The following is a 115,343-nucleotide window of genomic DNA, read 5'->3' as shown; positions in this document are numbered from 1 at the left end:
TTGCAGCGCACAGTTTTGGTCGCGGGAAATAGGACTTTGTAATAAAAGTTGATCGCCGCTCGAGGTCAAAAGGCCGTTAAACATGCATGAATTTACAATCTTCGGCAGATCAACCTTATATTATCAACCGGTGACCGTAGAAAAACGCTTCATTCATGAATCTCACTCGATTGCGGACGTCATGTTTTCGACAGAATTGGGCCGAGCGAAAAAAATATTAAAAATTGTTGCTAAAAGTTAATCTCCTGCGCACTCCAAACCCGCAAATTTTCAGGGCATTCAGTTGAAACCCAAGAACGCCTAAAGTATATTTGATATTACGTTTCTTGGGAGGGAGCGGGATTTTCGACAGAATTATCCTTTTGGCTCGCCTTCATCATGGGGTAAGGGATGTACGCACCTCGCGTTTTTGTAAGCATGATTGGCGCTTTGGCGGTTTTCGCCGTTGCGACATACTGGTTGACCGGTTCGCTTTCAACGACGTTGATCGAGACGCTCATTTGCGCGGTCCTCATTCAGGTCGGATATTTTGGCGGCGTACTCTTTCTCGTATGGCGCGCGAAGGTAGCCAAGACCACGGCATCCTCAGGCTCCAGCAACGGAATTCAGGCAGGTCTCGCTGACAAGTCCGCTCACAAACTGCCTTCTTTCAAGAGATCCGAACCCTTCAATCCTTAAGAGTCGGATGAATTCAGATCAATTTGTCGCCTGCATCTGCGTCCAAGTAAATTTACTTGGCGCGGAAAATGGCTTGGAATTAAAGATTTGGAGCTCCTTTGCGCGTTCCTTTGAATGCGCGGCGTCCTAGAGCGACATCCGGCTTTAACTTTTTGATTTAAAGGCGGATTCGGATTTCAGGTCGCTCCGACCTGAAATCATCCGGCTCTAGTGCCGCTTATGGCTGTTGCCAACGCGGTAACATCATTTGACCGCGCGAGAGTTGCCCTCGACGCTTCATCGACCTAAGTCTGCGCCAAAGACGATGGAGGTCGACGTGATCGAAGCGACAAAGGATGTTTGTGTCATCATCGCCGCCAAGAATGCTGCCGATACGATCGAGGCGGCAATTTTCTCGGCCTTAAGAGAAGAGCAGGTCGGCGAGGTTGTCGTCGTTGACGACGGTTCCAGTGACAACACGGCGGCTGTGGCCGAACGTGCAGATGACGGCAGCGGCCGCATGAAAATCGTGCGATTCGACCGCAACAGAGGCCCGTCGGCGGCGCGTAATCACGCCATTGCGATCTCCTCGTCCCCCCTGATCGGCATTCTCGATGCCGACGATTTCTTCTTTCCCGGCCGCTTCCGGCCGCTCCTTGCCGCTGAAGATTGGGATTTCGTCGCCGACAACATTGCCTTCGTGGATGCCGAGACCGCATCCGAAGCGCATCTGAAGCTCAGCCGGTTCCAGTTGCAGCCGCGTTTCCTCGACCTTGCCGCTTTCGTCGAAGGCAATATTTCGAAGCGGGGTGTGCGGCGCGGTGAGATCGGTTTTCTGAAACCGGTGATGCGGCGCTCGTTTCTGGAGTCGCATGGCTTGCGCTACAACGAGGATCTTCGTCTCGGAGAGGATTACGACCTCTATGTGCGCGCCCTGGCAAAGGGTGCGCGCTACAAGATCATCCATAGCTGCGGCTATGGCGCAGTCGTGCGGGGCAACTCGCTGAGCGGAAGCCACCGCACAGCCGATCTGAAACGCCTTTATGAAGCCGATCGAGCCATACTGACGGAATCCGGGCTGACCAATACGGCCGTCGACGCTCTTCGCCGCCACGAGAGCCATGTCCGCGCGAAGTACGAATTGCGGCATTTCCTCGATATCAAGGCACAATCGGGCTTTGGCGCCGCCTTGCGCTATGCGCTGGCCAATCCCGGCGCCGTTCCGGCGATCGCCGGCGGCATATTCTCCGACAAGATGGAACGCTTCCACCATCCCGGCGGTCCTTCAGTGACCGCCGCGGGTAGCAATGAGCTTCGCTATCTCCTGTCGGCGCCGGTTGAAAGCTGATGCGCCTGGCGCGGTTCTGCCTTTCATGGAGATCACAGAACCGCTTCGCACCTTTCCTCGAATTGCTTTAATGCATGTCGCGCAAAAGTGTGCAGCGCTTTTGCGGCAACGACATGCATGAAACAACAAGCTAAAGCCTGTCGCGTGAGCCTACTTTCACGCGACAGGTTTAGCCGAAATAATCGCGCCGCACGCCGGCGATGACTTCCAGGAACCGCTCCTTGCGTAGGGCCAATGTGGCATCGGCGCTCAGCTGCGGACGCGCCTTGCTCGCCTGCCAGAGTGCAAGTGCCGAGGGGACCGCCAACGCCTGCTTGGCCATCACGCGCAGCGACGTCTGACGCGGCTCGGTGGCAACCAGAGTTTCATCGAACTGCCGTTTGTTTGGGTCGTCGGGTAACGGCTCGTTGCGCTCGAAATCCATGCCCCAGAAACGCTCACCCTTGACGATCGCCTCGGCGCGGGTCGAGATCGGAACATGCTTTGGCGCATAGGTGACGCCGACCGTCTGGGTCCAGTCGTTCCACTTGAAACTATTGATCGAGCGTGAGGTGCTGACGGCAATCCACGGCACGCGGAAGGCATCCGCCAGAATGGCGCCATGCATGGATTCGGCGACGATCAGGCTGGACTGCGCAATCTCGCGGATCACCGACGTCGCTTCGCCGCGCGGGTCGAGATAGCTGAGGCCGACAGTTCGGCAGATTTCCGGCCAAAGGCCGGCCATCGCCGATTCCCAATGCGGCACGAAGGTCTTCTTGCCGCTCTTCGGAAGATTCTTGAATTCCGGCATCTCCGCGACCATGACGGCCGGATCGATGATGCCATATTCCGCTGGCAGACCGATCTTCTGCGCCGTCAGCGGACCGCGCACGCAGCGCACATCCCATTCAGCCTTGTCGCTCATGTCGGGCAGCGTGCCATAGCCGAAACCGCTGCCGATGACGAGCTTGTGGATGCCGGAAGCAAGCAGGGCCGTATTCAACACGGTTCCCACCCCGACGAGGAGCGTTTCCTCATGGACTTCTCGAAAGCCCGGAATGAGGAAATCCCAAAGCCAAAGGTTGAGATCGTCGCCGAAATTTCCGTGGGCGGATTCCCAGTAGAACGGCTTCATGAAAGTCTCCTTACTGTGGGAGGCAGCGCGGGCGCGCCGCTGATGGTTGAATTCAAATGACCGGTGCGCGCCTGGTTCTCAGGACTGACGGGAGAATTTTCCCGCCGCAAGCTCCATCACGCTCGTCAGCAGCTGCGGATCGCGCCACACCCACCGCGCAAGCAGGCTGAGCTGGGGCATCTTGCGCCGACGAAGGAGCCGGGCCTGGCTCCAGAGCGCCTGGCGCCGGGCGGTATCCTTATAGGAGCGGATCGAGGCCACGTCCGCGGGCCGGCGTGAGAACCTCGTCTCCAACGTATCGAGCGCAACCCAGGTATTGAACTGCTGTTTCAGGAACTGCGGCGAGTCGTTGTCGATGCTGTGAAAGATGTTGATCCCCTCGCCGCGCATCGCGCCGGCGTCATCGCAGAGCAGCACGCGCTTTGCCAGAAGCATGGAGTCGCAGAAGAAAAGCACGTCCTCCGCCGCAAGGCGCAGCGCCGCTTCGAACCTGACCTTCCGGAATAGCTCACGGCCGATGACCATGCAGGAAAGATGCAGGAAGCTCCAGTTTTTCAGCATGACGCTGGCGATATCAGGAATTTCCAGAACGAGTGGATGATCCGACAGCCGCGTCGCCTTTTCGGTCTTCTCCAACTCCGTCATGCCGAAATGGTAATAGAACTCCTCGCCACCATGGATCGAGGCGAAATAGCAATCGCCGTCGAAGCGCGTCAGGCTGTCATATGCGTTCTGAAGATGATCAGGCGTCCAGATGTCGTCGGAATCCAGAAGGGCTGCATAAACTGTGCCTTCCGGTATGTTGTCGAGTCCCGTGTTGCGCGCTCCGCCCGGGCCGGCATTGGCCTGCTTGATGACGGTTATGCGCTCACGCTCGGAATCGCTCAGCGGTTTCAGCTCGTTATCGATCGAATGCGGTGATTGATCGTCCACGACGATGATGTCGAAATCCTGATAGGTCTGCCTAAATATCGAGGCAAGAGCTCTCCGCAGGATGCCGTCCTGCCGCTGATAGAAAGGAATAATTACTGTAAACGTCGCCATTTTTCGCCCCTGCAGTTGTCAAGAAAGAGGTTGCTGGCCCCTCGATAAGGACGCGGTTATGGGTTTTTCGGCAAATTCTTTACTCCAATCCTTTACCGCTTTCAGAAATTAGGATCATGCAATGCGCTCCAAAGGTAGCGTGAAATCAATCACGAACAATGTCGGCAGGAGTAATTTATCCAAGACAAGCACATTCGGGCTGAAATTTGTCACAGTCCCGATCCTTGCCTGAATCCTCTCGCCCGAAGAGTTCGGGGCAGTCGCCCTCGCGTTGACGTCTTGCATTTTCTGACGAGGGTTGCGCGCGATAGTCTCCGCCGCCACAAGTTGAGCTTCGTTGCAAAATCGCAGGCAGTTGGGCAGTTTCTGCCCCATTTTGTCCCTTTTTGCCCCCTCTCACCGCGCAAGCAGCGAAAAAATCTTCACCAACACAAAAAAACTTGGCCGGCCATTGACGGCTCCGGGCTGCCTTTAAAGCAGAATATGCGCATTTACTGCAAAACACTGAGGCCAAAAGTCTTTTAAGGTCATGGCCGGTTGATCCACCGACCCGGGTGACTTCGTGCATGGCGCCTTTTCGATGTGCCGAAACGGGACGCGGGATCATTTTTTGCTGCACCGCCATATTTTCTTCCGCCAAACCGCCCTAGTTTCTCGGTGCGGGACGAGGAAGTTGTGTGTGAAACGGCCGCTGGGGAGGAGCTGCCTAATAGCCTAATGGGGGTGACTGACGGTGAACGTGGACGCAAATGTCTCTTCGCGGATCAATCTGATGCGCATCCTTCTCATTTCGGGAATCGTATTTGTGCATATCCCCTATGACCCACAGTCGAGTCCCTTCGGCGGCAACTATGGCGCCTTCGACTGGCTGCGCGTTTTTCTCACTGAGGTCATCTTCCGCGTGGGCGTACCCTGCCTGAGCGCAATTTCCGGTTATCTCCTGTTTCGCCGTGGCGCCGACGATTTTAGCTACCGCAAGACCGTAGCCACGAAGACCCAGACCGTCCTGCTGCCCTTCCTTCTCTGGAACACCGCCGTGTTCCTTGTCGTCCTCACCGCGCAGAGCCAGGATATGGCGGCCGGCTATATGCCGGACCTTTGGAGCGCGACACCACGCGAAATCCTGAGCTACCTCTTCGCCACTGAAGACCTGCCGGTCGACATACCGCTCTATTTCCTGCGCGATCTTTTTGTCTGCATCCTGCTCTCGCCGCTGCTCGCCTTTTTCATCCGGCGTTATCCGCTGCTCACGCTCGCTCTACTGTTTGGCATTGCCGTCTTGCCGGCGATCACCATCGGTGTCGTCCTAAAAAAGTCGATCCTGTTCAGCTTCAGCTTCGGCATCTATGCGGCCCTTTACCAGATCGACCTCAGGGCGCTCGACCGTTATGCTCTGCCTATCGCATCTGGCCTGCTCGTCGCTGCAGCGCTGCTGACGACCGCGCTTTACTACACGGGTCCCGACTATCCGACGCTTGCTGATCTTCTGCGCAACCTTTTGTCGATCGTCGGACCGGTCGGGTTCTGGGTGGCCTCGGCCATACTGGTGCGCACCGGGATCGGCACGCGACTGTCGCAGACCGGCAGCCTGAGTTTCTGGATCTTCTGCGCCCACTATCCCCTGCTCATCCTCTTCTGGATGGTCTGGAACAAGACCGGAATAGACTACTATCCCGCGTTCTTTATCGGCTCCCTGTTTGCAGCCTTCCTGATCCTTGTTCCCACGAACGCCATTGTCAGCCGGGTCCAGCCGGGACTCTACGGAGTGCTGACCGGCGGCCGTAATCGCGCCCGCGGCAAAGCCAGGACGAAGTCCGGCGAAATGCCCGCGAAGGCCGCCCCACAGCAAAGGTGATACATGACGAAAGCCATCGCTCACGCCCATAAACTTTGCCGAAGCCTGCTTCTTGTCGCCACCGCGACCGCCTGCCTTCCACTCGCCGCTCAGGCACAGGAAGGCGCGAATGGAACCTCCTTCGTCGAGAATTTCGACAAGATCGATAACAGCTTCTGGTATGTCTCTGATGGCTGGAACAACGGACCGCACCAGAATTGCACCTGGTCGAAGAAGCAGGTTCGCGTGGAAAACGGCATCCTCCATCTCGGCTTCGAGGCGGGCAAGGCCGGTGACCGAAACTATACTTGCGGCGAAATCCAGACGAAGAAGCGCTACGGCTACGGCACCTACGAGGCGCGCGTAAAGGCTGCTTCCGGTTCGGGGCTGAATTCGGCCTTCTTCAGCTTTATCGGCCCGACCGACAAGAAGCCGCATGACGAGATCGACTTCGAGGTGCTCGGCAAGAATACCGGGCAGGTGCAGGTCAACCAGTATGTTTCGGCCAAGGGCGGCAACGAAAAGCTCGTGCCGGTGGCCGGCGGCGCCGATCAGGGCTTCAACGATTATGCCTTCGTCTGGGAGCCGGGGCGGCTGCGCTACTACCTCAACGGCAAGCTCGTTCAGGAGGTGACGGATCCCGCCAAGATCCCATCCAATGCCCAGAAGATCTTTTTCAGCCTTTGGGGAACCGATACGCTGAGCGATTGGATGGGTAAATTTTCATATACACAGCCGGTAACGCTGGAAGTCGACAGGGTCGCTTTCACCGCCACAGGCGACAAATGCCAATTCCCGGAATCGATTGCTTGCACGTTGAATTAAGTTAGCATCCACTAACATAGCAGTTGCAATATAAACATATTGCGGCGCACAACGCCGTCATCTACAATTCGCCCTGGCTGGGCACGGAAACGGAAGTTTTCATGCTACACGTACTTTATCTTGCACATGACTTGGCTGATCCGGCCGTTCGTCGCCGGGTCCTGACCTTACAGGCTGGTGGAGCACGGATAACGCTTGCAGGTTTTCGTCGCGACGAAAACCGGCTCGCGGCGGTGCATGGCATCAACCCGATCGAACTCGGTCGCACGCGCGATGCGAAGTTTGCGCAGCGCATGGCCGCCGTCGCCAAGGCTTCGTTTGCGCTTTCGAGCCACCTGAGACACGTTGAGAAGCCGGACGTGATCATCGCCCGCAATCTCGAGATGCTTGCGGTCGCCAATCGCGCCGCCCGACTCTTCGGCGGCGATATACCGGTCGTCTATGAATGCCTTGATATTCATCGGCTGTTGCTGCGTGGCGATGCCGCCGGCAAGACGATACGTGGCGCCGAGTATTATCTCGGCCGCAACGCCAAGCTGCTCATCACCAGTTCGCCGGCCTTCGTCGAAAATTACTTCCGTCCGCTCTCCGGGCTCGATCTGCCGGTTCTTCTTCTGGAGAACAAGGTTCTCGCGCTCGATGACGATGATGAGAAGGTATCTCTTCGCCCGCGCGCTCCGCAGGCCGGCGAGCCATGGAAAATCGGCTGGTTCGGCGCGCTGCGCTGCCGCAAATCCCTTGAACTGCTCGCAGCCTTCTCAAGACGGATGGAAGGCAAGTTCGAGATCGTGCTGAGGGGCAGGCCTGCCTATTCCGAATTCGACGACTTCGACGCTTTCGTGCAGAGAGAGCCATTCCTCAGCTTTCACGGGCCCTACAAGAATCCCGAGGATCTTTCGGCCATCTACAACGAGGTCCAGTTCTCCTGGGCGATCGACTTCTTCGAGGAGGGCCAGAATTCCGGCTGGCTTCTGCCGAACCGGCTCTATGAAGGATGCCTCCACGGAGCCGTTCCCATCGCATTCGAAGGTACGGAGACCGCTCGTTTCCTTGCGGGCAAGAAAATCGGTCTCGCCGTGCAGAAAGCTGACGCTGAGCACCTTGCCGCAGTTCTCGGCTCTCTGGACGAGAACCGCTATCTCGATGCTTTCGCCGCGGTCGCCGCCCATGACCGCGAGCACTGGATCACCGATCGCGCCGACTGCCGAACGCTCGTGCAGCGCTTGGCAGCCATCGCGCGGCAGGGACCAAAGACCGCGCCTAGCCATGCCCTTTCCCAACCGCATCGCAACGAAGGTGAACTGTTATGAAGTCTGTTGTTAGTTCTGGAGTACGCAGTCTCATTATCATTCCCTGCTTGAACGAGGCGAAGAATATCGAGCCGCTGCTGAGCAAGCTCGGCAAGGCGCTCGATGAGCTCGATGCCAGGATCGTGGTCGCCGACGGCGGCAGCACCGACGGAACCCGCGACATCGTGAAACGGATCAGCCAGAGCGAGCCGCGGATCATGCTTCTCGACAATCCCAAGCGGCTTCAGAGCGCAGCGATCAACCTCGCCGTCAAGACGCTCGGTGAAGGTTACGACTACCTGATCCGCATTGATGCCCATGGGGACTATCCGGACGATTATTGCCAGCGACTGGTCCAGGAAGCCGTGGAAATGCAGGCAGATTCCGTCGTCGTCGCCATGCAGACCGTCGGCTTCAGCACTTTTCAGAAAGCGACCGCCTTCGCGCAGAATTCCAAGCTGGGCAATGGCGGTTCGAAGCACCGCGAAGGTGCTGCAGGCCACTGGGCCGATCACGGCCACCATGCGCTGATGCGCATCGCGGCCTTCGAAGTGGTCGGCGGCTATGACGAAAGCTTCAGCCACAACGAAGACGCCGAGCTCGACTATCGCCTGAAGAAAGCCGGCTTCAGCATCTGGATGACCGACAAGACACGGATGATCTATTATCCGCGCGCAAGTGTCGGCAAGCTCTTCAAACAATATCTCGGTTACGGACGCGGCAGGGCGAAGAACATCCTGAAGCACGGCTCCATGCCGAGCATCCGTCAGATGCTGCCGCTCGCCGTGGTTCCCGTCTTCATCGGCGCGTTCCTTGCCGTATTGACCTGGGCCGCCGTCATTCCCTTCGGCCTCTGGGCAGTCGCTTGCGTTGGCTATGGTTTCTGGATGGCGGTCGGGCAGAAAAACCCCTATGGGCCGCTTGCGGCCGTGTCCGCGATGGTGATGCATTTCGCCTGGTCGGCGGGCTTCTGGCTCGAGCTTCTGAATTTCCGCGGACGACGGGTGGCTTGACATGACACCGCTGTCTTCCGCCGGCAGTATCGTCCGGATCGACATTGCCGTCTGCACCTACCGCCGGCCGGAACTGGAACAGACGCTTCGCTCTCTCGGCCTTCTCTCCGTGCCCGAGAATGCAGCCCTGCGCATCATTGTCGCGGATAATGATGCGACCCCCAGCGCCAAGGGCCTGGTCGAAAAGATGAGGGCCACTCTGCCTTTCGAGGTCGCCTATGTGCACTGCCCGGCCTCGAACATTTCGATTGCACGCAATGCCTGCCTTGATCATGCAACCGGCGATTTCCTCGCCTTCATCGATGATGACGAGACCGCGTCTGAAGACTGGCTCGCGGAATTGATGAAGACAGCGCGGTTGACGGGAGCCGATGTCGTGCTCGGACCGGTGCACAGCATCTATGCCGCAAATGCTCCGGACTGGATGCGCAACGGCGATTTCCACTCCACGCTGCCGGTCTGGGTCGGCGGCGAGATCCGCACCGGCTATACCTGCAATGTGCTGCTGCGCCGGACATCGCCGGCTCTTGCCGATTGCCGGTTCAATCTCGCCCTCGGCCGCAGCGGCGGCGAAGATACGGAATTCTTTGATCATGCCCATCGCGGCGGCGGCAGGATCGTCTTTGCGCCGCAAGCCTTCGTCTACGAACCCGTTCCGCAGAACCGGGCAAGCCTCGGCTGGCTCGTGAAGCGACGCTTCCGTTTCGGACAGACGCATGGACGGCTTCTTCACGGAAAATCCCGTGGCTTCTCGCGGATACGGAACATCGCGCTTGCATCGGCAAAATCTGCCTATTGCCTTGGCGTGGCTGCACTTCTGTCCCCCCGGCCCGTTCCGCGCAATCGCTATGCGCTGCGCGGCATCATGCATGCGGGCGTCGTCACGGGCCTGTTCGGCATGAACGAAATTCAGCAATATGGGACGGTGGAGAAGGCGGCATGACGGACGAATCCAAGCCGGATGTCAGCTTTGTCATCGCCGCCTACAATGCGCAGGACACGCTTGCGCGTGCGATCGACAGCGCATTGGCGCAGCAGGGCGTGACCGTGGAGGTGATCGTGGTTGACGACTGCTCCTCCGACCGTACGCGTGAGGTCGCCGCCGGCTATGAGGACGTCCGTGTCCGGCTGGTCGCCCAGCCCAGGAACGGCGGGCCGGGTGCCGCACGCAACGCCGGCATTGCCGCCGCAGTTGGGCGATGGCTTGCGGTTCTTGATTCCGACGACGCCCTTTATCCGACCCGCATGAAGCAGATGATAGCGCGTGCAGAAGAGGCAGGCGCCGAGATCGCCGTCGACAACATCGAGGTCGAACCGGCTGATGGCAAACGCGTCAAGATGTTTCCCGAGAGCATGCTGGCATCCCGCCCCGTTTTGACGTTCGCCGATTTCATCACCTCGAATACCCTTTTCGATGAGACGCATAATTTCGGCTATATGAAACCCATCTTCAGCCGGCCTTTCATCGAAAGGCACGGCATCCGCTACGACGAGCTCCTGCGCATCGGCGAGGATTACATCTTTCTCGCTTCTGCTCTGGCCAAGGGGGGAAAATGCGTCGTAGAGCCATCCGTCGGCTATATCTACTATATCCGCGAAGGTTCGATTTCGCGCGTTCTCGAACTGCGCCATGTGGACGCCATGATTGCAGGCGATGAGCGGTTCCTCCGGGCGCATACCCTGGATGCCGAGGCGCAGGCCGCCCAGAAATTGCGGGCGCAGAGCCTCAGGGAAGCCAGGGCCTTCCTGATGCTCGTCGATGCCTTAAAGCAGAAATCCATTCGCCGGGCGCTGAGCGCCGCCTGGCAGGAACCAAGATCAATACGGCATCTCGCAATGCCGATTGCGGCGCGTCTGCGCCGTCTCGCAGCGCCTTTCCGGCGCCCAAATCCGCCTGCCGCCATCAACCCGGCGGCAGACCTACCCAGCCTGGGCGGAGGCCCTCACTCTAGCAAAGGATAGAGCCATGGACCGTAAGAAAACTGTCAGAAAAGCAATCATCCCCGTTGCAGGAAACGGAACCCGCTTTCTACCGGCTACCAAAGCCATGCCCAAGGAAATGCTGACAATCGTCGACCGCCCGGTCGTCCAATATGCCGTCGATGAAGCCTTCGAGGCTGGCATCGAGCACATTGTCTTCGTCACCGGCCGCAACAAGACCGCCATCGAAGACCATTTTGACGACACGCCGGAACTCGTGGCGTCGCTCACGCGCGCCGGAAAGACCGCCCAGGTTACAGAGCTCCAGCAGATCCTGCCCCGCGCCGGAACGATGAGCTTCACCCGCCAGCAGGCGCCGCTTGGCCTCGGCCATGCCGTATGGTGCGCGCGCGACATTATCGGCGACGAGCCCTTTGCCCTGCTGCTGCCAGACATGGTCTGCCACGGTGCCCGCGGCTGCATGTCCGGCCTGATGGATCTCTACTCAGAAGTCGGCGGCAATATTATTGCTGTCGAGGAGTGTGATCCGCAGGAAACCTCGAAATACGGGATTGTCGGCGTCGGTCCGGCCGTCAATCATGGCTTTGCCATCACGGAAATGATCGAGAAGCCGCAGCCCTCTCAGGCGCCCTCGAATTTCTACATCAACGGCCGTTACATACTTCAGCCAGAAATCTTTAATATTCTTGCTCGACAGGAGCGTGGCGCCGGCAACGAGATCCAGTTGACGGACGGTATGCTGCATCTTTCGAAGGCTCAGAGCTTCCATGGTCAGCTCTATAACGGACGGACTTTCGACTGCGGCTCGAAGCAAGGCTTCATCGAGGCCAATGTCGCCTTTGCTCTGGCACGTTCGGACATTGGCGGCTCCGTTCTTGAATCGATCAGGAACATGGTCGCGTCCAGCGAGACCGAAGTAAGAGCGGCCTGAATCTCATCGTAATGGAGGAAGGGGCGGATTGCCTTGTCCGGCAACCGCCCCACCTTTAGTTTTTCACGCCTCTTGCAAGAAAGCGGCTGTCATGAATCAAAGAAACGTCACCTTCCACAGCGTTATCCCCGCCAAGTCGGAAGAGTCCGGCTCCTTTATCGATCTCGACAGGCTGCTGGCGATCCTGGTGCGACGGGCGGGGTCCATCGCGCTGTGCGTCGGCGCTTTCGTCGCGCTGGCTGCGATCTATCTCGTCTTCGCAACGCCGGTCTACACGTCGATGACGCAGATCCTGCTCGACGAAAACATGACGAAATATGCCGAGGATGCATCCCCCGTCGCATCCAGCCAGCAGATGGACATGCAGATCTCGAGCGCGGTCGAGATCCTGAAGTCCAACGAGCTGGCGTTGAGGGTCGTGGACAAACTCAATCTCAGCGAAAACCCGATCATCCTCGACCAGCCGCAGTCGCCGGTCGCACTCCTGAAATCCGGTATCAAGTCGATCGCAGATCTATTGTCGCCGGGTGGTCCGCCGGTCTCCGAGGCGGATGCCCGAAATGGCCGCAGGCAGAAGGCGGCGACGATCCTGCAACAGTCGCTGGCAGCCGAACGGGTGATGCGCAGTTCGGTCATCGCGGTTTCGTTCCGCTCGACTGATCAGCTGCTCGCCGCCACGATCACCAAGGCCTATGCCGACGCCTATCTGAACGATCAGCTCAACGCCAATTTCGACGCGACGGAACGCGCCTCGGTCTGGCTGCAGGAACGGCTTACCGATTTGCGTGAGCGCTCGCAGCAGGCGGCTCTCGACGTCGAAAAGTTCAGGGCCGAAAACGGCCTCACTTCGGCACGCGGTGAGCTCATGTCGGAACAGCAGCTTTCCGACCTCAACAAGCAGCTGATCATCGCCCAAGCGGATACGGCAAGCGCCTCCGCGCGCTACAATCAATATAAGTCGATCGTCGAGCAAGGCCCGGACAACGCGGTCAAAAACGCAACAGTTTCTTCCGCCCAGTCCGACAATTCCGTGCTGCAGGATCTGAAGACCCGTTACCTCAATGTGGGCAAACGCGAGCAGGAAATCACGCAGAATTTCGGCGCCGATCACCCGCAGGCCGTGGCGCTCAGGAACGAAAAGCAAGACATCACCCATCAGATCTACCAGGAACTGCAGCAGCTGACCGCCAGCTATCGCAATGAATTTGAGGTGGCGCGGTCGCGCGAGACATCCCTTCGCGAGAGCATCGAAGGCATGGCTGGCAAGACGTCGGAAGCCAACAAATCCCTGGTACAGCTCAACGAGCTGACGCAGAAGGCGACGGCCCTGAAAACCCTTTATGAATCCTATCTGGGCCGCTACGAAGAGGCAGCCCAGCAGCGCTCCTTCCCGATCGCCAAGGCGCGCGTCATTTCGGAAGCAGGCGTGCCGACCGCACCATCCAGCCCGAAGAAGACCATGACGCTCGGTCTCGCAATCGTGCTCGGCCTCATGGCCGGCGGCGGTCTGGCAGCCTTTCAGGAATTCCGCGAACGGTTCTTCCGCGTCGAATCCGATGTCCGCTCGATTCTTGGCCACAAGTTCCTCGGCTATCTGCCGATGATAGGAAAGTCCGCGAAGAAGAAGCGTACCGTCTGGACCCGAAAGAATGCACCCGAGAACGGAGCCCCGGATAACGAAGCCGGTGTCGCCTTCGAGCGGATCATGCGTATTGCGATCGAGGCGCCGCGTTCGGCCTTCGCCGAAACGCTGCGCAATGCCAAGCTTGCAAGCGACGTCATGCTTCAGGGCCGGGCCGATCGTGTCATCGGTGTCGTCTCCGCCCTGCCGGGTGAGGGCAAATCCACCACGGCCGCGAATTTCGCTGCCCTGCTTGCCTCGAGCGGCAAGCGGACGCTCCTGATCGACGCCGACCTGCGCAATCCCGGCCTGACGCGCATGCTGAAATCACCGCCGCAGCAGGGTCTGGTCGAGGCGGTCCTGGGCGACGTGCCCTGGACGAGCACGATCAAGGTCGACAGTCGCACGAAGCTTGCGATCCTGCCGGTGGTCCTTAACAACAGGCTCATGCACACGAGCGAGCTCATCTCCTCGCAGGGCATGCAGACGCTCATGGAAAACGCGCGCAAGATGTTCGACTATATCGTCGTCGACCTTGCGCCCCTTGGGCCGGTGGTCGACGCCAAGGCATTCGCGCCGCAGGTCGACGGCTTCATCCTGGTGACGGAATGGGGCGTGACGCCGACCAGCATCGTGCAGGACCTGCTGCAGTCCGAGCCGCAGATCAATGCCAAGGTGCTCGGCGTCATCCTCAACAAGACGGATATGACGGAGCTCGGCAAATACAGCAGCTTCGGCGGCACGGAGCGGTACCGCCAGAAGTACATCAGCTATTACGTGGACGAGTGGCCAAAGGAGAAGGTCGACGCTTGAGGCACTGAGGCTCTATTCTCGAGAGCGCCGTGCGTTCCAACGAACGCACGGCGCTCTGGTTTTTATGGTCCTATGAGATCAAGTCGTTTGCCGTGCGCAGGAAGCCCGGAACCGCCGCCGGATCCCGAACTGCACTGATGTCAGCGCCTTTGACGTGAAAGGTGCGGCTTTCCCCCGGGAGCAGCGTCACCAGCATGTCATCCACCTCCGCGTCAACATCGAGATGATCCGCGAAAAGGCAAAGGTCCCGCAGGAATGTCCGGGCCGTTACGGTGACCGCCAAGGCGGTCTCGGTCACTGTGGCGACGCAGTCAAAGCGCGGCTGCGGATAGGCAAGTTTCATATCTTTTTCGAAATACCACCATGCCTCCGCATCTCCGAGACGAGCGCGCAGGAATTCTCGTTTCGGATCACCCGGAATAGCGACTTCCTCGGGAATCGGAATGTCGACATTCTCGAAGCGATCGCAGAGGACCCTCCAAAGCGCATGGCGGGCAAGCAGCTTTCCATCGAAATCGAAGCGCTCGACGACGAAGGGCACCCGCCAGAACAAGGTGGCATCATTGATGCCGATCGCAGAAAGTCCGGAGCCTCTCGGCTGTATCGTCAGCAAATGCGGCGCGTAGCTCTTGCGCAGGGCATACCACAATGGCTTCTTCCGCCCGCCACCGTCGATCGCCGACCAGGACGTGACCGGCCAGCAATCGTTGAGCTGCCAGACGATCGTTCCCATGCAGACCGGGCGATGCGAGCGCATGTGCTCAATGCCGAATGCAATGGCCCGGACCTGGTTGAGCTGTGTTGCGAAATGCCAATCCGCGAAGGTTTGCGGAACGGGGAACCAGCCTTCCAGGCCCCGAAGCAGGCGATCATTGCCGGCCGTCGCCTTCTGATGATGCAGCACGCCTGGAGAGGCCGGCGCGGGATCGGTCTCGCGAACGGCCTCAGTAAGCGTGGCGCGGGTGGGCGGCGCCTGCCAGCCGAATTCCGAGCAGAAGCGTGGAACATGGGCGCGATAGGTTTCATAACCGACATCGTTCCAGACATCCCAGATGTGCTTGCAGCCGTGCCCGTCGGCGTTCGGCGCGATGTCCATCGAACCCGAATAGGGACTGCCGGCCCAATAGGGTCGTGTCGGATCCAGTTCGGCGACGAGCTTCGGCAGGAGATCGAGATAATATCCGGCTCCCCAGGGGCGGTTGCCCAGCACGTCCTTCCAGCCCCAGTCGAAATAGCCCCAGATGTTCTCGTTGTTGCCGTTCCAGAGCACGAGCGAAGGGTAAGGCATCAAGCGCACGATCGCTTCGCGCGCTTCCGCCTCGATCTCGCTCCATACCGGTTCTTCTTCGGGATAGGCCGCGCAGGCAAACAGGAAATCCTGCCACACCATGATGCCGGCTTCATCACAGGCTTCATAGAAGGAATCGCTCTCATAGATACCGCCGCCCCAGACGCGCAGAAGATTCATGTTGGCGTCCCGCGCCTGCCCGATCCGATGGCGATAACGCTCGGGCGTTACCCGCGATGGAAAACAGTCGTCCGGGATCCAGTTGGCTCCGCGCGCGAAGACCGGTACGTCGTTGACGACGATCGTGAAGGCGGAGCCGATCTCGTCCGGACTCGTGTCGAGTCGGACCGAGCGGAACCCCACGCGCCGCTGCCAGCTGTCGAGTTTGGCGCCGCCAGCATCGCGAAGCTCCACGTCGAGATCGTAGAGCGGTTGGGCGCCAAGACCATGCGGCCACCACAGGCGCGGATTTGTGATCCGGCACTCGCCGCTTGCTCCCGTCTCACCATGAGCAATAAAGACCTCGCAGCGCTCGCCGCCGATGGATATCGCAAGGAATGCATCACCTTCACTCGGCTTCGCCCATTCGATGTCGACGCTCACGCGGGCAACACCCTCGCCGCCATCGACCGTCACCTCGGGACGAACGGCGGCAAGCCGCGCCTGCGACCAGCTCTCGATCGCGATCGGCTTCCAGATGCCGGCGGTCACGACCGTCGGACCCCAGTCCCATCCGAAGTTGCAGGCCATCTTGCGGATGAGGTGGCCGGGACCCGGATAGTTCGCCGGAATATCGGCGGCCATGCCGAGTTCCTTGCGAACCGCGGCGCCATGCTCGTAGGCGGAGTCGAATTCCACGACCAGTTCGTTCCTGCCCCGCTTCAGCAAGGCCGCGGCATCGAACCTATAGCTGCGATGCATGTTGCGCGTTTGCCCCAGGGACGTGCCGTTCAGTGACAGGCTTGCGGCCGTGTCGAGCCCGAGACAGGAAAGATCGATCCGCTCCGCCTCGCTTGTCTCCCAGTTGAAGGCCAGTTCATAGCGCCATGCCGAGCGGCCGATCCAGTCCTGGGCAACTTCATTGACGTCGAGATAGGGGTCGCTGATTAGACGGGCGGCCAGAAGGTCAAGATGCACGCATCCGGGAACCATGGCGGGAATTTCGTCCGGAAGATGCGGAGCAGTGGACGGCGATCGGACGCGGGTGAGTGTCCAGCCGGCATCGAGGCTCTGTCTTTTTATCATGAGGTTTGCTTCAGCCCTGTGGTGCTTCTTTCGGGCCATCGATGAATTGAAGCCCCGCATGAAGGTGGCGGTTCATATGATAGGCATAGGCGACGCGATCCCGCGCTTTCATCGCGGAAATGATGTCGCAATGTTCGTAATAGGCACTGTCGACAGCGACGCGCGAGCCTTTGCCTGCTTCCATCAGGCGCTGGAGCAAGGGTTGCAGGATCCCGTAGACCTGCGACAGCGTCCGATTACCCGCCAATCCGACAAGAGTTGCATGGAACTTGAAGTCGTACTCGGCCGCACCTGCCAGTTCGGGCGTCGCCTTCATGGCCTCGTTTATGGCCTCCAGCCGGGCTAGCGCGGCGTCATCGATGGCCGCAAACAGCTGCTCCGAAAGATTGACCTCGATCAACCGGCGAAAGCCCTGGATATCGAGGAAGCTCTCCGCCGACATGTCGATTGCGAAGGAGAACAGCTCCATCAGCGCGTCCTGGCGCCGATCCGTGATGACGGCACCCACCTTCTGGCGCGATTCGACGATGCCATAGGCCTTCAGCATCCGGATCGCTTCGCGCACCGTGTTGCGGCTGCTGCCGAACATTGCCGCAAGCTCGATCTCGGACGGAAGGGCATCGCCAACCCGAAGATCGCGTTCGCGCATGAGGCCCTTGATCGCGCCGACCACCTGGTCGACCGCCGATCCCCTTGCCTCGCCCTGAACGTCAGCCAGTTCCATCCGATCCTCCATCCATCACCATATTGTTGGTCAATATGGAATGTCAACGGCGTGATTTCGATAGACATTCCAATATGTGGCGCTATGTTGACCAACAATTATTTGGAGGACCAATCATGGAAAGTTGCTGGCGCTGGTTCGGGCCGCGAGATCTCGTTCCGCTCAACCATGCCCGTCAGGCAGGCGCGACGGGTATCGTGACCGCCCTTCACGAAATCTCCTACTCACGGTCCTGGACACCGGATGAAATCGCTGCCCGCAAGGCTTTGATCGAAGATGCGGGCATGCGCTGGAGCGTATGCGAGTCTATCCCCATTCCCAATGCCATCAAGCTTGGCGGTGAAGGCGCTGCCAAGGCGATCGGCATATGGAAAGACAGCCTTGTCAATCTCGCGAAGGCTGGCATCAAGACCATCTGCTACAATTTCATGCCGGTCGTGGACTGGACCCGAACCGATCTGCGGTTCCCGGTATCAACCACGGCTTTGGCGCTTCGCTTCGACATGACCGAGTTCGTCGCCTATGACGCCTTCGTCCTCGCGCGAAAGAATGCCGACAAGAGCTATGCGCCGGAGCTGCTGCAAAAGGCGGAAGAAAAGTTGCGGACAATGCCGCAGGAAGCCATCAGCCGGCTGGAAAGCAATATTATCGCCGGACTTCCGGGCGGAGAGGACAGCTATAGCCGTGATGACATCCGTGCGGCGATCGATGCTTTCGATGGAATGAGTGCGGACGACCTCAGCGCCAGTCTGCAGAGTTTCCTTGAGGAGGTCGTGCCGGTCGCAGCTGAGCTGGGCGCGAGGCTGGCGATTCATCCGGACGATCCGCCATTCTCACTTTTCGGACTGCCACGCGTGGTCTCGACAGCTGAGGACCTGCGCCGCATTCTCGCCTCTGTCGATCATCCGGCCAACGGGTTGACGCTCTGTGTCGGTTCGCTGGGTTCGCGCGCCGACAATGACGTGCTGGCGATCGCACGGGAATTCTCGCATCGGATCAATTTCGCCCATTTGCGCGATGTCACCGTCGAACCGGACGGCTCCTTCTTCGAAGCCAGCCATCTGGAAGGCCGCAGCGACATGTACGCGATCCTTGACACGCTGCTCAACGAGGAGAAGCGCCGCCAGTCCGAGGGACGCACCGATGCCGTCATTCCGATGCGTCCAGATCACGGGCATCTCATCGGGGACGACACCGACAAACCGGTCAATCCCGGCTATTCGCTGATTGGGCGGCTGAAGGGTCTTGCGGAACTGCATGGTGTGATCCATGCACTTGAGAGGCCAAGGCTGGCGCAAAACTAGCCTTCTGGGCTCGCTGCACGATCGGGCGAACGGACTACCAGGATTTGAGCGCCCGCAACGTGGGCGTCTTCTTGTGCATGTGTTCGTCCATGCGCGACATCAGGTGATCGAGCAGCGTGACAGCCTCGGCCACCGCCGGTCCCTTGTTCAGCATCACGCATTCGGCGCGCACAGCCATGGCCGCGTCCGTCATCTCGCCGCGCGACGGCAGACCGTCCTTGACCAGATCCTCGAGCACCTGCGTTGCCCAGATCGTCGGTACCGAAGCAGCTTCGCAGATCCAGAGCATCTCTTCCTGCATTTCCGCCACGCGCTCGAATCCGATTTCGGCGGCAAGGTCGCCACGAGCGATCATCACGCCGAAAGGGCGTCGGTGAAACCGCGCTCGGGCGATAAGCGCCGGAAGGTTCTTGACCGCCTCGGGCTGCTCGATCTTGGCGATGAGGCCGAACGTCCGTTCGATCGCCCCGCGCTTTGCGAGAACCTCTTCGAGGAGGTCTATGTCTTCCGGGCGACTGACGAACGAATAACCGAGCATGTCGGCACAGTCGATAACTGTGGCAAGATCGCTCCGATCCTTGTCCGTCAGGGGTGAAAGGCCAAGCGAGGTATCGGGAAGATTGAGGCCTTTTTCCGCCTTGAGTTTCGTGCCGCCGGTTTTGGTATGGCTGACGCAGACGATTGCTTCACCCGGCGCCAGGCTCTCGACCACCCCCTCGAGCTTGCCGTCGTCATAGCGAACCCGGTCGCCGACCGACAATCGGGTGACGATCTCCGGAATTGAAACCACGGCGGAAAAGGGGACGTCCGCGGTAACGCGGGGTGTGCCTTCGGCGATGAGCCGGAGCCGGTCGCCGGCCTCTATCTTGACCTTCTTTTCAGGAAGAACGGCTTCGGTTCTGATCTTCGGCCCCGCAATGTCCATGAGAATCGTCAGCCGCCGCCCGACAGACTTGCCTGCAGCGCGGACATGATTGGCCATCGTCGCCCAGATCTCGGGACTATCATGGGCACAGTTTATTCGGGCGACATCCATGCCGCGGCGTGCCAGATCAAGAATAAAGTCGGGATCGGTGGCGACCTCACCGGGCAGCGTTACCATGATGCGGCCACGACGATGTTTCTGCGGTGGTCCGAACAATGCATTCGTCGCTTCGATGAGGGTTCTCTCGCCGCGAAAGAACTGTGCCTCTGTCGGTGCAGGATGCGGAGCATCCCGTCCATCGATCGCTGCAAGGACTGCCAGAACAGCGTCGATCGTCGGCAGAACGCGGCTTTCCAGCCGCCCCAGGGAGGAGAGCCCCCTCCACATCAGCTTTCTTTGCAGAGCGCGGATATCGTGGTGTCGGAGCGCGAGATAGTGGCACAGGTTTTCAAGGGTCGGTCGATCGGCGTCCGATAGTTCAGCCCGCCTGACAAGCTGATCAAACAATGGTGCGGCCGTTTCAACGATCTCGTCACGGAGCGCGCGCATCTCCGACAGGAGTTCCACTGTGCCGCTCTTGAGGAGCTGGTTATCGAAATCCGCCATGACAGGCCTCCCGTGCTCCTTGGTAGTTTGAGCCTGGAAGATTACGCCGTAATGACTGCGCCTCCGCATTGACCCTCCGCAAACGAACAGGTGTCATTCTCGTTCACGCAGCGGGATGCGCTCGCGGGCTATAGGCGGTTCACGACACATCTATTACATGCCGACTTTCGATGCAGGCTTCCGGCGCCTCGAAACTTGTGGAACAATTCGCGTGGCTGCGGAAACATGACACAGGGCAGCCTTGAGGAAACAACGGCCGCGAATTCACGATCGGAGCTTTCTCCGGTCGGCCCGGATCCGCTGGTTGTTTATGACAGTTTAATGACACATTCTGCAAGAATCAGGGGAAATAAATTGTAAAAGGAGATAAGAATGGGCGAGAAGCGAAAGCACGTTTATGAAGCACTTGTCGATGGCGCAACCGAAGGTCTTTCAGGCAACGCCCTGTACGAATTCGTCCTGAAACGCTGCCCAAAAACGTCCAGCAAGAAGATCGTCCGAGCTTCGCTACTTGCGCTCACCGATCCGCATCTGAAAGATCGCAATATTCTCGATACAATATATGCGCTCGCCATCAAGCATCGCTTGGACGAGGTCGACGTCACTGACGACCACGACGATGATGACACCCGCGAGCTCGTTCCGGTGGCAAAACCCCGAAGAAAACGGGCTGCATCTCCACCCGCCCAGGACGCGGCGAGCGGCGGATCCTAAACAGTAAAGGACAGCGCCAGCGCAGTAGCACCGGATTGCGCGACCCGAGTTTCGCCTGCCACGCTTTCGACATCATTCCGACACCTGCCCGTTACGACGACAAGCTATTGTTGTATCGAACAAGGAGACGCGTGATGAGTCGTGACGACATGACCATGTCCGAGGTTCTGCGGGATCCGCTGATACGGCTGATGCTGAGGGCCGATGGCATTTCGCTTGGCGAATTCGCGGCGATATTGGAAGCAGCCGCCCGGCGGAGAAATGCGCATTTTGCGAATACCGAAAATGAAAGCCGGAGCGGATCGAAAACACCGCTCGCGGCGAAGGCGGAGCTTGTTCCGTCGCTTTGATGCCTGCGCCGAATAGCTTGGGCAGTATTCAGCGCGGCGCTGCCGTAATCGCCCTATTCGCCAAGAACCGCTCCATTGCCGCGAAGGAAAATGCGGCAATCGGAAGCGGCGTGCCGCCCTCCATTGCCAGATCCGCTAGGATCTCGCCAACGACACTGGTGAATTTGAATCCATGCCCCGAGCAGGGCGAGGCGACGACAACGCGCCGTTCGCCGGGCATCAGGTCGATCAGGAAATCCTCGCTCGGCAGCATCGTATAGCGGCAGGTCGTGGCCTTGACGCGTAGTCCTGCGGCGGCCGGCAGCCGCTTGGCGATGAAGCCGTCGAGCAAGGCCGTGTCCCGGTCGTTGACCGGCGGGTTTGGCTGGTTCGGGTCTATCGGTTCCATGAAATGCGCATGGCGCCCAACCTTGACCCCGTCCACGCCGATTGCCGGAAAGCCGAAATACGACCCCTCTGGCCCCTCGTCACGCAGAAAGGCCGGCATGCGCTGCGGCTGGGTGACGAATCCGTCGCGCGGCTGGTACCAGGCGACCACCTGACGGATCGGAACGGCGTGCTCTTTCAGCTGCGGCACCAGCTCGGCGATCCATGAGCCCGTCGAAACGATGACCTTGCCTGCACGATATCGTCCAAGCGGTGAGGAGATCATCATACCCGCATCATCCGGCTCGAGCGCTGTCACCTTTTCGCCGAAATGCAGGACCGCGCCATCTTCGGCCGCAAGCTTCAGATAGCCCATGACCGCCGCTTCCGGTCGGAGATAGCCGCCTTGAGGATCGAGCAGCGCTATCTCCCCTTCGTCCAACGCAAAGGACGGATACCGGGCGGCCATCGCTTTCCGGTCGAGCTCCTCATAGGCCAAGTTGTGCATTTCGCATGAAGCCCGCGTGCCGCTGACGATCTTGCTATCCGGTGCGCCGATCTGCAGGACACCGGTGATCGTCAGGATATCGGCACTGAGCCGTGCTTCAAGCGCTCTCCAGTTCTCATAGGCGCGCTTCAGAAGAGGCACATAGGAAGGATCCTCGAAATAGCCGAGACGGATCAGCCGACTGTCGCCATGGGAGGAGCTCATCGCATGCGCCGGAAAATAGGCATCGATACCGATCGCCTTGACGCCCCGCGCGGAAAGATAGGCAAGAGCCGCGCTGCCCATGGCCCCGAGGCCGATAACGGCGACATCGAATTGAGCAGTCATGGAAAAAACCTCTGTGCTTTCAGCCAAGCGCCGGCGGCGCGTTTTCACGGATCAGGATGCGCAACGCTTCCATATCATTGCTCAAGGGACGGTCGTCCGCATAATGGGCGACACGCTCGCGCACCAGTCGGTGGATCCTGTCGGTGCCGGCGGCACGCGTCGCCGTTGAAGCCAGGAAATCATGCGCCTGCGCCGCCGCCATCAGCTCTATGGCCAGGATATATTCGGCGTTGTCGATGATCGCCAGCAGCTTGTTTGCGGCTGCCGTCGGATGCGCCAGAAAATCTTCCTGCAAGCCGGAGGTCAGTCCGCCATCGGTCGCCGCGGGCGCCGCCAGCCTGCGGTTCTCGTTGCTGAGGGCGGCTGCCGTATATTGGGCGATCATGAACCCGGAATTGCTGCCGGCATCGCTGGCAAGGAAGGCCGGCAGGCCACTCACCAGTGGATTGACCATCCGGTCCATGCGCCGCTCGCTCATTGCTGCAACCTGCGCCAGCGCGATCGCGAGGCTATCGGCCGCCTGGCCCAGCGCCGGCGCGACCGCATGCGCTTCCGAGGAAACAACGGGATTTTCCGGCGTACCGGATACGGCAGGATTGTCCGTGACCGAGGCGAGTTCCTGATCGACGACGCGGGCGGAATTGTCGAAGACATCCCGGGCCGCGCCATGGGCATGCGGGACGGAACGGAGACTGAGAGCATCCTGCGTTCGCTTGCCGATCGCGGCCGCGACGAGGCCGCTGCCCGCAAGGCGTTTGCGCAGCGAAGCCCCGACGGTCGCAATGCCCCTTGAGGGCCGCAGCGCCAAAACGGCTTCGTCGAAAGCGGCCATCTGGCAGCCTACTGCCTCCAGCGTCAACGCCGCCACCGCGTCAGCCCAGTCGAGCAGCCGTTCGGCCCGAGCGAGCGCCACGCTCGAAAGACCCGTGGCGCAGGCCGTGCCATTGACAAGGCTGAGGCCCTCCTTGGCCCCGAGCACCAGCGGATCGAGACCGATCCTGCCCAGTGCCTCGCCTCCGCCCATACGCTCTCCCGCCACCCGAGCACTGCCCTCCCCGATCAGGACCAGCGCTGTATGCGCATTATGCGTCAGGTAACCCGCCGAGCCTTTCGAGGGCACGTCCGGAATACAGTCCTTTTCCAGGAAAGTTGCGAGATGGCGGACGATTTCCGGCCGCACGCCGGAATGCCCGTGGGCGAAATTGGCGATCTGCGCGGCGATGATGGCCCGCACCTCGCGCGACCCCAAGAGCTCGCCGACACCGCAGGCATGACTGAGAATGATGTTGCGCGACAGCCGGCTCTGGGAGGCTCTGTCGACTACCGTATCCGACAGCGCGCCGACGCCGGTATTGATGCCATAGGCACGCACCCCCGTTTCGACGATGCGCTCGACGATGCGGCTCGCGTCCGCGACGCGTTCCCACGCAGCGGCGGAAAGCGAAAGCGACTCTCCTGCCGCGACGCGGGCAACATCCCGCCAGCCGAGCACGGTATCGATCGTGATCGTCATGATGCCTTTCCGAAATGACCGATGAACTGGCGGAAGGCCGGTGTTCCGTGGCCACCGAACATCTCGTCCGGCGTGCCGGTGCTTTCGATCAGGCCCTCGCGCATGAAGACGACACGGTTGGAGACGTTGCGGGCGAAGCTCATCTCGTGCGTGACGACGAGCATGGTCATGCCCTCCTCCGCCAGAGCTCGCATGACGCGCAGCACCTCGCCGACAAGCTCCGGATCAAGTGCCGAAGTCGGCTCGTCGAAGAGCATCACCTTCGGCTTCATGGCAAGCGCCCGGGCGATCGCTGCCCGCTGCTGCTGACCGCCGGAAAGATGCGCCGGATAGGCATGGCGCTTGTCGGCAATGCCGACCTTTTCCAGGAGAGCTTCTGCCTCGGCGATGCATTCGGCGCGCGGCCGCTTCAGGACATGCACCGGCCCCTCGATGACATTCTGCAGGATTGTCATATGGGACCAGAGATTGAAGGACTGGAACACCATGCCGAGCTCGGAGCGGATATGATCCACCTGCTTCTGGCTCTCCGGCCGGCTGCGGCCGCCCTTGTGCACCATGCGGATATGCTCGCCATCCACCCAGATCTCGCCATCGCTCGCGATCTCCAGGAGATTGATGCAGCGCAGGAATGTCGACTTGCCCGACCCCGAGGCGCCAAGCAGGGAGATCACGTCGCCGTCCTCGGCATCGAGGGAAATGCCGCGCAGCACCTCATGCGTGCCGAAGCTCTTGCGGATGTTGCGGACCGAAAGTCGGGTGACACCGGGCATGATTGCTCCAATCAGGTCAAAGACGCCGTCGCCTTCAACGCCGGCGGAACAGCGCGGCGATGGCGCGAGAGCGAGTATTCAAGCAGGGCCATGGCCTGCAGGATGATGAAGTTGAGAACGAGATAGATGAGGGCCGCGCAGAGAAAGACTTCCATCGTGCGATAGGTCTGCGAAATCAGCCGCTGTGCGACACCCGTCACTTCCCAGACGGTCACGAGACTGGCGAGCGCCGTCGACTTCATCATCAATACGATCTCGGTGGAATAGGCCGGCAGCGCATGGCGGAAGGCGATCGGCGCGAGGATTCGGCGCACCAGCAGGAAGCCGGACATGCCGATCGAGCGGGCCGCCTCGATCTCGCGTGGGGAAACCGCGCGGATGCCGCCGCGGAAGATCTCCGCCGAATAGCCGGCCGTGCAGAGCGCCAATGACAGCACGGCGCAGACGAAGGGTTCGCGCAGGAACGGCCAGAGGAACGAATAGCGGATGAAGCCGAACTGGCCGAGGCCATAGAAGACCAGGAACATCTGGATGAGGAGCGGCGACCCACGAAAGACGAAGATGTAGCCTTTCGCAAAAGCCGAGAGGACGGGATTGCCGCCGACACGCATCCAGACGATCACGAGCGCCAGGAGTCCGCCGAAGAAGATCGACAGGAAGAAGAGCGCCAGCGTCGTCGGCAAGGCCTCGAGCAGCGTCACCATGGTCTGTGAAAGAAAGGCGAAATCCATCGGCGCGCTCCCTATGCCCGGCCCATTGCTGCAGCCGGCATGCTGCGGTTGGCGCGGCGCTCCGCCCCGGTGAAGACGCGGTCGGAGAGACTGGTCAGGATCAGATAGAGACAGCCGCCGACGATGAAGAACAGGAAGTATTGCCGCGTCGAGCCGGCCGCGACCTGGCTGGTGCGCATCAGCTCCGCCAGGCCGGTGACGGAGATCAGCGCGGAATCCTTGAGGCTCAACTGCCAGACATTGCCCATGCCGGGGATCGCCAGGCGAAGCACCTGCGGCATGATGATGCGCCGAAAGCGCATGCCGCGATGCATGCCGATGGCAGACGCCGCTTCGAGCTCACCCTTGGGAATGGCGAGAAAGGCGCCGCGGAAGACCTCGGCCTGATAGGCCCCGGAGATGATACCGACGGCGAGCGCACCGGCCGCAAAGGACGGCAGGCCGAGAAAACCCTCGTAACCAAAAGACTTGCCGATCGCGGTCACCGCCGAGGAGCCGCCGAAATAGATGAGATAGATGATGAGAAGCTCCGGCACGCCGCGAAAGACGGTCGTATAGGCGTTGCCGAGTGCAATGAGAAAGAAATTGCTGGAGAGCTTTGCCGCCGCGACGATTGCGCCGAGCACGGCGCCGATCGCCAGTGCGACGGCCGTAACGCAGAGCGTCATCAATGCCGCGACGAGCAACAGCGCGCCCCATCCCGTCGGACCGAATCCAAGCAATTGCAGTGTCGCCATCTCGTTCGTTCCCCGTCCCGAGCGGTCAATGATTTAGGATTTCACCATAGCATGGGACCGCCGGCGATAAAGCCGGCGGCCAGGCTCGCGCTCCCGACCACCTCGGCCTGAAGCGCGAACTGGAGACGATTATTGCGGGGACACGTCCATCTTGAACCACTTCATCGAGAGGTTCTTCACGGTGCCGTCGGCAAGTGCCGCCTTGATCGCTTCGTTGAATTTGTCGCGCAGGTCCGTATCCGCCTTGCGGATGCCGAGGCCCTCGCCCTCGCCCCAGATCGGGCCCGCGATTTCCGGACCGGTGAAGGCGAGCGTGTCGTTGGCGGCAGCAAAAGCATTGGCGAAATAGACAGCGTCATCGAAGCCGAGGTCGATACGGCCGTTCTGCAGATCGAGATCGCGGTCCGCGCCGGTCTTATATTCGCGGATGGTGGCGATATCGCCGAAATTGTCATAGACGAATTTGGCATAGACGGTCGCCGCCTGGATGCCGATCGTCTTGCCCTTGAAGGCTTCCTTCAGTGCATCGACCTCCTTCACGCCGGTCTGGCCCGGTGTCATCTTGATGGTCGAGCCGGTCCCTGCGGCATTTGCCAGCGGGCTGTCCTTGGCGGTCGCGAAGGCAGCCGGCGTCGCCGCATAGGGGATGGTAAAGTCGATGACCTGCTTGCGCTCGTCGGTGATGGAGAGCGCATCCATGATGACATCGAACTTGCCGGCGTTGAGCGCCGGGATCATGCCATCCCAGTCGGAAGCCACCAGCTTGCACTCGACCTTCATCTTGTCGCACAGATATTTGGCAAGCTCCGGCTCGAAGCCGCCGAGCGAGCCGTCGGCGTTGGTCAGGTTCCACGGTGCATAGGCACCTTCAAGCGTAATCGTCACCGTCTTCCAGTCCTTGGCCATGGCCGGACCTGCGAAGGCGGATAGCGCAAGCGCGCCGGAAAGAAGAATTGTGCTGAGCTTCATAAAGAGAATCTCCTCTGAGGTTGCGGATGGCCCTGCGGCTGTTTTTACCGGTCTTCGCCGGCTTGCCCGCATCCTGACGACTGGTCAAGCTGATCGGGAGGTTGTATAGGGTAGCATATGACAGTTTTTATGTTATGCAAGAGGGAAGTCGATTTTTCGGGCGAATTCCGTTCATGCAAAAGGAATAGGCAATGAAACGTCTGAGCGACATGAAGCGTGGATTGACGGAGAACGATAGCGCACCGCTCTATGCCGGCGTCAAGCAGATGATTCTCGACCGCATTCACAGCGGCGAATGGCCCCCGAAGCATCGCATCCCCTCGGAGAACGAACTGGTCGTCGAACTGGGCGTCAGCAAGATGACGGCGAACCGGGCGCTGCGCGAGCTGGCAAGCGAGGGGGAACTGGTGCGCATCCAGGGTGTCGGTTCGTTCGTGGCGGAACGCAAGGGGTATTCCGCGCTGTTCGAAGTCCGCAATATCGCCGAGGAAATCGCCGAAAGAGGCCACTCCCACCAGGCAGCGGTCGTCGTCCTTGGCCAGGAAACCGCTTCTCCGGAGATTGCCGACGCCCTGGAGCTGGAGATCGGCGCACCGGTTTTTCATTCGCTCCTCGTCCATAGCGAGAACGACGTTCCTGTGCAGATCGAGGATCGTTTCGTCAATCCCGCGGCAGCACCCGAATATCTCGAGCAGGATTTCACCACGTTGACGCCCAACGCCTACCTGACGATGGCGGCCCCCTTGAGCGGCTCGGAGCACGTCGTCGAGGCTGCCATGCCGCAGTCCTGGGAATGCAAGCTGCTGACCATTCTGAAGACGGAGCCTTGCCTCACGATCCGCCGCCGCACCTGGTCGGCCAGGCAGGTGGTTTCCCTGGCGCGGCTCGTCTATCCGGGCCATCGTTACCGGCTGCAGACACATAGCGGCAAGATGTTCGAGGAATGAAGATAAGTCAGGTTATATATGGAACCTGACTTCATTGTGTCGCCGGCGTGAAGCGCGCCACCAGCCTGTGGCGGTCGCCGGGATAAGTAAGGCGGACATGGGTTACCGGGCCCACGCTGCTCCAGGTTCGTCGTTCTACGACAAGACAGGCGCTGTTGCGTGGCACGTCGAGTGCCGCCGCCTCTTCCACATCGGCCGATATGGCGTGAATCATGTGCTCGGCCGTGCTCCAGGGCACCTGGTTGAGCAGCCACGCGCCGGGTGCGATATCGGTGAATTCCGCTTCGGCAGCTTCCGGTACGGCCGAAAGGCTGATCAGGCGCTCTTCCAGGCAGAAGGGGCGCGACCCGGCATGATGAAGACAGACGACCTCGAGCACGGGTGAAGAATCAGGCAGGTCCAGCCGCCGGCCGTCCGCGGCCTTCGCCTTGCGCCGGACGCGCCTCATGATCGAATAGGAATAGGGCAGGTTCAGGGACTGAACTTCCGCCTTGATGTCGTGGATTTCGAGGACGGCGGATTGAGCCCGCGGTTGCGTCACGAAGCTGCCGGATTTCTTGCGGCGCTCGATGAGACCCGCCTTGGCGAGCTGTGTGAGCGCCTTGTTCACGGTCATGCGTGAGCAGTCATACTGCGTTGCCAGGTCGACCTCGAAGGGAATGCGGTGTCCCGGCGGCCATTCGCCCGTCACGATCCGGCCTTCGATATCGCTCAATATCCGCTGATGCAGGGTTGCATCCTTGACTTCGCTCATTCCCGCAGGCCGTCCCTTCGATCCTTCGAAGCTCATCTAGTACATAAACCCGAAAATCGGAATCGATTTAAGGATCAAAAGCACCCTCCTCACGCGTCCAGCAGTTCTTTCATGGTCTGGAGAAAGCGCCGGTTGACGGCTTCTCGACGGATATGCCGCCCGCCCTCGACCTGCTTGCGGCCAAACGCCCAGACGCAATCGACGGAAACGCCGCCGGCGAAGATCCAGTGGTCCGACCATTGATCGCCGGAAAGATAAGGCACGGCTCCGACATCGAGCGAGACGATATCGGCAGGATTGCCTTGTTTCAAACCCGCCGCAGCTCTTAGCGCCGCTCCGCCGCCCTCGACTGCGTGATCGAACAACGCGCGCCCCGTCGATCCGCCCGGCGTTGCGACAACGTTGCGGGCCCGCAGCGCCAGACGCTGCGAATATTCGAGCTGCCGCAGTTCCTCCGGCACGGAAATCAGGATGTTGGAATCGGAGCCGACGCCATAACGCCCGCCTTCCTGCAAAAAGAGGGGCGCGGGAAAGGTGCCGTCGCCGAGATTGGCTTCCGTGACCGGGCAGAGGCCGGCGACGGCGCCGCTTCGCGCCATGCGTCGCGTCTCATCATCCGTCATATGCGTGGCATGGATCAGGCACCAGCGATGGTCGACCGGCGCATGGTCGAGCAGCCATTCGACCGGCCGCGCACCGGACCAGGCGACGCAATCCTCCACCTCCTTCACCTGTTCGGCGACATGGATATGGATCGGACCATCGCCGGCGAGTGTTACGACCTTCGCAAGCTCCTCCGGCGTCACTGCCCTGAGGCTGTGTGGCGCAACACCGAGTTCGCTGCCCGGGAGACGATCGATGACCGCTCGGCAGCCGGCCATGAGCGACTGGAATCGATCGAGCGAATTGATGAAGCGCCGCTGACCTTCGATCGGTGCTGCGCCTCCGAAGCCGGAATGCGCATAGAAGACCGGCAGCAGCGTCAGGCCGATACCTGTCTCGGCGCTGGCGCCGCCGATGCGCTCCGCATGCTCGGCAATGTTCGCATAGGGACTGCCGTTCTTGTCATGATGCAGATAGTGAAACTCGCCGACGCGCGAGAAACCGGCTTCCAGCATCTCGATATAGAGCTGGGCCGCAACTGCCTCGATATGCTCGGGCGTCATCGACAGGGCAAATTTATACATGACCGTACGCCAGCTCCAGAAGCTGTCGTTTGCCGGCCCGCGCACTTCCGCAAGACCCGCCATCGCCCGCTGAAAGGCATGACTGTGCAGGTTCGGCATGGCAGGGACCAGAACCGCGTGATGCTCATCCGTCTTGTCCCTGATGACATCGGCCTCGATGCTTGCGATGCGGCCGTCCCCGAGGGTCAGCCGCACGTTCTTGCGCCAACCTTCCGGCAGCAGCGCCGAGCCTGCGTGAAGTTTGATCATGATCTCTCCCTTCCCTTTTTTCAGCGACACACAAATTTTCCCTTGTCACCTCATCCATTATGTATATACATGTTGACGCATAAGGAAAGGCGTAAAGCTGATGAGTGGGAACAATTTTTCCGAACGAGACTCCGCTTCCGGTAGCCCTTCACGCCTCTGGCGCAATGCACGGCTTGCGACACTTGCCGCAGACAAGGCGGTCCTTGGCGTCATCGAGAAAGGCGCAATCGTCTCCGCGGGCGGCCGCATCACCTTCGCCGGCGCCGAGAGCGATCTGCCCGCCTCCGCCATCGAGAAGTCCGAGATCATCGACCTCGAAGGCCGCTGGGTGACCCCCGGCCTCGTCGATTGCCACACCCATATCGTCCATGGCGGCAATCGCGCCCGCGAGTTCGAGATGCGCCTGGAAGGCGCGACCTATGAGGAAATCGCGCGCGCCGGCGGCGGCATCGTCTCCTCCGTAAACGCAACACGGGCTCTTCCGGTCGAAGGCCTGGTTGAAGCCGCCCTCCCGCGGCTCGATACGCTGCTTGCGGAAGGGGTCACCACCATCGAGGTGAAATCCGGTTATGGCCTCGATATCGAGACAGAACTGAAGATGCTGCGTGCCGCCCGCGCGCTGGAAGAGGCTCGGCCCGTCCGCGTCGTCACCAGCTATCTTGCTGCACATGCCACACCGGTGGATTACAAGGGACGCAACGACGATTATATCACTGACGTGGTCCTGCCGGGGCTGGAACGGGCGCATGCCGAAGGCCTTGCCGACGCCGTCGACGGTTTCTGCGAAGGCATCGCCTTTTCGACCTCCGAGATCGCTCGCGTCTTCGACAAGGCAACGGCGCTGGGCATTCCGGTGAAACTGCATGCCGAGCAGCTCTCCAATCTCGGCGGCGCGAAGCTTGCCGCCTCCTACGGCGCGCTATCGGCCGATCATCTTGAATATCTGGACGATGATGGTGCAAGGGCGATGGCCGCGGCCGGCACGGTTGCCGTGCTGCTGCCCGGCGCATTCTACGCCATCAACGAAAAGCAGAAACCGCGGGTCAAGGCGCTGCGCGAGGCTGGCGTGCCCATCGCCATCGCCACCGACTGCAATCCCGGCACCTCGCCGCTGACATCGCTGCTCCTGACCATGAACATGTCGGCGACGCTTTTCGGCCTGACGGTCGAGGAATGCATCGCCGGCGCGACCCGCGAAGGCGCCCGCGCCCTCGGGCTGCTCGGCGAAATCGGGACGCTGGAGGCCTGCAAATCTGCCGATCTTGCTATCTGGGATATCGAGAGCCTGGCCGAGCTCGTCTATCGCATCGGCTTCAATCCGCTTCATGCAAGCATATTCAAGGGCGAAAGGATCGACCGATGACCATCACCCTCCATCCGGGCTCGGTTTCGCTGCGGGAGCTGGAGAGAATCTACTGGACCGGCGAGCCGGCAAGGCTCGATCCCTCCTTCGATGCCGGCATAGCGCGCTCTGCCGCTCGGATCGCCGAAATTGCCGATGGCAATATGCCGGTCTACGGCATCAATACCGGCTTCGGCAAACTTGCCTCCATCAGGATCGACAGCGCCGATGTCGCCACCCTGCAGCGCAATCTCATCCTCTCGCATTGCTGCGGCCTCGGTCAGCCATTGCCGGAAAATGTCGTGCGCCTAGTCATGGCATTGAAGCTGATCTCGCTCGGCCGCGGCGCCTCCGGCGTCCGCCTGGAGCTGGTGCGGCTGCTCGGGGGCATGCTGGAAAAAGGCGTCATCCCGGTCATTCCTGAAAAAGGGTCCGTCGGCGCCTCCGGTGATCTCGCGCCGCTTGCCCATATGACCGCCGTCATGATGGGCCATGGCGAAGCCTTCTTCGGCGATGAACGGCTGGAGGGCTCGGAAGCCCTGCGCAAAGCCGGGCTGGAGCCGGTTGTGCTTGCCGCCAAGGAGGGCCTTGCCCTGATCAACGGCACGCAGGTCTCCACGGCGCTGGCACTTGCCGGTCTCTTCCGCGCCCATCGCGCCGCACAGGCAGCACTCGTTACCGGGGCCATGTCGACCGACGCGGCGATGGGGTCTTCAGCACCCTTCCATCCGGATATACATACCCTGCGCGGCCACCGAGGCCAGATCGATACGGCGGCGGCCCTGCGCGCCCTGCTCGAAGGTTCGGTCATTCGCCAGAGCCATATCGAGGGCGACGAGCGCGTCCAGGATCCCTACTGCATCCGCTGCCAGCCGCAGGTCGACGGAGCCTGCCTCGACCTCCTGCGCTCCGTCGCTCGCACCCTGGAGATCGAAGCAAATGCCGTGACCGACAATCCGCTGGTCCTTTCCGACGATTCCGTCGTTTCCGGCGGAAATTTCCACGCCGAGCCGGTCGCCTTCGCCGCTGACCAGATCGCGCTTGCCGTCTGCGAAATCGGCGCGATTGCCCAGCGCCGCATCGCACTGCTGGTCGATCCCGCCCTTTCCTACGGCCTGCCGGCCTTCCTTGCCAAGCAGCCGGGGCTCAATTCCGGCCTGATGATCGCCGAGGTCACCTCCGCTGCGCTGATGTCGGAGAACAAGCAGATGTCTCACCCCGCCTCCGTCGATTCGACGCCGACTTCGGCCAACCAGGAGGACCATGTCTCCATGGCCTGCCACGGCGCCCGCCGCCTGCTCGCCATGACGGACAATCTCTTCGGCATCATCGGCATCGAGGCGCTGACCGCAGCTCAGGGGGTCGAACTGCGCGCGCCGCTTGCAACCAGCCCCGAACTTCAGAAGGCAATCGCCGCAATCCGCCTCGCCGTCCCGTCGCTCGATCTCGATCGCTACATGGCGAATGACCTGAAAGCCGCGAGCGACCTCGTCTCCGCCGGCGCCCTCACGGCTGCCGTCTCTTCCGGTATCCTGCCAATCCTGGAGTCCTGATAATGCCGGTCTTCGAAGTCCGCCGCGGCTCATCCCCCGTCATCCTCGGCTTTCCCCATACGGGAACGAATGTGCCGCCGGCGATCTGGGAACGATTGAACGACAATGGCCGCCTGCTTGCCGATACCGACTGGCATATCCACGATCTCTATGACGGACTGCTCGATGACGTAACAACCGTGCGGGCGACGTTCCATCGCTACGTGATCGATGCCAACCGCGATCCGGCCGGCGTGAGCCTCTATCCCGGCCAGAACACGACCGGCCTCGTACCGGAGACCGATTTCGACGGCAAGCCGATCTGGAAGAATGGTCAAGCGCCGTCAGCGGACGATATCGCCGTGCGGCTGCGCGATTTCCATGCGCCCTATCATGCAGCGCTTGCCACCGAAATCGAGCGCGTCAAAGCCATCCATGGCGTGGCCGTTCTCTACGACTGCCACTCGATCCGTTCGCACATTCCCTTCCTTTTCGAGGGAAAGCTGCCCGACTTCAATATCGGCACCGACAACGGCGTCACCTGCCATTCGGCGATCGAACAGGCCACCGTGACGGCGACCGCCGCGGCCGAAGGCTATACCAGCATTCTCAACGGCCGTTTCAAGGGCGGCTGGACAACCCGTCATTACGGCAAGCCGGAAAATGGCGTGCATGCCATTCAGATGGAGCTTGCCCAATCGACCCATCTTGCAAGCGAAATGCCGCCCTTTGCCTATGACAAGGACAAGGCGGAGCGGCTTCGCACGCATCTCAAGGACATTCTGACGCGCATCGAACAGATCGCGCTCGGTTTCAAACGCTGACGATAGAAGATCCAACAAGGGGATCCCGCCATGACCAATCCACGCCACAACATTCGTGAAATCCGCGCGCCTCGCGGCGACCAGCTCAACGCCAAGAGCTGGATGACCGAAGCGCCCCTGCGCATGCTGATGAATAATCTCGATCCCGATGTGGCCGAGAACCCCAATGAGCTGGTCGTCTATGGCGGTATCGGCCGCGCCGCCCGCACCTGGGAGGATTTCGACCGCATCGTCGCCGCCCTGAAGACCTTGACCGAGGAGGAAACGCTGCTGGTCCAGTCCGGCAAGCCCGTCGGGGTCTTCCGCACCCACAAGGATGCGCCGCGCGTGCTGATCGCCAACTCCAACCTCGTGCCCCATTGGGCGACCTGGGACCATTTCAACGAGCTCGACAAGAAGGGCCTGGCCATGTACGGCCAGATGACGGCCGGCTCATGGATCTACATCGGCACGCAGGGCATCGTGCAGGGCACCTACGAGACCTTCGTGGAAGCAGGCCGGCAGCATTACGGCGGCAACCTCAAGGGTAAGTGGATCCTGACGGGCGGCCTCGGCGGCATGGGCGGCGCGCAGCCGCTCGCTGCCGTCATGGCCGGCGCCTGCTGCCTTGCGGTCGAGTGCAATCCCGATTCCATCGATTTCCGCCTGCGCACCCGCTATGTCGACGAAAAGGCCGAAACGCTGGAAGAGGCGATGGAGATGATCACCCGCTGGACGAAGGCCGGCGAAGCGAAATCCGTTGGCCTCCTCGGCAATACCGCCGAAATCCTGCCGGAGATGGTCAGGCGCGGCATCCGCCCCGATATCGTCACGGACCAGACCTCGGCCCACGACCCGATCAACGGCTACCTGCCGAAGGGCTGGACGATCGCCGAGTGGAAGGCCAAGCGCGAGAGCGATCCGAAAGCCGTCGAGAAGGCTGCCCGCGCCTCCATGCGCGAACATGTCGAGGCGATGATCGCCTTCTGGGATGCCGGCATTCCCACGCTGGACTACGGCAACAATATTCGTCAGGTCGCCAAGGACGAAGGCCTGGAAAATGCCTTCGCCTTCCCCGGTTTCGTGCCTGCCTATATCCGCCCGCTCTTCTGCCGCGGCATCGGCCCCTTCCGCTGGGCCGCCCTTTCCGGCGATCCGGAGGATATCTACAGAACCGACGCAAAGGTGAAGGAACTGCTTCCGGACAACAAGCATCTGCACAACTGGCTGGACATGGCGCGCGAGCGCATTTCCTTCCAGGGCCTGCCGGCGCGCATCTGCTGGGTCGGCCTCGGCGATCGTCATCGCCTCGGCCTCGCCTTCAACGAAATGGTGAAGAACGGCGAGTTGAAGGCCCCTGTTGTCATCGGTCGCGACCATCTCGATTCCGGCTCCGTCGCCTCGCCCAACCGCGAAACGGAAGCGATGAAGGATGGCTCGGACGCCGTTTCCGACTGGCCCCTGTTGAACGCCCTGCTCAACACCGCCTCCGGCGCCACCTGGGTGTCGCTGCATCACGGCGGCGGCGTCGGCATGGGGTATTCGCAGCACTCCGGCATGGTGATCTGCTGCGACGGCACCGATGATGCGGCTCGCCGCATCGAACGCGTGCTCTGGAACGATCCCGCCACCGGGGTCATGCGCCATGCCGATGCCGGCTACGAGATCGCTGTGGACTGCGCCAGGGAAAAGGGCCTCCGCCTGCCGGGCATCCTTGGGAACTGACCTCATGAAGGTGCTTCGTGCCGGCGACTACAAGCGTATGCCCTGGAAGAACGGCGGCGGCGAGACTGTCGAAATCGCCGTCTTTCCGGAAGGCGCAGGACTGGCGGAATTCGACTGGCGCATCAGCATGGCGACGGTCGCCTCCGATGGCCCCTTCTCCGTCTTTCCCGGCATCGAACGCACACTCTCGATCCTTGATGGCACCGGCATGACGCTCTCTGTCGAGGGTCAGGCGCCGGTTCGGCTCACTCAGGAGAGCCCGCCGCTAATCTTTTCAGCCGATACGCCGACCTCGGCGACCTTGCTCGACGGCGAGATCACCGACCTCAATGTCATGACTCGACGAAGTGTCCTTATGCACACCGTCGAGCGCTTTGAACTCGCAGGCGAGATCACAGTGGAGGCAACTGCGCCGACGACACTCCTCTTCTGCAAGAGCGGCAGGGTCGCCGTCGTGCAGGATGGTGAGCAGATCACGCTGAATGCCCACGATTGCCTGCTTACGGAGAAGCATAAGGCTTTGACGCTGTCGGGCGACGCCCTCTGCTTTCTCGTTGCCATCCGAAGATCTGAGCAAAGCGTCAGCAGGATTATCTGACCCGCAGCCGTTCTTCCGCGTTGTGCGGAACATTGCTCGCCGCGAGCCGGTTTAAGCAGCGATGCATTTCGCACTTACGGAGGACGTCGATGGATCGCGGGGAAGATCGAATCCGGCAAAGGGCCTATCAGATCTGGGAACGGGAGGGGCGGCCGGAAGGCGCCGATCTCCGCCATTGGTATCAAGCGGTCGACGAAATTGCGGAGGACGCGACAGCATCGCGGACTTCGTCCCGATCCGCCGGCGACGATAAGCTTGAAAGCGAATGGGCGACCCAGGCGACCACCGCACCCTCCGCGCCGCCGCTCTTCGGTAGCGACAACAGTCGCGAATAATAGGACGAACAATTGCCTGCTACACCGCTTCCCTTCGAAAGCGGCCCGGGGTCAGGCCTGTGCTCGATTTGAAGGCCTTGCCGAACGCCGCCTCGGACTCGTAGCCGACCTCGGCGGCAATATCGGCAATGCTTCGCTGGGTCTGCAGAAGACGATCGCCGGCAATCGCCATCCGCCAATCCGTAAGAAAGCTTCCGACGGTCATGCCCGTGCATTCCCTGAATTGCCGCGCATAGGTCGCGCGCGACATGGCGCAGAGGCGGGCAAGTTCATCGATCGTCCAGCGATGACCGGGCTCCGCCACCAGTCGCGCGACCGATTTGCCCAATCGCGGGTTGGCAAGGAGCGCCAGCAGGCCAGGCCTCTCAAACGATGTGCTGCCATGTTGCCGCAGAGCCATGACGAATAGGGCGAGACAGATTGCCGTAACGATGGTGAGTGCGCCCGGCTGCTCAAGCGTCGTCTCGTGCCGAAGAAGCCCAGCCAGCGTCTTCAGCGTTTCCTCCGATTGGACTTCGACGAGCGAGGCATGAAATGGATCGGGAAGCGCATCGAGGAGCAGCCGCGAAGAACCGGGGGCGAAGTCGAAATGCCCGCAAAGCAAATCGACATCCGCCTCGCCCTGGCCATTCTGGCGCAGGGGAAGCATGCCCTCGCGGGAAATTCTCAATGGCAAGGCAGATCCTTTTGCATCGCGACCCCTGATCGCATGGGCGTCTCCGCGCGGAAGGAGGAGGAAATCCCCCGATTGCAGCACGAACTGCCCGCCGGACCCGGTTTCGATGATGCAGCTTCCACCGAGGATCAGATGGAACGGCATCGATCCCTTCTCAACGAGGGCGTGATCGATTTCGAACGCGCCTTCGAGCCTGCAACGAATATCCAGCACCGGCTGGAGATGCGCGAGTTCTATGATGCGGCTTAGGATATCCATGAGACGATCGCGCTAGAGAATGAGCCGTTGAAACATTCAAAGTATAAGCTTCTCAGCTCATATTCCCTTCCAACAGCCAAGGCAATGATGCTCCGCTGAGAATGGAAGGGAAGACAATCATGTTGGACTGGAAGGAATACCGCACCGAACTGCTTGGCCGCATCGGCGAACTCGCAAAGATCACCCCCGATACCGTCAAGGGCTATCAGGCTCTGTCCGCAGCAGGGCAGAAGACCAATCATCTCGATGCCAAGCAGCGTGAGCTGATCGCCCTTGCCGTTGCCGTTACCGTCCGGTGCGACGGCTGTATCGTCGTCCACACGACCGAAGCGCAAAAGCATGGTGCCACCAAGGAGGAAATCGCTGAAGCGCTCGGAGTCGCAGTCTCCGTCAATGCCGGTGCTGCGCTGGTCTATTCCGCGCGCGTCATGGACGCCGCCGACGGTATCGCAAAGTGACGGCATGACAGCATCCCCCGGGCAGGGCGAAGACCCACCCTGCCCCGGCGAATGGCGAACCTGCCGAAAATCTCCACAAACCTGCAATTCGAGGGCCTTTGAAATGAGCATTGAATCATCGATTGCCTCGCATGCCGATGCAGCTCCGCAGGCTCGCCATCGCAGATTGCCGCTCATCCCTGCGTCGTTCTTCGGTATCGTTCTTGGTGTCGCCGGCCTCGGAAATGCCTGGCGAGCCTCTTCCACCCTCTGGCCGCTTCCGACGGAAATCGGTGAAACGCTGGAAATGGCCGCCGCGCTGATCTGGTTTGTCCTGATCCTGCTCTACGGCGCCAAATGGATCGTGGCGCCGCGGGAGGCGATTGCTGAAGTGGAAAACCCGATCCAATGCTGCTTCGTCGGGCTCGTCGGAGTCGCGACCATGCTGGTTGCGCTGGGCGCCCATCCCTATGTGCCGGGCGCCGCCGAAATCCTGTTCGGCCTCGGCGCAGCCTTCACTCTCATCTTTGCGCTGTGGCGGACGGGCGTTCTTTGGCGCGGTGGCCGGGATGTGGGAGCAACCACGCCGGTTCTCTATCTGCCAGCCGTTGCCGGCTCTTTCGTCACCGCGATCGCGGCCGGCACATTCGGCTATGCGGATTGGGGACAATTGGCCTTCGGCGCCGGCTTCTTCACCTGGCTTGCAATCGAATCCGTGCTGCTGCACAGGCTCTACACAGCACCCACCCTGCCGGAACCGCTGCGGCCGACGCTGGGCATCCAGCTCGCGCCACCAGCAGTCGGAAACCTTGCATACCTCAGCGTCACAACCGGAACCCCGGACATGTTGTCCCATGCCATGCTGGGCTATGCCCTGTTTCAGACCCTGCTTCTGCTGCGTCTCTTGCCGTGGGTCATGAAACAGCCCTTCGCGGGTTCCTATTGGGCCTTCACCTTCGGTGTCACGGCATTGGCGAGTTCAGCACTGCGCATGGTGGCGCGCGGCAACGACGGGGCGGTCGCGCTCCTCGCACCCTATCTCTTTTCCTTCGCAAACATTGTCGTCGGCCTGGTCGCGATCGGAACGGTGTGGTTGCTTCTGCGTGGCAGACTTTTACCAACGCAATCGCCATCTCGCAGTTAAGGGCGCTCTGTCATATGGAAACCGCACGCAATACTTCCCGAAATCGATTCCGATTTTCAGGGTTATGCGCTAGACCAAGGCTGTCTCGAAATCTCGCCAGAAAGAATGCATGTCTCAGAATGGTCACCCCAAGATCGTCCTTTTTTCCGGCGGGACCGCGTGCCGCTCCATCAATCTCGCACTCTGCAGACGGCCCTTTCATCTGACACGAGTCGTACCGGCCTGGGATAGCGGCGGAAGCTCGAAAGTCATCCGGGAAACCTTCGGCGTCCTTTCGGTGGGGGACATACGCCAGGCGCTTATGACCATGGCCTATGGCGAAGGCTGTGCCGGCGACGTCGTCAAGATCTGCAATGCCCGCCTGTCCGACGGCACCGGTTCCGCCGACGCACGCACCGAATTTGAATATTACGCAGATGGCCGGCATCCTCTCCTGGAGCGGATGGAACCCGGACTGCGCAGCGCGATCCTGAATTATCTGCGCACCTTCAGCTCGCGTATCGGCGATCGCTTCGATTTCCGAAACGGCAGTATCGGGAATTTCATTCTGACCGGCGCGTATCTGGCGCATAATAACGATATAAACACAGCTATATTCGTCTTCCGCAAGCTTTGCGGCATCACCGGCAACGTCTGGCCCTCGTCGAACCAGAACGGCATCGAGCTGACCGCGACCCTGAAGAACGACAGGATCATACCGCAGCAGCACCTCATCACCGCACTCTCCGACGAGGACGCCAGGGCCGGCATCAGGGAGATTGATCTATCGATCGCCGCAAGCACCGACATAGCGGTGAGAGCAAATGAAGCCGTGATCGAAGCGATTGAAAAAGCGGACGCGATCGTCTTCGGGCCGGGAAGCTTCTATTCAAGCATATTGCCGCATCTGCTGATCCATGGCGTCGTCCCGGCGATCGCGCGCAACCGCAACGCGCTGAAAATTCTGATCGGCAATATCCTGCAATGCCGGGAGACGCGGGGAGACAATCTCTCTGTTCTTGTCGGGCTTTTCCGTGAGGTCTGGAGCCGCAACGGCGGCAAAGGCAAGCGACCGCTTTCGCACGTCGTTGCGAACCGGGAGCTCTTCCCTTTCGAAAAGACGATCGGATCCTTCCCCTATCTGGCCAATGGCGCCCTGGACGAGACGAGCCGAAAGATACGCGCAGACGTCCTCATCGGTGAATATGAGGACGCCTGGCAGCGCGGACAGCACGATGGCGAAGCGATCGCCAACACCCTGACGGGTTTGTTATCCCGAGCGTGAAGTGGTGTCAGCCCTTGACCGCCCCGGCCATCATGGAGCCGGAAATCTGCCGGTACATCAGCATCCCGAGCAGTGCCGGCGGCAGCGCGCCGAGTATCATGACGGCGGAGGCCGTTCCCCATTGCACGCCGCCGCCGCTTGCCGCGAAGAAGAAGGAGGCGCCGACCGTCATCGGTACGGCCCTGCTGGTCGTCAGCATCAGACCGAAGAGAAATTCGTTCCAGGCCGTGATGAAGCCGAAGATGAAGGTCGTCACCAGGGCCGGCCGCACGACCGGCTGGACGATGCGCAGTATGATCTGCCAGGTGCCTGCGCCATCGACCTTGGCCGCCTCGTCGAGTTCCAGCGGCACGTCAGAGATCGCGTTCACGAGGATGACGAGCGCGAGCGGCGTATTGACGATGGTCAGTATCAGGCCCAGGCCAAGCCGCGTGTCGAGAAGACCGAGCCACTGGTACATCATGTAGAGCGGAATGGCGAAAATAATCAATGGAACGGCGCGCAGGTTGACGATGATCGGCAACAGCGTCCGCTTGCCTGCCTCGCTTCTGGCCACGGCATAGGCAGCCGGGAAAGCGAGCAGGATCGCCAGTCCCGTCCCGATCAACGAGGCGACGGTGCTGTTCCAGAGATAGGAAAAGATGTTGAATCGGTCGGTCTTCGTCAAAACCCCGAGATAATTTTCAAACGTCGGCTGATTGATCCAGAGGCCGGGATTGACCGAAAGTTCGCGCGCGCTCTTGAAAGAGGTGATCAGCGTGACGATCACGGGGAAGTTCATCGCGAGGGCGGCGATGACGAAGACAAACCAGCGCAGCACCTTCAGCATGCTCACTTCCTCCTGCGGCCTGCAAGCCAGTTGAGGCCGTAGAGCACGGCGAGCGAAGCGAGAAACAGGACGACGGAAGCGGCAACCGCCTTGCCGATCGCGCCTTCCTTGAAGAAGGCCTGATAGATGTAGATCGACAGCGACGTCGTCGAACCGCCCGCACCGCTGCCGGTCAGCGCGTAGACATTGTCGAAGACGCGGAAGCCGTCGATGAAGCGGATGAAGAAGGCGATCACCAGCGTCGGCAGCATCAGCGGCAGTTCGATCCACCACAGAAGCTTGAATGCCGAGGCACCGTCGAGCGCCGCAGCTTCTCGCACGTCGGACGGGATCGCGACATAGGCCATGTAGAACAGCAGGAAGGCGAACGGTGTCCATTGCAGCGTCTCGACGACAACGAGAGTCCAGAAGGCATTGTTGATGTCGAGAAAGGCAGGGCTGTCGCCGAACCATTCGAAAAGATAGTAGGGCACCGGCCCGGCAAACTCGTGCAGCACGAGACGGTACATCAGGCCGACCATCGCCGGCGCCACCATCAAGGGCAGCATCAGCGGCGCCATCAGCACCGAGCGCTTTGAAAGAAGCGGCTCCAGAAAGATCGCAAGAAAAAGCCCGATCAGGCATTCGGCAAGTGCCGTCAAAGCGCCGAAGCGCAGGGAAAACGTGACCGATCGCCAGAACTCTCGGTCGGTCAGAACGTTCAGGTAGTTGTTGAGACCACTGATCGTCGGGCTGCGCAGCGTCTCGAAGGAGACGTTCGAAACCGAATAGATGAGGTTGATGATCGCCGGGAAACCGAGAAACAGCAGCAGGAAACCCACGAGCGGCGTGAGATATGCCCGTCCCTCGGCGCGTTTTACGATAGCCATTTCGATCCGCCGGATGCGCCGGACGCCATGTGCCGATCATGGCGCCCGCCAGAGATTACTTCTTCACGAGATTACTTCTTCAGAAGATCCTGCATGCCAGCCTTGGTATGCGCGAGCGCATCGTCAAGGCTCTGCTGTCCGGACCAATAGCCGGTGAATTCCTTGGCCTGCAGCTCGTAGACGGAGAGCGCATTGGCGGAGGTGGCACCGTTCATCACATAGCCGTACTTTCCGGCGAACTCGCCGAGCTTGACGAGGTCGGGACGCTCCTTGGCGATCTTGGCGACCACGTCGGGCTCAAGCGCCGGCGAACCGCCACCGCGCGCATAGAGGAGTGCCGCATCTTCCGTCGCCAGCCATTGCAGGAACTTGACGGCGCCTTCCTTGTTCTTTGCATTCTTGTTGAGACCAAGCCCGAGGCCATGGATATGGTCGGCTCGGCCCTTCGGGCCTGACGGCGGCGCAACGATGCCGGTCACGTCGGCGACCGCCGGCGACTTCTCCGCATTGGTGAGATCGGCCGCAGCTGCATTCCATTGCAGGGCTGTGGCGGCCTGACCCGAACCGTAGGCGGCATTGGTTTCCGCATATTCGTAGCTCAGCGAGTCCTTCGGCGAAGCGCTGGCATCATAGAGCTTCTTGTAAAGTTCCAGCCCGGTCCTGTAGCCCTCGGAATCGACGGTGACATTGCCGTCCTTGTCCATCCAGTCGGCGCCATAGGATCGTGGCAGAGACTGGAACACCATCATATTGAAGAGCAGGTTCTTCATCTGCAGCACCGTGCCGTAGCGGACTGGACTGTCGGAATTGACCTGCTTGCTGAAATAGAGCGCCGTTGCCGCCCAGTCGTCCCAGGTCCAGCTGTCGGGATCCTTCGGCTGCAGCTCCTTGCCGAGATACTGCTTGGCGAGCTCGGCATATTTCGTCTTCGCCGCATCGTCCTTCATCAGGGCATCGATGAGATCCTTGCGGTAGTACATGAAATGCAGCGAAAGATCGGTCGGCACGCCATATTGCTTGCCGTCGAACTGCATCGTCTTCAGCACGGCATTGCCGAAGACCTTGGCCGCATCGCCGCCGAGATCGACCGGCTCCATGTAAGGCGCGTAGCGGCCGATCGAATAGGTTGCGACGAGGTTGATGTCGAAAGCGTCGGAGCCGGCGGCCATATCCGCCTGAAGCTTGTCGAAGAAGCCGTCGCGGTTGAAAAACAGCAGCTCGACCTTGTCGGCATCGGCGACCTCGGACCGTGCGTTATAGGCCTCGACGGTGGCGCGAAGAGCGGTTTCCTCCGAACCGCCCGGCCAGCCGAGCACGGTAACGGTTGCGTTCGATGTCCCCGGCAAGGAGACGCTTGCAAGCAGAAAAGCAAGGCCCGAGAGAGACGTCCTGTTCAATTTCATCTGAGTTCCCTTCCTTTGTTTGTTGTAACCTTCGCATGCATGTCCCGAGGAATGGCTAGCGGCTCCCTCCGGCGAGATTCGCGACCCCGATGATCCCTGCGCGGCTGCCGAGCTTCGCCGGCACCAGCCTCGGCATCAGACGAGGTGCGACATCCGAAAGGTGAGCGCGCATGAGATCGAGATAGCCGTCCGCAAGCCCGATGCCACCGCCGATGACGATCCGCTGCGGATCGAGCATCATCTTGATATCGCGACAAAGCATGGCGGAGCGGAAGGCGGATTTCGAAACGATGGCCTTCGCCCACTCCTGCCCCTGTCGCGCCGCTTCGAATACCTTGGCAGCGTCCACCGCATGTCCCGCCTTCAGCGCCTCGTCGGCGATCCAGCGGCCCGATACCTGATCCTCGAGCGGCGACCTGCCCTCGGTCGGGCTGCGGATAAGGCCGAAATGTCCTGCAAGGCCTGAAAGCGGCCGGCCATTGATGACGATGCCGCCGCCGATGCCGGTCGAGATTGTCAGAAAGACGAGATCGACACCACCGCCGGCGCCGAACCTGTATTCGCCCCAGGCGGCCGCCTGCGCGTCGTTCACGGCAAAGACCGGCCGACCAAAGACTGCCGTCGCTCTTTCGACCAGCGGATAATCGTTCTCAATGCCAAGCGTTGCCGGATTGAGCGCGGACCACAGACCATCCTGAACGAAACCGGTGACGGCAATACCGATGCGTTGATAGCGATCGTCCCACAGCCGAACGTGATCGGCAATGGTCGCAAGCCAGGCATCCGGTCCCGCTTCCCGCGCCGTAGCTATGACGACGTCCGCAAGGACTTCGTCGCCCTTCACCAGAGCAGCCATGGTCTTGGTACCACCGATATCGATGGCGAGCACGGCCTCCGCTTCGCTGCGCGCATAGGCATCCGCGACGGCATCGTGGAACCAGGACGTGACATGCTCCGTGCGCGTGATGGCCGAACCGACCACGACCGCATAAGCCCCTGCCTCAACCGCGGCGGCCGCCTGTTCGGTCGTGCGGATGCGGCCTTCAGCGATGACATAGGGCGTCAACGACCGCATGGCGGCAATGAGATCAATGTCCGGGTCGACGGGTTCCGGACCGCCAACGTAGCCCGAGAGCGTCGTACCGACGAAATCGACACCCGCCGCAAGCGCCCGACGCGCATCGTCAAGGCACGAACAATCGGCCATGGTGAGTTTGCCCCTGGCCTTCACTGCCCTCACCAGGTCTTCGATCGATGCCGGCCGCACCCGGTCGGTCGCATCGAAAGCAACGACATCGGCTCCGGCTTCCGCCAAGGCTTCGGCATCGGCAACGAAAGGCGTGATCCGCACCGGGCTTTCATTGAGATCGCGCTTGATGATGCCGATGATCGGCGCCGATACTTCGGGCCGCGCCGCCTCCAGATAAGCGATGGATTCGATTCTGAGCGCCCCTGCTCCGGCCGAAAGCGCCGCCTTGGCGAACCCGACCACGAAATCCGCATTGTCCATCGGCCCGCCGGGAACCGGCTGGCAGGAAATAATCAGGCTGTTTTTGATATCTTCGCGCTGCAATCGTGATCCCCTTTCGGCATCACGATAGTTGGAAAAGACCAGATTACAACCAGTTTGTTACTGGTATTATCTCTGCAGTTCGAACACGAAGTCGTAAACGTCGCCCTTGTAGCGGGTCTCACAATATTCGACGATCTGCCCATCACCGAGGAAACACCGTCTTTCGGTCATCAGCAGCGGCGCTCCGGCTTCGCAGTGAAGATATTTGGCATCTTCGGTGGAGGCGGCGCGGGAGCGCATTCTCTGGATCGCGCGCTGCGGTATGAACCCGCGCGCATCGAGCGCCTCATAAAGGGAATCCCTGACCAGCTCCGGCGAAGGCAGGAATCGCACCGGAACTGCCGACGTCTCTACGGCGATCGGTACGCCATCTGCCGTCCGCACGCGTTTCATTCGAACGACGTTGGCGTTCCCGGCAATGCCGAGCGCCATCATCTCCGCCGGCGACGGCCGGCTTATGTGTTTGGAAAGCCAGAGACATCCCGGCACGAGACCACGCGCGCGGATATCCTCCGAAAAACTCGTCAGGGTCGAGAGCGACTTTTCGACCCTCGACCCGACCTCGGTCTTGAAGCCGTGGCGGCGGTTGAGCAATCCTTCCTCTTCGAGCAGCGCCAGGGCCTTGCGTACGGTCACGCGCGAGAGCGCCAGAGTCTCGGCAATGACGCGCTCGCCGGGCAGGATAGCGCCCGCCTTCAGCGCATTGGAGCGGATCGCCTCTTCGATTGCCGTCTTGAGCCGCTTGTAGAGCGGCAGCGAGGAAGCTGAAGCGCTCAACTCCCTTCCGATCCGTTCCATCAACACATCGGCATCCATTCCCGCCACCTCGCAACCGGCTCACTTCAAAATTTTTCCGCGGCGCACGTTCTGGACCTATACTGGTATTAACATGCGGGCGCAACTCATGTCTCTGCCAGGTTCCTGGAGTGGGTAAAGTTACCTGCCCATTTGACAGATATCCTACAAGTGGATATGTAGTCACTCATAAATGAGGACTGGCCAGGCATGACCCTGAAATCGATGAAACCTCTGACGCGCGCACCTCTGCTGCATGTTTCCGTGCAGGAAAGCCTGCGGTCCTACATCAACGACAACGGGCTGAAGCCCGGAACGCCTCTGCCACCGGAGGGAGAGCTCGCAAGCCAGCTGGGCGTCAGCCGCAATTCGCTCCGCGAAGGCATCAAGGCGCTGGAATCTCTGGGCGTTCTCGAGACACGGCGCGGCGTCGGCATCTTCGTGAAGGCATTTTCCTTCGAGCCTCTGCTTGACAATCTCGCCTATGGCCTCGGCGGCGCGCTCCGCCAGATCGAGGAAGTCATCGAGATCCGCCGGGCGCTCGAAGTCGGCATGATCGCCAAGACGTTGGAAGTGATCGGCGATGAGGATATCGCCGAACTTCGCGAAACCGTGAAGCGCATGCGTGTCCATGCCGAGCGCGGCGAGGCCTTTGCCGAGGACGACCAGCTGTTTCACCGCCTGCTTTTTCGCTGCCAGGGCAACGAGACGCTCGCACGGCTGATCGATGTCTTCTGGCTCGCCTTTTACAAGGCGTCCGATTTCGTCAACCTCGACAATGTCGACCCGATGGCCACTTGGCGGGATCACGCCGCCATCGTCGATGCGATCGAGGCAAAGGATCTGGAGGAGGCGCGCAGGCGCCTGGATCGTCACTACGAGGGCATCTCTCGGGTGATCGCGCATAACAAGACGGCTTCGAATATGGGAGGAACAAATGAAGAGACTGTCTAGACTATCGGCAATAGCATTCGCGGCCCTGATGACGACGGCCGCCGTGCCCGCCTTCACCGCGCCGGTACAAGCCGCCACCCTTTCCGGCGGCTTCGATGTCGGCCCCGGCGGTTTCCAGGGCAACTTCAATCCGCTGGCAGCCACCGCAGGCTTCACCTGGCTCAGCGTCTATTACGAGCCACTGATCACCTATGACGAGAAGCTCCAGAAGGTCGTCGGCGTGCTCGCCCAGTCCTATGAGGTCAGTCCCGACCAGCTGACCTATACCTTCAAGCTCGTCGACGCCAAATGGCATGACGGCAAGCCCTTCACCGCCAAGGACGCCAAGTTCACCATGGGTCTTGCAACGAACGCCAAGACGGGCTCCGTGCTCGCTGCCCGGCTGAAGGCGGTCTCATCCGTCGAGGCGCCGGATGACCACACGCTGGTCATCAAGCTGAGCGCCCCGACCGCCAGCATTCTCGATACGCTTACCAAGGTGATGATGCTGCCCGAGCATGCGCTTGGTTCCATCCCCGCCGACCAGCTCCCAAAGAATACATGGTGGTCGACCACCCCGATCGGCACCGGACCGTTCAAGTTCACCAAATACGTGTCCGATCAGTATGTCGAGCTCGCAGCCAATACGGATTATCGCGGCGGCAAGCCGGCGCTCGAACGCGTCATCAACCGGTATTTCGCCGATCCCGCGGCAGCGATCGCAGCCCTCAGGGCGGGTGAAATCCAGTTCACCTATGTCGACGCCAACGATGTTCCGACCTTCAAGGACGACAAAGCCTTCAAGGTCATCGAGGGCAATTCCTTCGTCGTCAATTATCTCGGCTTCAACCACGAATCGCCGATCTGGAAGGACGTTCGCGTCCGCAAGGCGGTGATGTACGCGATCAACCGCGACGCCATCATCAAGAGCCTCTATGGCGGTGCTGCCAAGCCAGCGAACTGCGCCTATATCGCCGATCAGTTGGTGCCGAAGGACATCGACAGCTATGCTTACGATCCGGAAAAGGCCAAGAAACTGCTTGAGGAAGCCGGGTGGGAGCAGATCAACGGCAATAAGCCGATCACTGTCCTGACCTATTACACGACCCCTCTGGCGACCAATGTGCTTGCGGCCGTCCAGGCCATGCTCGCTCAGGTCGGAATAAATATCGTCCCGCGCGCCGTCGACACGCCGACCTATAACAGCATCGTGCTCAATCCGAAGCCTGACGTCGCGCAGTTCCAGATGGTCTATGCCGGACTGCAGAACGGGCCGGACGCCGGCAGCATCAATGTCGGTTTGAACGAGAAGCAGATCCCGCCGGCCGGCCCGAATGTCGTTCGCGCCCGCATGCCCGACCTGAACGCCGCCCTTGATTCCGCCCTTGGCGAAACCGACAGCGCCAAGCGTAACGCCCGTTACCAGGATGTCTGCAAGGTGATGAATTCGAACCTGCCGTGGGCGACCCTCTGGGTGGCAAACCGCTATGGTGTTGTCTCATCCAAGGTTCAGAACTTCGTCTGGACGCCGGCGCCGGGCGGCGGACCCTACAAGGCCGATCCGCAGAAATGGTCGGTCGCCGAGTAATCAGCCTGGTTTGAAGCAGAGCGGGGATGGCGCGAGCCATCCCCCGACGAGACGGAAACGAAATGCTCCGATACAGTCTTCGACGCCTGGCGATCGGCGTGGGAATGCTGCTGGCCTTGAGCCTGCTCATCTTCCTGCTGCTGCGTCTGACCCCCGGCGATCCGATCGATGCTTATATCGACCCGAACATTCCGATGTCGCCGGCGGAACTGGCCGATCTGCGCAGCCGGCTCGGGCTCGATCAGCCCCTGCCTGTGCAATATTTGGCCTGGCTGCAGCAGGCGGTGACAGGCAATCTCGGCTATTCGATCAAGCGGCTCGATCAGCCGGTGCTCGGCCTGGTATTATCTCGGATCGGTCCTACCGTGCTGCTCATGGGCACCGCGATCGTCATCGCCATCGTCGTCGGCATCGTCACCGGCGTCATCAGCGCGGTGCGCCGCAATTCCGCGACCGATCTGTCGTTTTCGGTCTTTGCCCTTGCCGGCATTTCCAGCCCGGCCTTTCTCAGTGCCCTGATCGGGCTCTATCTCTTTTCGGTCCGCCTCAACTGGGCGCCTTCCGGTGGCATGCTCACGCCGGGCGAGCCGTTTTCGATCGGGGATCTGCTCAGCCACCTTATTCTGCCGGCCGCACTTCTTGCGACCGCCCAGGCCGCCCTGATCATGCGCTACATGCGGTCATCGCTGTTGGAGGTCCTCAATCAGGACTATGTGCGCACCGCTCGCGCCAAGGGCGTCAAGGAATTCTGGGTGATCGCCAAGCACGCGCTCCGCAACGCGCTTCTCCCGGTCGTCACCCTCATCGGCTCGACCATCGGTCTTGCCATCGGCGGCGCGATCTTCATCGAGAGCGTCTTCAACTGGCCCGGCATGGGACTGCTGTTGGTCGACTCCGTCGAAACCCGTGACTATCCCGTCATCATGGGTGCAACTCTGGTCATCGGCGCCTGCGTAATCGTCGTCAATCTTTTGACCGATATCACCTACGCGGTGATCGATCCGCGCATCAAGGTAGGTTGAGATGCTCGCCCGCTCCCCCTCCGCAAGCCCCGGCCCGATGGCGCGTGCCCTGCAGCGCTTCACGCTCAACCACGCGGCGATCTTCGGGCTTTGCGTCGTCATTCCGATGCTTCTGCTGATCCTCAGCTATCCGCTGTGGTGGACCTTCAAGCCGAACGACATCGATCTGCTCGCCATGAACAGCGGCCCGACGGCAACGCATTGGTTCGGAACCGACGGCGTCGGCCGCGACGTTTTCGCCCGTGTCCTGGAAGGCGGCCGAATTTCGCTTGTGGTTGCGGTCGCATCCACCGCGATCTCGGCGATCATCGGCTTTCTTGTCGGTGCCCTTTCCGCATTGGCAGGACGCTGGGCCGATGCCGTCACGATGCGCTTCGTCGATCTCGTCATGACCTTGCCGCCGGTGATCTTCCTGCTCGTGCTTGCCTCGATCGCGGGTACCGGCATCTGGCCGACGGTGTTCGTCATCGCCCTGCTCTCCTGGCCCCTGCTGGCGCGAATGATCCGTTCCCGTCTCCTCGAATTGCGCGAGCGCGATTTCGTGCTCGCAGCGCGCGGCATGGGCGCGGGGCTCCCGCATCTTCTCTTTCGCCACGGCCTGCCGAACTCGATCGATATCCTGGTCGTCTATGCCACCGTGCAAATCGCAAACGCCATCATCCTGGAGGCCGGCCTCTCCTTCCTTGGCCTCGGCATCGCGCCGCCTGCCGCAAGCTGGGGCAACATGCTGAATGCCGCGCGCTCCACGGCCGTTCTCGAGCAGTATCCATGGCAATGGCTGTTTCCCGGCGGTGCGCTGATCCTTGCCGTCCTTGCAATCAACTTCATTGGCGATGGTCTGAGGGACGCCTTTGATCCTCGCGCCGAACTCAACTGAGAACCTGAAAGAAAGCGAAAATGACCAAATTCCGTGGTGTAGTTCCCCCTGTCGTGACACCGCTCAATCCGGATTTCACCGTTGATTACCCGTCCTATACGCGTGTGCTCGAACATCTGATCGGCGCCGGCTGCCACGGCGTCTTCGTCCTCGGCTCGACGAGCGAAGTGGTCTTTTATGATGAAAAGACACGCCGCGAGATTCTCGAGCACACCGTCAAGGTGGTCAACGGACGCGTGCCCGTCATCGCCGGCGTCCTCGATCCGACCACGGATCGCGTGATCAGCCATTCGAAGGTGGCAAAGGCCGCCGGTGCTGACGCGGTCGTCGTCACCGCCCCGTTCTATACCGTCACCAGCCAGCCGGAGATCATCGATCACTTCCGCTACATCAGGGATGCAGTCGACATCCCGCTGGTTGCCTACGACATTCCCGTCTGCGTCCATGTCAAGCTGGCCCGCTCGACGGTGACCACGCTCGCAAAGGAAGGCGCGATTGTCGGCCTCAAGGATTCGAGCGGCGACGACGGCAATTTCCGCTATGCCCTGCTCGACCTTGCTGAGCACAAGGACGTCTTCCTGATGACCGGCTCGGAAATCGTCGTCGACAACGCCCTGATGATGGGCGCGCACGGCGTGGTGCCCGGCCTCGCCAACGTCGATCCGCACGGCTACATCAGGCTTTGGGACGCAGCCCAGCGCGGTGACTGGGTCGCCGCCCGCAAGGAGCAGGAGCGCCTCTGCAGTCTCTTCGAGATCGTCTGGGTCGCACAGGCCCGTGTCAGCGGCGGCGCTTCCGGCGTTGGCGGCTTCAAGACGGCCATGCGCCGCCTCGGCATCATCGACACCAACATCATGCCGAGACCCCGGGCCGCCCTCAACGAGGCCGAGGCGGCGAGGATCGACGAGATCCTGCGCTCGACAGGCCTGCTCGGCTGAGATCGATATGGAAAAACGCGCCGAACCCATTCTGGAGATTGAGGGGCTGCGAACGGTCTTCCGCACCAGAGGCGGCGAGATCACAGCGGTCAACGGGATCGACCTCACGGTATCGCCCGGCGAGACCTTGGCGCTCGTCGGCGAATCCGGCTCTGGAAAATCCGTGACCAGCCTGTCTGTCATGCGACTTCTGACCCGAAAAGTCGGCGCAATAGCAGCAGGCAGCATTCGCTTCAGGGGCAAGGACGGCACGACGCGCGATCTGGTCACCCTCGATGAGGACGAGATGCGGAAGATCCGCGGCGATGACATCGGCATGGTCTTCCAGGAACCGATGTCCAGCCTCAATCCCGTCTTCACGATCGGCGACCAGATCGCGGAGCCCATCCGCATCCATCGCAATGCCGATCGGAGAAGTGCGATGAAAGCAGCCGTCGCACTTCTCGAAAGCGTCGGCATTCCCGATGCCAAGCGCCGGGCCGGTCAATATCCGCATGAGCTGTCGGGAGGCATGCGCCAGCGCGCAACCATCGCCATGGCGCTCGCCTGCGACCCGACGCTGCTGATTGCCGACGAGCCGACGACCGCGCTCGACGTGACGATCCAGGCGCAAATCCTGCAGCTGCTGCTGAAACTGCAGCGCGAGCGTGGGATGGGCATGCTCTTCGTCACGCACAATCTCGGCGTCGTTGCCGAGATCGCCCATCGTGTCGCGGTCATGTATGCGGGACGCATCGTCGAGGACGGCCCCGTCGGCGAGGTTTTTCGCAATCCCCGCCATCCCTACACGATTGGGCTTCTCGCCTCCATGCCGCGACTCGGCGAAGCCACGCGCATGAAGCAGGCGGGGCAGAAGCTGGCCGCCATTCCGGGCGTCGTACCGAGCCTCGCCAAGATGCCCGCCGGCTGCGCCTTTTCACCGCGCTGCAAGTTTGCGATCGATGCCTGTCGCGCCGCCGTGCCGCCGCTTGCGGCCGTCACGCCGGCCCACGGTAGCCGTTGCATTCGCTGGCAGGAGATCTAGATGACCGACGCTCCCTTGCTTTCCGTCCGTGACCTGACCAAGCACTATATCTCACGCGGCACTCGGCTGAACATTCTTCAGGGTATCTCCTTCGACATCGGCAAGGGCGAGGTCATCGGTCTCGTCGGAGAATCCGGCAGCGGCAAGACCACGATCGGCCGCTGCGTGCTGCGGCTGGTTGAGCCGTCTTCGGGCAGCGTTCGTTTCGACGGTATGGAACTGACTGAGCTCTCGTCCTCCGCGCTCAGGCGGGCGCGTCCGCGCATGCAATATATTTTCCAGGATCCCTTCGCGAGCCTCTCGCCGCGCATGACCATCGGCGAGATCCTGACCGAGGGTCTGAAGATCCAGGGCATCGGGACCGGCAAAGAGAGACTTGACCGGGCGCGTTCGGCTCTCGAGAAGGTCGATCTGCCAGCCGACGCCGTCAACCGCTATGCGCATGAATTTTCCGGAGGCCAGCGCCAGCGCATTGGCATTGCCCGCGCCTTGACCCTTGCACCTGATTTCATCGTCGCCGACGAGCCGGTCTCCGCGCTCGATGTCTCCATTCAGGCCCAGGTGATCAACCTGCTGCGCGATCTGCAGCAGGACCTGAACCTCACCATGCTGTTCATCTCCCATGATCTTGCCGTCGTCGAATATATCTGCGACCGCGTCATCGTCCTCTACCTCGGGCGCATCATGGAGATGGCGCCAAGCGCCGACCTCTATGCCCGGCCACAACATCCCTATACGCGTGCGCTCCTGTCAGCGATCCCGTCGCCCGACCCCGACGCGACGCGCGATGCCCAGCTACTGAAGGGAGACATACCAGGCCCTGCCAATCCGCCGAGCGGCTGCGTCTTCCGCACTCGCTGTCCGAAGGCGCTCGAAGCCTGCGCCAGGACCATTCCGGAACTCAGGGAAATCGCGCCAGGGCATTTCAAGGCGTGTATCCGCGATGATCTGAACTGAAACCTGAAGAAGGGAGAAGAGAGTGGGCACGCACATACCGGAGCGCTCGCGTCAATCCATAGGCGGCAATTGGGCAAGTCTCCTCCTGCCGATCGCCGCCGACGACGGCATCGAATTCGATAAGCTCGGCGAAGAGATCGACATTCTGATCGAAGCCGGCGTCGACGGCATCTATTCGAATGGCACGGCAGGCGAATTTCACAATCAGACCGAGGCGGAATTCGACAGGATCCAGGCCATGCTCGCCGACAGATGCCGAAAATCCGGCATGCCCTTCGTGATCGGCGCCTGCCAGCCGGACCCGATGATCATGCTCGAGCGCGTCCGCCGCGCCGCCCTGCTCGCTCCGCTGGCGATCCAGGTCATCCTGCCGGATTGGTGGCCCGTCACTGACCAGGAGGCGATCGACTTTCTAAGGCGGGTGGCCGAGACCGCCAATGGTATCCCCCTGATTCTTTATAATCCGCCGCATGCCAAGCGCGTTCTTGCGCCACGAGAACTGGCAGGCATCTGCGCGGCCTGCCCTGAGGTCATCGGCGTCAAGCTGGCGGACGGCGACAAGGACTGGTATGCGCAGGCGCGCGCACAATTGTTGCCGCTTTCGCTTTTCGTGCCCGGCCATCACCTCGCGACGGGCATGAAGCAAGGAGTTGCCGCCGGCGCATTTTCCAATGTCGCCTGCCTCAGCCCGCGCGGGGCACAGCGCTGGACAGACCTCATGAAGCAGGACATTGAAGCCGCACTGGAAACGGAACGCCGGATCTGCCGCTTCATGGACGAACACATCGTGCCGTTCCGGCAGAAGTTCGGCTATTCCAACGCTGCCTTGGATAAATTGCTCAGTGCCGTCGGCGCTTGGGGACCGGTCGGCACTCGCCTGCGCTGGCCCTATCGCTGGATTGCCGAAGAGGAGGCGGTGCGCCTGCGAGCGATAGCGCGGCGCGACTTGAGTCACATCCTGATCTGAAAATTCTGCCTGACCGGGCTCGACATCATCCGCGATACCAGCCAAGAGTGCCGAACATTTGGTACGGTAGATCAGGCAGGCAAGTGAAGAGAGACATTGCGATCATCGGCGGCGGCCCCGCGGGGCTCACGGCGGCTGAGGTGCTTTCCTTCTCCGACCATCGCGTGACGATCTATGAGGCCATGCCGACGGCCGGCCGGAAGTTTCTGCTTGCTGGAAAATCCGGCCTCAATATCACCCATGCGGAGGATTACGCGCGTTTTGCGGATCGCTTCGGCGCCGCGTCCGGCCGATTGGGCGCGGCGCTGGACGTTTTCAGGCCTGATGATGTGAGGGCGTGGGCTGCGGGGCTTGGCACCGAAACCTTCGTCGGCTCCTCCGGTCGTGTCTTTCCAAAGGTGATGAAGGCCTCTCCGCTCCTGCGCGCCTGGCTTCGCAGGCTGGAGACGCAAGGCGTCAAGCTTCTGACGCGCCATCGCTGGGCGGGCTTCGCCGAGAATGGATGCGTTTTCGAGTCTCCGGAGGGTCTGAAAACCATCAACTGTGATGCCACCCTGCTTGCGCTTGGCGGCGCCAGCTACCCGCGGCTGGGATCTGATGCGGCCTGGATCTCGCGGCTCGGCGCCCGAGGGGTGGAGGTCAACGATTTTCGACCCGCCAATTGCGGCTTTGATGTCGGCTGGAGCGACCAGTTCCGCGAGCGTTTCGCCGGCGAGCCGATCAAGGCGGTTACAGCCACATCGGATGCAGGCACATTTCCCGGCGAATTTGTGATAACCCAAAACGGCATCGAAGGCAGCCTTGTCTACGCCCATGCCTCAAGCCTGCGCGACCAGCTTGAATCGGCGCATAGCGCCACTCTCGTGCTCGACCTGATGCCGGGACGAACCTTGGAACGGCTGGCACGGGATCTGGGCCGACAGGATGCCAAGGCAAGCCTTTCCAACCGCCTCCGCAAGGGCGCAGGGATAGAGGGCGTCAAGGCTGCTCTGTTGCGGGAGCTCATGGGCGAAACCGACCGAACCGATCCCGAGGCTCTCGCCAGGCTCATCAAGGCCTTGCCGATCCCGGTTCTCAGGACCCGCCCCATCGCGGAAGCCATTTCCTCAGCCGGCGGTGTCCAATGGAGCAGTGTCGATGATGCCTATATGCTCAAGGCGCTGCCGGGCGTCTTCGTTGCCGGGGAGATGCTCGATTGGGAAGCTCCGACCGGCGGCTATCTGCTGACCGCATGCTTTGCGACCGGACGAGCGGCCGCCAAAGGAATCGAGGCATGGTTGCGGACGGTCAACGGCGCTTGACCTGTTCGCCGGGTCCATCCGCCTCGAAAGGCGGCTCCCAGCCAAAGACGCTTCTGCCGCCGAATTCGGCCGACTGGCGGAACTCGCCTGCGACGATTTCCTTCAGATCCGGCCCGGTCACATAGCGCTCGAGCTGGCGGGATTGGTCGTCCAGCCGTTTCAGCGCCTGCAGCTCTTCCTCTCGCCCGAGCCTCGCCTTCTGCACCGCCGATTTCATGACATTGATGGTCTCGTCATAGACGTTGAGCGGCACGGGAAACGGATGGCGATCCTTGCCTCCATGAGCAAGCGAAAAGCGGGCGGGATCGGAAAAGCGGCAGGGCGCGCCATGCAGGACTTCGGCGACCATGGCAAGCGCCTTGACCGTTCGCGCCCCGACGCCGGGGACGAGAAGGAGTTCCTCGAAATCCCTCGGGCCGCGATCGGCGGCTGCGGCAAGATTGGCATGCAACCGCTTCATGTTGACATCGCTTTCCCGCACGTCGTGATGCGCGGGCATGATCAGATGCGGCAACATCGGCTGGAGATTGTCCGAGGGAGCCACGCGGTCGGCTTCCAGCGCCGATACCTCTCGAACGATGCGATCCGGGCCGAATGAGCTCAGAAGATTGAGCTGACCTATCCGTGAAGGAGCCGCCCGCCGATCGGCCAGATTGATGATCTCCCCTTGCGTCCTGCCTTCGATCGCCGCGTGCGGGGAATCGACGAAACTCTTCAATCCTTCCGAAAGCCAGTGATAGCGTCTGGCCTGCCGGCGCTCCCCGTTCATGCCCTGCTGCACCACCACCCAATGGCCGTCATCCGTCACGATGAAACCGTGAAGATAGAGATCGAAACCGTCCTGAACCGCGGCGCTGTCGACCTTGGCGACAAGCCGGCTGGTCGTCGCAAGTGCGGCGCCGTCGAATCCCTTGCGTTCTCCGAGCATCACCAATTCGTCTGGCGTCTTGCGCGAATGATTGCCGCGACCACCGCAGACGTGAATGCCGAGCTCGCCCGAAAGCGGCGTCAAGCCTCGCTTCAGCGCGCCGATGACGCTCGTGGTGATGCCGGACGAATGCCAATCCATGCCCATGACGGCGCCGAAGGACTGGAACCAGAACGGGTGGGCCAGCCGTCTCAAAAGCTCGTCTCGGCCATAGTGATAGACGATCGCCTCGGTGATGACAGCTCCAAGCCGTGTCATGCGCTCGCCAAGCCATCTCGGGACACGCCCGCCGTGAAGGGGAAGATCGGCGCTCCCTGCTCTTTGTCCCATTTCGTTCCCGCTGCTCACTCTATTGATCGCGAAGATCTGTGATACATCCCAATAAAGGATAGATCATGGAAATGTCCGTGCGGGCAAGGATGTGGTCGTCAGGAGCCAACCCATCTGCTTTCCGTCTGCGCAACAGGCGCGCTTCTTTCCAGGCAGCGTAGGCTTGCATGCCGCGGCGGAAGCCATTCATTGTTGTAACGTCTTGAAACAACAATGGCTTTTGATCCATCAGAGTTAATAATTGCTTAACGACTTCTCTTGCTTATTCCTGACCTATGTCATGGAATCCATTGATTCGACAGACACTCGCGACATGTCGCCTGGGTGGCTCGATGCCGAGCGGGACAGCTGCGTTTATCGATAAGCGCCGCTTGAAGTCGGTATCGCTGACGGTAGCGCTCGCAATGCTTTCAGCCTGTACGACGAATGGAGAGGTCCGCTCGCCCCAATCGACGCAGACCGTTCCCAGCGAGAATGCCCTGGCCTTCCCGCCGCCGGGCGGTCCTTCAATCGTCAGCGTCATCGAGCGGCGGTACGACAACGGTGTCGAACAGGACATCTCACTTTTCACCTCCGCCGCTACGCCTGGGCAGAATGCTCTGCGGATAAAGTTCCTCGGCGCCAGCGGTTCGCAACCGAACGGGGTCGGAGCGGCATCCTTCGTCACCATTAAGGACAGTACGATCAATCGCGAGATTCGCCGTGAATTGCCCAGGGTCGTCATGGCGCGTTCACCGCTTTTTCTTCAGAACAATTACGGCCCCTTCGGCTACGCCTCGGGCAGAAGCCGCCTCGGCGATACCTGCATTTACGCATGGCAGCAGATCCGTTCGAGCCAGAATGCGCAGACGGCGGTACGCAATTTCGGCATGATCCAGGTTCGGCTGAGGCTGTGCGACGCCGTGGCAACCGAGCGGCAACTGCTCGCCGTCATGTACGGCTATACGATCACCGGTTCGTTCAACGGCGAGATATGGAATCCCTATGGCTCGGTCGCAGGAGCCGATCCTGGGCTTGGCCGCACCGGAAACCCTATCTATCCTTATGAAGCCGATCCGACCCACCGGCCACCACCGATCGGCTACGAGCCGGCACGGATCATCGTCCGGCCCGCATCCGCCCCGCCTGTTCCGACCCGCCGAACCGCGCCGGTGCCGAGAACGTTACCTTCACCAACCGGCCCGATTGTTCCACCGCCACCAGACCAGAATGGCGGGACGAGCGGGATTGTCGTTCCTTCGCCGCAATAACCGGAAAGGGTGATGCGGGCTTCGGCCCGTAAGTGGTGAAATGTGCAATACCGGGCTGCGAGTACAGTCGGTGTGCCCTGGCTTGAGGAGCAAGCATGCAGAAGGTCCGCAGCACTGTAATCTGGGCACTGGTTTCCCTATGCGTTTTAGCCCTCGTTACCTTGCCGGTAAATCTGCAGACCCAACTCATTGCCAGCATCACGGTGGTGACCATCATGGCGGTCATCAAGATTCTCCATGGCGAAGGAATGTGGCGTCAGATCGCCTTGGCGTTCGGAACGGCGATCGTGCTGCGCTATGTCTACTGGCGCACGATGAACACACTGCCGCCGCTCAATCAGCCCGAAAACTTCATTCCCGGCTTCCTGCTCTATCTCGGAGAAATGTACAGCGTGATGATGCTGGCATTGAGCCTCTTCGTCGTCGCGCGCCCGCTTCCGCCGCGCCCCTCTCGCGCGGCGACGCCCGGCAAATTTCCCTATGTCGACGTCTTCATCCCATCCTATAACGAGGATCCGGAACTTCTGGCCAACACGCTAGCGGCGGCCAGAGCTATGGATTATCCCGCCGAGAAGCTGCAGGTCTGGCTGCTTGATGACGGCGGCACGCTCCAGAAGAGAAATTCGAGCAGACTGCTTGAAGCGCAGGCGGCCAATGCGCGCCATCGAGAACTGAAGCAGCTCTGCGAAGAACTCGGCGTCCATTATCTGACGCGCGAGAAAAACGAGCACGCCAAGGCCGGAAATCTCAACAACGGCATGTGGCAGTCGAAAAGCGAGCTGATCGCTGTCTTCGATGCGGACCATGCGCCGGCGCGCGATTTTCTCCTCGAAACCGTCGGCTATTTCGATGACGATCCAAAGCTTTTCCTCGTCCAGACACCGCATTTCTTCATCAATCCGGATCCGCTCGAACGCAACCTGCGAACCTTCGACAGGATGCCGAGCGAGAATGAGATGTTCTACGGCATTATCCAGCGTGGCCTCGACAAGTGGAACGCCGCTTTCTTCTGCGGCTCGGCGGCCGTCCTGCGCCGAAAGGCGCTCGAGGATAACGGCGGCTTCAGCGGTATCAGCATCACCGAGGACTGTGAAACGGCGCTCGCCCTGCATGGACGCGGCTGGACCAGCATCTATGTCGACAGGCCGTTGATTGCCGGGCTTCAGCCTGCGACATTTGCAAGCTTCATCGGCCAGCGCAGCCGCTGGGCGCAAGGCATGGTGCAGATCATGCGTTTTCGCTTCCCGCTTTTCAAACGCGGCCTCTCCTTTCCTCAGCGGCTTTGCTACATGTCGTCGACACTGTTCTGGCTCTTCCCTTTCCCGAGAACGATCTTCCTTTTCGCGCCGCTTTTCTATCTGTTCTTCGATCTCGAGATCTTCACCGCGTCCGGGGGCGAATTCCTGGCCTATACGCTCGCCTACATGCTCGTGAACCTGATGATGCAGAACTATCTCTATGGATCGTTCCGCTGGCCATGGATTTCGGAACTCTACGAATATGTTCAGACCGTCCATCTCCTGCCGGCGGTCATCTCGGTTATACTCAAGCCGCGAAAGCCGACATTCAAGGTGACGGCGAAGGATGAGTCGGTTTCGATCAGTCGCCTGTCGGAAATCAGCCGGCCGTTTTTCGTGATTTTTGGCGTGCTGCTCGTCGCGCTGGCGATCAGCGTCTACAAAATCTACACCGAACCCTATAAGGCAGACATTACACTGGTCGTCGGCGGCTGGAATCTCCTCAATATCGTTCTCGCCGGATGCGCGCTGGGCGTGGTTTCGGAGCGCGGCGAGCGGTCGTCATCTCGACGTGTCAGGGTCGACCGCCGTTGCGAATTCGGCATCGACGGCACGTTCTACCCGGCATCCATCGAGGATGTGTCCGTGCATGGCGCGCGTGTAAACGTGTTCAGCAGGGATCTGGCCGAGCTCGCCGTCGGCAGTACCGGAGAAATCCGCATCCAGCCCTATGGCAGCGCGAATGAGGAAACGTTGCCGGTTACCATTCGCAATCTCCAGGCATCGGGCGACATCACCGCACTCGGCTGTCAATACGTGCCGAAGAGTGCGCTCGACCATCGACTGATCGCCGACCTCATATTCGCCAATTCGGAACAGTGGACGCAATTCCAATTGTCCAGGCGCCGCAATCCCGGTCTCATTCGCGGGACAATCTGGTTTCTCGGACTTTCGCTCTATCAGACGAGCCGCGGGCTCGTTTACCTCTTCCGTGGTCTGCGGACCGAGAAGGAAATGCGGGAAGCCGCAAGATCGGAGGCGCGATGAGAGCGCTGCTCGCGGCCTGCCTGATCCTCATCAGCGTTGTCGCAAGCGCGCGGTCGCAAACGGCACCCTTCGATATGTCGCCTGAGCGGCCGGCGGGCGCGGTACCAGCCGCTCCTCGCCTCACCTTTCCGCCTGCACAAACTCCGCCCGCTCAACCGCCTTCAGCACCTCCCGCACCCGCACCGCCCGCCGTTGCGCGGCCTGTGTCGCCGACGCCCAAGGCCGCGAACTTGCGGCGCTACATCGTGCCCTTCTCGCAGCTCGGGCTTCATGGTGAATCCGACGAACGCACCTGGTCGGTCTATCTGACACCTGAACAGGCTGCCGCCCCGGCAAAATTCAACTTCGCCTATCAGAACGCGGTCGTGGTCGCGCCGGAGATCTCGAAGCTTTCGGTGCACGTCAACGACAGGGTCATCGGTGAAAAGCAGATAAGCTCGCCCAATGGGCCTTCGTCAGTCAGCTTCGATATCCCGCCGGGATTGCTCCAGCCAGGGTCGAACCTCGTCACCTTCGAAGCCAGTCAATACCATCGGACGGATTGCAGCATCGAATCCACCTACGAACTCTGGTCGGAGATCGATCCTAAACAGACTTATCTGAGCTTTGCCGGCGCGGACGCGGCAAAGCTCTCAAGCACGGACGCGGTGCGCGCGATCGGCGTCAACGAGACTGGCCGAACGGAATTCGACTTCGTCGTGCCGGCACTCGAACAGCCCGGAACGACGAAGCCGCTGATGCGGCTTGCCCAAGGACTTGCGATCCTTGGCGGCATGCCCAATCAGTCCTTTGCCTTTAGCACCAGCCCGCCACCGCAACCGGCGCCCGGCAGGCTGACCGTCATGGTCGGCACCGCGTCCGAGCTGCAATCGATTTTTCCGGCATTGCCGGCGGCGGTTCAAACCGGGCCGCTTGCCACCTTCGTCACCGACGGCAAGACCGGTGCACCGATTTTGCTCATCAGCGGTCCGTCATGGCAGATGGTCGAAGCCGCGATCGACAGCATCGTCTCGCCGGCCGACAGATCTCTCGCCGTTCGCCGCGACGTCATCGTAACGCAGAAATGGCGAGTTCCGGATGCGCCCCTACTATTTTCCGACAAGCGGCTGACTTTCTCGCAACTTGGGGTGAGAACCACCGAATTTTCCGGCCGTCGCTTTCGCAGGGAATTCAATATCGCCGTTCCCGCTGACTTCTATGCGAACGCCTACGGCGAAGCCACCATACTGCTCGATGCGGCCTATGCCGATGCCGTCCTGCCGGGCAGCCACATCGATGTCTATGTCAATGGCAACATTGCCACGACCGTACCGATAACTTCGTCGGGTGGTGGCATCTTCCGTCATCTGCCGATCCGCCTGACGATGCGGCACTTTCGACCGGGCATCAATTCGATCGTCATCGAGGCCGGCCTTTTGACGCGGGAGGATCAGCTGTGCGTGCCCGGCTCGACACGCTCCGCCACGCCCCGTTTTGCAATTTTTGATACCTCCGAATTCCACATGCCGGATTTCGCCCGCATCGGACAACGTCCCAATCTTGCCGCAACCACCGGCACTGGATACCCTTATTCACGCTCCACGGAGCCGATTCCGCTCTATATCGACAGGGTCGATGCCGATACGCTTTCGGCGACAGCGACCCTTCTCGGCCAGCTTGCGATCATGGCCGGCCACCCGCTGCCGATCGATATTGTCGCCTCGCCGGCTGCCATCGGCGATCGGAACGCCATTTTCATCGGGTCAATATCGCAGATGCCGCCGACCGCGCTGTCGCAGCTCAACATCGCCGCCGCGAGCCAGGCCTCCTGGAGGGCACCTGAGCAAGGACAGTTGAGCAACCCCGATACAAGCGCGGCATTCGAAGAATGGCGCTCCAAGGTGAGAGGTGGCAGTTGGCGGGGTCAGATTTCCGCCTTCCAAGACTGGATGCGGCGCAACTTCGACATCTCGCTGAGCAGCTTGCAGTTCGTGCCGAGCATCGAGGAAACGTTCACGCCATCGAATGCCGACACATTGATGATCGCCCAGGGAACGAGCCCCGACGGCGGCGGTACCTGGACGATCGTGACCGCACCGATGGCAAAGGATCTGCGGCAGGGAATAAACACTCTGACGGAACAAGAGAATTGGCCGCAAATCGTCGGCCACATCACCACCTACGCCGCCGCCACGGGGAAGGTCGAGATCGTTCCCGTCACGCGATTTGATTTCGATCCTACGGTCGCGCCCTCCTTTTCCAACTATCGCCTGATCGTTGCGAACTGGTTGTCCACCAATGTGCTTTCCTACGCTCTGCTGCTGGTGATCCTTGCGGTGCTGCTTGGTCTTGCAACTTCGGGCATGCTCTCCAATCTCGGAAGACGGCGATGAAATCACCGAGCTTCCACGGCCTGCTTGCCGGCCTCCTGATCACGCTTGCCGCATGCGGCGGAGCAAAGGCACAGCCGTCGACGATCGATGCGGAATCCTGGTCCGCCTACAAGGCGAAATTTCTCGATGCCAGCGGCCGCATCGTCGATGACGGAAACGGCAATGTCAGCCATAGCGAAGGACAGGGATACGGCCTCCTGCTCGCCTATCTTGCCGGCAGCCCATCCGATTTCGAACAGATCTGGTATTTCACACGAACCGAACTGCTGCTCAGAGATGACGGTCTTGCGGTATGGCGCTGGGATCCTGCCGCCACGCCGCACGTCACCGACACCAACAACGCCTCTGACGGAGATATTCTGATCGCCTATGCGCTTGCGCGCGCCGGCGCGGCCTGGAACCGAAGCGATTATGTCGAGGTTGCGCCGAAGATCGCGCAGGCCCTGCTTTCCGAAACTATCGTCGAGCGAAACGGTTTGACGCTGCTATTGCCGGGTGTTTCCGGCTTTTCGGCGGAAGATCGCAGTGATGGTCCGATCATCAATCCCTCTTATTGGATATTCGAGGCCTTTCCGCTGCTCGCGACGCTGGCACCCTCCGAGAAATGGGGCAAGCTCACCGAGGATGGAACCGGCCTGCTCAGGAGGATGAAGTTCGGGCCACGACAACTGCCGTCGGATTGGGTGAGTATGGAGACAATGCCAAGGCCGGCTGAGGGCTTTCCGGCGGACTTCGGCTATAATGCTCTGCGTATCCCGCTTTATCTTCTTCGCGGTGAAATTGAAGACAAGGATCTGCTGAGACGATTACAGCAGGGCATGACAGGAGCGGAGGGCACACTTTCCACGATCGACGTTGAATCCGGCGCCCCGAAAGAGATGCTCGCCGATCCCGGTTATGAAATTATTAACCATGCTGTGGCCTGTGTAGTGGACGGTACGAGGCTTCCGGCCTCGGCGAAGCGTTTTGAGCCGACCCTTTACTACCCGTCTACGCTTCATCTGCTCGGTCTGTCCTACGTCGCGGAGAAACATCCGGAGTGCCTATGAAGTCGTCCCTCATCACATTGTCCGTGGCGGCCGTGACGGCTTCCATCGTGATCGGTGTGAGGGAGGGCGACGCCATAACCGGCAAGCTGGAAAATTTCCTGGGCCGTCCGTTGCATCCTCCGCAGCTCATGCTGAAGGGAACGATCGGATCTCCCGATTTCCGGCTCCTGGAAAAGCGGGATCGCGTTATCAAGGTTGCGGAGATGGTAGGCGAGAAGGAACCGCTTGTGGCACAGGCAACGCCTGCCCCGTCTCCTGGGCCTCCGGCCGCGCCGCCGCAGCAGCCAGCCGTGGACGAAAGTGCGCTTCGTTATTTTGCAAGCCGTGGCGATACGGCGCGGCTTCAGGCTGAGATTTCCCGTCTGAGAGCGCTCTATCCCAACTGGACGCCGCCGGCCGATCCGCTTGCCGTACAACCGAGCGGCGACAGGCAGCTGGAGGCCATGTGGCAGCTTTATGCCGATGCGCGCTTCGCCGAGTTGCGTAAGGCGATCGCCGACCGGCAAGCCGCCGAACCGGGCTGGCAGCCGCCGGCCGATCTGCTGGATCGGCTTGATGTGGCCGAAGCCCGCGCGCGGCTGATCAACGCGTCCGATCTCAAACAATACCAGACCGTCGTCGATATCGGCGCCGCCACACCGAGTATTTTGACCTGCAGCGAAGTAGACGTGCTCTGGCGCGTGGCGGAAGCACTCGCCAATACGCAAAGGCCGCAACGCGCCCGCGACGCCTACCTCTACATCCTCAAGAATTGCGAAAACCCGGCCGAACGGATCGCGACCATCCAGAAGGCATCCGTACTTCTGCCATACCCCGCCATGCAGGAGCTCCTCTCGCAGGAGCGGCCGAGACCGGATGGCGGCCGGGAATTCGAGAGTATCCGTGACGATCTCGCACGTCGCTTCGTGGCCGAGGCAAACGAGGATCCGAAGCTGACGATCGCTCCCGATTATCTGATCCGGCTCGAGCATCTGGTCGAGACTCAGGGGCTCGCATCCGACGCCCTGCTGCTCGGTTGGTACAATCTGCGCCGAAACAATGCCACGGAAGCGGAAAAATGGTTCCGCATGGCCCGCGCCAAGGAGGATTCCGCCTCCGCCTCGCAAGGGTTGGCTCTGGTCCTGATCGATCGCAAGGCGCCGCAGGAAGCCGAGGACGTCATGTACAAATGGCGCGACTCGTCCAAGGACGCCACCGCGACCTATCTCGCAGCAACCGCCAATCTTCTTGCCCTCGAGCCGCCCGTGGCGCTGCAACCCGACATCCTGCAGAGAATTGCAGCCGAGGTGATAAAACAGCGTGATCCGGAAACGGCTCAGCAATTCGGATGGTACGCCCGCGCCCTCAACCAACCGCAGACCGCTGCCCGATGGTTTGAAACCGCCTTGCGGTGGAAACCGGATGACGAACCCTCCGCCTATGGCCTGGCCATCACCCGGGATCAGCTCAACGACCGCAGGGGCGTTGCGGAAATCCAACGCCTTTGGCAAGGCAGGTCGCCGCGGATCGCCAATCTTCGTGAGGTCACGCCCCCCGAGGCTGGGCCGCAGGCGCCCTTGCCGCCATCAGGGCCTGTTGTACAGCAGCAGGCTCCTGCTGCTCCACCGCAAGCCGTGGTCCGGTACCGGCGGCCGGCCGAAACGGTCTCGATCCGTCGCGGGCCGCGGCAACCTCGCGGCTGCTCGACGACAATCGATCCCCGGAGACTCTCTCCAGGCGACGCGCTTTCACGCGGCTGGTGTCTCATGGATATCAACCGTCCCATGGAAGCAGCCGCCGCCTTCGAGGTCGCCCTTGGCAGCTCACGCGGATCCGCGCGAGAGGACGCCGCCTATGGCCAGAGCCTCGCCTATCTGCGCGTCGGCCTCACAAGCAAGGCCGCCGTCGCGGCGGCGAAGGCGCCGCTCAGTCGGCAGCGAGCATCAGAACTCCAGACGGCCATTCTAACCGATCGCGCGACGGCTGCCTTCGACGCCGGTCGCTACAGGGAAGCGTTGATGTTCCTCGATCAGCGTGCCCAATTTCAGCGCGAACGGATCGATCTGATGGTCCTGCGCGGTTATGCCTATATGAACCTGAAGATGTATGGCGATGCCAATCGCGTCTTCGAAGCGGCAGCGGCAACCGGCAACCCTGACGCCATGCGCGGATTGGCGGATGTCCGCAACGCGCGGTTCGGCGGTTTGAAATAAACTTAAGTATCGGGCTGCTCGGTGATCCGACTGCCGGCCGTGACGAGATGCTTGCGCATCGCGCGCTCGGCCGCCTCCGGATCCCTTGCCTCTATCGCTTGGACGATCTCGCTATGTTGCTTGAGCAGCTTGGCATTCAGCTCCGGCGAGAAAACCTTGTCGCGGGCGCTGATCCAACGCTGCTCGGCCCGCACGGAGTTAATGAGATCGAACACGCCCCAGAAGAGGGAATTGCGAACGCTTTCTGCAATCTTTGCATGGAACGCACTGTCCCAGCGCTCATACTGACGCGCCGTCATCGCTTCGCCCGCCCGGCGGATGAATTGCTTCATCTGGTCAATGTCGAGCAGTGTCGCGCGGACTGCCGCAAGTCGCGCCAGCACCGGCTCTATTTCCTGTCTGACTTCGATAATGTCCTGCGGACTGGTTTTGCTCGTCAACGAAGGGATGTTTGTCGACTTCGACTCGATGACTTTGACGAAGGTGCCGAGCCCCTGCCGGCGAAACAGCATTCCTTCGATTTCGAGAGCCCTCAGCGTTTCGCGGATCGCCCGGCGTCCGACACCGAAGGTTTTCATAAGCTCGCGCTCCGGCAGAAGTTGTCCATCCTTGATGAACTCCCCTTCTCCCGTCTCGATGACCGTGCGCAGCCTGTCGAGCAGAACCTGTTTGTCTTCCAACGCCATCTCGGTTTCCTGAGCTTGACTGCGGCTTGCGTTTTCAATCGAAACGTCGGCCGCCTCGTCAATCCTACAGGTGGTAGCGGGATTTTCGCCGGAAAACAACCAGTCGGCGATTTTGGAACCACTGCGAACCATTGCGGCATTAATCGCAGAGTTGCACACCCTATTGTTCACATTCATGAACGATGCAAATCCGCCGAAATTCTCCTTGACTCGCTTCGGGAAATTACATCTGATATATCAGGCGTCGCGATGAAAGCCTCAAATTTTACGAACCAATAATCCAATGGTTCGGCGTGACCTGCCTGCAGTGAGTACCGGCGTGAAGACCCTTCAACGAGAGGCGGATACAATGGCTCCATTTACAACACGGCCCGAACTCAGCGGCACTTTCGGCGCAGTCAGCTCCACCCATTGGCTCGGTACTGCCGTCGGCATGTCGGTCCTCGAAAGGGGCGGAAACGCCTTCGATGCCGCAGCAGCCTGCGGCTTCACCCTGCAGATCGTCGAACCCCATCTGAACGGCCCGGGCGGCGAAGTGCCGATCATCCTCAAGAACGCGAAGGAGGATGAGCCTGTCGTGATCTGCGGCCAGGGCGTGGCGCCTGCACTGGCGACATCAGCGGCCTTCCGCAATCTCGGGCTCGACATGATCCCCGGAACCGGTCTCCTGCCGGCTGTCGTGCCCGGCGCCTTCGACGCCTGGATGCTGCTTCTTCGGGATTATGGCACGCTCTCGGTCGAGGAGGTCCTGAGCTATGCGATCGGCTACGCCGAAACCGGCTTTCCCCTGCTGCCGCGCGCGGTTGCCTCGATCATCCCGGTGACGGAACTCTTCCTCAGTCAATGGCCGACCTCCGCTGAAGTCTGGCTTCCAGCCAATGCGGTGCCGAAGCCCGGCGCCCTGATGTCGACGCCTGCCATAGCCGCCACCTATCGTCGTATCGTTGACGAAGCCAAGGCTGCCGGCGGCGACCGTGTCGCCCAGATCGAGACCGCTCGCCGCGCCTTCTATCAGGGCTTCGTCGCCGAGGCGATCGAGCGCTTCTACAGCACCGCGGAACTTTTCGACACCACGGGCCGATGCAATCGCGGCCTGCTGCGCGGCGACGACCTCGCTCGCTGGTCGGCCACCAAGGAGAAGACGCTTTCCAGAAATTTCCGCGGTTTGACCGTCCACAAGACGGGTCCGTGGGGCCAGGGCCCGGTCTTTCTTCAGCAACTGGCGCTCCTGTCCCAGTTCGATCTCGATGCGCTCGATCCGCTGAGTGCCGATTTCGTCCATACCATCGTCGAGTGTGCCAAGCTTGCCTTTGCCGATCGTGAAGCCTTCTACGGCGATCCGCGGGTTTCCGACATCCCGCTCGATATCCTTCTTTCCGATGACTATGCGCAGGAAAGGGCAAAGCTCATTGGCTCCCAGGCGTCCTTGGAGCTCGTTGCCAGCCATCTGCCGGGTGCTGCCGAACGGCTTGCGACGATCGCCGCACGCGCCGGCAGCGAAGTGCCGCACGGCCCCGGCGGCGGCGAGGTCACCTATGCCGCCGTACCGGAGATCGAGGGCGACACGGTCCATCTCGATGTCGTCGATCGCTTCGGCAACATGGTATCGGCGACACCCAGCGGCGGCTGGCTGCAAAGCTCTCCTGTCGTTCCGGGTCTCGGCTTCCCGATCTCCACTCGCGGACAGATGTTCTGGCTGGACGACGGCCTTCCTTCGACCCTGAGGCCCGGGACGCGGCCGCGTACCACCCTGACGCCGACGCTCGTCACCCGGAATGGAGATCCTTATCTCGCCATCGGCACGCCGGGCGGCGACCAGCAGGATCAATGGCCACTGACGGTCTTCCTGCGCCACGTCATCCACCGCCAGGGTCTTCAGCGCTCTATCGATGCGCCGATGTTTCATAGCAAGCACTGGCCGGGCTCCTTCTATCCACGCGAATACGAACTCGGGCGCCTCCTCGTCGAGGATCGCTTTGGCGCTGACGTCATCGCTGAGCTGCGCGAGCGCGGCCATCTGGTTTCGGTGCAGGAAAGCTGGTCGCTCGGCCGTGTCTGCGCCGTCCGGCGCAGCAATGGCCAGATCTATGCCGCCGCAACGCCCCGGCACATGCAGAGTTATGCAATCGCGCGATAAACCGCGTCGTCGTACGCCGCGGACAAGCTTTGACTGAAGAAGAGGGAACAGAGGCATGAAACCATACTATATTGCATTGATAGCAGGCATCGCTCTGACGGGCTTTGCCGCCCAGCCGGTGGCCGCACAGGAAAAAAGCGTCCTGAATATCACCTTGCAGGACGATCCCGATACGCTCGATCCCGCCACCAACTGGAGTTTCGTCGGACGGCACGTTCTGCAGTCGCTCTGCGACAAGCTCGTCGATATCGATGAGCAGGGTCAGATCGTCCCGATGCTGGCCGAGAGCTGGGAGTGGTCCGGCGACAGCAAGACACTCACCTTGAAGATCCGCCACGGCGCAAAATTCCACGACGGCGAGCCGGTCAACGCCGAGGCGGTCAAATACAATCTCCAGCGCTACCTGACGCTCGACATCTCCAGGCGCAAGTCCGAGATCAGCAGCATCGCCTCCATCGAGGTGCCTGACGAATATACCGTCAAGATCAACCTGAAAGAGGCGTCAGTACCGCTTCTGGCGGCCTTCACCGACCGCGCCGGAATGATCGTCAGCCCGAAGGCTGGCAAGGAGCTCGGCGCGAATTTTACCAACAGTCCCGTCTGCTCGGGACCCTACAAGTTTTCGCAGCGCGTCGTTCAGGACCGCATCGTCCTGGATAAATTCAAGGACTACTGGAATGCCGACAAGTATCACTTCGACGAACTCGTCTATCGCGGCATGCCGGATAGCAATGTTCGGCTTCTCAATCTGAGATCGGGTCAGACGGACCTGATCGAACGGCTGGCAGCGACCGACGTCGCCTCGGTCAAGGAGAATGCCGATCTCAAGACCGCCGAGGTGGTCGGCCTTGGCTACTACGGCATCACGATCAATATCGGCGGCCCCGGCGCGAACAAGGATTTCGCAACCAAGCAGGCCATTCGCGAAGCCTTCAGCCTTGCCATCGATCGCGACGCGATCAATCAGGTCGTCTTCGAAGGCCAGTTCGCGCCCGGCAACCAGCCCTTCCCGCCATCGAGCCAGTATTATGACAAGAAATACCCGGTCCCGGCCCGGGATATCGACGCCGCCCGCGCCAAGATGAAGGAAGCAGGCGTGACAAGCGCGACGGTGGAACTTCTCGTTCCGACCGACGCCGAACGCCAGCAGGTGGCGCAGGTCATCCAGTCGATGGTCGGCGAGATCGGCATCAATGTATCCATCCGCGCAACCGAACTGACGAGCCTTCTCGATATCGCGCGGCAGGGCAATTTCCAGTCGCATCTGGTCGGATGGAGCGGACGTGTCGATCCGGATCTCAACATCACCCCGATGCTGAGCTGCGGGGCTGCGGGCAATGACGCGCACTATTGCAACAAGGATCTCGACAAGGTGCTGGCGGAAGCGCGCGCGGTCGGCGACCCGGAGGCGCGCAAGGCCAAATATGCCCAGGCCGTCTCGGTCCTCCTCAAGGATCTGCCGATCGTCTACCTCTACCATTCGAAATGGATCTACGCTTTCAACGCCAATCTGGATGGTTTCAAGACCTATCCCGACGGCATCATCCGGCTGACCGGCGTCACCCGGAATAAATAACGCTCTGATGCATTCATCGATGCGCTACGCTGCGGCCTTTCACGACGTGGGAGGCCGCAAGACCATGTGCATCGCGGTCAGCAATGTCCTTGCCACGCCAGCGAGTTTAAGCTCCGGCGAACGACGCCGGTCGACTAATCGTAAAGTTTAATCCGCCCAGCTTCTCCGCATGATTGATTTCAGGTCGTGCTTTATCTAAAAGCCTTTGAATTCGTGTGTTGGAGGACACTTTTATGCGATCAATTTTGCTGGGCTTTGCCGCCGCCCTGGCACTTTCGCTGCCCGCGAAGGCCGAAGACGTCACCGTCGCCGTAACGGCGATCGTCGAGCATCCCGCTCTCGATGCGGCGCGCAACGGCGTTCGCGACGCTCTTGCCGCAGCCGGCTACAAGGAAGGTGAGAACCTTAAGTTCGTTTACCAGTCGGCGCAGGGCAACCCGGCGACAGCCGCGCAGATCGCCCGTCAGTTCGTGGGTGACGAGCCTGACGTCATCGTGCCGATCTCCACCCCCTCGGCTCAGGCCGTCGTGTCCTCCACCCGTGACATTCCGGTCGTCTTTACCGCTGTCTCCGACCCGCTTGGCGCTCAGCTCGTCAAAGATATGGACAAGCCAGGCGGCAACGTGACCGGGCTTTCCGACATGTCGCCGGTTGGCGAGCACGTCGCGCTGATCAAGGAGATCCTGCCGAACGTCAAGTCCATCGGCTATCTCTACAATCCCGGCGAAGCAAATTCGGTTTCGCTGCTTGGCGTTCTGAAGACGGAAGCTGAGAAGGCCGGCGTCAAGATCGTCGAATCGGCCGCCACCAAGTCGGCCGAGGTACAGGGTGCCGCCCGCTCGCTCGTCGGCCGCGCCGATGCGATTTATATCCCGACGGACAACACGATCATTTCGGCGCTCGAAGGCGCGGTTGCCGTCGCAGAAGAAGGCAAGCTGCCGCTCTTCACCGCCGATACGGATTCGGTTTCGCGCGGTGCGATCGCCGCTCTCGGCTTCAACTACTACGACGTCGGCAAGCAGACGGGTGATATCGTCGTCCGCGTGCTGAAGGGTGAAAAACCGGGCGATATTCCAGTGAAGATCGCAGCCGGCAGCGACCTGGTGGTCAACAAGGCGGCGGCCGCCAAGATGGGCGTGACACTGCCCGAAAGCGTGCTCAGCCGGGCAAACAAGGTCATTGAATAAACGAACGGCCCTGCCGCTCGGGTAATCTCGTCAGCCGCTCCCGTTTTCCGACGGGGCGGCTGATGATATTAGAGCGCCGCGCGTCCCATAAGGCGCGCAGAGAACCTCTAATCATTTTGAATCGGCGTATAAGGCTTTCCTGAAAATCGATTCCGATTTTCGGGGTTATGCGCTAGAAACCGGTGTTTCGCCGATAGGCGGAACCAAAAGAAAGAAGGGGCGGAAGCCTTGAGTCAGATCGCATTCTGGGGGGCTGTGGAACTTGGACTGGTCTATGCCTTCGTCGCAGTCGGTGTATATCTCGCATTCCGGGTTCTGGATTTTCCCGACCTGACGGTTGACGGATCATTTCCCTTGGGCGCGGCAGTCACCGCGGTCCTGATCATTGCCGGTGTCAATGCTTGGCTGGCCGCGGCGGTCGCCATGGTCGCCGGGGCAGCGGCGGGGATGGTGACTGCGCTCCTCAACGTGCGCTTCCGCATTCTGAACCTGCTTGCATCGATCCTGACCATGATCGGGCTTTTCTCGGTCAATCTTCGCGTCATGGGCAAGCCGAATGTCGCTCTCATCAACGCCGATACGATGATCAGCCCATTCTTCGGCCTCGGCCTCAGGGATTATTACGTTCGGCCGCTCTTCGTCGGCGTCCTCGTCGTCGTCGCCGTGCTCCTGGTATGGCGCTTCCTCGAAAGCGATGCGGGACTTGCCATGCGCGCAACCGGCGCCAATCCGCGCATGGCACGCGCACAGGGCGTCGATACCAGCCGCCAGATCTATCTCGGCATGGCAATCTCCAATGCACTTGTGGCGTTCGGTGGCGCTCTGTTCGCCCAGACGAACGGCTTTGCCGATGTGACCTCCGGTGTCGGCACGATTGTCGTGGGGCTGGCCGCCGTCATCGTCGGCGAGACACTACTCGGACGCCGAGGTCTTCTTATCGCACTCATTGGATGCGTGCTCGGTTCCATCATCTATCGCATTGCCATCCAGGTGGCCCTTTCGAGCGACGTGCTCGGCCTGCAGGCTTCCGACCTCAATTTCGTGACGGCCGTCCTTGTGACCGTGGCGCTCATCCTTCCCCGTCTTCGTCGCGGAGGTGCCACATCGTGATCAGTGTCAAGAACATCAAGGTCATCTTCGGGCGCGGAACGCCGCTGGAAAAGCAGGCCCTGAACGGCGTGAGCCTCACGATCGAAGAGGGCTCGTTCGTCACCGTCATCGGCTCCAACGGGGCAGGCAAATCGACGCTGCTCGGCGTTCTCGCCGGCGACGTGCTGCCAACCGAAGGACAGGTGTTGATCGGCAGGACCGATGTCACGCGCAAGCCGACGGCAGCCCGTGCGGGCCTTGTCGCGCGTGTGTTCCAGGATCCGCTTGCCGGAAGCTGCGGCGCTCTCTCGATCGAGGAAAATCTGGCGCTGGCGGCACGGCGCGGCGAAAAGCGGGGACTGGTCTCCGCCCTTGGCCCAAGCCGCCGCGAACATTTCCGCGAGCGCATCGCCGAGCTCAATCTTGGCCTTGAGAACCGCATGCGGGACCGGATGGATCTGCTGTCCGGCGGTCAGCGGCAAGCGGTCTCGCTGGTGATGGCGACGCTCGCCGGGTCGGAAGTGCTTCTGCTCGACGAGCACACCGCCGCGCTTGATCCAGGCATGGCCGAATTCATCATGAGCCTGACCGAAAAGATCGTCTCCGAACGCAAGCTGACGACGATGATGGTCACGCATTCGATGCGTCAGGCGCTCGATCACGGGCACCGCACGGTCATGCTCCACGGCGGCGAGATCGTCCTCGATGTCAGCGGTGACAGCCGCAAGAATCTCAAGGTCGAGGACCTGATCGCGATGTTTCGCAGGATGCGGGGGCAGACGCTCGATGACGATGCGCTGCTGATCGGCTAAAGCAATTCCAGGAAGGCTCCAGCACAACTGCCAGCGTGATTTCGCGCTATGCTACTCCCAAGCGCAAGCGTCGAGAACAGGCGTCGCTTTGCACGCCTGCGCTTCCTACGCTGCGGAGACTTTCTGATTGAAAGCAAAATTCAGAGCCAAGTGTTGAGCATCATAGCAGATTCGGATTTCGCATCGTCACACATTGTAAAAGACATCAAGAAACAGTGATTTCATCAAGTCATCCGGGCGGGAACAAGAAAATAGACTGAGCAGTTAGCCAGTGTAAGCAAAAACATGAGCTGAAGGAGGCACAAAATGCACAAGGCTCTACTTGCGGCGAGCGCTATTGCGCTTTCATCTCTGGCGACAAATGCTTTGGCTGACGGAGCAGTAACCGGCGCAGCCGGGGGTGCTGTGACCGGCGCGGTGGTCGGCGGCCCGGTCGGAGCGGCCGTCGGCGGAGTAGCCGGCGCCATAGCCGGAGCAGCGATTGACCCGCCCCCGCGCGAAGTTGTCACCTATGTACAGGAGCAGCCCGCTCCGCCTGCAACCGCTGTCGTCGAGGAAAAGGTCGTTGTGGGTAAACCGATCCCGTCCACCGTCCAGATCATCCCGGTCCCGGATAATCCACGCTACGGCTACACTGTCATCAACAATCAGCGCGTCATCGTCGAGCCACAGACGCACAAGGTCGTGCAGATCCTGGAATAGGCGACCAACCGCTCGGACATCGGAACCCGCCTTGGCGGGTTTCTTTATGACATTCAGATGAAAGCTCCGGTTGGATCTGAAAATTGCGGAACAATGACGGCTGTGCTCTGTTTCGAATAGGTCACCCATTCAATTTCAACGACTCGAGGACAGAGACGATGATGATGAAATTGATCGCAGTTTCGCTGCTGACAGCAGGCATGGCGAGCGGCGCTTGGGCACAATCCAATACGCCGCAGGCCCACGATCCCGGACTTGACCTGGATAGCGAGCAGACGGTCAAGAGCCCGAGTGGCCGCCAGGGCGAACCGCTCGATACCACCACAACCGGCAGCATCAGGAGTGGCGCGATGAGCACGGCGCCGATGAACCGGAAGTCCGATTGCCAGAACCAGCGCACGACCAATACAGAGACCCGTGACGGCTCCCACGTCACGCAGGGTCAGAACTGCTACTAGAGATGTACGCGCGGTTCTGCGGATCAGAGATCGCCAGCCTCGATCCGCGAGGTTTCTAGCGCATAAGCGAGCTCGTCGGCGCCTGTGACGACGAGCGCCGCACCTGCTTTCGCAAGGATATCGCATCGGCCCTCACGAGGATCGGCTGGATCGACGAAGCCGATTGCCCGCATACCGGCGGCAACTGCGCCGATAATGCCGTGCGGACTGTCGTCGACGACCAGGCACCGGGACGGCTCGAGCGAAAAATGACGGGCGCAATGTAGGAAAAGATCGGGTGCGGGCTTTGGACGCGTGACCATTTCGGCGCTGAAAATATGTGGCGCGAAGGCTTTCCAAAGATCGAAAAGGCCGAGGCTTTTTTGAAGTCTCTCGATCGAGCTATTGGATGCCACACATTTCCTCTGCGGCAGCGACCATATCAACGGCTCCATTCCGGGCATGGGACGAAGCGAATGGGCAAATGCCTGATAGATTTCGCTATGCCATTCGGAAAAGACCCGATCGGCGTCATCAAGACCGAACTTGCTGGCGCACATCTTGCGGATCTCCTTCTCCGAATAGCCGGTGAAGAGGTGATGTGCGTCGGACGCGCTTACCGGTATGCCCGCACGCTGCAATGCTTCGGCAAGGGTCCTACTGGCGACGGGCTCGCTGTCGATCAGCACGCCGTCGCAATCGAAAATCAGAAGATCAATGGTCATGGGATGGGATATTCCAGTCTGTTGTGGCCGGCACGGGTGATTACAGCCGATTGACGCCGGGAAGGCCGTCGACGACAGCGAAGCTTTGAAAGATGGACGAACGGGAATCCTGCGTCTTCCTGTCGGCAACGGCGACGAAGTCGACCTGCGCTGCCCGTTCCGAAAGGTTCATCATGGCGTAGCCGTGATTTCCGGAGGCGAATTTCAGATGCGGGTTTTCGGCCAGCGCCGTCGCAAGGCTAGCTTCCGGAGGGCCGTCCGAAGTCATCGAACCGCCAACGAATTCGGTGGCCATCGGTTTGGCTGCGTGATCGGAGAAATTACGTTTTACGTCAGCCGCAAAGAAGGCATGAAGATCGCCGCCGATGATCAGGGGATTGGCAAGGTCAGACGCCTCGATCGCATCAAGGAGCCGGCGGCGCGCCTCCCGGTATCCGTCCCAGCCATCTAGATTATACTCGACGTCCGCACCAGGCTTTACGTCACGCTCGGAAAGCAATGTCTGCTGGGCAAGGACCGACCACTTGGCGGGCACGCCTTTGAGAGTCGTTATGAGCCATTCTTCCTGCTCCCCGCCGAGGATTGTCCGCTCCGGGCGATCGTCGTCCGCCTTTCCTGTCAGTTCCGGAGAGCGGTATTGGCGTGCATCCAAAAGCGTGATGCCGAGGAGATCGCCGAATCGATAGTGGTCATAGATGCGATGGCTGTCGAACGCCGCCCCGATCTTCGGCGGCACCGGCATATGCTCGAACCATGCCTGATAGGCTGCCCGCCGGCGACGTCGGAACTCCGCGGGATCGGGCACGTCCGGGGCAGTATCGCCGGAATAATTGTTCGTCACTTCGTGATCGTCCCAGACCATGAGCCACGGAAATGACGCGTGGGCCTTCTGCAGGTCCGGATCGGATTTATAGAGCGCGTAACGGTTGCGATATTCGAACAGGAGCGAGGGAACGCCGGCATTGTGCTTGCGCACATGGTCCGTGCCCCAGCTCCTCTCGTAGATGTAGTCGCCGAGGTGGACGACCAGATCGAGGTCGCGGCCGGACATGTCACGATAGGCGGCGTAATAGCCATGTTCGTATTGCTGACAGGACGCGAAAGCAAAGCGGAATTGTCGCACGGACTTCTGAGGCGCTGTTCGCGTGCGCCCGATGGGGCTTTCCGCGTTGCCGCAGCGAAACCGATAGAAGTACCAGCGCTCCGGTTCGAGACCTTCGACTTCGACATGGACCGAATGCCCGAAATCTCCGGTCGCACGGAAAAGCCCCGATCGGACCGGCTGACGGAAACTCTCGTCCGAGGCGACGATCCATTCCACATCGAGCGGCGGATGCTCCGCGGTTGCAAGTGGCGCGAACGGATCGGCCGGCGGCGCGGCGTCTTCAAAGGTCAGGCGGGTCCAAATGACGACGCTGTTCGGTCGCGGACAGCCCGAGGCGACGCCGAGCGTAAATGGATCCGTCCGGAATTCGGCCGCCCGCGCCGCGCCGAATGGCCGCCATATGGCTGCCGCTGCGAGCCCGCCGCCGAGGAAAAGACGGCGCTCAATCGGCATGCATCAGCCTTGCCTGGGCCTTGACCGCAAGGTCCGGCCGATCCGTTGTGATCTGGCGCAACGGCTTGGAGAGCCAGAAGGAAAGATCAGCCATCTCATTCGGAACCCAGACGCCGAGACGGTCGGCAGGCACGAAAGCGGTGATAAGGTCCCACTGCTCCTGCAGCAGCGACTTCTCGACCGCAACGACATCGGCGACGGCAAGTATCTTTTCCAAGCGGTCGCGCAGGCCATGATCTCCGATCGACTTTTCGTGCAACGACGCGAGGCGGCGGATATGCGGCGCGACCTCGCGAACGGTTATCAGCACATCGAGCGAGAAGCTGGTGAGAAAGCATTGCGGCGCAAGCCCGAAGGCATCGATCATTGCAGCCGCGCGCTGCTCCAGTCCCTCACAAGGGACGCCGTTGACGCCGGCCTTCAATTCCACATGAAGTTCGAGATCGGTGTCACGATAGACGGCAAGGACCTCCTCAAGCGTCGGGATCACGTCTCCATTGCCATGCTTGAGGTGCACCTCGCGATGCTCATGCTTCGTCAGCTCTGCCACCAGACCGGAACGCTCCGTGGTGCGATCCAGCGTCGCGTCGTGAATGACGAGCAACTCGCCTTCCTTCGTCAGATGCACATCGAATTCGACCGATTTGACGGGCAGCGTGAGCAGGTTGCGGAAGCCGGAAAGGCTGTTTTCGGGCCAGAGATTGCGTGCGCCGCGATGGCCGACGATGAGTGTCATTGGTTCAAATCCTGTCTTTGTTCTATTTGCCTGAATCCACCAAGCCTTTGGTGAACCAGCGTTGCATCAGGAGGATGACAAGGACCGGCGGGATCATGACGAAGAGCGATGCGCTCATGACGATATGCCAGGCCGGCGGCTGATCCGGGGTGGGGACCAGTTTCTTGAGCCCCAGAATGACGGTCGCCATGTCCTTATCGGTGGTGAAGAGAAGCGGCCAGAGATACTGGTTCCAGTTGGTGATGAAGAGGATTATCGCGAGCGCCGCAATGTTCGATCGCGACAGCGGCAGCAGCATGTCGCGGAAGAATTTGAGCGGACCGGCGCCATCGAGCTTCGCCGCTTCGCAGAGTTCGTCCGGCACGGTCAGGAAGAACTGCCGGAAGAGGAATGTCGCGGTTGCCGAAGCGATCAGCGGCAGGATGAGACCGCTATAGGTGTTGACGAGATTCCATTGCAGGACCGGTTCGATGCGGTAGCCGGTAACGCTTTGGATGGCGCCTGAAATTCCTGTTGCCGAGAGCAGTTCGCGAATCGGTCCGGCGCTATCGGCCACCGCCTCGTAGGTCGGGATGATGCGCACCTCGATCGGCAGCATCAACGAAATGAAGATGAGCCAGAACACCGTCATGCGGAACGGAAAGCGGAAATAGGTGACGGCAAATGCAGCCGTCAGCGAAATGGCGATCTTGCCGAGGACGATGCCGAGCGTCACGATGATGGAATTCAGATAGAGCCGACTGAAATGCCCTGCTTCCCAGGCGGCCTTAATGTTTTCGAGCAAATGATCACTCGGTAGCCAGGGAAACGGCGTCTGCTGCAGTTCCTCCATCGTCAGCGAACCGGCGACGATGGCAAAATAGAGCGGCACGCAGACGAAGGCCGCTCCCAGGACGAGCACCACATGCGAGAAGATGGAAATTCCAAGCCGGCGTTCGATCATGATTACACCTGGTAATTCACCTTCCGCTCGACGGCGCGGAATTGCAGGATGGTGAAGACGATGGCGACCGCCATCAGGATGACGGACTGGGCAGCCGAGGAGCCGAGATCCATCTGCACGAAGCCGTCGAGATAGACCTTGTAGACGAGCGTGCTGGTCGAACCGGCAGGTCCGCCGCCGGTGACCGTGTCGATGATCGCGAAGATCTCGAAGAGCCCATAGACAATGTTCATGATGATGAGGAAAAACACCGTCGGCGTGATCAGCGGCAGCGAAACCGTCAGGAAGCGCCGGATCGGGCCGGCGCCATCGAGCGCGGCTGCCTCCTCGAGCGATTTAGGAACGGCAAGCAGCGCTGCCGATAGGAAGATGTAATCGTAACAGACATGCTTCCAGACCGTCGCAATCAGCAGCAGTGCCTGCGCGTCACCCGGCCTGAGATTGGGATCCCATGCGATGCCGTATCCGTGCAGGAATTGCGCGACGGGGCCGACGGAAGGATTAAAGAGAAAAGCCCAAATGGAACCCGAAACGACGGGCGCGACCGCATAGGGCAGCAGGATGATGACCTTGTAGATGCCCCGCCCGCGAATAACGTTGGTAGTGGCGAAGGCCAGCAGAAGCGCAAGCAGCAGCGTCACCAGCGCCTGGACCATCGTAAACCATAGCGTCAGGATGACGCTCTCGCGGTATTCCGGGGTCGCGAAGAGCTGGGTGAAATTGGCGAGGCCGACGAAAATCGACGTCTGGCCGAAAGGATCCACCTGCACGAAGGCAAGCGACAGCGCCTTCCAGGACGGAATGAAGAAAAAGAAGCCGAGGATCAGCAATTGCGGCGCGACCAGCGTCAGAGGCAAGCCGAGCCGGCGAAAATGCGCCTTTTTCAGGCCATCCTCCGATTCGCGCGGAAGCAGCCGCCTGACCAGCAGGAGCAAAGGCAGCCGGGAGCGCGCGGTCGCGCTCCCGATTTGCGATATGGCCTCACTTGCCGGCATGAAGCTGCTCGTATTGGCGCAGGATCTGGTTGCCGCGGGTGACGGAGGAGTCGAGCGCCTCCTGGACACCCTTCTTGCCGATCCAGACACCCTGGAGTTCCTCGAGCAGGATGGCGGTGGACTGGTTGTGATTGCCGAAGCGGAAGCCTCGGGAATTGTCGTTCGGCTCGCCGCGATTGAGTTGCAGCAGCGCGATCTCGCGGGTCGGATGCTCCTTGAAGTAGCCCTCCGCTTTCATCTCCTCATAGGCCTTGTTGGTGACCGGAACATAGCCTGTCTGCTCGCTCCACCAGACCTGCGTCTCCGGCTTGGCGACGAAGTTGAGGAAGGCGGCTGCCCCGGCTTCTTCCTCCGGAGACTTGTTCTTCAAGACCCAGAGGGCCGCGCCGCCGATCGTGCTGTTCATTGGCGTGACGCCTTCCTCATGGGGAAGGAAATCTGCACTCCATTGGAACTTCGCCGTCGATTCCACGGCCGCATGGGTCGCCGTCGAGGCGATGAAGGTGGCGCAGGTGCCGCCGGTGAACATCTGGGCCGGGTTCAGCCCCTTGCCGGCGACCTGCAGTACGCCGTCGTCGATCCAGCGCTTCATCCGCGTCACCTGGCCGACGACCGAAGTCTTGTTGTAGGTGAATTCGGTGTCGAGGCCATCGAAGCCATTGGCGCGCGTGCCGAAGGGCTGGTTGTTGATCGCCGAATAATTCTCGATCATGCTCCACTGGTAGTCGGCGGCAAGCGCCATCGGGCACTGAGTGATGCCCTTTTCCTTGAGCGCATAGAGCTGCTTCTCGAGGCCCTGCCAAGTGTCGGCGGGCTTGTCGAAACCGGCGGCCTTGAACTGATCGGCATTGTACCAGAAGATCGGCGTCGAGGAGTTGAAGGGCAGCGCTGCCGGCTTGCCGTTCACGATATAGAAGCTTGCGACCGGCTTCACGAAGTCGTTCCAGTCGATCGTGTAGCCTTCGGAGGCCATGAGCTCGCTGACGGGCACGACGGCGCCGGAATTGAGCATCGTCATGAAGCCGCGCTCGGCGGCCTGCAGAATGACGGGATGCTGACCGACGCGATAGGCAGCCACCATCGCCGCCATCGTTTCTTCGTAATTACCCTTGTTGATGCCGACGACCTCGTACTTGTCCTGGGACGCATTGAAGTCGCTGATCAGTTTCTGCACGGTCTCGCCCAGCTTACCGCTGATCGCATACCACCATTCCACCTTTACCCGATCGGCCGCGAAGGCCGAGGTCGATGTCAGCAGAAGCGACGCCCCCATCACCATGCCGGCGGCTGCCTTGAAAATTACCGAAGCCATTTGTTCTTCCTTCAACTTCCGGAGTAAGTGTCCACTCCGGGGATGATTGATTGCCGGCTCCCCGCCTCTCCGCGCGAGCCGTCCGCTGCCGAACCCCATCGGCTGAACCGTTGACTAAGTTACAGATGTTACATCGATGTGACATTTGTGAATCTTGAGGATTTGCTCATGGAGCAGCAGGAATTGATGGTGAAGGCCGCCTGGCTCTATCACGTGGAAGGCATGACCCAGGCCCAGATCGGCGAACAGATGAACCTGACACGCCGTCGGGTGAACGAGATCCTGGCTGCCGCGCTCGAAGCCGGCATCGTGCGGATCAGTTTCAGTTCACCCCTCGCCGCGAATATCGAGCTTGAATCAAGGCTGCGCAGCCGTTTCGGCCTGCAGGATGCCGTTGTGGTCCCGACGCCCGCGGATCCCCGGCAGTTGCATTCCGTCCTCGGCCGCGGAGCGGCGACCTATCTGGATCGGCTTGTCCAGGCACGAAAACCGGGTTCGATCGGCGTCGGATGGGGCTCCACCCTACGAGAAACGGTGCACCACATGAGCGCGGCCAACGAGCCGCAGATGGAGGTTCGCTCCATGATGGGCGGCCTGACGCACGGCTCCGAGATCAATACGTTCGAGATCGTGCGCAGCTTCGCGCAGGTGCTGAAGGCGCAATGTCTCTATTTCGCAGCGCCGATCTATGCGGAAAGCCCGCAATCGCGCGAAGCGATCATTTCGCAATCCGTCTTTCAGAAGATCTTCCGTCAGACTTACGGCGTCGATGTCTCCTTTCTCAGCGTCGGCGACGTTTCAAAGCAATCGCTGCAGGTGCGCTATGGCCTGCCGGAAAGCACAAGCGCAGAGGATCTCATCGCCGTCGGCGCGGTGGGCGATCTGCTTGGCCGGTACCTCGATGCCGATGGCGATCCCGTTGATCATCGGCTGAACGAGCAGGTGCTTTCCCCGGAACTCGATGACTACAGGAAAATCCCCTGCCGCATCGTCGCATCGGGGGGCGCCCACAAGCATGCGATCCTGCGTGCCGTCGCAAAGTCGGGCTTGGCGACGATCCTTATGACGGACGAAAACAGCGCCGCCGCCATTCTGGAGGATTAAAAATGAAAAGGATGCGTTCCGTCCATCGGAAGGAGCCGCGCCGGGTCACGTTACCGATTTGCATGGCGCTTGTCAGGCTTGCGCCGGCTGAGGTTGCATCCGGCTCGCGAACTCGCGAACCGCCCAGTCGAGGAACACCCTGACCCGGGGAGAAACCTGACGGCTTCGCGCGTAAAGAAGCGAGACCGGAGCTGGTGGCGGCGGCCAATCGGCAAGCACGGCAACCAGCCTTCCATGTCTCAGATCATCTTCAATGTGAAAGCGCGGTACCTGCGCGAGCCCGAGATCAAGGCGGACACCGGCAAGGAAGCTTTCCGGGCCGGTGACAGACAATGGGCCCGGCAGGATCACGCTTCGCGTCGAAGTCCCTGTCGTAAACTCGAAGGGAACGAGCGCCCCGGTGCTGAGCAAGCGAATACCCACCATGCGGTGATTAACCAAGGAGTCCAGATCCTTCGGGACGCCGAACCGATCCAGATAATCTGGTGTCGCGCACGTCACACGGTCGAGCAAGGCAACCCTGCGCGCCACCATGTCGCTGTCGGCAAGATTGCCATAACGCAGCACGCAGTCGACACCTTCCTGCACGAGGTCGACCCATCGGTCGCTCTCGCTCATGGTGAGCTCGATGTCAGGATACTGCGCGAAGAACGAGGGCAGACCCGGCATCAGGAAATGACGCGCCAGCGTTCCCTGCACGTCTACCCGCAGCATGCCCTTTGGCCTCGCGCCCTTGAACGCGCCGTCGGCATCTTCGACATCATGCAGGATGGCGAGGCAACGCCGGTAATAGACCTCGCCGTCCAGCGTAGGCTTCACCGTCCGTGTCGTCCTCTGCAGAAGACGGACTCCGAGTCTTTCCTCCATCTGTTTGATCACCTGCGTCGCGGTCGACCGGGGTACTTCGGTATCCTGGGCAGCCAGCGTGAAGCTGCGTCGTTCGACGATTCGAACGTACAGTCGCATCGCTTCCAAGCGATCCATTCGCCTCTCCCATTGTTTGTTTTGATAGAACAGTAATGTTGATTATAGTCAGATTATCCCGTCGGAACTAGCTGCCATATTCCTCTCAGTTCGCTGCCAACGGCGAATTGAAAGGAGAACCGACATGAATACCGAAACGAAAGTAGCAATCGTCACCGGCGGCTCCCGAGGCATTGGTGCCGCGATCGCCGAACGCCTGGCAGCCGACGGCTTCACCGTCCTGGTCAACTTCGCCGGCAACATCGACGCTGCTGAAGCTCTTGTCAGCAGGATTGAAGCCGCGGGCGGTCATGCCCTCACCGCCCAGGCCGACATCAGAGATCCGCCGGCTGTCGCCCGCATGTTCGATAGTGCCGAAGCGGCGTTTGGCGGCGTCGACGTGCTGGTCAACAATGCCGGCATCATGAAGCTCGCCACCGTCGCCGAAACCGACGACGAGCTCTTCGACAGCACGGTTGCGATCAACCTCAAGGGTACTTTCAATACGCTGCGCGAGGCTGCACGCCGGCTGCGCGACGGGGGCCGGATCATCAATGTGTCGTCCAGTGTCGTCGGGCTCTATCAGCCCAGCTACGCCGCCTATGCCGCCACGAAGGCGGGCGTCGAGGCAATGACGCATATCCTCACCAAGGAATTGCGCGGTCGCAACATCACCGTCAACGCCGTTGCCCCGGGACCGACCGCAACGGAACTGTTCTTCGACGGCAAGCCGCAGGAGGTCATCGAGCGGCTGACCAAGCTTTCTCCGCTCGAACGGCTGGGCAGGCCCGAAGATATTGCAGGCGCAGTCGCACTTCTTGCCGAACCGGACGGTGGCTGGATCAACGGTCAGACGATCCGCGTCAATGGCGGCGTCATCTGACGCGGCATCAATCCAGCGCAGCGAAGTCAAATCTTATCGCAGAAAGGAGACATCATCATGAGCAAGATCATTCTCGTTACTGGCGCTTCCAGCGGTTTCGGCCGCCTGGCTTCCGAAGCACTCGCCGAAGCAGGCCACAGGGTCTATGCCTCGATGCGCGACACCGCCGGCCGCAACGCACAGCAGGTGGAGCAGATTGCGACCTTCGCAAGAAAGACCGGCGTCGACCTTCGCACCGTCGAACTGGACGTCCAGTCCCAGGAATCAGTGGACGCGGCAGTCGCCAAGGTCCTTGCGGACTCCGGTCGTATCGACGTTGTCGTCCACAATGCCGGTCACATGGCCTTTGGCCCCGCAGAAGCCTTCACGCCTGAACAATACGCCCAGCTTTACGACGTGAACGTACTGAGCGCGCAGCGCGTTAACCGAGCCGTCCTTCCGCATATGCGCGACGAGAAACAGGGATTGCTGGTGTGGGTGTCAAGCAGCAGTACGGCCGGCGGCACGCCACCGTACCTGGCGCCCTATTTTGCAGCCAAGGCAGCCATGGACGCCATGGCCGTGCAATATGCCCGCGAACTGTCGCGCTGGGGCATCGAAACCTCCATTGTCGTCCCTGGCGCCTTTACCAGTGGCACCAACCACTTTGCGCATTCGGGCCAACCCGCCGACAAGGCTCGGGTCGCGGAATATGAAGCAGGGCCCTATGCCGGTTTCGGCGAGCAGGTTCAGGAGGCCTTCGCGGCAATCGTGCCGCCGGATGCGGATGCTTCGACTGTGGCGGACGCCATCGTCAAGGTTGTCGACACTCGCTTTGGCAAGCGGCCGTTCCGGGTGCATGTTGATCCGACACAGGACGGTGCTGACATCGGCTTCACCGTGCTTGACCGCCTGCGTGCGGAGATGCTGCACCGCGTCGGCCTCGCTGACCTCCTCAAGCCAAGGGTTCTGATCTAGATCCATTGGGCAATTCCACGAAAAGTGCGAAGCGGTTTTTCCGTCCGGAACTGCATAGAAACAAAAGGGCTGTAGCGGTTCTACGAAGCTGAACTGCGCTAAGAAACAAAGATGGCAGGGCCGTGTACGAACGGTCCCGCCATCTTCGCGCATGATATGCTAAGCAGCCGCACAGACCAGAATCTTTCGGGCGGTTTGCTTCTTCGGACGGAAGCGCTAGATTTCTCCGGTAGCCGACGAAGGAGCCTGGGAGGAGCGATTTCATGAGGAGAATGTGGCCCGCAGAATTCAATTCCGTTCTCCACGGAGCGGAGGCAGTCACGCTGGAACTATCCGGCACGGCGGAGGGCAAAGATGATGCACACATGCCGATACAGAAAAGGGCGCTCAAGGCTCGCATTCCCATGGAGCAATATGAACGTATCTGGCCATTGGCCGAGATGCGCTTCCGGTTGGATGACCCTGATTTTGCGGGAAAAGCGATCACGCTGATCACGACCAATCCCCATTATCATGCCTGGCATCCGGCGGATGGAGGCAGCGAGGAGAGTGTCTCGGATAGCGGCAGGCACCATAAAACGGATTATGTCGTCGTACACTTCTTGCTGGACGAGGTGAAAGAGACGGCGCCCGTACGCTAATCACTTATCTTCAGAACAGTAGACTCGATATGCATGGACGCCGAACCTCGAACTTCGGGGATCGGCTATTCCGCCAATTTTGTTAAGGCTGTAACGCCATCCGTATCATCGATAATCGTTTTCTCCGGTTTCGAAACGCCCCCGTAGGCAAGCCGGTACAATCTCTGTCCTTGACCACGACGGAGGCGAATTTTCATGACCATATCATCGAATTGGAAATTGAACCCTTGGCTTAAGATGTTTCGGGAAATGCATGCGGGCGGCTCGATCGCCGGCATCGTGAGGAACCCTGGTACGGGAATTCGGACGAAAAGCGAGCACTTCGTTGACGCTTCGCTTCCGACGCTGGTCTCCCACTGCATCTCTCCACTCGATCTGATGAGGACGATCGAATTCGCGGTCCGCTGCGGCCTTCCCCTCGCCGTCTGCCACGATCAACCGGAAGCGGCCGAATCCTTGACCAACGTCAGCATCGATATTCGAAGGGCGCACTACGATCATTTGCTGCAGGAAGCCGAGACCGCACGCGCGATCATAGCCGATCTATCGGCAATGCGCGGTGTTCACGTCGATGTTCCGACACAAATTGCGACCGCCGGCGCAAGCGCCAGCACGCGTGAGGTGACGGCGGCCGCAAGCCGGTTTCGCCTAAGCCCGGCAGGCGGTGGCAAAAATCCGTCAAACCTCGTCGACCTCCTTGCCACGGGTGGATTCACCCCCTTTCTTGGCGACACCTCTCCCGCGCCCGGTTCACTTGTCAGCGCCCAGATCGTACTGCCCGGTTGCCGGATGCTGAATGCATCGGCGTTCGAGAACACCGATATTTTCCGCGCCATACGCAACGGGGAATGCGACTTTGGCGTCGTTACCTCCTACCAGTTTCGTCTGGAGACGACGCATGAGCGACGTGCCGGGCTGATCTTCTTCGCATGGTCGGAGCTCGAACGGGTCGTCAACGGCTATATGAGGGTCACCGCCTCGGCTCCGCCCGAGCTTTCCCTCTCATTGGGCATCCTCGTCGGCGCCAACGGCGAGAGGACGATCATGCTGGCGCCGTCCTGGAGTGGAGATCAGGCGCGCGGTCAGCAGACGCTCCTGCAGCTCCAGGACATAGGTACGCCGCTTCTGGTCGTCAGCGGCGACGGCAGTGCGCTTGCGACAATGGCACTCCACGATACCTATCTTCGCGGCAGACGTTCCTACGATCGAAGCACGTGGAAAGTGCCGGATTTCTCGCCCGAAGCCATCCTGCATCTCGCAGGCGACCAAACGGCATTGCCGCCTTTCTCCACGGTCCTCTTTCATCCAGGTTCTGGCGCGTTCGATCGGCATGCTGGCGAAGCGGCAGAGCAACGGGAGCATCCCGGCGTGGAAATCATCTCTCCGGCAGGAAGCCCTAACAACGAATGGATGAAGCAGTTTCGCCACAGGCTCTCGCGTCTCTCCACTTTCGATCCGGTAAGCCGGCAGGGAGCGGCTGCATTGAGAAGGAAATATGATCCGAACGGCGAATTGTCGCTGCTTCTGAATTAGAGCAATTGCAGGAAAAGTGCGAAGCCGTTTTTCCGTTCAAAATTGCGCAAAAGACAAAAGGTCCGGTAGTGGCTCTTCGCTTCCGCCAAAACTTGAGCCGCATTGGAGCGCCGATCCAAAGAACCATGCAGTGGGCCGCCGGCAGGCTGAAGAATCCTGCCGGACCGACCGCATCCTTGAGATGCCATCACACAGGCAACAGATGTCCCTTGATCCCGGAAAAATAAGACGCCTTGCCGCGATCGCCGGCTCGCAAATGAGCTATATAGACGTCGGGGCGGGCGACACCGTTGTTCTCGCCCACGATTATCTCTGCGATGCGGAGATGTGGCGGGCCCAGATCGATGTACTGTCAAAGCAGTATCGCGTGATCATTCCCGAACTCTGGGGTCACGGGAAAAGCGGCAGAATGCCCTGGGGCACAAAGGATCTGAACGATATCGCTTACCACCATGTCGTTCTACTCGATCATCTCGGTGTCAGGGACTTCGCCTTGATCGGCCTTTCGGCCGGCGGCATGTGGGCGGCAGAACTCGCGCTCATGATTCCACAACAGGTCACCGGCCTTGCGCTGCTGGGCTCATATGTCGGTCCTGAGCAGACCGAAGACCGGGAGCGTTACCTTTCCATCCTTGCTGAATTCAAATCCAGGCGAGCGCCGTCCGATCATGATGCCGATACCATTGTGCACTGGTTCTTCTCTCCTGAAGCCATTCGTCTCAATCCTCTTCTCGTTCAGAATTTCAGGGAGCGCCTGCTGGAGCCGAAGAATAAGCGGATTATCGACACTCTGGTGGCAATGGGCCGCATCATCCTGAACAGAAGAAATGCTTTGCCGGATCTTGCAGATCTAACGGTTCCGGCAATCGTCATGACCGGCCAGCATGATCATTCCCATCCTCCGAAGGAGGGTTGGGCGATGGCGAAGGCGCTGAACTGCATGTTCATCGAATTGCGCGGAGCCGGCCATCTCTCATCGATTGAAGCGCCCGAGGAGGTCACCCGGCATCTGCTCGGTTTTTTGGCCCATATAAAGCGCGACGACTGCAACGATAGCAAAGCGGATAAAGGGCGGCTCTAGCACTACAGCGCCGTGCGTCCTTTCAGACGCACAAAGGTCGCTGTATCGCTTTGAGTTGCTGCATGTTTCCCTAAATCGGATCCGATTGGGGAAACATGCGGCAGCGCGTCCGGCAAGCGCTTGTCACCAACTCCACTTCTACCGAAGTAGATGGCAAATGCCCCGACACGGCAACGCTGTTCAACCCAATAGTTGGTATCTGGCTGTCGTGGTGACCTCGCGTGTAAGCTCGGCCAGCCGATCAGCCGCAAGACGGTTCATTTGCCAATACAATGGAACGTCCAATGGGGTGTCGGGGATCAGCTCGACCAATCGTCCGGATTTCAGATGCTCCCGCGCGAATTGGATCGGATTCATGCCCCATCCCATGCCCGAAAGGCTGGCTTCGATAAAGCTCTGCGGCGAGGGCAGCCAGTGCGTTGGATAGGTAAGGTCGTCTCCGAGCGTCTGACGTATCCACTGGCTTTGAAGCCTGTCCTTCTGGTTGAATGTCAAAGCCGGCGCGTTCATGATCGCCTCCGGGGTGACGCCCTGTGCAAAATGCCGGGCAATGTATTCGGGGCTCGCCGTCGCATGATAGCGTAGGGCGCCGAGAGAGATGCGCCGACATCCCTGGATCGGTTTTTCCAGACTGGTGACGGCGGCAATCACCCGTCCTCGCTGCAACCATTCGGCGGTATGGTCCTGATCATCGATCGCGATATTCATGAGATAGCGGGAGTGCTTGGCGAAGTTTGACACCGCCGTCAGAAACCATGTCGCGAGGCTGTCGGCGCTCGTCGCAATGTGAAGCGTCAACCCTTGCCTGGGTTCACCTGGATCGATGAGGGTCGGCAGATGCTCGAACAGCTCGCCTTCGAGCATGCCAACATTCTCCATATGGCGGCAAAGCCATTCGCCCTTCTCCGTTGCGGTGCAGGGATTGCCCCTCACGATCAGGACGACGCCGAGGCGCTCCTCAAGCTGCTTTACCCGCTGCGAGACCGCCGAAGGCGTCACATTCAGGATGCCCGCGGCCTTTTCGAAGCTGCCTGTTTGAACGACCGCAGAGACGGCACGGAGGGCGGAATAATCGAGCATAACTTAGTTTCGCTTAATCGGACTTAGCAACATTAACTAGCCTGAATCCTTCCATCGCGATACCGGAAATGCTTCACTCGTTTCGGAGCGTTTCGCCAAGCATGAGTTTTTCGATTTACGCAACGGGTCTCATGATGGGGCTCAGCCTGATTGTCGCGATCGGCGCACAGAATGCTTTTGTCCTGCGTCAGGGCCTGCGCAATGAGCATGTCTTCGCCGTCTGCCTTGCATGCGGCTTGTCCGATACCTTGCTGATCGTGATAGGGGTGACCAGCTTCCAGCAAATCGCGGCGCTGCTGCCTTGGCTCGATCCGGTCATGCGCTACGGTGGAGCAGCGTTCCTGATCTGGTATGGAGCTAAGAACCTCTATTCCGCCTTGCGGTCGTCCGGAGCGCTGGCGGCTGGAGAGGCGAGTCCATCGAGCTTCCGGCAGACCCTTGCTACATGCATCGCGCTCACCTGGCTCAATCCGCACGTCTATCTCGACACGGTCGTGCTGCTCGGCACGATCTCGACCCGATTTCCGGGACGTAAGGTTTCGTTTACGGCAGGTGCCGTGACAGCCTCTTTCCTGTTTTTCTTTTCGCTCGGTTACGGCGCGACATGGCTGCGACCAATCTTCTCGAAGCCGTCGTCCTGGCGCCTTCTGGAAACGCTCATTGCTTTTACCATGTGGATGATCGCCTCCAGACTGCTGAGCGGGATGTGAGCCCCTGCGGCACATGCGTCCAAAATTGGTCAAGGCGTGGTGGAAGCGCGCTCCGCGTTGTTTCCGTCCGAGAGTGCTCTCAACTCCTCGATGCCGACCTCCGACTCGACCACTTCCCGATGGGCAACGAGATAGATGCCGAGCAGGAAGGTCAGCGCCGCGATGAACAGGAGATAGTAGGCGTGGGCCATCGAACTCAGCGGGATCAACAATGCGACGACGACTGGCGTCAAGCCACCGAAGACCGCATAGGCAACATTGTAGGAAAAGGAGACCCCTGTGAACCGGACGCGAGCCGGAAAGGCGCGGACCATGACATAGGGTGCGACACCTGCCATGGCGACCGCAAGGCCCATGACGCCATAGAGGAGGAAGAGGAGTAGCGGTGAAACCGCCGCGTAAGTATAAAACGCGAAGGTCGCGGCCCCAAAAAACAGGCTGGCAACCAGGAAGAACCTGCCGGAATCCACGCGATCGATAATCGCACCGGCGACCGACGTACCAAGAATGAGAAACAGACTGCCGAAACTGGTGGCCGCAAACGATTCTTCGGCGGTGTAACCATACAGTTTCTGCAGAAAGGTTGGCGTCATCAGCGTCGTGACGACGATGCCGGCTGACAACATCCAGGTGAGCAGCATCGAGATGATGATGCCGCGCATGTGATCGCGAAGCACAGCCTTCAGCGGTAGCTCGGGAACGAGCAAACGGCTTTTGCGCATCTCCGCGAAGACCGGCGTCTCCCGGAGCCAACGCCGAAGATAGACCGCAACGAGACCGAATATCCCGCCAATGAAGAAAGGGATGCGCCAGGCATACGCGGCAAAATCGTGCGGCGTGAATACGGAATTTATGATGGTTGCGATGAACGAACCAAGAAGGATGCCGAGCGTCAATCCGGAGCAGAGGAAGCCGCAGGCAAAACCGACGCGACGGAAAGGCATGTGCTCGGCGACGAAAGTCCAGGCTCCCGGTACCTCGCCGCCAATCGCGGCACCTTGCAGTATGCGCATTGCGACCAGGAGGATCGGAGCTGCGATGCCGATCGACGCATAGGTGGGCATCATGGCTAAGCCAAGCGTCGAAAGCGTCATCAGCAGGATCGAAAAGGCGAAGACGCGCTTTCGCCCGAAGAGATCACCGAAATGCGCGAGTATGATGCCGCCGAGTGGCCGGAAGAAATATCCGGCGGCGAAGATGCCAAAGGTTTGGATCGTCACGAGCCAGTCTGGCATATGGGGCGGAAAGAAAAGCTTGCCGATGATCGTCGCGAAGAAGACGAAGATGATGAAATCATAGAATTCCAAGGCACCGCCAAGGGCCGCAAGACCGAGAATGCGAAAATCCTGGAACGAGAGGCTACGAGGCGCTGCCGTGGTCCCGATAGCAGACGGCACCAGATCATACTTGCCCGTCATCGGAGTCATTCTCTTACCTTCACCTGAGTGATCCCCTCCGAATTCCAGGCACCCGAAGTCGCTGCTTGAGAATCCCGGCGCGACAATCGCGGCTGACGCACACCAGAGATCGGATTAGTCTGTTGTGCCATGCCTGTGATCTCCGAAGCCTCGGTCACAAGAAACGTGGACAACAACCTCCTGCGATCTATGCAGGAGTATATATCGTCAAATTGTCCTGATTGTTTCACGCCTTGAGAATTCCCGCTACAATTGAAATATTCAGCGCAATGCGTGAAAATTGTTCTCGATTCGAACTCGCTGCAACCATCGAAGCATTCGACGCGCAGCTATTTTCAATCTGCAGGATAAAGACTACGGATGAGTGTCAACCTTATGCTTCGGCATTGATTTTCTTGAAGATGGCACTTGCCATGCTTTTGGAGCTTACCGGCTTTTTGAGCGCGCCCAATTGCCTGAGACGTTGCTCGCTCATTTGTCCGCTGCGGCCTTGGTCGGCGACGAGCAGATATGGGATATCGCCGAACAGACGATCCAGTTCCGAAGGTGTGATCGACATTTCCAATGAGGCGACGTCGAGGATGACAAGATCGGCATGCCCGCCACTGAATTTGAGCCACGCCATGATTGCGTCCAACTGCGAAAAACCGACCGGTTCATATCCCAGGGCCGCAAGCTTTTCCTCATACATCATGAGCAAGGGTTTTTCTTTTTCCAGGATGACCACCGTCTGCCCCTCGCCCAGCGGCACCGGCCGCTCGTTGAAAAACTGCCTCAGCGGAATCGGTGGGAGGCGGGAAGCCGGGAAGAACAGGTCGAAGCGCGTTCCCTTGTCGACACGGCTGTCGACGTTGATCTGCCCGGCAAGACCGACAACGTTTCCATGCACGGCCGAAAGTCCAAGACCTGTGCCGCCGCTGCTCGATTTCGTTGTAAAGAACGGTTCAAAGATATGAGGCAGGACGCCTTCGGGAATTCCTTTACCGTGATCGGCGACGCTGAGACGAATGTAATCTCCTGGCTGCAGTTCCCCATGGGAGAGCTCTCTTTTGAACTTCACCTTCACCGGGCGAACATCGATTTCGACCCGACCCGTTTCGCCGGAGGCTTCCGAAGCATTCTTGCAGAGATTCATCACGATCTGCTGGATTTCGATTGGATTTCCGAGAATGACCATCGGCTTTTCGGGAACGTGCGCGCTTAGCTCGAACGTATCCGCCAGAGAAACTTGCAGGAGAGGAATAATATCGGACACGGCTTCTCCGACATCGAACGGCTTGCTGGTTCTTTCGCGTTTGCGGCTGAATGTCAGGACCTGGTCGATGATCTGTTTTGCACGCTCTCCGGTCGAGACAATTTCCTGCACATAGTGCTTTGTTTGAGAGGGCCGGCGCAGAATTTGCAGCGCCATTTCGCCATATCCAAGCATCGCGCCGAGAATATTGTTGAATTCGTGAGCGATGCCCCCGGCGAGCGTGCCGATCGCCTCCAGCCTCTGGGAGTGCTCGAGGCGTGTTTCCAGCACCTCCCTCTCCTGCCGACTGCGATAGTAGTCCACGCATCCGATCAGCGTTTCGATCGTGCTTTGCAGCAGGATGACATCGTCGCTGCTGGGCTTCGGCCGGGATTCGTCATAGCCGAATATGAGCATCGCCGCGGAACCGTTGGACGTTTCCATTCCTATCGCCGCCCCGGCGCTTACGGCATCGCGCGTGAAGGCGAAGTCGTCCTTCCGCTGCAAGTTCCTGTAGAAAAAGCGGTGACGGGATGGATTGGAGGTTGGCCCGTCACGGCGCAATGTCTGACCAAAATCCAGCATGTGCTGAGGGGAAAGCGGACTTGGGGCGACGTTTGTCGCGTGGGTTTCCTCGATCTCGCCATTTTCGAGATTGACGATGGCCCATTCGCAATAGTCGGCATCGAAGAATTGCTCGATGATATCGAGCGCATCCTTGATCGCAATCGAATAGTCCTGCTGTGACAGGTTGGTGAAGCAGGCTTTCACATCGTTCATCGCTGATTCGAAATCGAGACGCTGCGTAAGACGCTCGGTTTGCGAACGCAGACGATAAACAAGAAGGGCAATGTATCCACACAGTGCGACGGATATGGACCCAAGCAACACGCGGCTCCAGGAGGCACGCGCGCTCACTGTGCCATAGGCCTCGAGATACTCTCGCTGCAGATCCTGCGCGCGCGCTGACGTATCCGAGGCCTGGATCGCCGACATCATGTCATCGACCGTCGGCGTGGTAACCAGAACCATGCGACCATGCGTCACCAGCGTTTTCAGGTCGGGCACGACAGCTGCGTTCGATCTCTGCAGACCGTCGAGCTGGATGCGAATTTGCTGTGCGAGATCCTGTTGAGGTTCTGCGGAAAACCGCATCATCAGGTTGCCGAGGTCGTTCGAAGTGTTCACCGCACGCTGCATTTCCTGATAGGGGCTCATATGCAGCTCACTGAGGATCTGGCTGAAGATGCTCAGCGAGTTTTGCAGAAGAGCGTTCCGCGTCTTGAACTCCTCCACCAGTTTCTCGTCCCTGTCGATGGAATCCGACAGATCGTCGACGAGGGCCTCCAGGGCACTGTTGTCGTCCATGTCGGCTTCCGATAGCAGAAATCTCAATTTGCCGACCGTATCGTGCAGATTGACGATGGATTGCACCAGGGGATCGTAGTTGCGCAGCAACCCGGCGCGTGCCTGCAGCACGTCGCGTTGCAGGGACGCGTGATTGAGATCCACGGCACGAAGCGCGGTCAAAATCGCCTCATGCGTTTCTCTTGAAGGGCCTCGCCCTGCCGCCAGAATTGCAAACAGGATGGCGCACAATATCACAAAGACAATGCGCCAGGGTTCACCGGTTATCTTTCGGGGGCGCCGCTTTGAGCCTATGTCCTTCGTATTCACCGGTTAACGTCCTTAGAAAGGCGACGATTGAGGCCACATCCGCCGGCGGCAGTTCTCGGCCCAATTGACTTCGCCCCATGATCATGACTGCTTCCGACAGAGTTTCTGCCCGACCATCGTGAAAATAGGGCGCGGTGACTTCCACGTTGCGCAAGCTCGGCACCCGGAACACGCCTATGTCACGATCGGCGCCGGTAATCGTCCAACGGCCGAGATCCCCGTCGTTGACGGCCACGCCCATCGGCAGCGGCTCTGCAAAGATACCGAACTTCTGAAACATGTTGCCACCCACATTGGAGCCCTGGTGGCAGGAGGCGCAGCCATAATCCTTGAAAAGCTGATAGCCTTTCTTCTCTTCCTCGGAAATCGCGTTCTTGTCTCCGCGAAGATATCGGTCGAAGGGAGCGGGCGTCACCAGGGATCGCTGGAATGTGGCAAGCGCGTTCAGGACATCATCGCGATCGGCACGCTTCCCATAGGCTTTTTCAAAAAGCATCCGGTAAACCTCGCTTCCCTGGAGGCGGGATAGCAAAGTCTTCCAGTCGACGGCCATCAGATTTTCATCCAGCAGCACCTGCTCGTTCTGGGCTTCGAGCGAAGTGAAATTGCCACGCCAGCCGAGCCTGTAATTATTGGCGACATTGAAGATAGTCGGTGCATTGAAGCGATGCATTCTGCCGTTATAGCCGATCGTTCGCTTCAAATTGACGGTGCCGCCGGCGTTAAGATCGTGGCACGAGGTGCATGCCAGCATATTCTTGCTCGAAAGAAGGGTATCGCTGAAGAGCTTTTTCCCAAGCGCGACCTTATTCGGATCCAGCACCGGGGGAGGTGGCAATGGCGCAATCGGATCCCGGGGGGAAGGACCCTCCCCCTCGTCCGCAAGCGACGCGGCGCCGAATGCAATGACGAAGCAGGCGAGTGTGGCTACGAAGACTCCTAAAAGCCCCGGCAATACGCCTGTGGAAAATAGCCTCCCCGGGAATATCAAAATCGCCTCCCCGAGATGTTAAGGCCTGGCTTTTGCCCGGTCATCGACAGAAACATCCGCGTCGAATATGTACCCCGCGCCTCGCTCGGTCTTGATCAATTTCGGATTGGAAGCGTCCTTTTCCAATTTCCGCCTCAGGCGCAGGATCAGGACATCGATGCTCCTGTCGAAAACCTCCTCGTCGTGCACACGGCTTGCGGCCAGCAACTGCTCACGCGAGAGGACCTGCCGCGGTGCCTTCAGGAAAGCAGCGAGCAAATTGAACTCTCCCGCCGTAAGCCGAACCTCCTCCTTGCCTTCATAAGTCAGCTTCCGTTGCTTGAGGCTCAGCACCCAGCCATCGAAGGAATAGGACTTTCGGTCCTTCTTTTCTTTCGGTGCCGGCTTTTCCCGCAATGACGCGCGGACGCGCGCAAGGAATTCGCGCATGCCGAACGGCTTGGTGATGTAATCCGTGGCGCCGAGTTCCAGGCCGACGACCTTATCGGCCTCTTCCAGACGGTCACCGCTGATGATGATGATTGGGGCATCGGAATTGCTGGAAAAGTTCCTGACGATTTCCAGTCCATCCTCATGCCCAAGATTAAGGTCTACGACCATCAAGTCGACCGTTTCGGTTGCAATGACTCTCGCCAACTGCTGGCTGTCGCTGACGCCGGTAACCCTGAACGCATACTGCGAAAGATAGTCGATCAGCAGATTGCGCATGTTGGTATCGTCGTCGACCACGAGAACATGCTTCAACTTTCAACTCCAGTCTGTCTAACTGCCTTGAGTTCAATTGGCATGCGGCCTTCTGCAAAAAATCTCTCACGAGCTTTGCGACCCTAAAAATGGTGATGCAAGCGCATGATTTCCAGCCGGGCGCGGGGAGGGATATTCACAGCGGGAGCCAATGACCGGCAAATGCTCTCACAACTAATACCTATAAGTTGAGCATATAATTCCGGATAACGATTTCAAAGGTGTTTCAAAAGGAAAAAACGGCTGCATTTGTAACAAAGCCGTTAGGCCCCGACGCTGCAAGGCAGCAAACAGCGCGCCTTTGGCTCTCACCGCAAGACCTTACGTTACCGCGCCGTGCGTCCTAAAAGATGCATAAAGGTCGTTGTAACACTTGAATTTCCACAACCGAGCGCAGGCTGACCTCAAGCCAGCGACAATCCGCATCGCGGTAGGCCCGGAGATAACAACAGTGACCGGCCACGGGCTGTCGCCGCAGTCCGGATTACGATCGTAACACTTTTCATACCTCGCGCAATGAACCGCTAGCGCGCGCTCCATAGGAAGAAGGTGCGTCAAGAGAGTGCCGGCTCCAATCGAGCGCGCTCGACGCTCAGAAAATCGATCCCGGTTTTCGGTATATGCGGGGGAAATCAAGACGATGCTATTCTCGAGGATTAATCAATTTCGGCCGCTGGTAACGACTGCCTGCGCTCTCTCGATGCTTGCTGCAACCGGCCTATGGTATCAATATGCTCAATCCGCGGACGCGCGGAAATTGCAGATCGAGCGGGGGCGCTATCTCGTGAATTTCGGTGGATGCAATGACTGCCATACGCCGGGCTATTTCCTTGGGAAGCCGGACAAGGAGCGCTTTCTCGGCGGATCTGATGTCGGATTTTTTGTCCCGGGTCTTGGCTCGTTCGTTGGACCTAATCTCACTCCGGACAGCGAAACAGGCCTCGGAGAATGGTCGAAGGAGGAAATCGTCGCCGCGATACAGACCGGCGTCACACCCAGCGGACGCATTCTTGCTCCGATCATGCCCTGGCACGCCTTTGCAAACCTGACAAAGCCAGATGCGTATGCCATAGCCGACTACCTGCAGAGCCTGCCCGCCGTTAAGAACGAGGTGCCAGGCCCCTTCGGCCCCGAGGAGAACCCAAATATTTTCCTCATGAAAATCGTGCCTCCTGAAACCGGCAATCCGCAATAGAACCAGCCCACGGCCCTCAGAAGGACCGCGTTCGAGCGAGCGCAAAGGGCAATGCAGAGCATCTTCATGCGTTCAAGTGATTCGGCTTGAACGCATATAGCCTAATGGGCGCTGTAAGCTCCGTCCACCAGGTGGTAGCTTCCGGTGATGAAGCTCGCCTGCTCCGACAGGAGGAAACACACAAGGGCCGCCACTTCTTCCGGCTTTCCACGCCTTCCCATTGGCTGAAGCGCCATCATGCGTCGGGTGTTTGCAATCTCCGAATGCTCCGACAAAAGCGGCGTCTCGATCCAACCGGGGCCGACGGTATTGATTCGGATTCCGAATCGCGCATATTCCATTGCCGCAACCTTCGTCAGTCCTACAACCCCATGTTTAGCCGCCGTGTATGCGCATGTGGTTGGCAATCCAACGGAACCAAGAACGGAAGACATATTGACGATAGCGCCTCCCCCCTGTTTCAGCATGGCGGCGATCTCGTGCTTCATGCAGTAGAAAACACTGTTAAGATTGACGTTTATCAGCTTGTGCCAGTTGTCGAGCGGATAGTCTGCCGTGGCCTTTCGGATGCCGTCGACACCTGCGTTATTGACCGCCAGATGCAGTCCGCCACAATTCTGAACTGTGAATTCAAACAGCTTTTCCACAGCCTTAGCATCACTGACATCGACCGTGAAATCACGAGCCTTGCCTCCGTGTGCGCGAATCTCGGCGGCAATTTTTTGCGCGGCGTCCGAATCAAGATCGGCCACGACAACCTCGGCTCCCTCCTCCGCCAGTTGCCGGCAGATAGCGGCACCTATTCCGGAACCTCCGCCGGTTACCACGGCGATTTTCCCTTCGAAGCCAAGCTGCATCATATCCATCCCTCATGTCTCCCGCCGCAACCTAGTCGAGCAGAGGCGGAGCAATGACGCAAGAGGTTTGTCGACTGCTACGACGGGGCAGCCATTACGACAGCCTGCAAACTTTACCGATCCTGCGCGTCTCCCTCGTCACCTTGCAACTGCTGATTCGCCCCTTCTCGCCGATCTGCGGCAGTCTGTTACCTACAGCGCCGTGCGTCTTATCGGACGCACAAAGGCCGCAGCAGGCGCGGTCCTTTTTCCTGCTACGCATGATAGCAGCGGAAAACAAGATCCACCGAGCTCCCGCCTTTGCCCTAAGCCATCCTTCGATAAGCGGGAAATGACCAAGCCGACCTGTCTTATTGGATGAGAACATGGCACATCTGGCCCGCTGTGCCTGAGCCTCCGGCGATGCGAGAATGACCTGTTCTTGGACGTTGACTGCTGTAATGCCGGCGGAAGCAAAGCATTGTAAAGGTCAGTTTGGTTCGGGTACTTGGCCAGCAAGCTTCGTGATGGTAAAGACGAAGTTGGCTGGGGTGGCCGAATGCTTGGCAGGTAGAAATGGACAAGTATCATATGACACGCCGAGCACTCGTGCTGGGCGGGGTGGCCCTTATGGCCTCTGGATGTGCTTCGAGTTGGCCGCAGCCCTTTTCGTTCGGGTATCCGGCAACTCCAGGTCCCGAGCGTCGCTTCCGACGGCGGGAAGTGCAATATGACAGCGACATGCCGCCTGGATCGATCGTCGTCAATACGGCGGAACGTTACCTCTACTACATCGAGGGGAACGGCTATGCGATGCGATACGGCGTCGCCGTGGGTGAGGAGGGCCTTACGCTCAAAGGTAATGCAACCGTCGGCCGCAAGCAGGAATGGCCGTCGTGGACCCCCACCGCCAGCATGATTCAGCGCAAGCCCTGGCTGGCGCAATATGCAGGAGGTGTCCCTGGCGGGGAAAACAATCCACTTGGTGCGTCTGCCCTTTACCTCTACCGCGGCAGTCAAGACACCTATTTCCGGATACACGGAACAAACGAGCCTTGGCTGATAGGCCATGCGGTGTCGAACGGCTGCATCCGTCTGACGAACGAGGACATCACGGACCTCTATAGCCGAACGCCCATCGGGACAAGGGTATTGGTCATCTGAGGGTGTTTGGCCCAATCGTAAGTATCAATTTGGGTCATATGCTTGAGGTATTAGTAACAATTCCGTGACGATGAGAGACAACTGTGTCCTTTTTGCACTAGGCACGGACGTAGTTTGCCACTAACAGTAGATTGGCTTGCCTTCGATAAACCTGTTTCCGAGCAGAGGAAAGGACTTCTTGATGAGCAAACTCCTGATCGTAATGGTTGCTTTGTTTTCCGTCGCTAGTCTGAGCGCCTGCGATACGATTGGTAAAGGCAAAGGGAAAGCCCCGCCGCCGGCAGCCGAGCCAGTAGCGCCGATAACCAAATAATCTGAAGTTTGGCGCGTGGGGAAGGTTGATTCATCCTTCCCCACGACCAAGCAACCGGGTCTGGACCGGCTTTACGGCTTACGGCAAGCCGTCAGTGGAGTGGGTAAAGCTGGTTTTGGCTCTGCTCTCATTAGCATCTCAGGGAGAGAGCGTGGCAGTGTCGCTTATAAGAGGCCGCTTATTGCCTGTGGTCTTGCTGGTGCTCGCACTAGCATCATGTCAGACGGAGGATGGGAAGCCCGAGCCTCCTTACGTATCGACTTACCAGGGCAAAGGTGCGAACAAGGGCTCCACAGCCTCTGTACCAACCCAGGCGAAAGAAAGTCAGTACGCCGTCGAGTTCCGTTCCCGTTACGCTCTGACCTATGGCCACACCTACGTGGTGTTCGGAAGAGTGGACAAGGGTGGAAATATCATTAATCCGGAGGTTGCGGGTCTTGCTCCGGCGTCACCCGACGCAGCGCCCTATGTACTGGGGCACTTTGTGCCGGTGCCGGCAACAACCGGCTGGAGCGATGGCGATCTGGAAGAAGAATACAGGTCGGCAAGTTGGAAGGTTTTGATGAACCAAGCCCAATATGACAAGACCGTGGCATACATCCGAGGACTGCAGTCTCGGTCGAAACTCTGGAGTGCGACGGTCTATAATTGCAACGCTTTCGTGGCCGATATTGCGCGTTCCATGGGTTACCAAACGCCGGGAATCTGGCTGCGCCCGCAGCAATTTGTTACAAAGCTTCGTGAGATGAACGGGGGTTCGAATGCGAGCGTTGCTCGCACGGGCTGACCGCAAGGTCATATCCGAATTGAACGCAGCTCGCGATGCAAGTTGCAGTGATCGGGGAAAAGGATCTGGTGACCAAGAGTGGGCATGTCGGTAGCGACCGTCGGTGAAATCGTTTGGGTGCTCGGCATCGTCACATGGTACATTATTCGGCGCCCGTTCGAGCGCCGCGCACGGCGTGTGCGCGTCGTCAATGATCGTCGCTCGGGCACTGACAGGGCGGGGCTTGCGGCAGCTCTCCTGGGCCTTTCGATCTTGCCCGCGCTGTATCTTGCGACCGGTATTCCGAAAGTGGCCGACTATCCGGCCCGGATGTGGGTCGTGGTCCCCGGGGCAGTGATATTCTTCGCTGGGATCTGGCTCTTTCGTCGGACCCATAAAGAGCTCGGCAGGAACTGGTCCATCTCGCTGGAGATTCGCGACAAGCACGAACTTATCAGTGGCGGGCCGTACGCCCTTGTTCGTCACCCAATGTACAGCTCCTTCCTGCTCATGGCCGTTGGTCAAGCCTTGCTACTCTCGAACTGGATGGTCGGGCTGGCGGGCTTGATCGGTTTCGCAGTTCTTTTTTTTCTGCGGGTGGACAAGGAAGAGCATATGATGCTGGAGACCTTCGGCCCGCAGTACCGCGCCTATATGGAGAGAACTAAGCGAATTATACCGTATATTTACTAGAGGTGGCATGATGCGAGGTCGAGCCCTCAAGCTTTCGGCGCCGCGACGCCTTGTCGGAGATCTGATGAGGTTCTCGATCGGCGTGCCAAGAGTCACTGTGCAGCGGCAGATGAACATCGGCCCGCTCCAAAGGGCCAGGATTGCGCAGCAAAGCAGGTCTTCCTGGACCGTATTATTCCTGAAGGGCTATGCCCTTCTCTCTCAGGAAATCCCGGAGCTGCGGCGCGCCTACGTTAAATTTCCCAGACCCCACCTCTATGAATATCCGGCAAGCGTGGCTTCGGTTGCTCACGAACGGGAATTTGAGGGCGAACGGGCCGTGCTGTTGAGCACGATCAAATGTCCCGAGGATCGCTCCATTCCCGAACTTGAGGAATTGATTTATGGCGCGCGATCCCGTCCGGTTCTGGAGGTCAAGGAATTCAGACGCGCCTTGAAGATTGCCCGCGCGCCAGGGCCGGTCCGGTGGCTCCTCATGTGGCTTGGACTGAATATCGCGAGGAAGCGCGCGCGCTATTTCGGCACGTTCCAGCTCTCGGTGTATTCTGGACTCGGGGCCGAGTCTCTCAATCCTCTTTCGCCGCTGACGACAATCTTCAACTATGGTTCGATTCTGGACGATGGATCGGTAACCGTCCGCATCCACTACGACCACAGGGTCATGGACGGAGCCAATGTTGCGCGAGCACTCGGACGCTTTGAAGAAATCTTGAACAGCGAAATCACCCGCGAAGTGAAAAGCCTCCCGCAAATCGATGCCCCGCCCAGCGCAAAGGCTTCAGGAACAGCGAGATGACCCGGCATGATGAGCTGCGGCCGGCTGTTGTCGTCGTCGGTGCGTCCCGAGGCATCGGGAGGTCAATCGCCAGGGTTATTGCCAGGGAACATATCCCGCTCGTGCTGGTTGCGCGTTCGCCTGAGGGACTGGCCGTTGCCGCGAAAGATGTTCGACAGGCGGGCGGCGAAGCCTTCACGCTCGAACTGGATCTCCTTGCCGGCGATGCGTCGGCACGCCTGGAGGAATTCCTGTCCGCAAACGGCCTGTTCTGCGATGTCCTCGTCAACTGCGCCGGCTATGGCCTGCGCGGCGCGGCGACCGCACTGCCGGTCAAGGATCAGCTTGGAATCATTGACCTCAATATACGCGCGCTCAGCGATCTCACCCTCCACTTCCTGCCGGGAATGGTGGCGCGTGCGCGTGGCGGCGTGCTCAATCTTGGTTCCATAGCCGGCTTTACTCCCGGGCCCTATATGGCTTTGTACTATGCCAGCAAGGGCTTCGTTCGCTTCTTTTCGGAAGCGCTTTATCAGGAACTGCGCCACACCGGTGTGACGGTCACCTGTGTCGCTCCAGGTCCGGTGTCCACGGAGTTCCTCGAAAACTCCGGTGCCAGTGAGACGCGCCTGTTCAACGTCCTGCCCAATCTCAATCCGGACTATGTTTCCGAGCGAGCCTGGCGCGGGTTCAAATCCGGTCGTCGCCTGGTCGTGCCGGGCATCTCTGCCAAGCTGACAGCCTTTGCAGCGACCTGGCTGCCTTCCTTGGTCAGGCTCCCCCTGATCGGCGCCTTGCAGCGCAAAGGCTATGATCCATGCCCCTGCGGCTCGGGCGAGATGTTCAAGAAATGCTGTCGCGGCCACCCGATCCGGCTCCGCCGCGGCCCACGACGAGCCCTCACCGAAAGTCGTTAATCAATTCTGGCGTCATAGGGAACAGACAAGCGCATTTCGGCGCCCTGGCCCGTCACATTCTGAATGGCCAAAATCCCGCCGGATAGAGGGCAGGCTTGCGTTTATCCGATGCGGTGCGTCGGCTTTGATTTGCTGCGGTCTCCGATCCTGCATTAAAGCCTTTCACGTGAAAAGAGATTCAGGCAACGGCTTTAATGGTCAAGGGTGATGCCTCGGTAAGCGCGGCAGACACCTTCAAGTGCTCTTAGGAAAAGATGCTCGCGAAATTGTGTTCCTACGGCAACAGTGACTCAAAAATAGAATGCAATAGCCCATCACTACTTATGATTTTAAGCCGACCTTGACGGGACAGCAGCCTCTGGTTGGGTTATTCTACAGCAAACGGGAAAGATGTGACGGGACGCGGGTTAAATAGCGACCCTGTCGCTCCTGGGCATGGGGATGGAGGGTTTCGGGCAACACGACCGCTTCGGCCGGGTTGGAGACCGAAGCCGGACATCGTGGAGGCCACATGCTTCGGATCTGGGCCCGGCTCCTGCTCATCAAGCTTATGCGTACGACATGCACTCCATCTCGCGACAGACGTCCCCCGTGGAGAGCGCCACTGGCTGCTTGCCTCCAAGCCGAATGGGCACGGATGGTCGTGCTCGCACTCTCCGGCCTCGTGCTACTTGCGGCATCCCAAATGCCGGATCGCGTGATGGCGCAAACGCTGCCGCCATGCACCGGCCCCGGCGGCGGTCTTGTTGCTGAAGAAATCAATGGCTGCGGCGGCTATGGCGGCGGAGCGACGACGAATGCAACTCCCGGTACGGGCGGCGAGAGCAGCCCGACCGGCAGCGGTGTGAACGGCCAAGCTGGAATAGGCACTGGCGGCGGCGGGGGCGGCGGTAGCGGGGTGAATGGAGGCAACGGGGGCTCATCCGCAGCCGGCGGCGCAGGTGGTACGGGCGCCACCAGCGCTGGCGGGAATGGTGGCAACGCTACGGGTCCCGGCGGCGGCGGCGGCGGCGGCGCGCACGGCGCAATTGTTACGACCAGCCTTAACAATGCAACCCCGATCTCCGGTGGCGCGGGTGGTAATGGTATGGCGGGATCAGGAACTGGCGGAGGTGGCGGAGGCGGCGCGGGGGGATATGGCTTGGTCATGAACGGCTCAAGCCTTACGGTCACTAACAATGCTGGCGGTTCGATCACCGGGGGTAACGGTGGCACAGGAGGAAATGCGGGCAGCGGTACTGTCGGAGAGGGCGGCGATGGCGGACGCGGCCTGGAATTTGTGTCCGGCGGCAGCACGCTGACAAATTCCGGCGCGATCAACGGTGGAGGCGGCGGAAACAGCGGGACGGCCTCGAGTAATACAGCGGCTTTCCCGGAGGGCGGTAACGGCGGAGCTGGCGTCGCATTTCTGAATGGCGGGGTGCTGACCAATTCCGGCTCCAGCAGTAGCATTTCCGGCGGAAATGGCGGCGACGCAAGTACTGGAACCAACTCTCTCGGCGGTAACGGCGGAGCCGGCGTGATGGGCCTCAACGTCGGGATATCAAACGACGGTACCATCGAGGGCGGCAACGGCGGCAACGGCGGTAGGGGCGGTATCGGGCAGGGTGCCAAGGGGGGAGCCGGTGTGACCTTCAGCTCCGGTTCGGCCGCCGTCATCACCAACAACGGCACCATCCAAGGGGGCGATGGCGGTGCGGGACGGGCCATATCGGCATCCGCAACCGCGGCCGGGGACGGCGGCGGCGCGGGTGGCGCCGGGATCGATGCTTCCAATCTGGAGATCATCAACAACACCGGTGCCTCGATTGCCGGTGGCGCTGGCGGCGCTGCAGGAGTGGGCGCAGCGGGCGCCGGCGGCATCGGGATCGGCGGCTCCAATCTGACAATCTACAACGGCGGCGCGATTTCCGGTGGTGTCGGCGGCGGGGTGCAGGCCAATGCGATCACCTTTACCGGCGGCAATAACTACCTCGAGCTGCGCTTCGGCTATGTCGTCAATGGCAATGTCGTCGACCAAACGGGCGCCGGCACGCTGGCGCTCGGCGGCGACAGCTCACCTGCCAGCCCGTTCGATGCCAGCAGCATCGGCCCTATGGGCTCTGCTGTGCAGTATCGGGGCTTCAGCAGCTTCGTGAAGACCGGCGCAAGCACCTGGCAGCTGACGGGAGTACCGTTGACAACGACCCCCTGGACGATCCAGCAGGGCACACTGGCGATTTCCAGCGACCAGAATCTCGGCGCCGCCGGGGAGGTTCTTACTTTCGACAGCAACGGCGGTCTGCCGTTGCCGGTCCTGCGATTTGACGGATCAGACATTGCCCTCAACCGAGCCGTGGAGCTAGCCACCGATGGCACGTTCGATACCTTCGGGAACGACGCGACGGTATCAGGCCAAATCGGTGGTGACGGCGCCCTCATCAAGACCGGTGACGGCACGCTGACTCTGACCGGCACAAACATCTATAGCGGCGGTACGACGATCAACCAGGGCACGCTGGCAATTTCCAGCGATCAGAATCTCGGTGCCGAATCGGGCGGTCTTACCTTCAACAGCAACCTCATCGGAACGCCGCCTACGCTGCGATTCTTATCGGACGTTACGACCGTCCGCAGCGTGACGCTGGCGAGCGACGGTACGTTCGATACCTTGGACAATACCGCGACGCTATCGGGCCAAATTGCTGGGAACGGAGCCCTCATAAAGACTGGTACGGGCACGCTGACCTTGACCGGCACAAACATCTATAGCGGCGGCACGATAATCAATCAGGGCACGCTCCAACTCGGCAATGGTGGCACGACCGGCTCGATTCTCGGTAATGTCGCCGATGAGGGTACGTTGCTATTCAACCGCTCGAACACGCTCAATTTCGATGGTGTCATTTCGGGCAGCGGCGCGGTTTTCCAGATCGGCGAAGGAACCACCGTGCTTACCGGTGCCAACACCTATTCGGGGCCGACAATTGTTTCCGCCGGCACCCTGCAGGCTGGCGCCGACAACACCTTCAGTCGCAACTCGCCGCATGTCGTAGAAAGCGACGGCACGCTCGACCTTGCCGGTTTCGATCAAACTGTACCAAGCCTCACGAATGCCGGATTTGTACGGACAGGGGGTCAAGCGGACACCAATCTCACCGTCACAGGCGCCTACATCGGGCAGGACGGCATCCTCAACCTCAACACTTTTCTTGCGGGCGATGGCGCGCCGTCGGACAAGCTGGTGATCGCTGGCGGCACGGCGACGGGGTCAACCGGCATGATCATCACGAATGTCGGCGGCGCTGGCTCGGTGACGGTCGGCAACGGTATCCTTGTCGTGGACGACCTTACCGGCCACACCACCGCGCCAGGCGCCTTCCAGCTCGCGGCACCGGCTGTGGCCGGTCCCTACGAATACACGCTCGAGCGCGGCAGCCTCGACGCATCCGGTCCCGAGGATTGGTATCTGCGCTCCGCTCTTGACTGCGCACATGTTCCGCACCTCCCGGAGTGCGCCGGACCTCCGGGGCCGACACCACCGGGACTTCCGGGGCCAACACCGCCGGACCCGCTCCCGCCTCCAGTCCCGAATTACCGTCAGGAGGTTTCGCTCGACATGGCGATCCAGCCGATGGCGGTGATCTACGGCCGCTACCTCATCGACACCCTGCACGAGCGGGTCGGCGAAGAGGAGCAGCTGAAGGGTCGCGCCGACCTCTGGCAGGACTCGAACGTCAATGGCATATGGGGCCGGCTGATCGGCCAGTACGGCCACCGCGACGGCGATCCCCTCGGCATCTACGGCGGAGGGCCGGAGTTCGACTACGCCTTTGGCGGGCTCCAGGCCGGCAAAGATTTCTACGCTACCGAGCATCAGGGTGGCTCGCGAGACCATGCTGGCGCCTATTTGGCATTCGGTCATGGAGAGATGGACGTCACCCACAACTTGCTCGGCTTCGAGTTCGATGGCGGCAATGACAGGTTCAACGCGGTAAGCGTCGGTGGCTACTGGACGCACTTCGGCGCGACCGACTGGTATCTGGATGCGGTGGCACAGGCCACCTACTATAACATGACAGCCTCGAGTTCGCGCGGCCTGCGGGACGGTAAGACCGACGGCGTCGGACTGGCTGCCTCGTTGGAAACCGGCTATCCGTTCGACCTCGGCAATGGCTGGAGCGTCGAGCCGCAGGGGCAGCTGGTCTACCAGTACATCAGCTTCGATGACCTCAATGATGGAGCAGCGACTGTCCGCTTCGAGGACGTCGATTCGCTCGCCGGCCGGATCGGGGGGCGCGTGGCGAGAACCTGGTCTCTCAGCTCGGAGGAACAGGGCAGTGGTGCAACACCCGCGCGGCTGGCGACTGTCTGGGGCCGGGTCAATCTGTGGCGCGAGTTCCTGGCCGACACGACGGTGAAATTTAGCTCGGCCTCCGGCTTCATCCCCTTCAGCCAGGATCTGGAGGAGACCTGGATCGAGGGCGAGCTAGGCGCCAGCCTGCAATTGACCGCCTCGACCACGCTCTACGGCAACGTCGATTACCAGACTACCTTCGACAACGACGCCTGGAGCGTCGGCGGCAAGATCGGGCTACGCGTAAACTGGTGATTCCCATTGCCGAAGTCGGACGCCGCGGTGGTAGCTTTGCTCGCATAGCGCGCGCAGTTGGGCCCGCCCGCAGCCTCGCCGGGATGCGGACGACTGTGATATTGGTCATCTCTCCTCACCCGTGTCTGCCCGACGCCGGCGAGAACGGGCTCGGCTGCCAACGTCGCGTAAAAATTCCGATTGATAAATAATACGTCCGTACGTATTATATCCTCATGGCGAAACAATCTCATCGTGAGCGCATCCTTGAAGCAGGCCTGAAGGTCATGTTCCGCAATGGCTATGTCGGCGCAAGCGTGCGCGATATCGTAGCGGCGGCACCGGCCCCGCAGGGCTCTTTCACGAACCATTTTCGCTCGAAGGAAGAATTTGCACGGGAGGTGCTCGACCGCTATTTCGACGATCTTCAGCAATTGGTCGCGCAGACGCTTGGCGATTCCAGCCTTTCGCCGCGCGAGCGTCTCAAGCGCTATCTCGATCTCATAACGGAGCGTCTTGCCGCCGATGGTTTCAGTCGCGGCTGTTTGATCGGCGACTTCAGTCTCGAAGCCGCGCCGCAAAGCGAGATGTTACGCGCACGGCTTGCTGCGATTTTTACTGAATGGCGCTCCCCTTTCGCGGCGTGCATCGCCGAGGCTCAGAAAGCAGGTGAGATCGCAACGACACTCGCGCCCGAGGAACTTGCCGAGTTCCTCCTTTCCTCCTGGGAGGGCGCGATTTTGCGCATGAAGGTCGAGCGCAATGTCGAACCGCTCGAGCGCTTCAAGCGCGTCGTCTTTTCCACGATATTCAAGGATCCTTCGACATGAATCCAGATATCAGCTTGCCCAAACTCTCCGTCCTCGATTCTGAAATGGCCTTTCGGGAGGCAGGAAGGGCGGATGATCCCGTCGCACTCTTTCTGCACGGCAACCCGACGTCGTCTTTCATTTGGCGGAATATCATTCCCGCGGTTGCCGACGTTGCACACTGCATCGCTCCCGATCTCATCGGCTTCGGACAATCGGGCAAACCCGACATCGCCTATCGTTTCGAGGATCATGTCCGTTATCTCAACGCATTCATCGCAAAGATGGGGATCACCTCTGCCTATGTCGTTGCGCAGGACTGGGGAACGGCGCTTGCCTTTCATCTCGCCGCGCGTCGGCCGGACTTCTTTCGAGGCCTCGCCTTCATGGAGTTCATACGCCCCTTTCCGACGTGGGAGGAATTCCTCGGAGGCAAGGCGGAACGCGAGATTTTTCGCAAGTTCCGCACTCCCGGAGAAGGCGAAAAGCTCGTTCTGGAAGACAACGCGTTCATCGAGGGCGTGCTGCCGGGCGCGACGCTGCGGAAACTGACGGACGAGGAAATGGCGGTTTACCGTGCTCCGTTTACGACCCCGCAGGCGCGACGGCCTACCTGGCGCTTCCCCAACGAGTTGCCGATTGCCGGAGAGCCTGCCGACGTCTACGCGACGATCGAGAGCGCGCACGAAGCCCTTGCCGCCGCCCGCTATCCGAAACTTCTTTTTGCCGGCGACCCCGGCGCGCTTGTGCCGCCGGCCGTCGCGGAAGAATTCGCGCGCAAGCTTCATGATTGCAGACTTGTCAGGCTGGGCTCGGGGCTCCACTTTCTGCAGGAGGATCACCCCGAGATTATCGGCGAAACAGTTGCCGCCTTCATCGCCGAGGTGGAGGGCCGGAGTCCGCCATCTGAATGATCGAGTTCAGCGATTGTGATGGAATTGAGCGTCATGCCAGCCGCCCGAAAGGTTCTGGATCAGTTGATGGATATCGCGCGCCGATGACGGGCACTTCTGGCATAGCCACGATAAGGCAATGCTCGTCGCAGACACTTCCAGTTCTTCTGCATATCATTCGAATGCCGAGATAATATTCTCGGTTTGGCCCGTGGCGTTTTTCCAAGCAAGCTTGCCTGCAACGCTGTTTCCGTCGATTAGAGCAATTCCAGGAAAAGTGCGAAGCGGTTTGCCGTCCGGGATTGCGTAAAAACAAAAAGTTAGAGCGGTTCTGCGTTCCATGAAAAGCTGAAACGCTCCAGCGATCACCGCAGATCCAGATTGCATCATAGAGCCAGGGCATCTTTGAACCGCACCGGCCGGAGGTCGTTACGCTCTTCCAGCATGGCATGGCGTGCCGCGGCCTCTGCGGGCCTTGCTTGTGTCGGAAGCGTTCGAAGAGAACATCTCAAAAGGAGATCGGCTGAAGCGTATCAACTTCAGGTTCAGGCAAGCCCGTATGCGTACTCAGCGTTTGCAGGATGGTGGACTTGCGTGGCCGATGCTCTTTCAGAGCTTGGGCAGGCAAGCCATCTGTTGGCTGTTAAGACGCTGGACTTAACGTTTAGGATTTGCAGATATGACTTCGATTGTTTCTTCCTTGAATATTAATCAGATCAGATTTCTTTCGACAGCGACAGTTGCAGCCTGGACAACCGAAGATGTGGCGTCGCTTTCCACAGCTCAGATCAAAGCGCTTTCTTCGGCGCAGATCGCGGCTTTGGATCCGGAGGATGTCAAAGCCCTCAACTCTCAACAGTTAAGCGCCATTTCACAAGGCGCCATAGTTGGCTTGACACTGGATCAGTTGAGCATCCTCGATAAGTACGCCATCGAAGGTCTGAGTTCGAGCCAGGTTTCCGCACTCACCACCGCACAGCTTGATGCTCTGTCGGCAGATCAGGCGGAGGCTCTGACCTCATCTCAGGTCAGTGCTCTCAAAGCAGTCCAACTTGCTGCCCTGAGTGCGGAGGATATAGCGACGTTTTCAACCGCCGATATCGCGGCGATCACCAGCAAAGCCATACCGGGCTTGAGCACCGAGGCGATCGCGGCGCTTACCACAGATCAGATCGCCGCATTGACGACGGCCCAGCTCCGCACTCTCAATGCAACACAACTCAAGGCCTTTAACGCGGATCAGATCGGGGCCCTATCGACCGCTCAGATCGCCGCCCTCAGCACCAGCGCGATTGCAGGCCTGCTGACCGATCAGATCGAAGCCATGAGCATCGATCAGGTCGAAGCCCTCTCCTCGGCACAGGTGAGGTCACTGAGCTCGACACAACTCGCGGCCTTGGGTGCGGAGGACATAGCGACCTTCTCCACCGCCGATATCGCGGCGATCACGAACAGAGCCATGCCGGGCTTGAGCACGGAGGCGCTCGCAGCACTTACCACAGATCAGATCGCCGCCCTGAGCACCAGCACGGTTGCAAGCCTGACGACCGATCAGATCATGGTCTTGAGGCCTGATCAGATCGAAGCCTTGTCGCCGACACAGGTCAAGGTGCTGAGCTCGATGCAGCTCGCGGCCCTGAGCGCGGAGGACATAGCGACCTTCTCCACCGCCGATATCGCCGCGATCACGAACAAAGCCATTCCGGGCTTGAGCGCGGATATTATCGCAGCGCTTACCACAGATCAGATCGCCGCCCTGAGCACGAGTGCTGTTGCTAGCCTGACAACCAATCAAATCCAAGCCATGAGCACGGATCAGATCGAAGCCCTGTCGCCGACACAGGTGAAGTCGCTAAGCTCGGCACAACTTGCTGCCCTGAGCGCGGAGGACATGGCGACCTTCTCCACCGCCGATATCGCCGCGATCACCAGCAAAGCCCTGCCGGGCTTGAGCACGGATATTATCGCAGCGCTTACCACAGATCAGATCGCCGCATTGACAACGGCTCAGATCGCCGCCCTCAAGACGACACAGCTCGCGGCCATGAGCCCGGGCCAGATCGAAGCCCTGTCCTCGGCACAGGTGATGTCGCTGAGTTCGACGCAGCTTGGCGCGTTGAGCACGGAGGACATAGCGACCTTCTCGACAGCCGATATCGCGGCGATCGCGGGCAAGGCCATACTAGGCCTGAGCACGGAAGCGATGGCCGCACTTACAACCGATCAGATCGCCGCATTGACGACCGCCCAGCTCAGCGCCCTCAAAGCGGCGCAATTCCAGGCCTTGAACGCCGACCAGATCGCGGCCCTGTCGACCACTCAGATCGCCGCCCTGAGCACCAGCGCAATTGCAGGCCTGACGGCCGATCAGATCAAAGCCTTGAGCACCCAACAGGTGGAGGCCTTGTCGCCGACACAGGTGAGGTCACTGAGTTCGACGCAACTTGAGGCCTTGGATGCGGAGGATATAGCGACCTTCTCGACCGCCGACATCGCGGCGATCAGCAGCAGAGCCATGCCGGGCTTGAGCACGGATATTATCGCAGCGCTTACCACAGATCAGATCGCCGCGCTGAACACCAGCACGGTTGCAAGCCTGACGGCCGATCAGATCGAGGCCCTCTCGACCGCTCAGATCGAAGCCCTGTCATCGACACAGGTGAAGTCGCTGACCTCGGCACAACTTGCGGCGCTGAGCGCAGAGGACATCGCGACGTTCTCGACAGCCGATCTCGCGGCGATCACGAACAGAGCCATGCCGGGCTTGAGCACGGATGCGATCGCAGCACTTACCACAGATCAGATCGCCGCCCTGAGCACCAGCACGATTGCTAGCCTGACGACCGATCAGATTCAAGCCATGAGCACCGCTCAGGTCGAAGCGCTGTCTCCGACACAGGTGAAGTCGCTGACCTCGGGGCAGCTTGCGGCCCTGAGCACGGATGACATAGCGACCTTCTCCACCGCCGATATCGCGGCGATCACGGGCAAGGCCATACCCGGCTTGAGCACGGAGGCGATCGCCGCGCTTACCAAAGATCAGATCGCCGCATTGGGGACAGCCCAACTCAGCGCTCTCAAAACGACACAACTGGCAGCCTTGAGCACGAGCCAGGTCGAAGCTCTGTCGCCGGCACAGGTAATGTCCCTGAGTTCGACGCAACTTGGCGCCCTGAGCACGGAGGACATAGCGACCTTCTCGACCGCCGATATCGCGGCGATCTCGGGCAAGGCCATGCCTGGCTTGAGCACGGAGGCGATCGCCGCGCTTACCAAAGATCAGATCGCCGCATTGACGACAGCCCAGCTCAGCGCCCTCAATGCCACACAAATCCAGGCCTTGAATGCCGATCAGATCGAAGCCCTGTCGACCGCCCAGATTGCCGCCCTGAGCACCAGCGCGATTACAGGCCTGACGACCGATCAGATCGCGGCCTTGAGCACCGATCAGGTCAAGGCCCTGTCCCCGGCACAGGTGAAATCACTGAGTTCGACGCAACTTGGAGCCTTGAGTGCGGAGGACATAGCGACGTTCTCCACCGCCGATATCGCGGCGATCACGAACAGAGCCATGCCTGGCTTGAGCCCGGAGGCAATCGCGGCGCTGACCACAAGTCAGATCGCCGCCCTGAGCACCGGCACGGTTGCAAGCCTGACCACCGATCAGATCGCGTCTTTGAGCACCGCTCAGGTCGAAGCCCTGTCATCGACACAGGTGAAGTCGTTGAGCTCGGCGCAGCTTGCGGCCCTCAGCGCGGAGGACATAGCAACCTTCTCGACCGCCGACATCGCGGCGATCACAAACAAAGCCATGCCGGGCTTGAGCCCGGAAGCAATCGCAGCGCTTACCAAAAATCAGATCGCCGCCCTGAGCACGAGTGCTGTTGCAGGCCTGACGACCGATCAGATCGAAGCCTTGAGCACCGCTCAGATCGCCGCATTGACGACGGTTCAAATCGCCGCCCTCAAAGCGACCCAACTCACGGCCTTGAGCACGAGCCAGGTCGAAGCCCTGTCGCCGACACAGGTGATGTCGCTGAGTTCGACACAACTTGCGGCCCTGAGCGCGGAGGATATAGCGACCTTCTCCTCCGCCGATATCGCGGCGATTACCGGCAAAGCCATGCCGGGCTTGAGCACGGAGGCGATCGCGGCGTTTTCCGCCAATCAGATTGCCACATTGACGACGGCTCAGCTCAGCGCCCTCAATGCAGCGCAATTCCAAGCCTTGAACGCCAATCAGATCAATGCCCTGTCGACCGCTCAGATCGCTGCCCTGAGCACCAGCGCGATTGCAAGCCTGACGGCCGATCAGATCGAAGCCTTGAGTGCCGATCAGACCAAGGCCTTGTCGCCGACACAGGTGATGTCGCTGAGTTCGGCGCAACTTGCGGCCCTGAGCGCGGAGGATATGGCGACCTTCTCCACCGCCGATATCGCGGCGATCACGGGCAAAGCCATGCCAGGCTTGAGCGCGGAGGCAATCGCGGCGCTTACCACAAATCAGATCGCCGCCCTGAACACCAGCGCGGTTGCAGGCCTGACGGCCGATCAGATCGAAGCCTTGAGCACGAGCCAGGTCGAAGCCCTGTCTCCGGCACAGGTGAGATCACTGAGTTCGACGCAACTCGCGGCCCTGAGTACGGCGGACATTGCGACGTTCTCGACCTCTGATATCGCGGCGATCACGAATAGAGCCATGCCGGGCTTGAGCACGGATGTTGTCGCAGCGCTTACCAAAGATCAGATCGCTGCCCTGAGCACGAGTGCTGTTGCAAGCTTGACGGCCGATCAAATCGAAGCCTTGAACAGCAATCAGGTCAGCCTCCTATCCGCCGCGCAACTCAAGGCGTTGAGTTCGGCACAAGTTGCTGCCTTGGGCAACGATGTTGCAGTGTTGTCTACCGATCAAATTGCCATGTTGAGTGCATCGGGCGTTAAGGGCCTGACCACTGATCAGATTGCCGTCCTGAGCGTCGGTCAGGTCGCGGCCTTGACCACTGCCCAGATCGGCGCCCTCAGCTCGGGACAGATTGCGGCACTGAGCACGAATGATATAGCATCGCTTTCTGCGGCGCAGATTGCGGCACTGAGCACCTCAGGCGTCGCGGGACTTTCGACCGGCCAGATCGCCGCTCTAGGCACCGGTCAGATTTCGATGCTATCGAGCAAGCAGATGGCAGCGTTGACCTCGGCGCAAGTTGCTGCCCTGGGCACAGACGACATAGCGGCTCTTTCAACAGCCCAGATTGCGTCCCTGAGCGCTGCTGGCATTGCGGGATTAACTTCCCAGCAGCTGGCGGCTCTCAGCACCAGTCAGGCTGAAGCCTTGACCAGCGCGCAGGTCGGCACTCTCCATTCCACTCAGATTGAGGTGCTGGGGCCGGACGATATAGCAACCTTCACGACCAAGGACATTGCAGCGATCAGTTCGAGTGCGATCCCGGGATTGTCGGCAGACACCATAGCCTCCCTGACGACAGCCCAGATCGCAGCCCTGAGTACGCAAGCCATCAGTGCGCTGAGCACAGCGCAGATCGCCGCCTTGAGCACCGCTCAGGTGGAGGCCTTGACCACTGCTCAGGTCGGCGCGCTCAATTCGAAACAGATAGCGGCCTTGAGCACGGACGATATAGCAACATTCTCGACCAAGGATATTGCCGCGATCAGTTCGAATGCAATCCCGGGATTGTCGACAGACATGATCGCCTCCCTGACAGCGGCCCAGATCGCAGCGCTGAGTCTAGTAGACATTGGTGCGCTGAGTACCGCGCAGATCGCCGCCTTGAGTACCACTCAGGCCGAGGCCTTGACCAGTGCGCAGGTCGGCGCTCTCAGTTCCACACAGCTTGCGGCGCTGGGTCCGGACGACATAGCAACGTTCTCGACCAAGGACATTGCCGCGATCAGTTCGAATGCGATCCCGGGATTGTCGACAGAGACCATAGCCTCCCTGACGACAGCTCAGATCGCAGCCCTGAGTACGGTAAGTATTAGTGGACTGAGCACCAAGCAGATTGCAGCCTTGAACACCGGTCAATTGGACGCCCTGACCACTGCCCAGGTCCGTGCCCTTACCTCCAAGCAGATTGCGGCGCTCAGCACAGACGATATCGCCTCGCTTTCGGCGGACCAGATAGCCGCTCTGGGCACGGCCGGCATAGCGGGCCTGACCACGGATCAGATCGCGGCCCTGACCATCGATCAGGTCGAGGCCCTGACCACTGCCCAGGTCGGTGCGCTCAGTTCGAAACA

At 60.2% G+C, this 115,343-nt stretch carries 96 protein-coding genes and 1 pseudogene; 62 read left to right on the top strand and 35 right to left on the bottom strand.

The features are described from left to right. Positions 1 to 390 precede the first annotated feature (390 nt). Both AAE029_RS11395 and AAE029_RS11390 read left to right on the top strand, forming a co-directional pair. Positions 391 to 562: pseudogene (locus AAE029_RS11395) on the top strand (exopolysaccharide production repressor protein); the annotation flags it as partial. A 432-nt stretch (positions 563 to 994) separates the two neighbouring features. Beyond that, positions 995 to 2,005, top strand: a complete 1,011-nt coding sequence (locus AAE029_RS11390; RefSeq protein WP_371072953.1) for a glycosyltransferase family 2 protein — start codon at positions 995 to 997, stop codon at positions 2,003 to 2,005. 169 nt (positions 2,006 to 2,174) lie between these two features. Here the strand turns inward: AAE029_RS11390 and AAE029_RS11385 are convergent, their stop codons facing one another. From AAE029_RS11385 to AAE029_RS11375, 3 genes are all read right to left on the bottom strand, one after another. Next, a complete protein-coding gene (locus tag AAE029_RS11385) occupies positions 2,175 to 3,122 on the bottom strand; it encodes a polysaccharide pyruvyl transferase family protein (RefSeq protein ID WP_371072952.1) in 948 nt (315 codons plus the stop codon). A gap of 78 nt (positions 3,123 to 3,200) precedes the next feature. Next, a complete protein-coding gene (locus AAE029_RS11380; protein WP_371072951.1) occupies positions 3,201 to 4,166 on the bottom strand; it encodes a glycosyltransferase family 2 protein in 966 nt (321 codons plus the stop codon). Positions 4,167 to 4,280: 114 nt separating this feature from the next. Beyond that, the gene (locus AAE029_RS11375; protein ID WP_371073177.1) at positions 4,281 to 4,541 is read right to left on the bottom strand and encodes a hypothetical protein; all 261 of its coding nucleotides are present in this window, start codon (positions 4,539 to 4,541) and stop codon (positions 4,281 to 4,283) included. A gap of 397 nt (positions 4,542 to 4,938) precedes the next feature. Between AAE029_RS11375 and AAE029_RS11370 the strand changes: the two genes are divergently transcribed. The 8 genes from AAE029_RS11370 to AAE029_RS11335 all read left to right on the top strand — a co-directional run bounded on the left by AAE029_RS11370 (position 4,939) and on the right by AAE029_RS11335 (position 14,433). Next, positions 4,939 to 6,021, top strand: a complete 1,083-nt coding sequence (locus AAE029_RS11370; RefSeq protein ID WP_371072950.1) for an acyltransferase — start codon at positions 4,939 to 4,941, stop codon at positions 6,019 to 6,021. Between the two features lie 3 nt (positions 6,022 to 6,024). After that, positions 6,025 to 6,825: a glycoside hydrolase family 16 protein gene (locus tag AAE029_RS11365; protein WP_371072949.1), complete on the top strand. Its 801-nt coding sequence runs from the start codon at positions 6,025 to 6,027 to the stop codon at positions 6,823 to 6,825. Positions 6,826 to 6,926: 101 nt separating this feature from the next. Next, complete coding sequence (locus AAE029_RS11360) at positions 6,927 to 8,135, top strand: glycosyltransferase (protein WP_371072948.1); 1,209 nt, start codon at positions 6,927 to 6,929, stop codon at positions 8,133 to 8,135. Continuing rightward, the gene (locus AAE029_RS11355) at positions 8,132 to 9,127 is read left to right on the top strand and encodes a glycosyltransferase family 2 protein (protein WP_371072947.1); all 996 of its coding nucleotides are present in this window, start codon (positions 8,132 to 8,134) and stop codon (positions 9,125 to 9,127) included. Before AAE029_RS11360 ends, AAE029_RS11355 begins: the two co-directional genes overlap by 4 nt. Before the next feature lies 1 nt (position 9,128). Next, a complete protein-coding gene (locus tag AAE029_RS11350) occupies positions 9,129 to 10,070 on the top strand; it encodes a glycosyltransferase family 2 protein (protein ID WP_371072946.1) in 942 nt (313 codons plus the stop codon). Further along, the gene (locus tag AAE029_RS11345) at positions 10,067 to 11,089 is read left to right on the top strand and encodes a glycosyltransferase family 2 protein (protein WP_371072945.1); all 1,023 of its coding nucleotides are present in this window, start codon (positions 10,067 to 10,069) and stop codon (positions 11,087 to 11,089) included. Before AAE029_RS11350 ends, AAE029_RS11345 begins: the two co-directional genes overlap by 4 nt. A 4-nt stretch (positions 11,090 to 11,093) precedes the next feature. Then, positions 11,094 to 11,999 (top strand): UTP--glucose-1-phosphate uridylyltransferase GalU, encoded by a 906-nt coding sequence (galU, locus tag AAE029_RS11340; RefSeq protein ID WP_371072944.1) that lies wholly within the window; start codon positions 11,094 to 11,096, stop codon positions 11,997 to 11,999. A 91-nt stretch (positions 12,000 to 12,090) separates the two neighbouring features. Then, the gene (locus AAE029_RS11335) at positions 12,091 to 14,433 is read left to right on the top strand and encodes a polysaccharide biosynthesis tyrosine autokinase (protein WP_371072943.1); all 2,343 of its coding nucleotides are present in this window, start codon (positions 12,091 to 12,093) and stop codon (positions 14,431 to 14,433) included. 70 nt (positions 14,434 to 14,503) lie between these two features. Here AAE029_RS11335 and AAE029_RS11330 read toward each other — a convergent pair whose 3' ends face one another. Together AAE029_RS11330 and AAE029_RS11325 are read right to left on the bottom strand one after the other, a co-directional pair. Beyond that, complete coding sequence (locus AAE029_RS11330; RefSeq protein WP_371072942.1) at positions 14,504 to 16,966, bottom strand: glycoside hydrolase family 2 protein; 2,463 nt, start codon at positions 16,964 to 16,966, stop codon at positions 14,504 to 14,506. A 10-nt stretch (positions 16,967 to 16,976) separates the two neighbouring features. Then, positions 16,977 to 17,690, bottom strand: a complete 714-nt coding sequence (locus AAE029_RS11325) for a FadR/GntR family transcriptional regulator (RefSeq protein WP_371072941.1) — start codon at positions 17,688 to 17,690, stop codon at positions 16,977 to 16,979. A 116-nt stretch (positions 17,691 to 17,806) separates the two neighbouring features. On the opposite strand from AAE029_RS11325, the gene uxuA reads away from it, so the two are divergent. Continuing rightward, a complete protein-coding gene (uxuA, locus tag AAE029_RS11320; RefSeq protein WP_371072940.1) occupies positions 17,807 to 18,994 on the top strand; it encodes a mannonate dehydratase in 1,188 nt (395 codons plus the stop codon). A 34-nt stretch (positions 18,995 to 19,028) separates the two neighbouring features. On the opposite strand, the gene AAE029_RS11315 is transcribed toward uxuA, so the two are convergent. After that, positions 19,029 to 20,525 (bottom strand): pyruvate kinase, encoded by a 1,497-nt coding sequence (locus AAE029_RS11315; protein ID WP_371072939.1) that lies wholly within the window; start codon positions 20,523 to 20,525, stop codon positions 19,029 to 19,031. A 372-nt stretch (positions 20,526 to 20,897) separates the two neighbouring features. Here AAE029_RS11315 and AAE029_RS11310 point away from each other — a divergent pair, with 372 nt between their 5' ends. After that, a complete protein-coding gene (locus AAE029_RS11310) occupies positions 20,898 to 21,239 on the top strand; it encodes a hypothetical protein (RefSeq protein ID WP_371072938.1) in 342 nt (113 codons plus the stop codon). Between the two features lie 134 nt (positions 21,240 to 21,373). Continuing rightward, the gene (locus AAE029_RS11305) at positions 21,374 to 21,589 is read left to right on the top strand and encodes a hypothetical protein (protein ID WP_371072937.1); all 216 of its coding nucleotides are present in this window, start codon (positions 21,374 to 21,376) and stop codon (positions 21,587 to 21,589) included. 28 nt (positions 21,590 to 21,617) lie between these two features. Here AAE029_RS11305 and solA read toward each other — a convergent pair whose 3' ends face one another. From solA to AAE029_RS11275, 6 genes are all read right to left on the bottom strand, one after another. Continuing rightward, a complete protein-coding gene (solA, locus tag AAE029_RS11300) occupies positions 21,618 to 22,790 on the bottom strand; it encodes an N-methyl-L-tryptophan oxidase (RefSeq protein ID WP_371072936.1) in 1,173 nt (390 codons plus the stop codon). A 19-nt stretch (positions 22,791 to 22,809) separates the two neighbouring features. Continuing rightward, a complete protein-coding gene (gene hutH, locus AAE029_RS11295) occupies positions 22,810 to 24,303 on the bottom strand; it encodes a histidine ammonia-lyase (RefSeq protein ID WP_371072935.1) in 1,494 nt (497 codons plus the stop codon). Further along, on the bottom strand, positions 24,300 to 25,076 hold the full coding sequence (locus tag AAE029_RS11290; RefSeq protein ID WP_371072934.1) for an ABC transporter ATP-binding protein: 777 nt from the start codon (positions 25,074 to 25,076) through the stop codon (positions 24,300 to 24,302). The genes hutH (AAE029_RS11295) and AAE029_RS11290 overlap by 4 nt, the downstream gene beginning before the upstream one ends. A gap of 11 nt (positions 25,077 to 25,087) precedes the next feature. Beyond that, the gene (locus AAE029_RS11285; protein WP_371072933.1) at positions 25,088 to 25,807 is read right to left on the bottom strand and encodes an ABC transporter permease; all 720 of its coding nucleotides are present in this window, start codon (positions 25,805 to 25,807) and stop codon (positions 25,088 to 25,090) included. Positions 25,808 to 25,818: 11 nt separating this feature from the next. Next, positions 25,819 to 26,544, bottom strand: a complete 726-nt coding sequence (locus tag AAE029_RS11280) for an ABC transporter permease (protein ID WP_371072932.1) — start codon at positions 26,542 to 26,544, stop codon at positions 25,819 to 25,821. Positions 26,545 to 26,673: 129 nt separating this feature from the next. Beyond that, complete coding sequence (locus AAE029_RS11275; protein ID WP_371072931.1) at positions 26,674 to 27,513, bottom strand: transporter substrate-binding domain-containing protein; 840 nt, start codon at positions 27,511 to 27,513, stop codon at positions 26,674 to 26,676. 191 nt (positions 27,514 to 27,704) lie between these two features. On the opposite strand from AAE029_RS11275, the gene hutC (AAE029_RS11270) reads away from it, so the two are divergent. Continuing rightward, complete coding sequence (gene hutC, locus AAE029_RS11270; protein ID WP_371072930.1) at positions 27,705 to 28,460, top strand: histidine utilization repressor; 756 nt, start codon at positions 27,705 to 27,707, stop codon at positions 28,458 to 28,460. 31 nt (positions 28,461 to 28,491) lie between these two features. Here hutC (AAE029_RS11270) and hutC (AAE029_RS11265) read toward each other — a convergent pair whose 3' ends face one another. Beyond that, the gene (gene hutC, locus AAE029_RS11265; RefSeq protein ID WP_371072929.1) at positions 28,492 to 29,214 is read right to left on the bottom strand and encodes a histidine utilization repressor; all 723 of its coding nucleotides are present in this window, start codon (positions 29,212 to 29,214) and stop codon (positions 28,492 to 28,494) included. A gap of 89 nt (positions 29,215 to 29,303) precedes the next feature. Further along, on the bottom strand, positions 29,304 to 30,650 hold the full coding sequence (locus AAE029_RS11260; protein WP_371072928.1) for a formimidoylglutamate deiminase: 1,347 nt from the start codon (positions 30,648 to 30,650) through the stop codon (positions 29,304 to 29,306). Between the two features lie 100 nt (positions 30,651 to 30,750). Here AAE029_RS11260 and hutI point away from each other — a divergent pair, with 100 nt between their 5' ends. From hutI to AAE029_RS11230, 6 genes are all read left to right on the top strand, one after another. Continuing rightward, entirely contained in the window at positions 30,751 to 32,013 is a 1,263-nt protein-coding gene (gene hutI, locus AAE029_RS11255) for an imidazolonepropionase (protein ID WP_371072927.1), read from the top strand. Continuing rightward, the gene (gene hutH / locus AAE029_RS11250; RefSeq protein ID WP_371072926.1) at positions 32,010 to 33,545 is read left to right on the top strand and encodes a histidine ammonia-lyase; all 1,536 of its coding nucleotides are present in this window, start codon (positions 32,010 to 32,012) and stop codon (positions 33,543 to 33,545) included. The genes hutI and hutH (AAE029_RS11250) overlap by 4 nt, the downstream gene beginning before the upstream one ends. A gap of 2 nt (positions 33,546 to 33,547) precedes the next feature. Beyond that, complete coding sequence (gene hutG, locus AAE029_RS11245; protein ID WP_371072925.1) at positions 33,548 to 34,348, top strand: N-formylglutamate deformylase; 801 nt, start codon at positions 33,548 to 33,550, stop codon at positions 34,346 to 34,348. A gap of 30 nt (positions 34,349 to 34,378) precedes the next feature. Beyond that, complete coding sequence (hutU, locus tag AAE029_RS11240) at positions 34,379 to 36,052, top strand: urocanate hydratase (RefSeq protein ID WP_371072924.1); 1,674 nt, start codon at positions 34,379 to 34,381, stop codon at positions 36,050 to 36,052. A 4-nt stretch (positions 36,053 to 36,056) separates the two neighbouring features. Then, positions 36,057 to 36,650 (top strand): HutD family protein, encoded by a 594-nt coding sequence (locus tag AAE029_RS11235; protein ID WP_371072923.1) that lies wholly within the window; start codon positions 36,057 to 36,059, stop codon positions 36,648 to 36,650. Between the two features lie 89 nt (positions 36,651 to 36,739). Continuing rightward, on the top strand, positions 36,740 to 36,985 hold the full coding sequence (locus tag AAE029_RS11230; RefSeq protein ID WP_371072922.1) for a DUF2934 domain-containing protein: 246 nt from the start codon (positions 36,740 to 36,742) through the stop codon (positions 36,983 to 36,985). A gap of 19 nt (positions 36,986 to 37,004) precedes the next feature. Here the strand turns inward: AAE029_RS11230 and AAE029_RS11225 are convergent, their stop codons facing one another. Further along, entirely contained in the window at positions 37,005 to 37,919 is a 915-nt protein-coding gene (locus AAE029_RS11225; RefSeq protein ID WP_371072921.1) for an AraC family transcriptional regulator, read from the bottom strand. Positions 37,920 to 38,038: 119 nt separating this feature from the next. On the opposite strand from AAE029_RS11225, the gene AAE029_RS11220 reads away from it, so the two are divergent. The 3 genes from AAE029_RS11220 to AAE029_RS11210 all read left to right on the top strand — a co-directional run bounded on the left by AAE029_RS11220 (position 38,039) and on the right by AAE029_RS11210 (position 40,764). Further along, positions 38,039 to 38,377: a carboxymuconolactone decarboxylase family protein gene (locus AAE029_RS11220; RefSeq protein WP_371072920.1), complete on the top strand. Its 339-nt coding sequence runs from the start codon at positions 38,039 to 38,041 to the stop codon at positions 38,375 to 38,377. A 103-nt stretch (positions 38,378 to 38,480) separates the two neighbouring features. Continuing rightward, on the top strand, positions 38,481 to 39,500 hold the full coding sequence (gene tehA / locus AAE029_RS11215) for a dicarboxylate transporter/tellurite-resistance protein TehA (protein WP_371072919.1): 1,020 nt from the start codon (positions 38,481 to 38,483) through the stop codon (positions 39,498 to 39,500). Between the two features lie 109 nt (positions 39,501 to 39,609). Further along, the gene (locus AAE029_RS11210) at positions 39,610 to 40,764 is read left to right on the top strand and encodes a gluconeogenesis factor YvcK family protein (protein ID WP_371072918.1); all 1,155 of its coding nucleotides are present in this window, start codon (positions 39,610 to 39,612) and stop codon (positions 40,762 to 40,764) included. Between the two features lie 7 nt (positions 40,765 to 40,771). Here the strand turns inward: AAE029_RS11210 and AAE029_RS11205 are convergent, their stop codons facing one another. The 5 genes from AAE029_RS11205 to AAE029_RS11185 all read right to left on the bottom strand — a co-directional run bounded on the left by AAE029_RS11205 (position 40,772) and on the right by AAE029_RS11185 (position 46,254). Then, entirely contained in the window at positions 40,772 to 41,593 is an 822-nt protein-coding gene (locus tag AAE029_RS11205; protein WP_371072917.1) for a carbohydrate ABC transporter permease, read from the bottom strand. Between the two features lie 2 nt (positions 41,594 to 41,595). After that, a complete protein-coding gene (locus tag AAE029_RS11200) occupies positions 41,596 to 42,462 on the bottom strand; it encodes a carbohydrate ABC transporter permease (protein ID WP_371072916.1) in 867 nt (288 codons plus the stop codon). A 71-nt stretch (positions 42,463 to 42,533) separates the two neighbouring features. Then, positions 42,534 to 43,865: an extracellular solute-binding protein gene (locus tag AAE029_RS11195; protein WP_371072915.1), complete on the bottom strand. Its 1,332-nt coding sequence runs from the start codon at positions 43,863 to 43,865 to the stop codon at positions 42,534 to 42,536. Positions 43,866 to 43,920: 55 nt separating this feature from the next. Next, complete coding sequence (locus tag AAE029_RS11190) at positions 43,921 to 45,438, bottom strand: putative N-acetylmannosamine-6-phosphate 2-epimerase (RefSeq protein WP_371072914.1); 1,518 nt, start codon at positions 45,436 to 45,438, stop codon at positions 43,921 to 43,923. Between the two features lie 66 nt (positions 45,439 to 45,504). Further along, positions 45,505 to 46,254 carry a GntR family transcriptional regulator gene (locus tag AAE029_RS11185; RefSeq protein ID WP_371072913.1) on the bottom strand — a complete coding sequence of 250 codons (750 nt, stop codon included), beginning with the start codon at positions 46,252 to 46,254 and terminating at the stop codon, positions 45,505 to 45,507. A gap of 189 nt (positions 46,255 to 46,443) precedes the next feature. On the opposite strand from AAE029_RS11185, the gene AAE029_RS11180 reads away from it, so the two are divergent. The 9 genes from AAE029_RS11180 to AAE029_RS11140 all read left to right on the top strand — a co-directional run bounded on the left by AAE029_RS11180 (position 46,444) and on the right by AAE029_RS11140 (position 55,840). After that, complete coding sequence (locus AAE029_RS11180) at positions 46,444 to 47,187, top strand: FadR/GntR family transcriptional regulator (RefSeq protein ID WP_371072912.1); 744 nt, start codon at positions 46,444 to 46,446, stop codon at positions 47,185 to 47,187. Beyond that, positions 47,171 to 48,754 (top strand): ABC transporter substrate-binding protein, encoded by a 1,584-nt coding sequence (locus tag AAE029_RS11175; protein ID WP_371072911.1) that lies wholly within the window; start codon positions 47,171 to 47,173, stop codon positions 48,752 to 48,754. The genes AAE029_RS11180 and AAE029_RS11175 overlap by 17 nt, the downstream gene beginning before the upstream one ends. Positions 48,755 to 48,816: 62 nt before the next feature. Then, positions 48,817 to 49,776, top strand: coding sequence for an ABC transporter permease (locus AAE029_RS11170; RefSeq protein WP_371072910.1), 960 nt, complete (start codon positions 48,817 to 48,819; stop codon positions 49,774 to 49,776). A gap of 1 nt (position 49,777) precedes the next feature. After that, positions 49,778 to 50,653, top strand: coding sequence for an ABC transporter permease (locus AAE029_RS11165; RefSeq protein ID WP_371072909.1), 876 nt, complete (start codon positions 49,778 to 49,780; stop codon positions 50,651 to 50,653). Between the two features lie 20 nt (positions 50,654 to 50,673). Then, entirely contained in the window at positions 50,674 to 51,591 is a 918-nt protein-coding gene (locus AAE029_RS11160) for a dihydrodipicolinate synthase family protein (RefSeq protein WP_371072908.1), read from the top strand. 7 nt (positions 51,592 to 51,598) lie between these two features. Then, positions 51,599 to 52,615 carry an ABC transporter ATP-binding protein gene (locus AAE029_RS11155; RefSeq protein WP_371072907.1) on the top strand — a complete coding sequence of 339 codons (1,017 nt, stop codon included), beginning with the start codon at positions 51,599 to 51,601 and terminating at the stop codon, positions 52,613 to 52,615. Continuing rightward, positions 52,616 to 53,572: an ABC transporter ATP-binding protein gene (locus tag AAE029_RS11150; RefSeq protein ID WP_371072906.1), complete on the top strand. Its 957-nt coding sequence runs from the start codon at positions 52,616 to 52,618 to the stop codon at positions 53,570 to 53,572. A gap of 22 nt (positions 53,573 to 53,594) precedes the next feature. Continuing rightward, positions 53,595 to 54,539 (top strand): dihydrodipicolinate synthase family protein, encoded by a 945-nt coding sequence (locus AAE029_RS11145; RefSeq protein ID WP_371072905.1) that lies wholly within the window; start codon positions 53,595 to 53,597, stop codon positions 54,537 to 54,539. An 83-nt stretch (positions 54,540 to 54,622) separates the two neighbouring features. Further along, a complete protein-coding gene (locus AAE029_RS11140) occupies positions 54,623 to 55,840 on the top strand; it encodes a TIGR03862 family flavoprotein (RefSeq protein WP_371072904.1) in 1,218 nt (405 codons plus the stop codon). On the opposite strand, the gene AAE029_RS11135 is transcribed toward AAE029_RS11140, so the two are convergent. Continuing rightward, on the bottom strand, positions 55,827 to 57,098 hold the full coding sequence (locus AAE029_RS11135; protein WP_371072903.1) for a DUF763 domain-containing protein: 1,272 nt from the start codon (positions 57,096 to 57,098) through the stop codon (positions 55,827 to 55,829). The two genes, AAE029_RS11140 and AAE029_RS11135, sit on opposite strands and share 14 nt — an antisense overlap. Before the next feature lie 332 nt (positions 57,099 to 57,430). Here AAE029_RS11135 and bcsN point away from each other — a divergent pair, with 332 nt between their 5' ends. From bcsN to AAE029_RS11110, 5 genes are all read left to right on the top strand, one after another. Next, positions 57,431 to 58,348 carry a cellulose biosynthesis protein BcsN gene (gene bcsN / locus AAE029_RS11130; RefSeq protein ID WP_371072902.1) on the top strand — a complete coding sequence of 306 codons (918 nt, stop codon included), beginning with the start codon at positions 57,431 to 57,433 and terminating at the stop codon, positions 58,346 to 58,348. A 95-nt stretch (positions 58,349 to 58,443) separates the two neighbouring features. Further along, complete coding sequence (gene bcsA, locus AAE029_RS11125) at positions 58,444 to 60,633, top strand: UDP-forming cellulose synthase catalytic subunit (protein WP_371072901.1); 2,190 nt, start codon at positions 58,444 to 58,446, stop codon at positions 60,631 to 60,633. Next, positions 60,630 to 63,005, top strand: coding sequence for a cellulose biosynthesis cyclic di-GMP-binding regulatory protein BcsB (locus AAE029_RS11120; protein ID WP_371072900.1), 2,376 nt, complete (start codon positions 60,630 to 60,632; stop codon positions 63,003 to 63,005). The genes bcsA and AAE029_RS11120 overlap by 4 nt, the downstream gene beginning before the upstream one ends. Beyond that, complete coding sequence (locus tag AAE029_RS11115) at positions 63,002 to 64,054, top strand: glycosyl hydrolase family 8 (protein ID WP_371072899.1); 1,053 nt, start codon at positions 63,002 to 63,004, stop codon at positions 64,052 to 64,054. The genes AAE029_RS11120 and AAE029_RS11115 overlap by 4 nt, the downstream gene beginning before the upstream one ends. Continuing rightward, positions 64,051 to 66,246: a cellulose synthase gene (locus AAE029_RS11110; RefSeq protein WP_371072898.1), complete on the top strand. Its 2,196-nt coding sequence runs from the start codon at positions 64,051 to 64,053 to the stop codon at positions 66,244 to 66,246. The genes AAE029_RS11115 and AAE029_RS11110 overlap by 4 nt, the downstream gene beginning before the upstream one ends. A 2-nt stretch (positions 66,247 to 66,248) precedes the next feature. Here AAE029_RS11110 and AAE029_RS11105 read toward each other — a convergent pair whose 3' ends face one another. Further along, complete coding sequence (locus AAE029_RS11105; RefSeq protein WP_371072897.1) at positions 66,249 to 66,932, bottom strand: FadR/GntR family transcriptional regulator; 684 nt, start codon at positions 66,930 to 66,932, stop codon at positions 66,249 to 66,251. Between the two features lie 349 nt (positions 66,933 to 67,281). Here AAE029_RS11105 and AAE029_RS11100 point away from each other — a divergent pair, with 349 nt between their 5' ends. From AAE029_RS11100 to AAE029_RS11070, 7 genes are all read left to right on the top strand, one after another. Continuing rightward, on the top strand, positions 67,282 to 69,069 hold the full coding sequence (locus tag AAE029_RS11100; RefSeq protein ID WP_371072896.1) for a gamma-glutamyltransferase family protein: 1,788 nt from the start codon (positions 67,282 to 67,284) through the stop codon (positions 69,067 to 69,069). A 55-nt stretch (positions 69,070 to 69,124) separates the two neighbouring features. After that, positions 69,125 to 70,645: an ABC transporter substrate-binding protein gene (locus AAE029_RS11095; RefSeq protein ID WP_371072895.1), complete on the top strand. Its 1,521-nt coding sequence runs from the start codon at positions 69,125 to 69,127 to the stop codon at positions 70,643 to 70,645. A 233-nt stretch (positions 70,646 to 70,878) separates the two neighbouring features. After that, positions 70,879 to 71,832: an ABC transporter substrate-binding protein gene (locus AAE029_RS11090; RefSeq protein WP_371072894.1), complete on the top strand. Its 954-nt coding sequence runs from the start codon at positions 70,879 to 70,881 to the stop codon at positions 71,830 to 71,832. 228 nt (positions 71,833 to 72,060) lie between these two features. Next, positions 72,061 to 72,942 (top strand): ABC transporter permease, encoded by an 882-nt coding sequence (locus AAE029_RS11085; protein WP_371072893.1) that lies wholly within the window; start codon positions 72,061 to 72,063, stop codon positions 72,940 to 72,942. Next, positions 72,939 to 73,733 carry an ABC transporter ATP-binding protein gene (locus tag AAE029_RS11080; protein WP_371072892.1) on the top strand — a complete coding sequence of 265 codons (795 nt, stop codon included), beginning with the start codon at positions 72,939 to 72,941 and terminating at the stop codon, positions 73,731 to 73,733. The genes AAE029_RS11085 and AAE029_RS11080 overlap by 4 nt, the downstream gene beginning before the upstream one ends. Before the next feature lie 306 nt (positions 73,734 to 74,039). Then, on the top strand, positions 74,040 to 74,435 hold the full coding sequence (locus AAE029_RS11075; protein WP_371072891.1) for a DUF1236 domain-containing protein: 396 nt from the start codon (positions 74,040 to 74,042) through the stop codon (positions 74,433 to 74,435). 158 nt (positions 74,436 to 74,593) lie between these two features. Beyond that, positions 74,594 to 74,893 (top strand): hypothetical protein, encoded by a 300-nt coding sequence (locus AAE029_RS11070; protein ID WP_371072890.1) that lies wholly within the window; start codon positions 74,594 to 74,596, stop codon positions 74,891 to 74,893. A gap of 23 nt (positions 74,894 to 74,916) precedes the next feature. Here the strand turns inward: AAE029_RS11070 and AAE029_RS11065 are convergent, their stop codons facing one another. The 6 genes from AAE029_RS11065 to AAE029_RS11040 are packed head-to-tail and all read right to left on the bottom strand — an operon-like array spanning position 74,917 to position 81,108. Then, complete coding sequence (locus AAE029_RS11065) at positions 74,917 to 75,597, bottom strand: HAD family hydrolase (protein ID WP_371072889.1); 681 nt, start codon at positions 75,595 to 75,597, stop codon at positions 74,917 to 74,919. A 40-nt stretch (positions 75,598 to 75,637) separates the two neighbouring features. Further along, entirely contained in the window at positions 75,638 to 77,155 is a 1,518-nt protein-coding gene (locus AAE029_RS11060; protein ID WP_371072888.1) for an alkaline phosphatase, read from the bottom strand. Continuing rightward, positions 77,145 to 77,891 carry a glycerophosphodiester phosphodiesterase family protein gene (locus tag AAE029_RS11055; protein WP_371072887.1) on the bottom strand — a complete coding sequence of 249 codons (747 nt, stop codon included), beginning with the start codon at positions 77,889 to 77,891 and terminating at the stop codon, positions 77,145 to 77,147. Before AAE029_RS11055 ends, AAE029_RS11060 begins: the two co-directional genes overlap by 11 nt. Before the next feature lie 22 nt (positions 77,892 to 77,913). Next, positions 77,914 to 78,834, bottom strand: a complete 921-nt coding sequence (locus AAE029_RS11050) for an ABC transporter permease subunit (protein ID WP_371072886.1) — start codon at positions 78,832 to 78,834, stop codon at positions 77,914 to 77,916. A gap of 2 nt (positions 78,835 to 78,836) precedes the next feature. Then, positions 78,837 to 79,829, bottom strand: a complete 993-nt coding sequence (locus AAE029_RS11045) for an ABC transporter permease subunit (protein ID WP_371072885.1) — start codon at positions 79,827 to 79,829, stop codon at positions 78,837 to 78,839. Further along, positions 79,816 to 81,108 (bottom strand): extracellular solute-binding protein, encoded by a 1,293-nt coding sequence (locus tag AAE029_RS11040; RefSeq protein ID WP_371073168.1) that lies wholly within the window; start codon positions 81,106 to 81,108, stop codon positions 79,816 to 79,818. Before AAE029_RS11040 ends, AAE029_RS11045 begins: the two co-directional genes overlap by 14 nt. A gap of 201 nt (positions 81,109 to 81,309) precedes the next feature. Here AAE029_RS11040 and AAE029_RS11035 point away from each other — a divergent pair, with 201 nt between their 5' ends. Next, a complete protein-coding gene (locus AAE029_RS11035) occupies positions 81,310 to 82,245 on the top strand; it encodes a sugar-binding transcriptional regulator (protein WP_371072884.1) in 936 nt (311 codons plus the stop codon). Between the two features lie 72 nt (positions 82,246 to 82,317). On the opposite strand, the gene AAE029_RS11030 is transcribed toward AAE029_RS11035, so the two are convergent. After that, positions 82,318 to 83,229, bottom strand: coding sequence for a LysR substrate-binding domain-containing protein (locus tag AAE029_RS11030; protein WP_371072883.1), 912 nt, complete (start codon positions 83,227 to 83,229; stop codon positions 82,318 to 82,320). A gap of 124 nt (positions 83,230 to 83,353) precedes the next feature. On the opposite strand from AAE029_RS11030, the gene AAE029_RS11025 reads away from it, so the two are divergent. From AAE029_RS11025 to AAE029_RS11005, 5 genes are all read left to right on the top strand, one after another. Further along, complete coding sequence (locus AAE029_RS11025; RefSeq protein WP_371072882.1) at positions 83,354 to 84,091, top strand: SDR family oxidoreductase; 738 nt, start codon at positions 83,354 to 83,356, stop codon at positions 84,089 to 84,091. Between the two features lie 57 nt (positions 84,092 to 84,148). Further along, positions 84,149 to 85,048: an SDR family oxidoreductase gene (locus AAE029_RS11020; RefSeq protein WP_371072881.1), complete on the top strand. Its 900-nt coding sequence runs from the start codon at positions 84,149 to 84,151 to the stop codon at positions 85,046 to 85,048. A gap of 263 nt (positions 85,049 to 85,311) precedes the next feature. Then, complete coding sequence (locus AAE029_RS11015) at positions 85,312 to 85,689, top strand: hypothetical protein (protein ID WP_371072880.1); 378 nt, start codon at positions 85,312 to 85,314, stop codon at positions 85,687 to 85,689. Positions 85,690 to 85,884: 195 nt separating this feature from the next. Then, complete coding sequence (locus tag AAE029_RS11010; RefSeq protein ID WP_371072879.1) at positions 85,885 to 87,222, top strand: hypothetical protein; 1,338 nt, start codon at positions 85,885 to 85,887, stop codon at positions 87,220 to 87,222. Positions 87,223 to 87,478: 256 nt separating this feature from the next. Beyond that, positions 87,479 to 88,303, top strand: a complete 825-nt coding sequence (locus AAE029_RS11005; RefSeq protein ID WP_371072878.1) for an alpha/beta fold hydrolase — start codon at positions 87,479 to 87,481, stop codon at positions 88,301 to 88,303. A gap of 180 nt (positions 88,304 to 88,483) precedes the next feature. Here the strand turns inward: AAE029_RS11005 and AAE029_RS11000 are convergent, their stop codons facing one another. Beyond that, complete coding sequence (locus AAE029_RS11000) at positions 88,484 to 89,383, bottom strand: LysR family transcriptional regulator ArgP (protein WP_371072877.1); 900 nt, start codon at positions 89,381 to 89,383, stop codon at positions 88,484 to 88,486. 101 nt (positions 89,384 to 89,484) lie between these two features. Between AAE029_RS11000 and AAE029_RS10995 the strand changes: the two genes are divergently transcribed. Then, positions 89,485 to 90,093 (top strand): LysE/ArgO family amino acid transporter, encoded by a 609-nt coding sequence (locus tag AAE029_RS10995; protein WP_371072876.1) that lies wholly within the window; start codon positions 89,485 to 89,487, stop codon positions 90,091 to 90,093. 29 nt (positions 90,094 to 90,122) lie between these two features. On the opposite strand, the gene AAE029_RS10990 is transcribed toward AAE029_RS10995, so the two are convergent. From AAE029_RS10990 to AAE029_RS10975, 4 genes are all read right to left on the bottom strand, one after another. Next, positions 90,123 to 91,511, bottom strand: a complete 1,389-nt coding sequence (locus tag AAE029_RS10990; RefSeq protein WP_371073167.1) for an MFS transporter — start codon at positions 91,509 to 91,511, stop codon at positions 90,123 to 90,125. Between the two features lie 373 nt (positions 91,512 to 91,884). Continuing rightward, positions 91,885 to 94,422 carry a two-component system VirA-like sensor kinase gene (locus AAE029_RS10985; protein ID WP_371072875.1) on the bottom strand — a complete coding sequence of 846 codons (2,538 nt, stop codon included), beginning with the start codon at positions 94,420 to 94,422 and terminating at the stop codon, positions 91,885 to 91,887. After that, positions 94,370 to 95,413 (bottom strand): cytochrome-c peroxidase, encoded by a 1,044-nt coding sequence (locus AAE029_RS10980; RefSeq protein ID WP_371072874.1) that lies wholly within the window; start codon positions 95,411 to 95,413, stop codon positions 94,370 to 94,372. Before AAE029_RS10980 ends, AAE029_RS10985 begins: the two co-directional genes overlap by 53 nt. Positions 95,414 to 95,431: 18 nt before the next feature. Then, a complete protein-coding gene (locus AAE029_RS10975; protein ID WP_371072873.1) occupies positions 95,432 to 96,157 on the bottom strand; it encodes a winged helix-turn-helix domain-containing protein in 726 nt (241 codons plus the stop codon). A gap of 700 nt (positions 96,158 to 96,857) precedes the next feature. Here AAE029_RS10975 and AAE029_RS10970 point away from each other — a divergent pair. Then, complete coding sequence (locus tag AAE029_RS10970) at positions 96,858 to 97,352, top strand: cytochrome c (RefSeq protein WP_371073166.1); 495 nt, start codon at positions 96,858 to 96,860, stop codon at positions 97,350 to 97,352. Positions 97,353 to 97,453: 101 nt separating this feature from the next. On the opposite strand, the gene AAE029_RS10965 is transcribed toward AAE029_RS10970, so the two are convergent. Further along, complete coding sequence (locus tag AAE029_RS10965; protein ID WP_371073165.1) at positions 97,454 to 98,209, bottom strand: SDR family NAD(P)-dependent oxidoreductase; 756 nt, start codon at positions 98,207 to 98,209, stop codon at positions 97,454 to 97,456. A 555-nt stretch (positions 98,210 to 98,764) separates the two neighbouring features. Here AAE029_RS10965 and AAE029_RS10960 point away from each other — a divergent pair. The 10 genes from AAE029_RS10960 to AAE029_RS10915 form a co-directional block, all read left to right on the top strand. Next, entirely contained in the window at positions 98,765 to 99,352 is a 588-nt protein-coding gene (locus tag AAE029_RS10960) for a L,D-transpeptidase (protein WP_371072872.1), read from the top strand. A 181-nt stretch (positions 99,353 to 99,533) separates the two neighbouring features. Next, a complete protein-coding gene (locus AAE029_RS10955) occupies positions 99,534 to 99,665 on the top strand; it encodes an ABC transporter (RefSeq protein ID WP_371072871.1) in 132 nt (43 codons plus the stop codon). Positions 99,666 to 99,822: 157 nt separating this feature from the next. Then, the gene (locus AAE029_RS10950; RefSeq protein ID WP_371073164.1) at positions 99,823 to 100,452 is read left to right on the top strand and encodes a hypothetical protein; all 630 of its coding nucleotides are present in this window, start codon (positions 99,823 to 99,825) and stop codon (positions 100,450 to 100,452) included. Positions 100,453 to 100,536: 84 nt separating this feature from the next. Then, positions 100,537 to 101,124: a protein-S-isoprenylcysteine O-methyltransferase gene (locus tag AAE029_RS10945; RefSeq protein ID WP_371072870.1), complete on the top strand. Its 588-nt coding sequence runs from the start codon at positions 100,537 to 100,539 to the stop codon at positions 101,122 to 101,124. A 10-nt stretch (positions 101,125 to 101,134) separates the two neighbouring features. Further along, the gene (locus AAE029_RS10940; protein WP_371073163.1) at positions 101,135 to 101,920 is read left to right on the top strand and encodes a hypothetical protein; all 786 of its coding nucleotides are present in this window, start codon (positions 101,135 to 101,137) and stop codon (positions 101,918 to 101,920) included. Then, positions 101,917 to 102,816, top strand: a complete 900-nt coding sequence (locus AAE029_RS10935; protein WP_371072869.1) for an SDR family NAD(P)-dependent oxidoreductase — start codon at positions 101,917 to 101,919, stop codon at positions 102,814 to 102,816. The genes AAE029_RS10940 and AAE029_RS10935 overlap by 4 nt, the downstream gene beginning before the upstream one ends. A 511-nt stretch (positions 102,817 to 103,327) precedes the next feature. Further along, positions 103,328 to 107,407 (top strand): autotransporter outer membrane beta-barrel domain-containing protein, encoded by a 4,080-nt coding sequence (locus AAE029_RS10930; protein ID WP_371072868.1) that lies wholly within the window; start codon positions 103,328 to 103,330, stop codon positions 107,405 to 107,407. A gap of 215 nt (positions 107,408 to 107,622) precedes the next feature. Then, positions 107,623 to 108,216 (top strand): TetR family transcriptional regulator C-terminal domain-containing protein, encoded by a 594-nt coding sequence (locus AAE029_RS10925; protein WP_371072867.1) that lies wholly within the window; start codon positions 107,623 to 107,625, stop codon positions 108,214 to 108,216. Further along, positions 108,213 to 109,109, top strand: coding sequence for a haloalkane dehalogenase (locus AAE029_RS10920; protein ID WP_371072866.1), 897 nt, complete (start codon positions 108,213 to 108,215; stop codon positions 109,107 to 109,109). The genes AAE029_RS10925 and AAE029_RS10920 overlap by 4 nt, the downstream gene beginning before the upstream one ends. Before the next feature lie 658 nt (positions 109,110 to 109,767). Then, on the top strand, positions 109,768 to 115,343 hold a 5,576-nt coding region (locus AAE029_RS10915; protein WP_371072865.1), incomplete at its 3' end, for a beta strand repeat-containing protein.

Source organism: Sinorhizobium sp. CB7 (genome assembly GCF_041357635.1).
Lineage (GTDB): Bacteria > Pseudomonadota > Alphaproteobacteria > Rhizobiales > Rhizobiaceae > Rhizobium.
Note: the sequence above shows the minus strand (reverse complement) of the source record. Positions and strands in the feature narration are given on the sequence as shown.

Excerpts from the sequence above, each read along its gene's own strand:
- AAE029_RS11385 (WP_371072952.1), bottom strand. The coding sequence starts at position 3,122 with ATGAAGCCGTTCTACTGGGAATCCGCCCACGGAAATTTCGGCGACGAT.
- AAE029_RS11380 (WP_371072951.1), bottom strand. The coding sequence starts at position 4,166 with ATGGCGACGTTTACAGTAATTATTCCTTTCTATCAGCGGCAGGACGGC.
- AAE029_RS11375 (WP_371073177.1), bottom strand. The coding sequence starts at position 4,541 with ATGGGGCAGAAACTGCCCAACTGCCTGCGATTTTGCAACGAAGCTCAA.
- AAE029_RS11370 (WP_371072950.1), top strand. The coding sequence starts at position 4,939 with ATGCGCATCCTTCTCATTTCGGGAATCGTATTTGTGCATATCCCCTAT.
- AAE029_RS11365 (WP_371072949.1), top strand. The coding sequence starts at position 6,025 with ATGACGAAAGCCATCGCTCACGCCCATAAACTTTGCCGAAGCCTGCTT.
- AAE029_RS11360 (WP_371072948.1), top strand. The coding sequence starts at position 6,927 with ATGCTACACGTACTTTATCTTGCACATGACTTGGCTGATCCGGCCGTT.
- AAE029_RS11355 (WP_371072947.1), top strand. The coding sequence starts at position 8,132 with ATGAAGTCTGTTGTTAGTTCTGGAGTACGCAGTCTCATTATCATTCCC.
- AAE029_RS11350 (WP_371072946.1), top strand. The coding sequence starts at position 9,129 with ATGACACCGCTGTCTTCCGCCGGCAGTATCGTCCGGATCGACATTGCC.
- AAE029_RS11345 (WP_371072945.1), top strand. The coding sequence starts at position 10,067 with ATGACGGACGAATCCAAGCCGGATGTCAGCTTTGTCATCGCCGCCTAC.
- galU (WP_371072944.1), top strand. The coding sequence starts at position 11,094 with ATGGACCGTAAGAAAACTGTCAGAAAAGCAATCATCCCCGTTGCAGGA.
- AAE029_RS11335 (WP_371072943.1), top strand. The coding sequence starts at position 12,091 with ATGAATCAAAGAAACGTCACCTTCCACAGCGTTATCCCCGCCAAGTCG.
- AAE029_RS11330 (WP_371072942.1), bottom strand. The coding sequence starts at position 16,966 with ATGATAAAAAGACAGAGCCTCGATGCCGGCTGGACACTCACCCGCGTC.
- AAE029_RS11325 (WP_371072941.1), bottom strand. The coding sequence starts at position 17,690 with ATGGAACTGGCTGACGTTCAGGGCGAGGCAAGGGGATCGGCGGTCGAC.
- uxuA (WP_371072940.1), top strand. The coding sequence starts at position 17,807 with ATGGAAAGTTGCTGGCGCTGGTTCGGGCCGCGAGATCTCGTTCCGCTC.
- AAE029_RS11315 (WP_371072939.1), bottom strand. The coding sequence starts at position 20,525 with ATGGCGGATTTCGATAACCAGCTCCTCAAGAGCGGCACAGTGGAACTC.
- AAE029_RS11310 (WP_371072938.1), top strand. The coding sequence starts at position 20,898 with ATGGGCGAGAAGCGAAAGCACGTTTATGAAGCACTTGTCGATGGCGCA.
- AAE029_RS11305 (WP_371072937.1), top strand. The coding sequence starts at position 21,374 with ATGAGTCGTGACGACATGACCATGTCCGAGGTTCTGCGGGATCCGCTG.
- solA (WP_371072936.1), bottom strand. The coding sequence starts at position 22,790 with ATGACTGCTCAATTCGATGTCGCCGTTATCGGCCTCGGGGCCATGGGC.
- hutH (WP_371072935.1), bottom strand. The coding sequence starts at position 24,303 with ATGACGATCACGATCGATACCGTGCTCGGCTGGCGGGATGTTGCCCGC.
- AAE029_RS11290 (WP_371072934.1), bottom strand. The coding sequence starts at position 25,076 with ATGCCCGGTGTCACCCGACTTTCGGTCCGCAACATCCGCAAGAGCTTC.
- AAE029_RS11285 (WP_371072933.1), bottom strand. The coding sequence starts at position 25,807 with ATGGATTTCGCCTTTCTTTCACAGACCATGGTGACGCTGCTCGAGGCC.
- AAE029_RS11280 (WP_371072932.1), bottom strand. The coding sequence starts at position 26,544 with ATGGCGACACTGCAATTGCTTGGATTCGGTCCGACGGGATGGGGCGCG.
- AAE029_RS11275 (WP_371072931.1), bottom strand. The coding sequence starts at position 27,513 with ATGAAGCTCAGCACAATTCTTCTTTCCGGCGCGCTTGCGCTATCCGCC.
- hutC (WP_371072930.1), top strand. The coding sequence starts at position 27,705 with ATGAAACGTCTGAGCGACATGAAGCGTGGATTGACGGAGAACGATAGC.
- hutC (WP_371072929.1), bottom strand. The coding sequence starts at position 29,214 with ATGAGCGAAGTCAAGGATGCAACCCTGCATCAGCGGATATTGAGCGAT.
- AAE029_RS11260 (WP_371072928.1), bottom strand. The coding sequence starts at position 30,650 with ATGATCAAACTTCACGCAGGCTCGGCGCTGCTGCCGGAAGGTTGGCGC.
- hutI (WP_371072927.1), top strand. The coding sequence starts at position 30,751 with ATGAGTGGGAACAATTTTTCCGAACGAGACTCCGCTTCCGGTAGCCCT.
- hutH (WP_371072926.1), top strand. The coding sequence starts at position 32,010 with ATGACCATCACCCTCCATCCGGGCTCGGTTTCGCTGCGGGAGCTGGAG.
- hutG (WP_371072925.1), top strand. The coding sequence starts at position 33,548 with ATGCCGGTCTTCGAAGTCCGCCGCGGCTCATCCCCCGTCATCCTCGGC.
- hutU (WP_371072924.1), top strand. The coding sequence starts at position 34,379 with ATGACCAATCCACGCCACAACATTCGTGAAATCCGCGCGCCTCGCGGC.
- AAE029_RS11235 (WP_371072923.1), top strand. The coding sequence starts at position 36,057 with ATGAAGGTGCTTCGTGCCGGCGACTACAAGCGTATGCCCTGGAAGAAC.
- AAE029_RS11230 (WP_371072922.1), top strand. The coding sequence starts at position 36,740 with ATGGATCGCGGGGAAGATCGAATCCGGCAAAGGGCCTATCAGATCTGG.
- AAE029_RS11225 (WP_371072921.1), bottom strand. The coding sequence starts at position 37,919 with ATGGATATCCTAAGCCGCATCATAGAACTCGCGCATCTCCAGCCGGTG.
- AAE029_RS11220 (WP_371072920.1), top strand. The coding sequence starts at position 38,039 with ATGTTGGACTGGAAGGAATACCGCACCGAACTGCTTGGCCGCATCGGC.
- tehA (WP_371072919.1), top strand. The coding sequence starts at position 38,481 with ATGAGCATTGAATCATCGATTGCCTCGCATGCCGATGCAGCTCCGCAG.
- AAE029_RS11210 (WP_371072918.1), top strand. The coding sequence starts at position 39,610 with ATGTCTCAGAATGGTCACCCCAAGATCGTCCTTTTTTCCGGCGGGACC.
- AAE029_RS11205 (WP_371072917.1), bottom strand. The coding sequence starts at position 41,593 with ATGCTGAAGGTGCTGCGCTGGTTTGTCTTCGTCATCGCCGCCCTCGCG.
- AAE029_RS11200 (WP_371072916.1), bottom strand. The coding sequence starts at position 42,462 with ATGGCTATCGTAAAACGCGCCGAGGGACGGGCATATCTCACGCCGCTC.
- AAE029_RS11195 (WP_371072915.1), bottom strand. The coding sequence starts at position 43,865 with ATGAAATTGAACAGGACGTCTCTCTCGGGCCTTGCTTTTCTGCTTGCA.
- AAE029_RS11185 (WP_371072913.1), bottom strand. The coding sequence starts at position 46,254 with ATGGATGCCGATGTGTTGATGGAACGGATCGGAAGGGAGTTGAGCGCT.
- AAE029_RS11180 (WP_371072912.1), top strand. The coding sequence starts at position 46,444 with ATGACCCTGAAATCGATGAAACCTCTGACGCGCGCACCTCTGCTGCAT.
- AAE029_RS11175 (WP_371072911.1), top strand. The coding sequence starts at position 47,171 with ATGAAGAGACTGTCTAGACTATCGGCAATAGCATTCGCGGCCCTGATG.
- AAE029_RS11170 (WP_371072910.1), top strand. The coding sequence starts at position 48,817 with ATGCTCCGATACAGTCTTCGACGCCTGGCGATCGGCGTGGGAATGCTG.
- AAE029_RS11165 (WP_371072909.1), top strand. The coding sequence starts at position 49,778 with ATGCTCGCCCGCTCCCCCTCCGCAAGCCCCGGCCCGATGGCGCGTGCC.
- AAE029_RS11160 (WP_371072908.1), top strand. The coding sequence starts at position 50,674 with ATGACCAAATTCCGTGGTGTAGTTCCCCCTGTCGTGACACCGCTCAAT.
- AAE029_RS11155 (WP_371072907.1), top strand. The coding sequence starts at position 51,599 with ATGGAAAAACGCGCCGAACCCATTCTGGAGATTGAGGGGCTGCGAACG.
- AAE029_RS11150 (WP_371072906.1), top strand. The coding sequence starts at position 52,616 with ATGACCGACGCTCCCTTGCTTTCCGTCCGTGACCTGACCAAGCACTAT.
- AAE029_RS11135 (WP_371072903.1), bottom strand. The coding sequence starts at position 57,098 with ATGGGACAAAGAGCAGGGAGCGCCGATCTTCCCCTTCACGGCGGGCGT.
- bcsN (WP_371072902.1), top strand. The coding sequence starts at position 57,431 with ATGCCGAGCGGGACAGCTGCGTTTATCGATAAGCGCCGCTTGAAGTCG.
- bcsA (WP_371072901.1), top strand. The coding sequence starts at position 58,444 with ATGCAGAAGGTCCGCAGCACTGTAATCTGGGCACTGGTTTCCCTATGC.
- AAE029_RS11120 (WP_371072900.1), top strand. The coding sequence starts at position 60,630 with ATGAGAGCGCTGCTCGCGGCCTGCCTGATCCTCATCAGCGTTGTCGCA.
- AAE029_RS11115 (WP_371072899.1), top strand. The coding sequence starts at position 63,002 with ATGAAATCACCGAGCTTCCACGGCCTGCTTGCCGGCCTCCTGATCACG.
- AAE029_RS11110 (WP_371072898.1), top strand. The coding sequence starts at position 64,051 with ATGAAGTCGTCCCTCATCACATTGTCCGTGGCGGCCGTGACGGCTTCC.
- AAE029_RS11105 (WP_371072897.1), bottom strand. The coding sequence starts at position 66,932 with ATGGCGTTGGAAGACAAACAGGTTCTGCTCGACAGGCTGCGCACGGTC.
- AAE029_RS11100 (WP_371072896.1), top strand. The coding sequence starts at position 67,282 with ATGGCTCCATTTACAACACGGCCCGAACTCAGCGGCACTTTCGGCGCA.
- AAE029_RS11095 (WP_371072895.1), top strand. The coding sequence starts at position 69,125 with ATGAAACCATACTATATTGCATTGATAGCAGGCATCGCTCTGACGGGC.
- AAE029_RS11090 (WP_371072894.1), top strand. The coding sequence starts at position 70,879 with ATGCGATCAATTTTGCTGGGCTTTGCCGCCGCCCTGGCACTTTCGCTG.
- AAE029_RS11075 (WP_371072891.1), top strand. The coding sequence starts at position 74,040 with ATGCACAAGGCTCTACTTGCGGCGAGCGCTATTGCGCTTTCATCTCTG.
- AAE029_RS11070 (WP_371072890.1), top strand. The coding sequence starts at position 74,594 with ATGATGATGAAATTGATCGCAGTTTCGCTGCTGACAGCAGGCATGGCG.
- AAE029_RS11065 (WP_371072889.1), bottom strand. The coding sequence starts at position 75,597 with ATGACCATTGATCTTCTGATTTTCGATTGCGACGGCGTGCTGATCGAC.
- AAE029_RS11060 (WP_371072888.1), bottom strand. The coding sequence starts at position 77,155 with ATGCCGATTGAGCGCCGTCTTTTCCTCGGCGGCGGGCTCGCAGCGGCA.
- AAE029_RS11055 (WP_371072887.1), bottom strand. The coding sequence starts at position 77,891 with ATGACACTCATCGTCGGCCATCGCGGCGCACGCAATCTCTGGCCCGAA.
- AAE029_RS11050 (WP_371072886.1), bottom strand. The coding sequence starts at position 78,834 with ATGATCGAACGCCGGCTTGGAATTTCCATCTTCTCGCATGTGGTGCTC.
- AAE029_RS11045 (WP_371072885.1), bottom strand. The coding sequence starts at position 79,829 with ATGCCGGCAAGTGAGGCCATATCGCAAATCGGGAGCGCGACCGCGCGC.
- AAE029_RS11040 (WP_371073168.1), bottom strand. The coding sequence starts at position 81,108 with ATGGTGATGGGGGCGTCGCTTCTGCTGACATCGACCTCGGCCTTCGCG.
- AAE029_RS11035 (WP_371072884.1), top strand. The coding sequence starts at position 81,310 with ATGGAGCAGCAGGAATTGATGGTGAAGGCCGCCTGGCTCTATCACGTG.
- AAE029_RS11030 (WP_371072883.1), bottom strand. The coding sequence starts at position 83,229 with ATGGATCGCTTGGAAGCGATGCGACTGTACGTTCGAATCGTCGAACGA.
- AAE029_RS11025 (WP_371072882.1), top strand. The coding sequence starts at position 83,354 with ATGAATACCGAAACGAAAGTAGCAATCGTCACCGGCGGCTCCCGAGGC.
- AAE029_RS11020 (WP_371072881.1), top strand. The coding sequence starts at position 84,149 with ATGAGCAAGATCATTCTCGTTACTGGCGCTTCCAGCGGTTTCGGCCGC.
- AAE029_RS11015 (WP_371072880.1), top strand. The coding sequence starts at position 85,312 with ATGAGGAGAATGTGGCCCGCAGAATTCAATTCCGTTCTCCACGGAGCG.
- AAE029_RS11010 (WP_371072879.1), top strand. The coding sequence starts at position 85,885 with ATGACCATATCATCGAATTGGAAATTGAACCCTTGGCTTAAGATGTTT.
- AAE029_RS11005 (WP_371072878.1), top strand. The coding sequence starts at position 87,479 with ATGAGCTATATAGACGTCGGGGCGGGCGACACCGTTGTTCTCGCCCAC.
- AAE029_RS11000 (WP_371072877.1), bottom strand. The coding sequence starts at position 89,383 with ATGCTCGATTATTCCGCCCTCCGTGCCGTCTCTGCGGTCGTTCAAACA.
- AAE029_RS10995 (WP_371072876.1), top strand. The coding sequence starts at position 89,485 with ATGAGTTTTTCGATTTACGCAACGGGTCTCATGATGGGGCTCAGCCTG.
- AAE029_RS10990 (WP_371073167.1), bottom strand. The coding sequence starts at position 91,511 with ATGACGGGCAAGTATGATCTGGTGCCGTCTGCTATCGGGACCACGGCA.
- AAE029_RS10970 (WP_371073166.1), top strand. The coding sequence starts at position 96,858 with ATGCTTGCTGCAACCGGCCTATGGTATCAATATGCTCAATCCGCGGAC.
- AAE029_RS10965 (WP_371073165.1), bottom strand. The coding sequence starts at position 98,209 with ATGCAGCTTGGCTTCGAAGGGAAAATCGCCGTGGTAACCGGCGGAGGT.
- AAE029_RS10960 (WP_371072872.1), top strand. The coding sequence starts at position 98,765 with ATGGACAAGTATCATATGACACGCCGAGCACTCGTGCTGGGCGGGGTG.
- AAE029_RS10955 (WP_371072871.1), top strand. The coding sequence starts at position 99,534 with ATGAGCAAACTCCTGATCGTAATGGTTGCTTTGTTTTCCGTCGCTAGT.
- AAE029_RS10945 (WP_371072870.1), top strand. The coding sequence starts at position 100,537 with ATGTCGGTAGCGACCGTCGGTGAAATCGTTTGGGTGCTCGGCATCGTC.
- AAE029_RS10940 (WP_371073163.1), top strand. The coding sequence starts at position 101,135 with ATGCGAGGTCGAGCCCTCAAGCTTTCGGCGCCGCGACGCCTTGTCGGA.
- AAE029_RS10935 (WP_371072869.1), top strand. The coding sequence starts at position 101,917 with ATGACCCGGCATGATGAGCTGCGGCCGGCTGTTGTCGTCGTCGGTGCG.
- AAE029_RS10930 (WP_371072868.1), top strand. The coding sequence starts at position 103,328 with ATGCTTCGGATCTGGGCCCGGCTCCTGCTCATCAAGCTTATGCGTACG.
- AAE029_RS10925 (WP_371072867.1), top strand. The coding sequence starts at position 107,623 with ATGGCGAAACAATCTCATCGTGAGCGCATCCTTGAAGCAGGCCTGAAG.
- AAE029_RS10920 (WP_371072866.1), top strand. The coding sequence starts at position 108,213 with ATGAATCCAGATATCAGCTTGCCCAAACTCTCCGTCCTCGATTCTGAA.